The organism is Desulfovibrio sp. UIB00 (assembly GCF_022508225.1).
In the GTDB taxonomy this organism is placed as follows: domain Bacteria; phylum Desulfobacterota; class Desulfovibrionia; order Desulfovibrionales; family Desulfovibrionaceae; genus Desulfovibrio.
The window spans coordinates 1-113,303 of sequence record NZ_JAETXJ010000002.1 but is presented as its reverse complement, the minus strand read 5'-3'; the positions used below and the strand labels follow the sequence as shown (position 1 = coordinate 113,303).

The window sequence follows — 113,303 nt, the reverse complement described above, 5'->3', positions numbered from 1 at the left end:
CTTCGCTTACGGGCGGCAGGATCACCCCATTATCCGGCAAATGTACGGCATGGGCGATTCGCTGCCGCAGGTGGGGCCGGAAGAAATGCTGCTGCAACAAAGCCCGACCACCTTTCAGAGGGCGGATGCGGGTGGCACCTGGAGCCGCCAGACAGATGCGGAAATAGCGGACAAAAGCGTTACGCGCCGCGTGGAAGCCATGGAAAGCACCACGGAGCTGGCGCGGGAGACGCGGCGCGTTTCTGAGCATTCCACCGTGGAAGTGGACGGCACGCATACTGTGGAAGTGGGCACGGTGCTGACCATGCTGGCAGGCCTGCGCGCAGATGTGGGCAGCCTTGGCGCGCTCAACCTCACAGCCGGGGGCGACTCCACTCACTCCACCGCAGGCGCTGCGCAAGAGACGGTGGGCAAGGATCACACAAGCAAGGTCACAGGCAACCGCCAGATCGACATTGTGGGCAATCGTGGTCTGACTGTGCAAGGGGCCGACACCGTGACAGTGGAAGGTGAGGAAACCATCAAGGCCAAGGGCAAGGTGACTATCGAAAGCGCGCAAGAAATCCTGCTGCGCGCGCCCGTGGTCAAAATTCAGGGCATCCTCACCACTGAGGGCTACGAGGGCGGGCCGGGCAGCTCCACGCTCTACGGCGACTTCACTGTGCGCAACGGCGGCGTGGCCGTACCCGATAAGGACGTTACCGCCGGGGCCGTCTCCCTGCGCGGGCATACCCACACGGGCGTTCAGCCCGGCGGCAGCACCACTGGCACCCCGGTAGGGGGATAAAAATCACCATAAAAGAAAAGGCCCCGGGAATCCGAGGCCTTGTTGCTAACTGAACCTATCTTTTATCACGCGGCGGACAGGGGTCATTGCCGTGGGAATCCTTTTGACGGATAACCCCTTTCTTATCATGGATGACAAATTCACTGCCGATATTCCGACTGTGATCCCGCCCCCAGTCTTGGGCATCCGCCTTGCGGTCAAAATGTTTCGAGGCGCGAGAATTTCCGGTATCTTTGGAATCCCAACCACCATTAGGATTGGGAACAATATGTGTCTGATCACTAGCCATAATACGATGCTCCTCCCCATCAAGGGGATATTAAATTGTTGCGGGTGTTCTTGACCAAAACAATTGCAATGTTAGGTGAGGAGCATGTGGAATGATCTCCTTGCTAAAACGTGAACATACGCTTGACAAGGAAAGATCGGCTGTTTACTTCATCTCTGACCAAAAGAGAGGAACAGCCGATCTGTTCCTGAAGTCGCCGCCAGTCCTGCAAGACTGGCGGCGCTTTTTTTCAAGCAGGCCAATTTGACTAATAAATCTGCAACGTCACTTGTCAATATTATTTTGTTAAATTTTCTAGAAATGAACTTTATTAGGTTGCTACTATTTTATCTTTTCATAATTAATAAATACGATACTAATCATAAAAGCACATAAAATTTTTTGAGTTATAGTCATATACAATCAGAAAATGTAAAATTTAACGCCTGAAATTGATTTTTACGTAAAACAATTTTACAAACTACCTCAAAACATAGTTATTTAGTCAGAAAATACTTTCCCACACCTCAAAAGAACGCAGCCCCCACCATCATAAGATTGTGGGGGCTGCGTTTAACTACTTAGTCTTCCGTTATTAGGTGCGTGTCATCAAGAAGCGCGGCGCAGAGTTCGACATCTTTTCCTAGCCTGCCGGCACAGAACTCCGTAAGCGCGTCCTTTTTCAGTGGATGCAAAAAACTACAAGCTGACGGGTGTGGTTTCCCGCTGTTGATTAAAGGTGTTTTAAGCACCTTTTGAAGGCATGCGAAAAAATGAAAATAACGTCAAGCTATGCGTATTTCCCAACAACAAAGCGTGTTGTCTTGTCATAATAGAAACGTTCATATAATTTTCTTGGCAACCAATCACACATATTAATGCGAGAAACGCCTTGAAAGATGAAACGCAAAAAACAGTACAATTTCCAGACAGCATTCAGCGCACGCTAGATATTTGTGCAAAAGCAATAATTGTCATCCCTGCTGGCGCTTTCTTTATCTCGATTGGATGCAATGCTGCTTTTTTTGCTGGAGTTGGTGTTGGCTTGTCATCAATTCCATTTTCGATACATGATTTTATCATGGCATTTAGAATGTGGTTTGCAATCTCTATACTACTAATAATAATATATACAATAAACATTTTTTTGGCAAAACTTCTCTCATTCGTATCATTATTTTTATTAAAACTGATATATAAAATACATAATTTCGTTTTTTTAAATAAATTAATTTCGTTTCTAACAAGATCAACAAACAGACTAATAACAATCATGACAATACTAATGATATCAATCATTACAATATTCGTATGTTCCTTTATGAACGGAAATACTTACCCCGGTAATTATGGATTTGTATACACTAATATAGAAACTAAAAAAGGGGAATTTGAAGTAATTGATGGAAGTATAATATCACTTGATAAGGGTGTAATTGTAAAAGACTATAATGACAATGCCACATTTATATTCAATGGAAACATAAAAAAGATTGAATATAAAATTTATGCAAAGTCATTTCTCGAAAAATTGATGAATTTACTATAAAAATTGTGCCTTGAAGAGCTACCCGCGACCAGGTCGCAACAGCCACACACTGAATAATAACAAGAACACAAAAGGCGGGAAAACCCGCCTTTTTTTCATATCTCCGGCCTTTCTCTGGCCCTCTTTTCCTACCGCTAGTATCCACTGCCTACCTTTTGGTGATTCATCGCAATATTCTTCACCCAAGATTCCAGCACAAAATTATCCGCCGAAAAACGAACTCATCCGCGCCAAACCTTCGGCCTTTTCCGATCAAATTTTCGCAAAAAAGAGACCACCGCAAGGTGGCTCGGAGTCGTTGGCAGGCAAAGGGCAAAGGCAAAAACTGTCTTTTGCAAGGATTGCACTTAGTTGCAACACGCCGCATTTCTATTGCAGACTGCGACAAAGAGTAAATTCCACAACTATCTAATTTTAATGATTTTATTTTTTACAGGCCAACAGAATTTTATGCCCTGTGTATCCTTGTGTGTATCCTAAACAAAAAGGGCTTATGGTTATTCACCATAAGCCCTTGATTTATTTGGTCGGAGCGAAAGGATTCGAACCTTCGACCCCCTGCTCCCAAAGCAGGTGCGCTACCAGGCTGCGCCACGCTCCGAAAAAAAACCCGCGCCGTTGCGGCGCGGGAAAATTGTGGGGCGAAAGATGGGACTTGAACCCACGGCCACCTGGGCCACAACCAGGTGCTCTACCTACTGAGCTACTTCCGCCACGGGAAAATTCTTATAAGCAGGTTATTTTAGTTTGGCAAGTATTTTTTCAGCCTAGCTTCATCTGGATTTTATCTAGAAAAGTATCTACACTTGCAACCGCTGCTTGGCTTAGCGGCAAAAATCCGCCAGCCATGCCACTTGCCCGCCTCGCAAGCCAAGATATCGCGTCTAAAATTCAGGCGCTGACGGCACGTCTGGCGTCAAACATTTTTTTCGGGGACACTCCATGGACAAACTGGTTATTGAAGGCGGCGTTCCGCTTACTGGCGGCATTGAGGTCAGCGGGTCCAAAAATGCGGCCTTGCCCATTCTTTTTGCCTGCATTCTGCTGTCAGAGCCGGTCACAATCACCAATGTGCCCAACCTGCGTGATATACATACCACCATCAAGCTCCTGAACATGTTGGGCTGCACCTGCGAATACAACGATCATCGGGTACAGGTGCAGCCCGGCAATTTACTGCCGGAAGCTCCATATGATCTGGTGCGCACCATGCGCGCCTCTGTTCTGTGCCTTGGCCCGCTGCTGGCCCGCATTGGTCAGGCGCGCGTAGCCCTGCCCGGCGGTTGCGCCATTGGCGCACGCCCCGTAGACCAGCATCTCAAAGGGCTGGAGCAGATGGGCGCCAGCTTTCAGCTTGAAGAAGGCTATATCATTGGTCGTTGCCGCCAGCTCAAGGGCGCGCACATATCTTTTGACATGCCCACAGTGGGCGGCACGGAAAACCTGCTCATGGCCGCAGCCCTTGCAGATGGCGAAACTGTACTCGAAAACGCCGCCCGCGAGCCAGAAATTGTTGACCTCGCAAACTTTTTGCGGGCCTGCGGCGCAAAAATCGAGGGGCACGGCACATCCGTTATCCGCATTCAGGGCGTTACCTCCTTGCACGATGGGGAATACCCCGTCATGCCCGACCGCATTGAGGCGGGAACCTTCCTCGTGGCTGCTGGCATCACTGGCGGCGAACTGATGTTGCGCAACTGCCCTTTCAAAGATCTTGAAGCCGTTATTCTCAAACTGCGCAGCATGGGCATGGAGATCACCAACACCCCCGAGGGTGTGCTGGCGCGTTGCGCTGGCCTCTTGCGCGGCACGGATGTAAAAACCCAACCCTACCCGGGCTTTCCCACAGACATGCAGGCCCAGCTTATGGCGCTCATGTGCCTTGCCGAAGGGGCCAGTGTTGTGGAAGAAAGCATTTTTGAAAACCGCTTCATGCACGTGCTTGAGCTCATGCGCATGGGCGCGCAGATCAAGGTTTCCGGCCACACGGCCATGGTGCGCGGCGTGCAGAAGCTCACCGGCGCGCCAGTGATGGCCTCCGACCTCCGCGCCAGCGCCTCGCTGGTTCTGGCAGGCCTGGCGGCCAAGGGTGTTACCGAAGTACGGCGCATCTACCACCTCGACCGTGGCTATGAAAGCATCGAGCACAAGCTCAACGCCGTTGGGGCGCGTATCCGCCGCGAAAAAGAATAAAAAACTTCGCTCCTTTTGCAGGTAGCCTCCATGGCACGCCTGCAAAGACGAGTTGATCGACTACGTTAAGACGATTCGCCCGCAACGCGGGGTTCAGGAGGATTCCATGAAACGACTGGCGCTTCTACTGCTGCTGTTTTGCGTCACGCTGCTGAACGGCTGCGCATACACCGGCTATTCCATCTATGACGACCAGCGCCTGATGGGCACCATGTCGGACGACAAGGAACTCTCTGCCAAAATCAAGACTGCCCTGCTTGACGAAAGCTTCTCTGGCGGCTGGTCTGTTGCGGTATACAGTTTTTACGGCCATGTTTTCCTTGTGGGTGAAATACCCGACACAATGCAGGGCAAGGCTGTGACCATAGCCAACCGCTACAAACCCCGCTCGGTCACGACCCACTGGTTCACCCCCGCCACCAGCGACTCCAGCAATTTTGTGCTGGCCACCAAGCTGCGCAAAGACCTTATTGCCACCAAGGGGCTTTCTTCCACCCGTATAGATACGGAGGTAAATTCCGGGCGTGTGGTGCTGCTTGGCGTGGTGAGGGATGATGCGGAAAAGCAGCTCGCCATCCAGGCCGCGCGCGGTGTTGGTGGTGTGACGGGCGTAACAAGCTACCTCATGTTCCCCCAAAAGGCGGGCCAGCTTGATAACATGCAGCCGGAGCATGCCACAGGCGTGAGCCCCATGGACGGCAGCATGGAACCCTCCGGCAGCCCAAGCATCACCCCGGTTTCCAGCGGCGCGAACAGCCCCGGCGGTTCTGGCGATGTGGAGTCGCGCGAGCTGCCGTAGCTACCGAAACTTAATATGGCATAAATCAAAAAGCCGCCTCCCCTGCAAAATTTTCTTGCAGGGGAGGCGGCTTAACATTTGCGCAACAGCCCTTCAGATTTGAGGCACTTTTACCAGAGCCAGACTAGAGTCATCGGGCTCAGAGTTCGCTCCCACGCGCCCGCAATTTCTCGCCCATGCGGCGTAAAACCGGGTTCGACTCGACCTCAAAATCTTTCCAGTCGGCATCGACGTAGGCCAGCAAGGCGGCCACAACGTCCAGCGCTTCTTCCACGCTGTCAACCCAGCCTCTGACAGCCCCGTGCAGCATCAGCCCCGGCCCTTCCAGCGGGCCGCGAATACCCAGCACAGGAACTCCAGCCCCGGCGGCCAGCCCCACCTCCACCCCGGCGTCCTGCCCGGAAGCGCCGTAATAAATGACCATATCCGCTGTCAGACACGCATTGTGGCAAAAGGCGTAGACCTCGCCGCCGTCACGGTCGGTGTCCATCCAGATGCGCCGCTCGGCGGGGGTCAACCCTGGCGGCGGTACGGCTTTGTCTGTCCAGTCCAGCATGCGACAACCCATGCCCCGCAGTTCGCGCCCCAGAAGGCGCACTCCGTGCTTGTGCTTGAAAGACCCGGCCACATAGATGGTCAACACAGACATATACCCGAATTCCTTTTGCAAATACCGGCAAACACACCCAGAAAGGCAACCACAGAGGCTAAAATTCTATGCCCGGAGCTGCTTTGACACCAGTGCGCCAAGGATGCTTGATTTCGGTCATGGAGGTCACAAGGTCTGCCGCATCCACGAGCCATTCTGGCGCACTGCGGCCAGACAGCACGAGATGACAATCCTTGGCGCGTGCCAGCGCCATGAGTTCTTCCAGCTCCTGCTGCCCAAGTATCCCGGCGCTCAGGGCATACAGGGTTTCATCCAGCACCAGCATGTCTGCCTGCTCGAGCTGCTCGCGCGCCCAGCCGAGCACACGCAGGGCAGCCTCACGGTGCGCGGGGCGCTCTGCATCGGTACGCAAAAAGCCCAAGCCACCGGCAAAAAAGCGCTCTCCCAGCAGCTTGGCAAGCATAGCCTGCTCGCCCGCCTGCCCATCGCGCTTCATAAACTGCCCAAAGGCCACAACCATATTCTGCCCCAGGGCACGCACGGTCTGCCCCACGCAGGCGCTGGTTTTTCCTTTGCCGTCACCTGTATACACAAGAATCATTATTTCCAGACTCCCGGGATCTGCACGCCGCACTTGGGGCACTTGCCTTCTGCACCCCGCACGCGCGTGTCGTATCCGTTCCGTTCAATAACCAGCGCATTGCATTCCGGGCAAAACGTATTGCTGCCCAAGGGGCTACGCGTGTTTCCTATATAAACATAATTCAGACCGGCCTCGCGCCCGATGCGCCAACAGGCCTCAAGTGTTGCCAGCGGCGTGTCCGGGTGGTCGATCATCAGATGCGCGCCGTGAAAACCCGTCACATGCCAAGGAGTATCCGGCCCCAGCTCGTCACGGATAAAGGCCGCAAGCGCTTCCATTTCCGCCTGACCATCATTGAGGCCGGGAATAACCAGGGTTGTGACCTCAAGCCACCAGCCAAGTTTTTTGATGGCCTTCAGATTTTCCAGCACAGGCTGAAGATGCCCGCCGCAATATTTGTGGTAAAAGGCTTCGCTGAACGACTTCAGATCCACATTGGCGGCGCAGATGCACCGACTCAGGGCCGCCAGGCAATCCTTGGACATATAGCCGTTGGTCACAAGCACACTGCGTATGCCTTTCTTGGCCGCCATGCCTGCGGTTTCGTAAAGCAATTCAAAAAAAACCGTGGGTTCGTTGTAGGTAAAGGCCATGGTCTGGGCGCGGTTGGCCTGAGCCAGGGCCAGCAGATCTTCTGGCGCAGCGCGCTTGCCGGGCACAATGCCGCTTTCCGGCACGTGGGCTATATTGTTGTTCTGGCAAAAATGGCAGGAAAAGTTGCATCCGGCGCTACCCACAGAAAAAATCTTGCTACCGGGCAAAAAATGGTAAAGAGGTTTTTTTTCAATGGGATCCATGGCAGCAGCGGTAACGACCTTGCTGACCAGAGAAACCATTTCTCCCCGCATGTTGACGCGCACCCCGCAAATGCCCTTGGCCCCTTTGCGCAGGCGGCAACGGTGAGCGCACAGACGACATACAACAGTGCCGTCAGGCTGAGAATCCCAAAGCGCGGCAAGCATGCTCAACGCCTCTCCCTTCCATCACGGCCCCAGTCGGCGCCGCGCGGGTCATACTGTGAATCGCCCTGATTGCCGGGGCGCGGGTTATACCTGTCGTCTCCCCGCTGGTCATGGCTGTTGTCGCGTGGCCTGTTGGGGCCGTTGTAGCCACCATCGCGCGAATCATACGGATCGCGGCGCGGGCCATCGTAACGTCCATCGTGCGGCCTGTCATCATACCGGCGATTATCATACTGCCGATCGTCATAGCGCCGATCATCGTAACGCCTGTCGTCATGCCGCCTGTCGTCATGGCGATGCCTGTTATGGTCTGGTTGCGGCGCGGGCTGCCAGATGACCGAAGGCATGTTCTGCTGCCCCGGCCACGAAGGCCCGCCGGGTCTGGGCATGGAACCATACGGATTGGGCCCCCAATGGTTGCCCTCGGGGTAAATCTGCGGAGCCACAAAAAAAGTGCCGTAGTTCTGCTGATCCGGGGGAGCGGGCGGCACTACAGAGGTGATGATGTCGCCAGTCTGCGGATCGCGATACTGGGTCGCGATGCCTCTGTCGTTGAAATTTTCACCCTGGAGCTGCCCTGTGCCCGAAACAACGCTGCCGCTCTGCCCCTGCCAGCCGGGTGCTGGCGCAGGATAAGGCGCATAGCCAGGCCCATAACCCGGCGTATACTCGGGGGCAAAGCCGGGGGCAGGCGCTGGCGGCGGCACGACGGCAGGATTTGGCACAGGGGCCGCAGAGGGAACAGGAGCGGGGGCAGGAGCATCCGCTGGCCCCGGCAGGGAACCAAAAGAGGAATAGGGAGCCATGCCCCCTGCACCGGGCCAAGGGGTCGGCTGCCCAGGGGCGGCAGACTGCAAATCGGGTGACGGCCCAGCCGCCTGTTGGCCTGGCTGTTGATTTGGCGGCTGCCCCGGTTGCGGGTCAGGCTGTTGCGGCGCAGCTGGTTTCTCTACAGATGGCCGGGCTGGCGCAACAGGAGGTTCTGGCTGAGCAGGCTGAACCGCCTGCACGGGGCCAAGCTTCACGCCAGAGACAGGCGCGCGGTATTCCGCAGCGCCATCCGCAGCAAGGGACGCGCCGGAACAAACGAACGTCAGTACGGCGCAGAAAATATACAATCCGGCATATCTACGCATGGCACGCTCCTTACCCCTCCGATTTTATTCTAGCAGTGGCGCGCAAGCCGGTCTATGAAAAAACTCGCGGCTACGGCCTCAAAAAGTCGCTTGGGGTTTGAAAGAACCTGTGGTATGTAGCGCAGATTCAAAGGAGGCAACGGATGTCCAGCGACCGCGCAAAAGCCTACACTCAGGCAGGCGTTGATATTGAGGCGGGAAACGCTCTCGTTTCACGCATCAAAGGCATGGTTCAGAGCACGCAGACCAGAGGCGTCATTTCCGATATTGGCGGCTTCGGCGGCCTGTTCCGGCCTGACCTCAACGGCATGACCGAACCTGTGCTTGTTTCTTCCACCGATGGCGTGGGAACCAAGCTCAAACTGGCTTTTGCCTGCAACAAGCACGATACTGTGGGCATCGACCTTGTGGCCATGAGTGTCAACGACATTCTGGTTCAAGGTGCCAACCCCCTGTTTTTTCTTGACTACTTTGCAACCGGCAAACTTGACGTAGAAACCGCCCAGACCGTCATTGGCGGCGTGGCCGAAGGTTGCCGTCAGTCCGGATGCGCCCTGCTTGGCGGTGAAACCGCCGAAATGCCCGACATGTACGCACCCGGCGAGTATGACCTTGCCGGTTTTTGCGTGGGCATTGTAGATAATGCCAAGCTCATTGACGGCTCCGGCATTCAGGTGGGCGACAAGATCATCGGCATCGCCTCCTCTGGCCTGCACTCCAACGGCTTTTCCCTGGCCCGCAAGGTGCTTGACCAGAGCGGCCTTTCCCTCACCGATCCCTTCCCCGGCGCGGATGGAGCCAGCGTTGGCGATGTGCTGCTGACGCCCACCACCATCTACGTGGAAGCGGTGCGCTCCCTCCTGCGCGACATGAACGTCAAGGGCATGGCCCACATCACCGGCGGCGGCTTTTACGACAACATTCCCCGCGTACTGCCCTCCCAGGTGGAAGCGCGTATTCATTTTGGCAGCTGGCAGATGGCCCCCGTCTTCAACTGGCTCAAGGAAGCGGGCAACCTCAGCTGGCCGGAAATTCTGCAAATATTCAACGGCGGCATCGGCTATGTGCTGGTGGTTCCTGCCGATCAGGCCGAAGAAGCAATCAACCGCATTCAGGCCTTCAAGCTGCGGGCATGGTGCATAGGCGAAATAGCCCGCCGTTCCAAGGATGACGAACAGGAACAGGTCATCATCAACTTCTAGGGCATGGTCATTATTTATCTGCTCTAGCCCAGATTATAAAGGGCCGCCCGGCATCACCGGGCGGCCCTTTCGTTTCAAACTGCTTTTCTTTTTCGCATTGCGTTGACATACTCAGCGATCACGCCGCACGGATACCGCACGGCCCACTTCAGGAGGATATCATGAACAGCGCCATCAGTTGCCTTGGAAACGCCATCTGGTTTTTGTGCGGCGGCATTGTCATGGGCCTTGTGTGGTGGCTATACGGAGTGCTCTGCTTTATTTCCATCGTGGGCATTCCCTGGGGCAGGGCATGCTTTGTCATGGGCAACTTCGCCTTCTTCCCCTTTGGCAAAATGCCCGTTGCGCGCGATGTGCTCACCGGCAGGCAGGATGTGGGCACCGGCCCGTGGGGCACGGTGGGCAACATCATATGGCTTGTGTTGGCTGGCGTGTGGATTGCCCTGGGGCATCTGGTTTCCGCCGTCATGTGCGCGGTGACCATAATCGGCATTCCTTTTGCTTGGCAGCACGTCAAACTTGCTGCGCTGGCCCTCTGTCCCATCGGCAAGACCATTGTACCCGCGCCCCTGGCCGATGCTGCCGAACGCGCAGCAGCAGAACGAGGCTTCCGCGACGGGCACTAGTAAAGATCGCTTTGCCGCATCACCACGTGATCAAAAATCGCGGAACTGGCGCAGCTTCAGTCAGCGGATTCGCAGGCGAACAGTTCCGCCAGTTGCTTTGCATAAAATTTATTCATGTACTCAATGTCAATCCGGGGCGAATCAGCTCCGCGCAGCAGATTAACGACCATTGACGCCCCCATGATCTGCGCCAGTATCAGCTCTGCCCGCGTGGCGGCCTGCTCACCGGGCAGCACTTCCATGATATTCTGGCGGATGTTGTCGTAGGTTTTTGCCATCACGTCCGAGACGTTAGGGTCCAACGCAGAAAGGGCCGTGATGCGAAAATCTGTGGCCCACGCGCTCTGCGCTCCGCCAGAAAGAATGCTGCCCATGGCCATACTGGTTTTTTCCATAGGCGGCACATCAGGCAGGGCTTCAATGCCTTCTGAATTCAGAATGGACGCCACTTCAAGAAAAAGATTCCTTTTTGAGCCGAAATAGCGGCTGATAAGTGCCGGGTTTACCCCGGCCGCTGCGCCGATTTCACGTATCCCCACATTGCCGTAGTTGGCTTTGGCAAAGAGCCTTCGCGCCGCCTGCAAAAGACGGTTTCTGGTTTCTGCGGCATTGCGTTTGCGCTGCGAGCCAGTGACTGGTTTACGTTCAGGAGCCATTGCTATCCCCTATGGTTGCTGCGGCTTGACACCGTTGGTTTCATGAGGCTACTTTTGAGTAATCAATTGATTACAGATTTTCCATAAAAAGTGCAATGCCTTTGTTGCACGGGAGGGTTCATGAAAATACGGGGATTGTCGTGCTTTGCGGCATTAACCATCCTTCTTTTAACGGCTTTTTCTGCCATTGCGGAAGAAGGCAAAACCGACAGCAACAGATGGGGATTCAACCTAGGCATTGGCGGCACTGTTTCCACCTCGGAATACAAGGGAGTGGAAAGGCTGGGTACGGCCCTGCCCTTGCTGGGATATGAAGGCGAGTATCTGTATTTGCGGGGATTGAGCGGCGGCGTGCACCTGTTCAAGAACGAATACCATGAGGTCAACGTGCAGCTTTCGTATCTGCCGCAGCATTTTTATGCTTCATGGAGCGACAACTCGGGCATGAAAAAGCTTGATGACCGCTATGCCTCGGCAATGGCCGGCATCAACTACCGCTTGCGCACTGAACTTGGCGTGCTCGCCGCCACTCTTTCCACTGATGCGCTGGGCGTGAACAAGGGCGTGATGGCTGACGCCTCCTATTCCTACCCCATCCGCTTTGCCAATATGTCGCTTATCCCCACGGCTGGCGTGCAGTGGACCGATGTGAACTACAATGACTATTATTACGGAGTGAGCAAGAGCGAGGCCCGAGCCAGCGGCCTGAGCAACTACTCGCCGGAATCAGCCCTCTCGCCTTATGCCGAACTGACCTTGCGGGTCGGCCTTACAGAAAGCTGGAGCGCCTTTGTGAGTGGAAAAAGCCAGTTTTTGGGACAGGAAATAACCGACAGCCCCATGGTTGAACGCAACAACAAGTATTCGTTGAGCGGGGGCTTTCTTTACGCATTCTAGAGCAGTTGGCATTACCAGTTTTCCCGGAGGCTTGCCGCCGGGTTATCACCAGGGGCGCTTTCTGAACGGGCGGAAATGTGCGGGCCTTTGCCGCGACCTGCACTGCTCTACCGTTCAGAAGCGCAACCGCCCTGACAAAGATGCCCGGGGCCGAAAGGAACAAGCCTGCCCGCAGCAAAGGCGTTAAGACAGTCTGCCACTGTGGGCAGATTGGCATTGTAATACACGGCTATACCTGCCTCCTGCAAAGCCCGCAGGGGCCTCATGCCCATGCCGCCCGCGAGCAGAGCGCCAACGCCAAGACGCAGCAGGGCCTGTACAGGCCCGGCGCAATCCCCGCCCTGATGCATGGGATTGGGCTGAATGCTGACCGCCCCGATATTGCCGTCTTCCACCCTGGCAAGGGTATAGAACTGACATCGGCCAAAATGCGCGTTGGGCGCAGCATCCAGGCCGCCAGGGGCAATGCTTGGCACAGCCACCACCAGCCCGCCCGGCATGGCATCCTCGCTTGCTACCCCCTCGGCAGTCGCATCCACAGCGCACACCCCGCCCTCAATGCGCAGGGCCTGCCCCTGCACAAGAGCCTGAGCCACGCTGCGGCGCGCGCGCCGCAAAAGCCTGCCAAAGGTATGCCGCGAAACACCCATGCGGGCTGCGGCGGCATCCATGTTCAGGTCTTCAAAATCAGCCAGCCGCAGGGCTTCCAGGCCATCCAGCGACAGCACAACCTCTTCAAGTTCGTGCAGGGGAATACCGTTGGGCTTGAAACATCTGTTTTTTGGCAGGGCGCTTACGCGCCTGCAATGGCAAGGTCTTGGCATAATTTCCCAGTAATATGGTTTTATTTGAGAATAAGCCAATGCCACGCCTCGCGCAAGTGGCGCAAGCCGTGACCGTGCACATCCGCCGCTCTGCGCATGACCGGGCCAAAACCGGGAGGGGTAAACCCGGTTCAGGCCCGGCCATGCTTCCCGTGGGCCGGAGGCTGCTTGCGCGCAGGCAGCGCGCGCCCAAGGCGCCATGCAAACCAAGGGTACGGGCAATGGTTTGCGGGAACAATAGAACCTGCCGCGCATGGCGGCTCTCATTTTATCAGGCCTGAAGCTCTGTCAGCAGGCGCGTCACACGGTGGGCATCGTCGGCGGTTGGCATTGTCGGCAGCGAGGCAAGAATACCCAGACCTTCCATGATGTCATGAAAGACATCCTCGGGCATTGAGCTGACAACCGCCGTATGCACCAGCGCATTCACGCGCATGATGCCGATGACATCCTGCTTCGCCTGTTCCTGCGAGACGGAATCCAGCACCACCAGCGCCGGGGCCTGCTTTTGCACGCAGCGTTTGCAGGCATCGGCATCAGCAACCGTGGTTACGGCGCAGCCCTGACGTTCAAGCTCCGCCACAAAGGCGGCAAAAGCTGCGGGCCGCCCTGTCTGCAACAGAATGGAGCGCTTCATAACGGTTTAATGCCCGCCGCCGCAGGTATGCTCGGGGGTGAATTCCGTCAGTTTGCCCTGGCAAAATGCCTGTACGGCCATGCCCACGGTGGGCTGGTTGCCTGCAAAGTACACGCTGATGCCCATCTGGTTGAAGCCCATGAGGGGGCGCATGCCCATACCGCCAGCCAGAAGAGCATTGACGCCGTGGGAAGCCAGATACTGCACAGGGGCCATGCACCCGCCCTGCTGATGGGGGATGGATTCAAGGGTGGACTGAGCGGCGACCTGACCATTTTCCAGCTCCACGATGGTGTAAATATCGCAATGTCCAAAATGCATACCCATACCGGAATCCATGCCGCCGGGCATTTGCGAAGGAATTGCCAGAATAGTCTTGCTCATGATGCTTTCCTTTTACAGGTGGTTTATGCCGCCTTGCCGCCCAGGCTGCGATGCCAGGGAGCACACGCGCTCCCAGGCTGCAGCCAGAGTTTCGGCAAGGGGTTGGGTAAGGATTGAAATTTCTTCGGTCAGAGCCTGCCGCCGCACCATGGCCTGCGTGACCAGCGGGCTGAAGGGCAACTCGCCCACCACATGGTGCCCGCCCTCTGCGGCCACTGCGTGTATGCGGGCTACCTCTTCCGCGTTCAGGTCTGCCTTGTTGATGAGCACCGCCACGGGGATGCGGAAATGCGCGCACAGCTCCGCCACGCGGGCAAAATCATGCCGCCCCGAGGGCGTGGGTTCCACCACAGCTACGGCCAGAGCCGCGCCGGAAAGGGAGCTGATCACAGGGCAGCCCACACCCGGCGAACCGTCGCAAAGCACAAGGTCTGCGCCCATCTTGGTCGCCTTGTCGCGAGCCTGACGTTTGAGCAGGGCCACAAGCCTGCCGGAATTTTCCTGCCCGGGGTCAAGCTGCGCATGCACAAAGGGGCCAAAACGGGTATCGCTGACATACCACGCGCCACAAGTCCGTTCAGGAAACTCCACAGCGTGCGCCGGGCAAAGTTTGTGGCACACGCCGCAGCCTTCGCAACCCAGTTCGTCTATGGAGTAGAGGCCATCTTCAAGCCGCACTGCGTCAAAACGGCACAGCTCGGCGCAACGTCCACAGGCTGTGCACAGATCAGGATTGATGCGGGCCGTATTGCCGGAAATAAAAACTTCCTCCTGCTGCACCTGCGGGTCCAGCAGAATGTGCATGTCCGGCACGTCCACATCCAGGTCGCAGAGTACGGCCTTTTGCCCCTGTGCATGGGCCAGGGCGGCAAATGCGGCGCATACGGTGGTTTTCCCCGTACCGCCCTTGCCGCTGATAACAACTATCTCACGCATGGCTGGCCCCCTTGGCAAACTCCCGCAGTTTGACGGCAAGTTCTGCAAAGCGCTGACGCCACTCCTGACCGGTTGCGCCCTGCGCTTGCGTGGGCGGCAAGCCGTGGGCGTAAGCGTGGGCGGCCTCGCGCTGGAAGGGCAGTTCTGCCAATATGGGCAGTTTTGCGCCCGCGCACCATGCGCGCAGTTCATCCTCGCAATCGGCGTTGCCTTCCATGCCCACGCGGTTCATCACCACGGCAACGGGACGCCCCAACTGCGCAAAGGCCGCGTGCGCCAGCTTGAAATCATAAAAGCCAAAGGGGGTTGGTTCCGCCACCAGCAGTACGGCATCCGCGCCGCGAGCCGCCGTCATGGCGGGGCAGCTCACGCCGGGGGGAGCGTCCATGAGTGCGTCAGAGGGATGCCCCGCAAGCAATTCTGCCAGCTTGCGCTCCTGCGCACGCAGGAGGGGCGGAGTCATGGCCTCGCCCACGCGGGTACGGCCCATCAGAAAGGGGAGTATTTTGCTGCCAGCGGATACAGAACCCAGCAGCAGGGCGCCAAGCTCCCGCTGCGCCACGCGCAGCGCCTGTTCCGGGCACACCTCAAAACAGCCGCCGCAGCCGTGGCACATATCCTGAAAATACATGGGCTTTGCACCCATCATGGCAATGGCCCCGTAGGAACACATGGGGCGGCATGCGCCGCAGCCCGTGCATTTTTCCTCCACCAGTTCCGGCACTTCAAGATATACCGGCTCAGGCTCCGCGAGACTTGGGTGCAGCAAAAGGTGCAGATTGGGCGCTTCCACGTCCGCGTCCACAAGCAACAAGTCGCGCTCCCACTGTCCGGCAAGGCAGGCGGTCACGGTGGTCTTTCCCGCGCCGCCTTTGCCGCTGGCAATCACAATACGCATACGAGCCTACTTGTTGGGAGCCGTGGCCGGGCTGACCGAGCCATCGGCAAGACAGCGCACGGCTTCGCCCACGCTGCGGTTGTCCATGTCCTGATACACGTCGAGGCCAGCCGCCTTGAGGGCCGTAAAAGCCTTGGGCCCCACATAGCCGCTCATGACGGCCTGCACACCAAGAACAGCCAGCCGCTCAGCAGTCTGGATGCCAGCACCCTGCGCCGCCGCCTGCGATGCGCCGTTGTCCACATAATCTGCCTGCATGGTGTCCATATCCACGATCACAAATCCGCCAGCCCTGCCGAACCGTGGATCAACCTGCGATTCCAGCCCCGGCCCTTCGCTTGAAACGGCTACTTTCATGGCTACTCCCTTGCTCGTTATTTTTGCTCAAATGAGCATAATCCTGTACGCAAAAATGTCAACACCATAAAGAATCCGCCGCACCAACTTTTGCTGATACGGCGGACATGCCGCCCACAAGGCGGCCCGGGGGGGATGTAGAAACTACTTGTGCACGTAATGATCCAGAGGCTTTACCCTGTAGCTGTTGACCGGCATAAGGTCAGTGGTCACGTAGCCCGGCGCGGCGTTAATAAGGTCGGGTATGCGATTGACGATGGTGGCGCAGGTCAGTTCCACCGTGGCGGGACGGGTAATGACCACCTGCGTATCCGGCTCGCCCATGAGCGTCCAGTCGTTGCGGTCAACCTCGCCGGGCGCGTAAACCTTGCCCACGCATTCGCTCTCTATGACGATGCCCTCAGCCGTTTCCGTGGTCACGACGGCAGACATGCCCGTGGCGTGTCCGGCAGGGATGGTCATGCCCAGCGTTTCAGAGCGCAACTCAGCGCTGTGGGTCTGGGGCACGCACTTCTGCACCTGGCTTTTGACGGTAAGGCCCAGACGCTCCGCCAGCCAGCCGTTGACGTTCCACATATAGGAGGGCAAAAACTCGCCGCGCTCGATCAACTGCTGACGTTCGGCGGGCGAAATGGCGTCTGCCGAGGCAATTTCCTTCTCAAAGGCGGGCAGGTCAAGCCCCGCGCCGTGAACCTTGGCAAGGGCGATGCCGTAGTCTTCCACATTGTAGCTGGAGCTGCCCTTGATCTTGCTGATGGTGTGCATGGCCCCGGCCAGGGTGGCGATCAGGTTGCCCCAGAACACGTCCTGATAGCCGGAACCGCAAATCGTGCAGCCCGTTTTTTTCGCCATTGCGTCCACCTCGCGAGTGATGGTGGGCGATGAATTCATGGGAAAGATGGCTTCCTCATTGGTGGTGATGGCGTTGACGCCATTTCTGGCGCAGACCATGAGGGCATCCACGATATCGCGCATGAGGCTCATGGTGGTGATAATGCAGGCATCGGGTTTGAGCGCGGCCAGCACTTTGTCGGCCTCGTCAGCGTGGTGCACCACAACGCCCCGCTCCGGCCCGCCGATGATGGCGCTGATGTCCCGGCCGATCACTGCGGGGTTCACGTCAAAGGCAGCTACGATTTCCGCGCCTTTTTCGTACACGTAACGCATGGAATACTTGGACATCTTTCCGCAACCATACTGGGCAATCCGCAATTTGCTCATGAGTTTCCTCCTGGTTTGGAATGTGCAACCTGAAATACGCTTTCAGTTCCACCATACGCGCCGCTTGTGAAAAAACAAGCATGTCACGGATTGAAAAAATTAGCGCTTTTCCAACCTCACGCACAAAGCCACGCCAAGGCCCGTCACAATGGCGGCAGCACCCGCCACATCAGCGGGCTGGATGGGCACGCCCAGCAACAGTGCCGAAAGGGCCAGCCCGCTCAGAGGATTGAGCATGTTATACGCAGCCGCAGAGGACGCCCCCTGCGTGCGGATGAGCAACAACCACAGGGCCATGCCCAGCAGGCTCACCACAGCAAGCCAGACAAGCGCCAGTTGGGCCGGAATGGGAACCGCAAGAGGCGTCACACTGCTCTGCATGGCCACAGGGGCAAAACAGAGCATGGCGCAGACTGACATCCAGAAATTGACGGGCAGCAGCGGCATGTTGCTGTACTTGCCGCGAAAGAGCACCGCACCTACGGAAAATGCCACGGTTGCCCCGGCAGCCAGCAGCAGCCCCTGAACGGCCCCGCCCTCAAGCTTGCCCACGCCCACCATGAGCACAATGCCAGCGAGTGACAGGCCAAAGCCCAGCAGCTTTGCCGCGCTGAACGATTCCAGCCCGCGCGCAACGCCAAGTATAAGAGTGACAAAGGGCGAGCAGGACACAATGACCACAACCCAGGGAGGCGAGACCAGTTGCAGGGCGGAGAAACTCAGCCCCAGATAGGCCACGTTGTTCAGCAGGCCGAGCACAAATCCAGCCCGCAGCGCCCTGCCCGCCTGCGGCCCCCACAGGCTTTTGCCGCACAAGAGGCCAAGCACAAAAACGGTGCCCACAAAACGGTAAAACAGGCTTACGAATGGCCCCATTTCCGTCACCACAATCTTGCCCGCCACAAAGGCCGAGCTCCAGATAATGCTAAAGCACACGCCCGCAGCCACGTGTCGCCAGTTCAGACCTTTTTGGGCCGTGTTTGCCGCGCTTCCATTTCCCAATCCTGGCTCGCTCGCTTTCAGCGGCCTTTCCACACTTGCTGATTTTTCCATTTTTCACCCCTACCCCTTGCGGCAATATAATTGCGTCCACAGTAGGCGGGGGCTTGATAATTTGTAAAATTTATTTTTATCATAAACAAATCAGTTCAACTTATTTTAGGTGGTCAGCAGTTATGGAATTCCCGGCAGACACGCGGAGCATTACCCTTGAGCATATGCGGGCTTTTATTGCCGTGGGCCATTGCCGCAGCTTTCAGAAAGCCGGGGAGCAGCTCTGCCGCAGCCAGTCGGCGGTGACGCAGTCTGTCAAAAAGCTGGAGGCGCACCTCAACTGCACACTGGTGGAGCGGGGCAACGGGCACACCTTTGGCCTCACCACGGCGGGGCAACGCATTTTGCCGGAATTGGAGGATATTCTACAGCGCTTTGACGCGGTCCTGCGCGCAGCCCGGCAACCTGAATTGCGGGGACGCATCACGGTGGGTATCCCGCCAAGCTTCAGCACGGTGGAATTGCAGGCAGCCGTGGCCCGCCTGCTGGCCCTGAACCCTGACCTTCAGATCGGCGTCATCTCGGCCATGTCTGCGGACATTGACCGCATGCTGGCGGACGGCAGCCTGGATGTGGCCCTGATCAACCAATACCGCTTTGACAGCAGCCACGCGCCCGAGGGCATATTCGAGGTATTGGCGCAACAGCCTCTGCACTGGGCAAGCGGCGGACACATGGAGCTTGCGCCGACCGTGCCCGTGCCGCTTGCTACCTACAGCGAGGGCAGCCCCTGGCGCTCCGCCACGCTGGAAGCCCTCAATACCGCAGGCAGAAGCTATGATTTTGCCTATGTGAGCGCCTCGTACGAAAGCCTGTGCAGCTCGGTGCTGGCGGGTTTTGGCATAACCGCCCTGCCCGACTGGGATATGGACGGACGCTTTGTCATCCTTGACGGCACGTGCGACCTGCCGCCTCTGCCGCAGGTGCGAACAGTGCTTAAAACAGCCGCGACCAGCCCGGTGCTGCGGCAGTTTTGCGACTTCATCATGCAACTGCCATTTTTTAAAAACCTGCGCCCTCAAGCCTGAGCGCCGCACGCAAAAAGCCCCCGAATCCTGAGATCCGGGGGCCTGAATCAGCTATGAACGCCGCCGCAGAGCGGCATGTACTAGGACCTGTCTTCCAGCGCCGCCACCGAGGGCAACACCTTGCCTTCCAGCAGTTCCAGCGATGCGCCGCCGCCGGTGGAAATATAGCCCATCTTTTCGGACAGGCCGTATTTTTCCACCGCAGCCACGGAATCACCGCCGCCCACCACCACAAAGGCCTTGGAATCCGCAAGATAGTGCGCCAGGGCCTTGGTGCCTTCGCCAAAGGGATCGGTTTCAAATGCGCCCACAGGGCCGTTCCACACCACAGTGGCAACCTTGGACAGCAGTTTTTTGTACTGCGCAATCGTGTCGCGGCCTACGTCCAGAATCATCTGGTCTGCGGGCACATCGCCCACTGCGCGGGTGGTAGCCGCCTGACCGGGAGCCAGTTCCTCGGCGGTCACAACATCCACGGGCAGGGGCAGCTCCCTGTTGAGATTCTTGGCCTGCTCCATGATGCGCTTGGCGTCCGTCACCAGATCTTCCTCGTACAGGGACTTGCCGACCATATACCCGGCAGCCGCAAGGAAAGTATTGGCAATGCCGCCGCCCACAATGAGCACGTCCACTTTTTCCAGCAGATTTTCCAGCAGGGCCAGCTTGGTGGACACCTTGGAGCCGCCGATGATGGCAGCAAGCGGACGGGCGGGATTGTTCAGCACCTTGGCAAAGGCATCCAGCTCCGCCTGGAGCAGCGGCCCGGCGCAGGCAACCTTGGCAACGCGCACCGCACCCTCGGTGGAGGCATGCGCGCGGTGGGCCGCGCCAAAGGCGTCCATCACATATACATCACCCAGGGCGGCAAGTTGCGCGGCCAGGGCGGGGTCGTTCTTTTTCTCGCCCTTGAGAAAACGTACGTTCTCAAGCAGGGTCACGGTGCCGGGAGCCGCCTTGGCTTCTTCCAGGGTGGCGGCAAGGGCAACAGGCTTGTCCAGCAGCTCGGAGAGGCGGGCGGCCACGGGCTTGAGGGAGAACTGCTCTTCATACTGCCCTTCCGTGGGGCGGCCCAGATGCGAAAGCAGCACCACGCCCGCGCCTTTTTCAAGGGCCGTGGTAATGGTGGGCAGCGAAGCGCGGATGCGCTTGTCGTTGGATACCTGTCCGTCCTTCATGGGCACGTTCAGGTCTTCGCGAATCACAACGGTTTTGCCTGTCAGGTCCAGATCCTGCATTTTTTTGATGGGCATATGCGTTCTCCCTGTAAGAGGATTTGCTTCGTTCTGTCGGTCAGTTACTTCCCAAGCTGCCGGAAGAGGCCTTCCGCCACTTCCAGCACATGCGCCACGGTAAAGCCCAGACGCTCAAAAACGATCTTGGCAGGGGCGGAAGCGCCAAAACGCTCCATACCGATCACCGCGCCGTCCAGACCCACATGCTTGCGCCAGTAATCCGCAGCGGCGGCTTCAATGGCAATGCGGGCGCGCACGCCACGGGGCAATACGCTTTCCTTGTAGGCCGCGTCCTGCGCGTCAAAAATCTCTGCGCAGGGCATGGAGACTACGCGGGCCTTGCGACCATCGGCGGTCAGCTGATCAGCGGCTTCAAGGGCAAGCGACACTTCTGAACCAGTAGCGATAAGGATGATCTCGGGAGTGCCTTCGCAGTCGCGCAGCACATAGCCGCCGCGCGCAATGGATTCCACCTGGGCGGCGTCGCGCTGGCAGAAAGGCAGATTCTGGCGCGAGAGCGAAAGCCCGGTGGGCGTGTGGGCGCTTTCAAGGGCGCTGCGCCAGGCCACGGCGGTTTCCACCGTGTCGCAGGGACGCCAGAGGTTGAAATTGGGCATGAGGCGCAGCATGCCGAGCTGTTCCACAGGCTGGTGCGTGGGGCCGTCTTCGCCCACGCCAATGGAGTCGTGCGTCAGCACCCACACGGCGCGGATGCCCATGATGGCTGCCAGTCGCAGGGCGTTCTTGGCTTGGTCGGCAAAAGACATGAACGTGCCCGCGTAGGGGATGAACCCGCCGTGCAGGGCAAAACCGTTCATGATGGCGCTCATACCGAATTCGCGCACGCCGTAGGAAACATAGTTGCCCTTGTGGGTCTGCACGTCCATATGCTCGGAGGCGCTGGTCAACGTACCCACGGAGCCGGTGAGGTCGGCTGAGCCGCCCACAAGTTCGGGCAGGCGGGGCACGAGGCATTCAAGGGTTTTCTTGGAGGCCACGCGCGTTGCCGTTGTTTCAGCCTTGCTCACGGCTTCTTCAACCATGCCGCGCGCAATGGCGGCCCAGTCTTCGGGCAGTTCGCCGCGCATACGGCGGGTAAATTCTGCGGCAAGCTCGGGATTGGCCTTGGCGTAGGCGGCATAGGTATGTTCCCAGGCGGCCTCGGCAGCCTTGCCCTTTTCACGTGCGTCCCACGCGGAATACAGTTCCTGCGGCACTGTAAAGGGTTCTTCGCTCCAGCCCAGAGCCGCGCGGGTGGCTGCAATGCCATCGTCGCCAAGGGGCGAACCGTGGCAGGATGCGGAATCGGCCTTGGGCGAACCAAAACCAATGTGGGTGCGGCAGATGATCAGGCTGGGACGGCTCTGGTCGGCCTTGGCCTCGGCAATGGCGGCGTCCAGTGCGGCGGCGTCGTGCCCGTTGATGGGGCCGATGACCTGCCAGTGGTAGGCGCGGAAACGGGCCGCCACGTCTTCGTTGAACCAGCCGTCAATCTTGCCGTCAATGGAAATACCGTTGGAGTCATAAAGGGCAATGAGCTTGCCCAGGCCCCAGGTGCCAGCCAGAGAGCAGGCTTCATGCGAGACGCCTTCCATGAGGCAACCGTCGCCCGTGAACACATAGGTGTGGTGATCCACAACCGTGTGTTCGGGCGTGTTGTAACGGGCGGCCAGCATGCTTTCGGCCAGCGCCATGCCCACGGCGGAAGAAATGCCTTGCCCCAACGGGCCGGTGGTCATTTCAATGCCCAGATCAGGCTCATATTCGGGGTGCCCTGCGGTTTTGGCGCCCCACTGGCGGAAATTGCGCAGTTCTTCCATGGGCAGATCATAGCCCGTGAGGTGCAGCAAGGCATAGAGCAGCATGGAGGCATGGCCGTTGGAAAGCACAAAGCGGTCGCGGTCAAACCAGCGGGGGTTGCTCGGATTGTGCTTGAAACCGTGACGCCACAGGGCTTCGGCCATGTCGGCCATACCCAGCGGTGCGCCGGGGTGACCGGAGCGGGCTTTTTCAATGGCGTCCATGGCAAGGGCGCGGATGGCATTGGCGCACTGTCTGCGGGTGGGCATGACTCTTTCCTCTATTTTTGCGTGGTATGGTTGGCGGCGCGGCGTCTCAGGGCATCTTCCGCATGGCGGGGCGTTTTGCCCGCAAGCGGAGCCATAAAGGCGGCAAGCCGTTTGTCGTAAGGTTTATGGCCAAAAAAGGCCGAGCCGGACACAAGGACTTCCGCCCCGGCGTCCACAAGCTGGACCGTGTTTTCGGGGCATACGCCGCCGTCAATCTGGATGAGCGCCTCGGCCCCGCCGTTGGCGTCAAGCATCTGCCGGGCGGCGCGGATCTTGTCGAATGTGGCGGGGATGAATGCTTGCCCCGAAAAACCAGGGTTTACGCTCATGAGCAGCAGCATGTCCATGTCCGCCGCCAGCCAGCGGGCCGCGCTCACATCCGTGCCGGGGTTGAGGGCAAGCCCCGCCTTGCAGCCCATTGCCCGGATGGCAGTGAGGGTGCGCTGCGGGTGCTTGTCGGCCTCGGCATGGATGACCAGCATGTCTGCCCCGGCCTTGTGGAAGTCGGCAATATAGCGGGCCGGGTCGTTCACCATGAGGTGCACGTCAAAAAAAAGCCCGCTGACAGACCGTAGAGCCTTTATCAGCGGGGGACCAAAGGTGATGTTGGGCACAAAAGCCCCGTCCATCACGTCCAGATGCAGCCAGGTGACTCCGGCGGCTTCAAGTGCGCCAAGCTCTTCAGCCAGACGGGCAAAATCGGCAGACAGCAATGAGGGCGATAAGATCATGATTATATCGGGGTGAGCGTGTTTGCGGGGGAGGACCACCAACAGAAAGGGTCGCCTCCCCCGCGTCCCTTCCCTGAAATATTCTGTTACGCCAACAGGCGCAGCCTATTTTTCACTGAGCAGGCGGCGCAGTGAGATCAGTTCCCGCTGGAGCATGCGCATGAAATCCGGGTCTGGCACCGCCGCCACGCGTTCGGGCAGGCTTTCGTCCACAACGGCGCTGCCCGCGAGTACGCGACGCGCGCCTTCAATGGTCATGCCCTGTTCGTGCAGCAACTGCCGGATACGACGCAAGAGGGCCACGTTTTCTTCCGTGTACAGGCGCTGCCCCTTACCGGTGCGCAGCGGCGCCAACTGGGGAAACTCCGTTTCCCAGAAGCGCAACACATGGGTTTTGAGGTCGAGCAGTTCTGCGACCTCACCTATGCGGTAGGTATTGTCGGGCGTGTGGTCCGACATGTCATACCCCTCCTGACACTCTCTGAAAATGTGCCGGAATTGCGCAGGCCCGAAAAAACCGGGCCTGCGCGCACTGTGTTATATCTTTACGCCCAGAGCGCTTACAAGCGACTGTGCCACCTTCTCCCGCTCCTTGTCCACTTCCGTATCCTTGAGGGTACGCTCCGCATGGCGGAACGTGAGCCGGAAGGTCAGATTGCGCACGGGTTCCGCGCCCTGCTCCGTCTTGGGTTCAAAGCAGTCCACCAGGGCCACTTCGTCCAGCAGGGGCAGCTTGAGCCCCTGCACGTGGGCAGTGATGTCGGCCACCTTGAGGCCCGGCCCGGCGGTCACGGTAATGTCGCGCCGCACGGGCGGATACACTGGCAGGGGCGCAAAGCGCACCGTGGCGGCATCGTGCAGTTCGCGCAGGATGTCGAGGTTCATTTCAGCCAGCCACACGTCCTTGCGGGCGTGGTATTCGTCGGCCATGGCGGGTTTGACCCTACCCATGAAGCCCACGGCGCGGCCATCCACAAAGATATTCACGCAGGGCAGCAAAAAGGCATGCTCCTGAGCCAGTTCATAGATGGGCGCGCCAAGATGCAGATAGTGCAGCAGGTTTTCCACCACGCCCTTGAGGTCGGCATAATCCATGTCGCCCTCAGCCTGGGGCCAGGCCGTGTCGTAACGCGCGCCATACAGGAGCACGCCCAGCATGCCCGTTTCGCGGGCGGTGGTTTCAGAGGAGGCGTCAGCTTCAAAGATATTCGCAAGCTCAAACAGCCGCAGCCCCTGCGCTCCCTGAGCAAGGTTATTGCGCAGATCGTACATCAGGCCGGGGGCCAGGGCGGTGCGCAGGGCATCCTGTTCCGCCGAGAGCGGATTCATGATGGAAATACGGCCCTCGCGCGGCATGGCAAGATGGTCCATGTCCTTGTGGCCCACAAAGCTGTAGTTCACAGCTTCGTTGAGGCCGAGGCCAGCGCCCCAGTGCTTGAGGCGCGACCAGAATCCGTAACGCGATTCCGGCTCGCCTGCGCGGTCAAGGTTGCGGGCAATGGCGGGCAACACGGGGGCAATGGTATCCAGCCCGTGCACACGGCCCACTTCTTCGATCAGATCAGCCTCGCGGGTGAGGTCGGGCCTCCAGGAGGGCTGGCTCACGCGCCACACGGGGCTGCTTTCGCCCTTGTCCACATTGCAGCCCATGCCGGTGAGCACTTTTTCGTCAAAGTCCGCGCCAAGCTGCACACCCAGCAGGGAATCGGCTCGCGAGGGGCGAAATTCAATGCTGGCCGCTTTGAAGGGGCGGGGTTCGTTGATGGAAAGCCCGCGCTGCACACGCCCGCCGCTGACGGCGGCCATCATGGCGCAGGCGCGGTCAAGCGCCCACACGGTGCGCTGCTGGTCGATGCCGCGCTCAAAGCGGTAGGACGCCTCGGACGAGAGGCCCAGACGGCGCGATGTTTTGCGGATTGTGGCAGGCTTGAAGACCGCGCTTTCCAGAAACACATTGGTGCTGGCATCGGAAATTTCGCTGTTCAGGCCGCCCATAACGCCAGCAAGAGCCACGGCGCGCGCACCGTCGCGGATGCAGAGGTCGGCTGCGGTGAGCGCGCGTTCCTGCCCGTCAAGGGTGGTGAAGGTATCGCCTTCCTGCGCGCGGCGCACCACAATACGCCCGCCTTCCAGCTTGTCCATGTCAAAGGAGTGCAGGGGCTGACCGCATTCAAACAGAATGTAGTTGGTCACGTCCACGATATTGGAAATGGGGCGCACACCCACGGCATGCAGGCGGTGGCGCAGGCGCATGGGCGAAGGCCCGATCTTGACGCCCGTGATGACGCGGCCGGAATACAGCCAGCAGTGCTCGGGGTCGTCAATATCAATGGGAACCAGCACTTCCGCGCCGGAGTCCAGCTCCAGCGGCAGCTCGGGTATGGAGAGAGGCAGGTTGCAGGCCAGCGCTGTTTCGCGCGCGAGGCCAAGAACCGAGAGGCAATCGGCACGGTTGGGCGTGATGGAAATATCCAGCACTTCGCGGTCAAGCTCAAGCTGCTCCACCAGAGGCTTGCCCACCACAAAGCTTTCGGGCAGCACCATGATGCCTGTGTGGTCTTCAGTCAGGCCCAGCTCGCGCTCGGAGCAGATCATGCCAAAGGATGGCGCGCCGCGCAGCTTGGCCTTTTTGATCACCATGCCGTCAGGCATCTTGGTACCCACCAAAGCCACAGGCACTTTCTGGCCCGCAGCCACATTGGGCGCGCCGCAGACGATATCAAGCAGCTCGCCCTGCCCGGCGTCCACCTTGCAGACGTGCAGGTGGTCAGATTCCGGATGATTGTCGCACGAAACCACATGCCCCACCACAATGGAGCTTATGGCATCGTAGGGCCGACTGATATCTTCCAGCTCAAGGCCGAGCATGGTCAGGCGGTCGCCCAGCGCCTCAGCCGTTCCTTCATACGGAGTAAATTCACGCAGCCATGAAAGTGAGAGCAGCATAGTTCGTCCTGTTTCCGCGCCTTGGCGTGGTTATTTGAAACTCCAGGCAGGAGTCTGATTTTGCGGATCGGGCAGTGGGCGCTCGTAGCGCTCGCTCTGGCCCGCGCCCACGCCGTAGGCCCCGGGTCTGGGGCGTTTGGGAGCGGGTTTTTCTTCCGGCTGGCGGTCGTCAATGGTGTTGCCGTAAGCGTCCGTGTAGCCCATGCCGCCCTCTGCCGTGCGCCCTGCGTTCTTGCTGGGCAAGGACTCGATGCGTTTGGGTTCGCCAGGCGGGTCCATTCCGGAATGGCGCGAGGTGTAGGCTGAGGCGGCCTGAGCTTCATCCGTCGCCAGCCAGCTCGGGCTGCCGGGCAACAGGGAAGCCGCCGCCAGCAGACCCAGCAATACAAGGCATACGGGCAGAGCCATAAGGCGGCCTGCGCGCATGCGGGCATTGCTGCAATCTATGGGGCTCATGACGCTGGGCATAGTGACCTACCGGGCAAACTGGCCAAGGAAGCGCACGTCGTTTTCAAAAAACATCCGTAGATCGCCGATGCCGTACTTGAGCATGGTCACGCGTTCCACGCCCATGCCAAAGGCAAAACCGCTGACATCCGCCGGGTAGCCCACGGCTTCAAACACGGCAGGGTCAACCATGCCGCAACCCAGAATTTCAACCCAGCCCGTGGTTTTGCACACACGGCAGGGCGCATCGCCAATGTGGCCCTTGCCGCCGCACATGCAGCAGGAGATGTCCACTTCTGCCGAGGGTTCGGTAAAGGGGAAGAAGCTGGGCCGGAAGCGCACCTGGGTTTCAGCGCCAAAGACCGCGCGTACAAAGGCTGTGAGCGTGCCGCGCAGATGGGCCATGCTGATGCCCTCGCCCACCATGAGGCCTTCGATCTGATGGAACATGGGGGTGTGGGTGAGGTCGCTGTCGCGCCGATACACCTTGCCGGGAGCAATGACGGCCAGAGGAGGCTTGCGCGCCAGCATGGTGCGGGCCTGCACGGGCGAGGTGTGCGTGCGCATGAGCACTTTTTCGGTGACATACAGGGTATCCTGCATGTCGCGGGCGGGATGCTCGGGCGGCATGTTCAGGGCTTCAAAATTGTAGTAGTCGATTTCCACTTCCGGACCGGAAGCCACGTCAAAGCCCAAATTCTGAAAAATCTGGCAGATTTCTTCCGTCACCAGAGTGGTGGGATGCAGGCTGCCGCGCCAGGGCGCGTGACCAGGTACGGAAGGATCGAAACGGCGCAGGGCTTCGGCCTCGCGTCCGGCCTCAAGAGCAGCCTTGCGGGCTTCAAACAGGGCGTTGCAGCGCTCTTTGACGCTGTTGGCGGTCTGGCCCACGGCGGGGCGCTCTGCCGGGGCCAGCGAGGGCAACTGGGCCATGATCTGGGCTATGCGGCCCTTGCGACCCAGAACATCCACGCGCAAAGCCTCAAGGGCATCCAACGAAGAAGCCTGGCCCAGACCTTTTTCAAGTTCGGGAACCAGGCTTTCCAGTGCAGAAATCAGATCCATAGCGGATATCCCAATGCCGCGCGTCGCGGCTTTTTGTTAAGGGATGCGCAGGAAAACGGAAATGACGGCACCCGCTTTCGGCAGGCCTGGCGGCCCTGCCCTGCGGAACATCCTGCCATTTCTGCGGTCTGCGCATCCTCACGGCATGAATTCGCCCTGCCCGCCGGACAATCCCCGGCGATACAAAAAAATCAAGGCGCGGACGGCGCTTGTGCACCGCCCGCGCCTTATACCATGCAAGGCCCCGCTCCCGCAAGCCGCGCTGCGCCCTAATGACACAGGCGTCGCTGCCAGGAGGTCTCCCTCCGGCGCGGGGAGCACCGCTCTTAATTCAGAGCGGCCTTGGCCAGATCGACGATCTTGGCGAAGTCGTCCTTGTGATACACGGCAAGGTCAGCCAGAACCTTGCGGTTCAGTTCAATGCCAGCCTGCTTGAGGCCGTGCATGAAGCGGCTGTAGGAAAGACCGCTCAGACGCGCGCCGGCGTTGATGCGGAGAATCCACAGAGTGCGGAAATCGCGTTTCCTCTGCTTGCGGCCCACATAGGAATACTGCATCGAGCGTTCCACAGCCTCGCGCGCGGTGCGGTACAGACGGCTGCGACCACCACGGAAGCCCTTGGCTGCGCTCAAATATTTTTTATGACGACGATGACTTGCAAGACCTCTCTTCACACGCATATGCGTTGCCTCCTTCTCCCAACTAGGCGGAGGAATGCCCGTTGGGGAGCGTAAAAAACTTCAGGCTCTCAAATGAGAGATACGGATTGAACGTCAGTCGCGGCTCCGCATGCGCCGCCGATGCCGTAGCATCGCGCTGAATTACCTTTTCCCGTCAGAATCTGCTTTACACGCTCACAGCATCTACTGTGATTTGCGCAGAATTTTTACTTGCGGACAAGAAAGCCAAGCGGCGCGCCGAAGCGGAGCATAGCAGTCTATGTGACCGAGGCGCGCCCGCGTAGGCTGCCGCAGTCAGCAAGCAAAAAGACAAGCAAATTAGCCGTTGGGCAGCATCCGGCGCACAGCCTTCTCGTTGGTCTGATCCACGAGGGTGGACTGACCCAAACGCATTTTGCGGCTGGCTGCCTTCTTGGTCAGAATGTGGCGCAGGTTCTGGCGGCGACGCTTGAACTTGCCGCTGCCGGTCTGCGAAAAACGCTTGGCGGCGGAACGCCGGGTTTTGATCTTGGGCATGGCGTACTCCTTAAAAACGTATACACCCGGACGCCGTTTTACGGGCGCACCGAGGGAAGGGCATAATGCCCCAAAGCACCGAACCACGCAAGGGGAAATTCACATCCCCCGCACAGACGGTCTACGACTGCTTTTTGGGCACCAGCATCATCTGCAAGGTGCGGCCTTCGGCACGGGCTTCCTGATCCACCTTGGCGATATCGGCAAGGTCTTGCACAACCCGTTCAAGAATGGCCATGCCGCGATCTTTATGCACAATTTCGCGGCCCCTGAAAAACACCGTAATCTTACAGCGGTCACCCTCTTCAAGAAAACGGCGAATGTGGCGGACCTTGGTTTCGTAATCATGGTCATCGGTTTTGGGACGAACCTTGATTTCCTTAATCTGCACCACGGCCTGCCGCTTTTTGGCTTCCTGCTTCTTTTTCTGCTGTTCGTACTTGAACTTGCCGTAGTCCATTATGCGACAAACGGGCGGTTCAGAAGTGGAAGCCACTTCCACAAGATCCATGCCGGCTTCTTTGGCCCGGTCAATAGCATCGTTGCGTTGCAGAATTCCAAGCTGCTCGCCATCGGCGGCGATCACGCGCACTTCACGGGCGCGGATCATCTCGTTGCGACGCACGCCGTCCTGCGGCATGTCGCGACGGAATCTCATATTAGGCGAAGCTATAGCGCATCCCTCCTTGTTTGAAAGGCTCTTCGGCGTCCGTCCGGATCAGCGCGGCGATTTCCGCTACGGATTTGAGCCCCATATTGTCCCCATTGCGCAGGCGCACATTGGCGCCGCCCGCCTGCACTTCTTTTTCCCCCACCACCAGAATATACGGAACCTTGGCCAGCTGCGCCTCGCGCACCTTGAAACCCAGTTTCTCGTTGCGGGTATCGGCGGTGGCGCGAATGCCCATCGCCTTGAGTTCTTCGCACATCTTGAGGGTGGCTTCATCGCCCGCTTCCGTCACGGTAAGCAGACGGGCCTGCTCAGGCGCAAGCCATGTGGGCAGCGCACCGGCAAAGTTCTCAACGAGAATGCCGATGAACCGCTCAAGCGACCCCATGATAGCCCGGTGCACCATGACTGGACGGTGCTTTTCGCCGTCCTGCCCCACATAGGTGAGGTCAAAACGCTCCGGCAGGGTAAAATCAACCTGTATCGTTGAGCATTGCCATTCACGGCCAATGCAGTCAAGCAGTCGCACGTCAATTTTTGGGCCGTAAAACGCGCCGTCGCCCTCATTGATCTCGTAGGGCAGTCCGGCCTTTTCCACAGCCTTGGTGAGCGCGTTGGTGGCAAGTTCCCACGCTTCGTCCGTGCCGATGCTGCTCTCGGGCCTGGTGGAAACGGCAACCTTGTACTGGAAGCCGAAGAGATTCATGAGATCGCGGATAAGATGGATGACCTCAAGAATTTCTCCCTCAAGCTGCTCGGGCGCGCACAGAATATGCGCATCGTCCTGTGTGAACTGGCGCACGCGCAACAGCCCGTGCAGCACGCCGCTCTTTTCGTGGCGGTGCACCACGCCCAGTTCAAAATAGCGCTGGGGCAGATCGCGGTAGCTGTGCAGCTCGTTGCCGTAAATGAGCATATGCGAGATGCAGTTCATGGGCTTGACGCCGTAGGCGTCTTCCTCGATCTGCGTGAAATACATATTTTCGCGGTAATGGTCGTAGTGGCCGGATTTCTGCCATGTTTCCACGCGCAGCAGTTGCGGCCCCTGCACGATTTCGTACCCGCGCTTGAGATGTTCGCGACGCCAGAAATCTTCAAGAATGGTGCGCACCATCATGCCCCTAGGCAGCCAGAAGACCATGCCGGGGGCCACATCTTCCTTGAATGTGAAGAGGCTCAACTCGCGGCCAAGCTTGCGGTGGTCGCGGCGTTTGGCTTCTTCAAGCTGCTTCAGATAGGCGTCCAGAGCTTTCTGGTCGGCAAAGGCCGTGCCGTAAATACGCGAAAGCATACGGTTCTTTTCATCACCGCGCCAGTAGGCCCCGGCTACGCTCATGAGCTTTGCCGCCTTGGCAAAACCAGTGTGCGGCACGTGGGGGCCACGGCACAGATCCGTGAAATCTCCGCAGGTATAGAGCGACACCGTGTCGGCATCGATGCTTTCAATCAGCTCGACCTTGTAGGCTTCGCCCATATTGCGGAACACTTCAACAGCTTCCGCCTTGGGCAGCACCTTGCAGGTGAAAAGTTCGCGCGCATCGGCAATACGCTGCATTTCCGCTTCAATAGCGGGGAAATCTTCACTGGAAAAGGGCTTTTCCACGTCAAAATCGTAGTAAAAGCCAGTGTCGATGGAAGGGCCGATAGTGACCTTGGCAGTGGGGAAGAGACGCTTGACCGCCGCCGCCATGACGTGGGCGGTGGAATGGCGGATCATCTGCAGCCCCTGGGGCGAGTCGGCGTACACGGGCGCAAGCTCGACGCAGCCAGCAGGCAGGGGGGCGGAAAGATCCAGCAGAGCGCCATTATCGGCGCGCGCGGCCACAGCCGCCTTGAACTTTTTGCCGCTCAAGGCTTTTTGCAGGACAGAAGCAACGGAGTCACCGGCTTCCACCATCTGCCCTTCCACACGGACTTCCATGAAAAACTCCTTACAAAAATACCCGGAGGCACATAAAACAAAGTGGGGAGGTAAACCTCCCCACTGCGCCGAATCCGGTCTTCGGGTCGCATCAAGCGACCTGTGCTATGGGCGGGGCCAAGGCCTTCCGCCGTTTAGGGGAACTATCCCCGAAGAGTCATTTGGTAGGAACGAACAGACTTGAACTGTTGACCCCTTCCGTGTCAAGGAAGTGCTCTAGCCACCTGAGCTACGCTCCTACATGAGGCAAGCGGTTATATAGCTACTCCCCATGCCGCCGTCAACACTTTTTTGACACATTGCCGCAATTTATCTCTGAAAGCGTGATAGATGCGCCATGTGCCTGCGTGTGGGCAGCCGGAGAAGCCATTCCAACCACGTGCGCCAAATACCATGACAAAAAACGCGGGCCTCTGCAAGCATCTTAAATAATGCCTGCCTCGCGCTGCGCTGCGAGCCACTCATCGAATGTTTCCTGCGCGCGGGCGGAATACAAGGCCTTGCGGTCTTTTTTACGCGCCCTTTCGCCCAGTTCCGGCACAAGGCCGAAGTGCGCGTTGGAAGGCTGAAAATGCTTTACCGGGGTGCGCAGATGATTGAGCAGCCCGCCGAGAGCGCTCTCCACAGGCGGGTGCGGCAGTTCAAGGCCACGTGCGCGGGCATTGAGCAGCAGGGCCAGCCACAGGCCGCTGGCGGCTGATTCCACATAGCCCTCCACCCCTGTGATCTGCCCCGCCAGATACACGCCGGGCCGCGCCCGCAGCGACAAATCCGGTGCCAGCACATCAGGCGCGTTCACATAGGTATTGCGGTGCATACTGCCAAAGCGCGCAAACTCCGCATTTTCCATACCCGGCACCAGCCGGAACACGCGGGCCTGCTCGCCCTGGGTCAGCTTGGTCTGGCAGCCCACCAGGTTGCAGGTTTCGCTGTTGGCCTTTTCTGCCCGCAGCTGCAGAATGGCCCAGGGCCTGCGCCCTGTGCGCGGGTCCACAAACCCCACAGGCTTGAGGGGGCCGAAGGTCAGGGTGCGGGGGCCGCGCTCGGCCAAAGCCTCCACAGGCATGCAGCCTTCAAAATGCTTTTCCTGCTCAAACTCGTGGGCAGAAACTTTTTGCGCTTCCAGCAGGGCCGCATAAAAAACATCGTATTCGTCGCGGCTCATGGGGCAATTGAGATAGTCGCCCTCGCCGTCGGCCTCGCCGTTTTCCTGCCCATAGCGGGAGGCGCGAAACACCACGTCCATATTAAGGGAGTGCGTCCACACAATGGGAGCGATGGCGTCATAAAAATAGCAGTGTTTTGCGCCCACGGCGTCTGCGAGCGAGACGGAAAGGCCCTCCGAGGCCATGGGCCCGGCAGCCAGAACCACTGCCCTGCCCTCGCCCGTAAAGGGCGCGAGCACCGGGTCGTCCAGCGATGCCACCTGATGTTCCACAAGCATGATATTGGCCTGCGCCACCACGCGCTCGGTCATGGCGCGGGCAAAAGCCTCGCGGTCAACGGCCAGAGCCTTGCCAGCGGGCACGCGGTGGGCATCGGCCAGTTCCATAAAATCGCTGCCAAGGGCGCGCATTTCAGCCTTGAGCAGGCCCACGCCGGATGTAAGTTCATCTGACCGCAGGGAGTTGGAGCATACAAGCTCAGCCAGATGCTCGCTGATATGGGCAGCCGACCTGTGGCCCGGCTTTTGTTCAAACAGGGTTACGGAGTGACCGGCGCGGGCCAGATGCAGGGCGCATTCGCACCCGGCAAGGCCGCCGCCCACCACAGCTATGGACATAATCTGCATATATTCTCCTTGCCGCGCAGCTTGAAAGAAATCCCGCCTGATGGCAAGCCCGCCCGTTTGTTCATAACAAAAAGCGCCCCGACACGTCAGGGCGCTGAAGACAAACAATACCATCCCTGCGAGATGACCATAGCAGCCGGCACAATCCCGGCCAGCCGCAGGCTCTGTTAGCCTCAGTTCAAGGCCGCAAGAATTTTGTAAACCGCTTTTTCGGAAAGAAAATACCGTTCCGCCAGTTGCGCAACAGACCAGCCCGCCTTGCGCCGGGCAGCCATCTCGTTATTTCTGGCAACACGCAAGGCACGGTTGGGGGCGGTTTCTCCCCAGTGTTTTCTGTTTTCTTCCTTGCGGGGAATGTACAGATATTCCCCGTCAACATATTCCTGTATGGCCCGCAACAAGTGTTGCGGCAGAACTTTAGTCGCTTTTTTATAGCCCATGATGCTTCCTCCCGATGAAATGTCAGGACGGAGCAAGGGCTATTGCCTAAACAATCAAGCTGTTATGCAATAGCCCCTGCTATGCATAACGGGCAGAATCCTGGTAAGTATACATCCAATAATCCTGTTGAGTGTTGATAATGCTTTTTCTGTATACACAGCAAAATGCCAAGTCAACAGGGTTGCGCCCCAATCCGGCTCTTGCCCCCAACGAAAAGCTGCGCTAGTAACAACCGATGCACGACGATCATGCACAGCAGCACGCCGCCGAAAAGACAAACGACCTCCACGAGGGCATGGCCCCCGTGGACATTGCGTTTGTGCGCCCCGGCGCGCGTGAGCTCTACGCTCAGGGGCAGGATGATTTTCTTGCTCCTGCCACCAGCCAGTCGGCAGGTATGGATCTGCGCGCCTGCCTTGATACGCCCGAAGCGCTTATTCCCGCCGGGGGCAGGCTCAAGGTTTGCACGGGCATCAGCGTACAGCCCCGCGCGGCTGGCATTGCCGGTTTTGTTTACTCGCGCAGCGGCCTTGGCGCGCGCGACGGCATAACTGTTGCCCAGGGCGTCGGCATCATCGACCCGGACTATACCGGGGAAATTCTGGTGTTCCTTCTGAACACCTCCGGCCAGGAGCGCCGCATCCAGAACGGCGAGCGCGTGGCCCAGCTCATCTTTCAGTCCTTTGTGCGACCGCGATGGCGTGAAGTAACGGAACTGTCTGCCACAGAGCGCGGTTCCGGCGGTTTCGGTCACACAGGGCGCTGATACTCTGCGCTGGCAACCGCCAGCGACTTTCATCCATTCCACCATTCATACGTTCACCGAGAAGGAGTTTGTCCATGTCACAAGCCTTTGCCGCCGTGAAAGCCGGGGAAGAGAGCCTGCTCTGCCGTTCCTACAGCCGTTACCCGCTGGCTATCGTGCGAGGCAAGGGCGCGCGACTCTGGGACGTGGACGGCAAGGAATATGTCGATCTGCTGGCGGGCATTGCCGTAACGGCCCTTGGCCACTGCAATGATGAAATCTGCGCCGCCCTTGAGGCCCAGTCCCACAAGCTCTGGCACGTGAGCAACCTGTTTTATCAGGAAGAACAGCTTGAACTGGCGCGGCTGCTGCTCTCAACAAGCCACCACAGCAAGGCCTTTTTCTGCAACTCCGGCGCGGAAGCCAACGAGGCCTGCATAAAGCTGGCGCGTCGCTACATGCGCAGCGTGAAAAAACGCGATGCCTACGAAATCATCACCCTCGAGGGCTGCTTTCATGGCCGCACGCTCGGATCGCTGGCAGCCACTGGGCGCGAGAGCCTGAGCAATGGCTTTACCCCCCTGCCCGAGGGCTTCAAGCAGGTTCCGGCCAACGACCTCGCAGCGATGGAAGCCGCCATCACCCCCGCCACCGCCGCAGTGCTGGTTGAAGTGGTGCAGGGCGAAGGCGGCATTGTGCCCCTGCCCGCAGACTATCTGCGCGGTGTTGAGGCCCTGTGCCGCAAGCACGACATCCTCTTTATGTGCGATGAAGTGCAGGCTGGCCTGTGCCGTACCGGCAAGTTCTGGGCCTTCCAGACATGCGGCCTCACGCCCGACATCATCAGCATGGCCAAATCGCTCGCCAACGGCCTGCCCATGGGCGCCATGCTGGCTACGGACGAAGTTGCGCAGGGCTTTGAGGCGGGCAGCCACGCCACCACCTTTGGGGGGGGCGCGCTTGTTTCCGCTGTGGCGACCAAGACGGTTGAAATCATGCTGCGCGACAAACTGGCAGAACGCGCCAGCACGTTAGGTGAGCACATGAAGGCCCAGCTGGCCGCACTCCAGCAGCGCGTTCCCGGCAAAATCCGCGAAGTGCGGGGCATTGGCCTCATGCTGGGCATTGAGCTGACAGTTTCCGGCAAGGAGGTGTGGGAAGAACTGCTGCGCCAGGGCTTCATATGCAACCTGAGCCACGGCGTCACCCTGCGCCTCCTGCCGCCCCTGAACATTGAGCAGGCAGATCTGGACAGCTTTGTGACCACGCTTGAAGACATTTTGAAGGCTTTTTAAAAAAATCGACCTGTCCGGGTCTTTACAGAAGCACGATTGTACACTACATAGGGCTTCCTGAAAATATTCTGCAAAAATTACGGCAACCCCGCTCTGCGGGGTTGCCGCTTGCTTTACACAAGGAGTACTCATGGACGTTTTTGATCAGGCTACCGAGCTGGAGCGCCTTGACCGCGAATCAGCCCTCTTGCGAGCCCGTGCCGCAGTGGATCGAGGCGGCCCGGAATGGATCAACGGCGTAGCCTGCTGCCGTGAATGCGGCGACCCCATCCCCGCCAAGCGCCTTGAAGCCCTGCCCGGTGTTGGCCTGTGCCGCGCCTGCCAGGAAGAACGCGAAGGCAGCCGCGACTAACCTGCACAGGGTGCCCTAACGGCCCAGCCGCTGACATACCTCGCGGGATGAGGCCTGCGCGGCTCCGACACCCCTATGATATCTGCATCTGCAGCGCGCCCGCATACAGGCGAGCGCGCACTGGTTGCGCTCGGCTTTTGATCCTGCCCAGCGTGACGCCACGCTTTACGGCAATTTTTTCCCCTTCTGCAAGCCCCGCCCTCTCCGCAATCATTGCGCCCCTCCGGACCCCCCTTGTTCTGACCAGAACTGGATGCTCGCTGTATATCAGGCAGCCAACTGGATATGGGCGCTGCAAATGCTCTGAAATGAAAACCCCTGTCCCGGCAATCGCAGGGACAGGGGTTTAAATGATTTTTCTCGCAAGGCGGGCCGCCCGGCCCGCGCTTTGCGCCGACGATCGGTCAGTTCCAGATAAAATGCAGCAGCCAGTAAGAAACAAATCCCACGCCGGCAGCGGCGGGCAAGGTGAGCACCCATGCGGTCACCAGATTTGCGGCCACATTCCAGCGCACGGCTGAAAGCCTTTTGGTAGACCCCACACCAAAGATACACGCAGATATGGTGTGCGTGGTGCTGACCGGGGCACCCATGAGAGAAGCGCCTGTGATGACTAGGGCGGCGGAGCTTTCGGCAGCAAAGCCGTGGACTGGCTCCAGCTTGAAAATACGGTGCCCCATGGTCTTAACAATTTTCCAGCCGCCCACCGCAGTACCAAGGGCCATGGCCCCGGCGCAGGAAAGTTTGACCCACAGGGGCACTTCCACGGTGTCGATCTTGCCAAAAATCATCAGGGCCAAAGTGACAATGCCCATGGTCTTCTGCGCATCGTTGAGGCCGTGGCTGGTAGCCATAAATGCGGCGGAGAGCAGTTGCAAACGCCGGAACGAGGCATTGACCTTGCGCCGGTGTATGTGCCCGCAAATCCAGTAAATGATCCACATGCAGCAAAAACCCACCGCGTAGCCTGCCAGGGGTGAGGCCACAAGGGGAACCAGCACCTTGTCCCAGATGCCTTTGCCGTTCAGCGCGCTAAAGCCAGCATCGGCCACGGCTGCGCCGATAAGCCCGCCAATGAGGGCATGGGAAGACGATGACGGAATGCCGAAATACCAGGTTATACAATTCCAGGTGATGGCCCCCACAAGGGCGGCCAGCACAAGTACGTGGCTCCCCTCCACCACGTGCGGCAAAACAATGCCGCTGCCCAGTGTTTTTGCCACTTCAGTACCAAGCAGCGCCCCGCCCAGATTGAGCAGGGCCGCAGCGCCCACCGCAAAACGCGGCGTCACCACCTTGGTGGAAACCACGGTGGCAATGGCGTTGGCGCAGTCGTGCGCGCCATTGGTGAAGTCGAACACCAGGGCCACCAGCACAATGAGCGCCAGCAGCACGGGGATATCAAACATTTTTCAGCACCGCTTCTTCAATGGTTTCCGCCAGCGCATTGACCTGCTCAAGCAGGATGTTCATGCGCTCATAGGCCTGACTCCACTTGAGCACCCGCATGAGGGCCTTGCTTGTCAGTTCCTGATGTTCGTCCATCAGTTCCGCCAGGCCTACGGCCAGCACCATGTCGCATTCGCTGCGCAGGCCTCGGAAAACACGGGTTTTGTGACAGTCGCGCCGATTGGCGAGGCCAGCGAGCATTTCATGTGTCAGATCAAGCATGGCGCTGATGGTGCGCGCCATCTGCAAGGCGGGAAAACGGATTGAGGCAAATTCAAAAATATGCAGCCGCGTGCTCAGGCTGTGCAGGCAGTCCATGCACTCTTCCTGTTCCTGATTGATGCGCAGGATGTCCTCGCGGTCGATGGGCGTGATAAATGTCTGGGAAAGCGCCCGGATGATCTTGCTGTGCAGCAGGTCGGCCTCTTCTTCCAGAAAGGCGATTTCCTTGTGCACGTGATCCATGTTGGAAACGTCTTCCAGCATGTTTACCAGCAGGGCGGACATGCGGCGCAGCAGATCGTTCTGCTCGTTGAGCATGGCAAAGAATGGAGCGGATTTGGGCAGTAGAGCAGGAAACATCCTTTCTCCTTGAACTGGTTGCAAGCGCGGAGCGCCACGAATGGTAGCTGTTTGCGCGGGCATTGCCCGGGCATGCAGCTTCCGGGGGCGAGCTGTTACCACTTCGCCAACCCGTTTGACCCCTTCCGTTTATACCGGGCAGAACTTTGTGCCAAGAGAAAACAGGGCGTCAAATTAAACTTTTCAATGAACAAAAAAGAACTCAAATCATCGCGGTATGTTATAAGGCCATTTTTTTGCGCATTCCCGCAGCTGACGCGACATTTTTCGGGAAAATCATTCACTGGATTGAGTGCACAATCTATAATCCAGACGGACTCTTCGTGCAACGATTTGCTGCATGGAATGGTGGTAAACGTAACCTGCTGGAGAGGTTAATCGACAAATGTCAGCCACTCCAGAACTTGCCGGGCCACAGCAACTGGCAAGAAGGACCAGGGCGGCGGCATGACGCAGCTTGCCCCCGGCAGCAGCAGACAGCCGTGGTGCAGATAGAACATGCCGTGGGATGTTTGAGCTTCAGCTTCTGGATCATTGTCTGCGTAGAGGGGATCGTTCCACAGCGGGTGCCCCACAGCGGCGGCATGCGCTCGGATTTGGTGGCGCGCGCCACGCCGGATGCGGCACCCGACCAGCGTCAGCCCAACGCGGTGAAACTGGGAATCCGTTGCGAGGGCCAGTTGCGGCAGCTCATCCCCTTCAAAATAATGCAGGGGCGTAAAATTCGTCCAGCGCGTGCAGCCAGCATCGCGGTCAAGTACGCGGCTTTTGCTGCGCTTGTCCGTACGCAGGGCAAAAGTCACGGTAAAATCTTCTTCCAGTCGTCCGGCCAAAAGCGCGATATAGCGCTTTTCACAGCGTCCAGCCGCCTCGGCCAGGCGAAATGCCTTCGCCGCCTGCGGGGAAAGCGCCGCGCATACAATGCCAGAAGTGCCGTGATCAAGACGCTGCATCAACTGAGGGGGCACAGCCTCCGCACTCATGTCCGCACCATCTTGTGCGCCAGCCTCAGTGCAGCCCTGCCCTGCCAGCAACTGCGGCAGCATGCTCTCCAGGCTGGGCATGTTGCCGCCTGTTAATGCGGCAGTGTGCAAGCCTACGGGCTTGTAAAAAAAGCAGAACTCGCCCTGCCGCTCCAAAAGACGCGGCAACGTGTCAACATTCGCACCTGCGGGGCAAGCGCCAGTTGCGGGCGCGTCAACACCAGCATTCTGGGTCTGCTGATCTGCTTCCGGCGCGTCTGCCAGCGAGACCACATCCCCTTTGCGCAACCGTTGCGCGGCCTTGCAGGAGCGCCCGTTGACGAGCACCTGCCCACTTTCAATACTGCGCTTACGCCCCCGCAGGCCCATCTGCGGCAGCAGCAGGGTCAGGGCATAGTCCAGCCTCTGGCCAACCATGTCTGCACTGGACGCTTCGAACTGTTTCTCAGTTGCTTGTTGCGCCTCGGCGCAAAATACGGGGGAAGTTTCATTACTCACAGGGTCACCGGACTGCCGGGAACAAGCTCCAGCAGGGCTTTGGCGGTTAATTCCGGCACATGGCGCTGCGGATCATTTTCGTAGACCATGTGTTTTTCTACCAGCCGCACACCCAGTTGGGCGAGGGCATCACGTTCTTTAGCATCAAGCCCGCCCTCATAGCGACCATTGCGGACATCAACCAGCACGGCCTGCAACAGAGCCTCGGTGGGGGCGTCGGGGGCGTCTTCGCGCAGATGGCGCAAAATCATGGCAGTCTGCCCCGCCACGGTCAGGCCGTGCAGTTCCGCGTCTGTTCCGGTATTGGGAATAAAAATTTTCGGACACTGAACGGCAGCCACGGCACGGCCCACATTCTGGGGCAACAAGTTGGCAAGCACGCTGGTGTAAAAACTGCCCATGGGATAGCAGATGGCTGCCGCCGAACGCAGGTAAGCCACCGAGGCCGGGGCAAGAGGCGGGCGGCAAGGGGTTTGCAGTTTTTCTGCCTGCTCGGCTCCCCGGTCTGGTTCGTGCACGGTGAGGAACAGCCGCCGCACAGCCCCGCTGAGATTTTTAAAGCGGTGCTGCCCCACCACAAGAGAGCCATCTTCCAGTTCCGCCGCCAGATGCAGGCTTTCGCTCACAATGGGCAGTACAACGCCACGCGTTTGCAATAAACGGCTGAGAAAGGCCATGACCGGGCCAAACACCCTCTTGTGGTGCAGGTAGCCGCCGGCCAGAATCAGATTGCCCATGCAGGCGCGGAAGGGGTCGAAATCTTCGGGCATGCGTTGCAGAAAAAAATTGAGATGCAGACGCAGCGCATCTGCAAACAACGGCGGCATCGCCGCCCATACAGGATGCTCCCCGCTGCCCATGGCGCGCAGCTGTTGGCGCAGTTCATGTGGATCGTTGCATTCCGCCGATGGTTCCGGCAGCCTGCTGGCGCAGAATTCCATTACCGAGGCGGGCACAACCGCGCTGTCGGCCAGAGCCAGCAAACGGTTGCGGATGTCACCCACGGCAGGCATGGCGAAGCTGCGGCGCAGGGCCGCAGAACTGCCGCCAGAATCAAAGGGCGTGACGAGATGAACGGAATTGTGGGTGTAGTGGATCAGTTCACGGCTCAGATCGCGCAGAGCCGTACCGCCCGTAAAAAAAACCAGTCTGGGACCAAGCGGAGGAAAGCAGAACAGCGAAGCACTTTCGCTCACACGGCGCTCCCCGCTGCCAAGGCATCGCTGCCCGGCGCAACCTCACAGGTGCTGCGACAGGATGGAATGAGCCCCATTTCGCACATGCGCAAAAAAATCAGCCGTCCGATCCAGGCATCGGTGGCGGCATAGGCAATCTGACGCGGGGTCAGTTCCATGAGGCTCCAGTTTGAACACTGGGAACCTTTGGAAATACGCCAGCCAAAAAAATTGGCCGCAAGGGTGCGCAAACCCTGGCTGGGCAGTTTGTGCGCGCGAGCCACACCGCCAAGATCCACCAGGCCCGCTGGCTCAAAGTCATGCAGGCGGCCAAGGTCACGCATATCATCTCGAATGCCCACACCAGCCTTGACCTGATCAGGGTTTGCCAAGATTTCGACCACATGGGGCCCGAACGGCAAAAAGGCCAACTGCACCAGATACACGGCATTGGCCGTGGCAAGCTGGATCAAAGCCGGAAAATTGCGGCGTCCCTTGCGAAAGGAAGGCCGTGTTTCCGTATCAAATCCAAGCAAATCTGCGGATCGCAGATCCGGCAGCGCGTTTTTCCAGTCCTCCAGGGTGCGAATAACCTGCACCGGCCCCTCGTAATGAAAAAGGGGCATGGCGTTGATTTCTTCGCAACTCAGCCTGCGGCGCAAAACGTCCATATCCATAGGTTACTTACCAATGCAGAATTGGGCAAATATGCTGTTAAGCACTTCTGCCGGGCTGGAAAGCCCGGTCACTTCCCCCAGATGAGCGGCGGCCATATCAAGTCTGACCGCGCAACAATCGTAAGGCTGCCCTGCAACAACATCAGCACGCAGCCCTTCAAGTTCTTTCAAAGCCTTTTCCAGCGCCATGGATTGCCTTGCGTTGGGCGCAAGACCGTCTTCCGGCGCGTCATCCGAACCGCCCCCAAGCAGCACAGATCGCAACATGGTTGCAAGCTCTTCGACATATGTATCGGAAAGTGCGCTCACTGCGCAACAGGTTCGCGCACCAATCCAGCGGGGAGGGAACACTTTTGGCATGCAAAGGTCACATTTGTTCCACACCACAAGCAGGGGCGTGTCGCCCACAGAGTCAAGCACCTCGCGGGCCGCAGCGTCCGGGCAAACCTCTGCCGCAGCGCCTTCCTCGCCCAGCAGCCCGCCATCAAGCACCAGAACAACAAGGTCAGCCTGCGAAACTTTTTCGCGGCTACGCGTTACGCCAAGCTGCTCAACGGTTTCTTCAGCCTGCCGCAGGCCTGCTGTGTCAGTCAGGCGCACGGGCAGGCCGTCAAGATTGCAGGTTTCTTCCAGAAAATCACGCGTTGTGCCGGGTATATCGGTCACAAGTGCCCGCTCGCGCCCAAGCAGAGCGTTGAGAAGGCTGGATTTGCCGGCATTCACCGCGCCAGCCAGCACCACCACGGCGCCCTGCTGCACAATCTGGGCACGCCTGCTCCCGGCCAGCAGCCGCCGCACGGCCAGCATGACCCTATCGAGAACTTCGCAGAGGGCCGCTGGCTCCATGCCTTCAACTTCTTCGTCAGGAAAGTCCACGGCAAGGCACATTTGGGCGCGCAGCATTTCCAGTTCTTCGCGCAGTTCGGCAGTACGCCGACCAAGAACACCTTCCAGACGGTTGAGACCATAGCGCAGGGCTTCGCGCGAGGGGGCGGCAATCAGCTCGGCCACGGCTTCGGCCTGGCTCAGATCCATGCGCCCGTTGATAAAGGCGCGACGCGAAAACTCACCGCGTTCTGCCTGCCGCGCCCCGTGGCGCAGCGCGCTTTCGAGCACGGCCTGCACCAGAAAAGGGCCACCATGGCTGTGAATCTCGGCGACGTCTTCGCCCGTAAAGGTGCGCGGCCCTGGCATAAAAACAGCCAGGGCATCATCCAGCGCCTCGCCGTTCCAGTCAAGCACGCGGCCCCTGTGCAAAAGCCATGGATGAAAATTTTCCACCTGCGCTGAAAGGGGGAGGAACATGCGGGCAAGAACTTTCTTGGCCCGGGGGCCAGAAAGGCGCACTATGCCAATCCCTCCGGCACCGGGAGGGGTTGCAATGGCGGCGATGGTGTCGCCACGATCTGTCTGCATTGCTGTATCCATATCTTGCCCTATGTTTGCGCGGCTTCGCCAACGAGTGTTGCCGGAGATCTGCGCCCAGTCGGGCTGTTTCTCCGGCAACGTAACAAGCACCTTCACGACCCTGCTGGCCCAGCTTGCGGTATGAACGCGCCAAACGCGCATCTGCCAGTGAGGCTGAAGCTAGGCGCGTTCTCCCTTTCTGCGCATGATGACCACGCGCTTCATGGGGCCATCGCCCGTACTGCGGGTCTGCACGTCAACGGCCTCTTGCAGGCACACGTGCACAATACGCCGATGGTACGAAGAAAGCGGCCTCGTGGAGTAGGAGCGCCCGCTCTGGCGCACCTTGTCTGCAAGAGCCAGAGCCATTTCGCGCAGTTTTTCATCCTGACGGCGGCGGTATTCCCCGGCGTCGAGCTGCACCCGCACGGCTGCATTCATGCCGCGCGATACGATGCGCGATATCATATATTGCAGGGCGGCAAGGGTCTGCCCCTCGCGACCTATCAGAAGGCCGGAGTCTTCATCGCAGTCAATGCCCACATAAACCCGGCCGCCGCCGATCTTGACGGTGATGCCCACGCCGTCCCCTGTAATGGGCCTGATGAGCTTCCGCACGGTTTCATCTACAAGGGTCTCAAGCTTTGCCACGTCAAGCTGCTCCAGAGGAGTAACCGGCAAACCCTCGCCTGCGGCTTCAAAATCATCTTCCAGCCCTTCCACTGGCGCTTCAGGTCGCGGTGCGCGCTCTGGGCGTTGATTCTCGCGCTGGGCGGCACGGGCTTCAGCCCTGCCGTTGCCCCTGTTGTCGGAGCGGTTGTCAGAACGATTGTCAGGTCGGGAGTCATTGCGTCGGCCTCGGGCCTCGCGCGCAGGAGGCTCGGCGGGATTGGCCGCTTCCACGCCTTCGCCGCCTTCGGCATTTCTGCCTGAGTGGTCACGGCCCCGGTCATTTCTAGAATTTCTGCCGGAAGGCTTGGCCCCATTTCTGTCAGGCTTGCCGCTACGCTCGCCCCGGCGGTCTAAGGACCGGTCGGCGGGCTTTTCCAGCACATTGCCATTAATGGCGGCGTCCAGATCTTCTTCACTCTCAAAGGCGTCCAGAGACTGGGGCTTGCGGTTACGGCCACGGTTGCGCCTGTCATCCTGCGGGTTACGCCTGTCGCCTTGCGGATTGCGCTGGGGACGGGCCTCCTGCTGGCGGTCGCGCCCGTCGCCTCGGCCCTTTTCGGCCTGAGCTTCGGGAGCGTTGGAAGCATCAGAAGCCTTGGGGGCAGCCGATGCCGACGACTCAGGTGCAGACGTAGGCGCTTGCTCCTGCCGGTCTCCACCGTTTTTGCGCTGCTCCACAGACCCGGAGTTCTCACTCGCGGACGCGGGCTGCCCAGCAGACGGCGCAGGGGCCGAAGCCCCCTCGCCGTTCTTTCTGCCCAGAATGCTTTCCATAGTTTCGCGCAGCTGCACGCGCCTTGCCCGGACCTTGGCCTTGCGCGCGCCCACTATGCCGAATATGCCGGACTTGGCGTCCTGCACTATTTCAATCTCGAGCTTTTCACGCGCTGTATTGAAGTAGCCGCAGGCTTCCTCTATGGCGCTGTCGAGATCCTTTCCCTGGAATTCCTTAAACCCTTCCATACGAACCCCCTGCTGTGTCTCGCGAACCCGCCGGGGCGGCCTACTTCGCTACGGATGTAGAGAACTTCTTCGCCATCATCCTTTGCTGCGCAATGGACAGGATGTTGTTGACCAGCCAGTACACCACGAGGCCCGAGGGAAAGCTCAGGAACATGGCGGTGAAGATCAGCGGCAGGAACATCATGATCTTCTGCTGCGTGGGGTCAGTGGCCGGGGGGCTCATTTTCTGCTGGATGAACATGGTCAGACCCATGATAATGGGCGTGATGTAGAACGGGTCTTTGGCCGAGAGGTCAGCCAGCCAGATGATGTCAGTGCCGGGCAGATAGGTGATAAAAGGCGCGTGACGCAATTCGATGGACGTGAGCAGGGCCTGATACAGGCCAAAGAACACGGGCATCTGGATGAGAATGGGTACACAGCCACTGGCCGGGTTGACCCCGTAGGTCTTGTAGAGCGCCATGACTTCCTTGTTCATGAGCTCCTTGTTGTCCTTGTGCTTCTCGCGGATAGCCACCATATGCGGCTGAAGTTTCTTCATCTTTTCCATGGAGGCGTAGCTCTTGGCCGTAAGGGGCCAGAACAGGGCCTTGATGAGAACCGTCAGCAAAATGATGGCTACGCCCCAGTTGTTCACGTACTTCTGGAAAAATTCAAGCAGCCACAGAAGGCCCTTGGCGATCACATGGAACATGCCGAGGTCAATACTCTTTGCAAGCTGGTCAGAAACAGCGGCAAGCTTGGCCCGTTCCTTGGGGCCAACCCAGTAAGAAACCGTAAGCTCGCGCTCCTGACCAGGGCCGAGCATCACTTCAGGTTCTTCAACGGCAGCGCGGAACACGTTCTGCTGCATGCGGCCCTTGACGGTCACGTTGCTCGTGTCGCCGGGCAGCACCGCAGCAAGAAAATAAGTGCTCATGGTGCCAGCCCAGTAAATCTTGCCAGCAACCTGCGCGCCAGTGGTTTCAAGCGTTTTGGGCGAAGATTCTTCGCCAAGACTTCCATCGTTGTCCCAGGCAAGGCGCATGGCATCGTAACGGTCGCCTGCGGCATTGCTGGCATCGGCGGCAACAGTGTAGCTGACGCGAACGCTGCGGGCCTGATCCGTGGTGTTCACCACGCGGATTTTTTCGCGGATAAGATAGGTATCAGAGCTGAAGGTCATTTCGCGGATAACGCGCAGGTTGTCCACCTCGCCATCAAAGCGCAGCACGCCCTGCTGACCGGCACCGATGTTCAGACCATTTTCATTGCCTTCCACAGACCACTGACCAGTGCTCCACGAGGGCTGGCTATTCACCACAAGGCCCAGCGGGGCAACAGCGGCGGTCTTGGGGTCAACGAGGTTGACCAGCGGAGAATCTACCGCAAGACCAGTCTGATACTGCTTGAGCTTGAAGGAGCGCAGCGCGCCGCCGCCAGTGTGAAAAACGGCTTCATAGAGGGGGGAGTTGACCGTGAGGTCGCGGCCCGGGGCGGGCGTGAATACGGGCATGGCCTGTTGCGCGGTTGCGGCGGCCTGCTGGGTCTGTTGCTGCTGTGCAGCCTGCTGCTGCGCCTGCTGTTGCTGGGCAACAATGGCCGGATCAGGCTTGCGGACCCAGCCCATGTACTCGGACACGTAACTCCAGCCCACAATAACGACGAGGCACAAAAGTATGGCGATGATCAGATTTTTTCCGTCTTGCATGAGGGCGTTCACTCCTGGGACAGTGGCGGGACGTCACGGGGACGTCTTGGTGGTGGAACAGGATCATAGCCTGAACCGCCCCAGGGGTGGCAGCGGGCAAGACGCTTGAGCGCAAGCCAGCCGCCCCGGAATATGCCGTGGGTCAAGATGGCCTCTGCGGCATAGGCGGAACAGGTGGGATAAAACCGACAGGCGGGGGGAAGCACTGGCGAGATGCAAAGCTGGTAAACGCGTATGGGTAATATGCACAGATTACGCAGCAAATGACTCATGGCAGCCCATCCAATGCCGGACGGCCCGGCTCTCGCCGAACCACGCGCCGCATCAGCGGCAAAAGCTCGGCGGCTACGCTGGCCAAATCCAGCGCAGCCTCTCCGGCATGCTTTTTAGCAACGGTAACGATGTCAGCTTCTTTGGGCAAATCGCTGCGATGCAGGCGATAAAATTCCCTCAGCAGCCTTTTGACGCGATTGCGCACAACAGCATTGCCTACCTTGCGGGAAACAGCCATGCCAGTGCGCGCAGCTAGACCGGGACTATTGCCCGCCAGCACAAAAACAAGGAAATGCTCGGTATGCAGACGCCTGCCCCGCTCATAGCACGCTACGAATTCCGCCCTGCGGCGTATCCGCAGGTGCTGCGGCAGACCATTCTGATTCATGGGAATACCCATGTAGAACGGGGCAAGCCCGCCCGCTAGGCGCTCAGAACCTTACGGCCCTTGGCGCGACGACGACGGATGATGGCGCGCCCGCTGGGGGTGGCCATGCGGGTACGGAACCCGTGAGTGCGGGCCCTTCTGATTTTGCTCGGCTGATATGTTCTTTTCATGGCAGACTCCTTAAAAAATTTCCGGCAGGGCCTTGGGCCGACCACCGGAGCGATGCGGCACGCCGGGCCTGAGCGGTTTTGGGGCTACCCCCCGGCTTTTAAGCGCGGAAGGGCAGCATTGCCCTGGCGTTAAAATATATGGAAGAAGCTACATACACGCCAGCACGGCCTCCGTCAAGCGCCAGATTCCCCATACGACGCGCGACTACAATGCCCTTGTTGCAAACAGGCCGCAAGCGTATACGCCCCACGCTCAAAAAAAAAATTCTGATCGCAGCGCCTTCACACATTTTTTAGCGGATACTTCAAAACGGCTCAGGGGCTAGTGTGGCAACCATGGTTCGCGTGCACAGGCATCACGAACCAGGACCCCCGATATCTCAAGGCCTCAAGGCCTCAAGGCCGGGCGTTGGCCCTCGGCAGCACATCATCTGCTGAAAATGCCGGAGGTGCAGGCACATCTGGCATAGCCCCGCTGCCAGCAGCGCCAATGCTGCCCACAGAGGATGCCGCTGCCGATGAATATGGCATGGGCGCAGAGCTTGGCGCAGGCGCAGAATTAGCCGCTTTGGCCGGGCCAGCAGCAGAAGCGCCAGACTTGGGCTGTGCTGGAGCAGCGCTGCTCAGCGGTGGGATGGCGCTGCTGCTGACAGGCGCCGGAAGGGTTGTTTTGCCCACACCCTTGGGAGCCGGAGATGTGGCTGATTGCGGGGCGGCCTTTGAAACCTTGACCTTGCGCTTTGCCTGACGCGCGGGCGTTTTTTTGTCCGCCTGAGGAGTCATGGCCAACTCCGGTACAGCCGCAGGATCCACAAACCGCGCCCCTTCAAGTGCAATCTGCCGGGGCGTCACCAGTGTGTTCCAATACAGCCGTCCGCCACCGCTGTGCAGCCAGACATCGGTGAGATTGGTGGCCCCGGTGGCAGTGTGAGCAGGTACCTGAGGCGGCAGGGGGACGGCCTCCACGGCAACCACAACGGACGCGCGACAAATGGAAAACGCAAAAAAAGCAAGCAATAGCATACCAACTGACTTGCACATAAAACTTACCTCTACTGCGCTTATCGGCCTTGAAGCAAAAAACCTTTAGCCCACGGAAAAAAATGAAAAGGCCTGCACGTGGGAAAATGCAGACCTCTGCGCACCATCAGTCGCTGGCTGCAAAGCCCGGCGTTGACAGGCAGCGCGGGCTTGGGCACATTCCCACTAACCGATTTACTTCCAGAAATTTACGTATGCGCCGCGCATGACAACATTGAGGCCATGCGTTTCCATTCAAGCCATCAGGAGTCCGCATGTCCAGCAAGCCGGATTTAACAGCAGCCCCCGCGATGCCAGCCCCCTGTATAACCCTTATAGGCATGGCCGGAGCGGGTAAATCCACTGTGGGTTCAGCCCTGGCGCAGGAGCTGGGATGGGCTTTTGTTGACAGCGATCACCTGATTGAAGCCGCCTACGGCGCTCGCCTGCAAGACATTACCGACACATTGGGCAAGGCGGCCTTTCTGGATACCGAGGGCAAGGTCATCTGCGCCATCAAGGCCAACCGAACGGTCATAGCCACAGGCGGCAGCGTCATCTACCGCGATGCGGCCATGCGGCATCTGGCTGAGCTTGGGCCTGTCGTCTATATTGACGTGCCCTTTCATCTGATAGAAGAACGCATCGCCCGCAATCCTGAGCGCGGCATTGCAATGAATCCCGGCGAAAAACTCGAGGACATCTTTAACGAACGCAAGGCCCTGTACACATATTATGCAACCTTGCGCTGCCCCGCCGAGGGTAAAAATCCGGCCCAGTGTGCGCGCTGGATTCGTGATCATCTGCCGGAGGGTTTTCTGAAAGGCGATGCCGCCTGATCAGGCCCTTGCCACGCTCACCTCAGACAAGGACAACCCAGCCCTTTTACCCCAAGTGCATAGCCAAGGGCTGACCCCGATTCATTCAGCCCTTCAGGCCCAAGGGCATCAGTGCCACTCTGCCTGTGCCGTGGTCACTGCCGCTCGCTTCCCGCTGATGCCTCAAAAAAAGCAAAAGCGGGGCCGAAACCCCGCTGAAATCTCTTCACGAACGGTGACTCACCGAGCGTGGAACATCCGCTCCGGCAGAACGCGGCACAAGGCAGCGCGCAACCAGAGCGGCGTTACTACTTTATACTAATACTGCCAGGTCGAACCGTCAAAACGGATCAGCTCGTTGATGTTGCGGGCCTTGACCTGTTCGCAAGAAGCAGTAGACATAGCTTCCTGGCGAGTCTTGCCACGGCAATCCATCACCCTTTCCTGATACCTGATAAAGCCGACGTACTGACCAGTGGGGCTGGGGCGCAATTCAGTGGTTACGTTGGAAGAGTCCACATCAATGTAGGTCCCCACGTAATCCTTGCCGTCCTGGCGCACTTCCCTGGAAGACTTGGAAGGCATCACCGTGCGGGCAGCCTGGGCAGCCAGTCTGTTGCCCACCATGGTGAGCTCGGCGGCGACCTGAGCTTCGGTCTTCGCGCCTTTTTTAGCGGCAACGGGCTTAACTTCAGCCGGTTTTTCGGCCTTGGTTTTACCCTTCTTGCCCTTGGCGTCCTTGGCAGGAGCCACAGGGGCCGGGGCCGGTTCGGGGGCTGCAGTCTGTTCCTGCGGCTGAGCGGGCTTTATTTCTTCATCAGTGGAAGAAGAGCCGCCAAACCAGGCGCAACCGCCAGTGGTCAACCCCAACGTGAGAATGAGTGCCAGAATCTTACGCATGTGCCATGCACCTCATAAAAAGCCGGGCGGCATACACCACCCGGCTTTTGCTTTAATTCGACTGACGCGAAGACGCTCCGAGATTACTCGAAGGACACTTCGGTGCGCCGATTCATGGCGCGACCTTCGTCGGTCTTGTTGTCATACTTGAAGGACTTGCCGCGGCCAATGGCTGTCATGCGGCTGGAGGGGATGCCCTGCTTCACGAGGTAGTTCTTCACGGAGCTGGCGCGTTCCTGCGAAAGCTTCATGTTGTAAGCATCGGAACCCACAAAGTCGGTCCAGCCGGAGAGAACAACGCGCTTGTTGGGGTTGTTCTTGATCAGGGTGGCGGCTTCGTTCAGGATGCCCATGGCCTTGCCGTCAAGAGCATAGGAATTGAAAGCGAAGTGCACGCCGCGCAGCACGATGACGTCTTCGTCCTTGCAGAACACGGAAAGCACAAAGCGTTCAACAGCGGCATCGCTGGTAGCCAGTTCTTCACCACGCACCACAACGGCGTTGGAGTTCAGGGCGCCAATCTTTTTGATGGTGGCTTCACCGTTGGGGGTGTCGGCCAGGGAGATCACATGCACAACCAGGTTACGCTGGCTGGCGTACATCTGGCTCACAACCTGCACGAGGTCGGTACCACGGTTGTTGTCGCCGTCGGTCACGAGGATCAGGGCGGCGTCGCGCTTCATGCTGGAGATGAAGGGTTCATACGCCTGCAGGCCGTTGCCCATGCTGGTCATGCGGCCAAAAATATCAAAGTTGCTGCTCAGCTTCTTGAGGCCAGCGGCCATGGCGGCGCGATCCCAAGGACCCTGGGCAATGATGGCGCCGTTGGGCGAAAGGGTGTGCAAGCCACCATTGTAGCTCAGAGCGGGGATAGCGGCATTGATGCGCGTAAGCACATTTTTGGCCACAACAATCTTGTCCTGCTTCAGCTTGTCGTTCTTCATCATCATGGAACCAGAATAGTCCACTACGAAGTCGAAGCTCTCAATTTTCTTGTTACAAGCCGGAGCGGCCGCAGCGGCCACGGCGTAGCTCAGAACAAGAGCGGCCGCAAGAGCAAGAAGACGAAACGATTTCATACTGCCTCCCAAACGTTGTTAGTGTCGTCGATTACCGTCAACAACAGTAAATCGCGGTGTGCCCGCCACGTTACCGGCTCACTCACAGCCATAGGCCTTGGAGACGGCAACTGCCTTTCACATACCCGCGTTTAGGAAAAACCGCAAGTTGTAAATAGGAAACACTCTTTCGCTTTTTCATCACAGTCCAAGTGCAACGCACATCCGATTATTTCCCTTTGGCAGCAAAAATCCGGCGGCTGACCCCGCTCTGCCGCCAGCGCTGGACAGCCCGCCGGGCCTGAGGCATACTTTGTCAAGAACCAAGGATTTTCCATGCCTGCACTGACTTTTTCCAAATGGAGCCCCGGGGGCAACACCACCCTGCTTTTTCCCGACGCTGGTCAGCGCCCGGCAGAACAGGCTCGTCTGGCGTCTTTGGCGCTGGATTCTTCCATGCTTGGGGGCGAACAGGCGGGATTTGTGAACCTGCCCCAGCGCAAACTGCGTATGGCGGGCGGTGAATTTTGCGTCAATGCCAGCCGCGCCGTGGGGGCCTTGCTGGCATACACTGCCCAATACTCAGGCCCGGAACAGGGTGTGCTGGATGGAATCGCCCCTCGCAGTGAACAAAGAAACGAAGCTGCTGCACCCGCAGAACACCCTGTCCGTTTTGATGAAATCCAGGTTTCCGGCTGGCAGACTCCTGTACGCCTGCGCACCCGAGGCTCTGCCCCGCTCTGGCAGGTGGAGGCTCTGCTGCGCCTCCCTGAATATTCCATTACTACTATAGAAAAAGGCGCGCATCTGGTGCGCCTGCCTGGCATCTGCCATCTGCTGCTTGGCGGGGCAACACACCCCCTGCCGGATGACTGCCATGCCGTGGCTGCCCAACTACGCCAGCAGCACGGCCTTGAGGCCGAACCTGCCGCAGGTGTCATCTGGTGGCGGGAATGCCAGGGTCTGCTGGACATGTTGCCCCTTGTGCATGTGCGCGACGCCGGAACAACATTTCTTGAAAATGCCTGCGGTTCCGGGGCACTGGCACTGGCCCTGTGCCTTGCGCGCGCAGGCACGCGCCGATCTTTTTCCATTATGCAGCCCGGCGGCTCGGCCCTGGACGTGCGGCTGTTTGCCGAAGGCGGCCTTGATATGGCTGGCATAGACGGCCCGGTGTCGCTTGTGGCCCGTGGCAAGGTCTGGCTGTCTGATCCAGCCGCCCGCCCCGGGTTGGCCTCAAATCCGGCTCCCGGCATGGCATCCAGCCTGACATCTGGTTTGTCCCCCACTTTGAGCTGACGCATGGCTGCAAAGCTTCGGGAAGGGTTCACTACAGGCAGCGCCGCCACGGGTGCAGCACTGGCCGCACTGCACCTGTTGCGCACGGGCACAGCCCCGGATGCAATCCGGGTGCCCCTGCCCCCTTTTGGGGCTGGTCAGGGCAGACTTGATCCGTGCAAAAACGCTGACTGTCTGCCTGAGCCTCGGGGCTGGCTGCGCCTGAATATTGAAAGCTGCGCCGCAGGGCCTGCGCCGGAACTGGGTGCGGTATGGTCCGCTGCCGAAGCCAACGCCGCAAGCGGGCTGGCCGATCCGCCGCCACCGGATATCATTGCCATTGCCCACGCCAGCATAATCAAGGACGGCGGCGATGACCCTGACGCCACCTCAGGCGCGCGCATTACAGCCACGGTGGTGGAAAGCGCGCTGCCCACCATACCTCGCCCAGCCAACCAGTTCGAGGATGCAGCATGGCATACGCCCTCCCATGATGCCGTGGGGACATCCCCCGACACAGCAGTTGCATACCCCGACCACATCATTATAAAGGGAGGGCCGGGGGTGGGGCGAGTCACCCTGCCCGGTCTGCCCGTCCCCATTGGTCAGGCTGCTGTCAACCCGGTGCCGCGTCAGCAGATAACCTTTGCGCTGCAAGCCCAGGAGCAGGAGTACGCCGCAGCCCTTCGAAACCGCACCCGGCTGACGGTATTTGTCAGCGTACCTGATGGCGCGCGGCTGGCGCACCAGACCTTCAATCCCAGATTGGGCATTGAAGGCGGCATTTCCATATTGGGAACCCAGGGCACGGTGCGTCCGTTCAGCCATGATGCGTGGAAGGCCACAATTGAGCAGGGGCTTGCCGTGGCCCGCGCCACAGGCTGCCAATGTGCTTGTCTTACCACGGGAAGGCGCTCTGAACGGCTGCTTATGGAGCGCTACCCCGACCTGCAGGAACGGTGCTTTGTGCAGGTGGCGGATTTTGCGCAATTCTCACTGCAAGCTGTGGGGAGCATGCCGTTTGAGCGGATTATCTGGGGCTGTTTTTTTGGCAAACTGGTCAAACTTGCCCAAGGGCATACATACACTCATGCCAAGGATTCCACGCTGGACATGCAGGCCCTTGGACGACTTGCCAGCGAGGCTGGCGCTACCTGCGCGGATGCCATCACCCGCTGCGTAACTGCGGCTCACGCACTGGAACTGCTGCTGGCAGACAACGCAGGGGCCGAGACCATCAAACGGGTGGCGCAGCAGGCGGCGCGCACAGCACAACTTTTTGCAGGACGCCCCGTGAGCTTGCACCTTTTTCACACTGACGGCAGGGAATTATTGGCGTTATGAAACAACAGGTCTCACTGCCCGGCTTTGCCGTGCCAACCCATACGCCCGACACCCCGACACGGGACGATGACGCAACCAACGCCGTTCAGGCCGAGGCCCTTGCCGCTGGCCCGCTGGAGACTCCCGGCGAACATCCAGATGAACATGCTGCCGAATTGCCGGAGTTTCCTGCTGATGACGCCCCGGTAGTTGCCCCCAATATCTGCGCCTTTGCAGAACTCGCCACTCCGCACTGTGACGCGCCGATTAACGCTGATAAAGCACAGTGTTCCTCTGACAATGCGGATACCGAAACGGCACATGCGGACGCATCAGGCAGGGACGAACCCCTCCTTATGGATTCCGCTCCCGCAAACGCGGATGAAGCCCCTGCCACGCCCGCAGAGTTGCCAGCCGAAGCCGCTGCAACAGCAGCAACCACACTTGCCGCCAATATCACACAGGCCGCTCCTGCCCCCCCCGCCGCTGCGCCCGCCAGCCCTGCCGTTGCGGGCACGTCAGAGCAGGACGACTGGCCGCCCATGTCGGAAATGTTGCAGTCATTCTTTGTTTTTGAACCAACGACTGTCGCGCCGGAACCCATCACGGTCATGGGCCTCGACTGCGCACGCCCGCGCGGCCTGGCAGGTTTGGCTGAAGCCCAGCGCCAGCTGGCGGAGCAAGCCGATGTGATCTGCGCCGGGCGCATGCTGCTGGAGGAATTTTCCGGCAGCAGTCTGGACTCCAGCAACGGAGCAACTGGGGACGCAACCCGTGACGCAGACGGGAATTCAACAGAAAACCAGCCCGCAGGCGATCAGGAGGACTCTCCCGCAGCAGGACCCGCCCTCAAGGCGCGCCTACTGCCCCTGACCACGCCTCTGGAGCCTTTGCTCACCCGCCTCAGCCAGTTGCGGGCCGCAGGGGAGCGTGTGCTTGTGCTGGCAGACGGCGACCCCCTGCTGTTTGGCATTGGCGCGACCCTGGTACGCCGCATGGGGGCAGATGCCGTGCGCCTGCTGCCCGCTGTCAGTTCTCTGCAGCAGGCTTGCGCGCGCCTTTCCCTGCCGTGGCACAAGGTTATCTGCCTCTCCCTGCACGGACGCGATGATTTGCGCCCCCTCAACGTGGCCTGCGGCAAGAATGCGCCGCTCTGCATCCTTACTGATGCGCGCATGTCGCCCGATGTACTCGCCCGCCATCTGCTTGACCGTGGGGTGGACTGGTTTGATGCCCATATTTTTGAGCGCATGGGCGCAGCCGATGAATGCGTCAGCCATTTGAGCATGGCCGATGCCGCCGGGCGCGAATTTGGCCCGGCCTGCACAATGGTGCTGATACCCATGGCTCCGGCCCGCCGCCCGCACCTTGGGCTTGACGCCGACCAGCTCGCGGTTGACCGAGGGCTCATCAGCAAAAAGCCCGTCCGCGCTGCCGCACTGGCGCTGCTGCGCATTGAAGCCGGGCACGTGGTGTGGGATCTCGGTTCCGGCTCGGGTGCGGTGGCCCTTGAAGCTTCCGTGCTGGCGCACGAGGGGCGTGTGATCGCGGTGGAACGCTCTGCCGGGCGCGCCATGGGCATTCAGGAAAACCGCCGCCGCTTTGGTGCGGCCAATGTGGAAGTACGCCTCGGGCAAGCCCCCGAATGCTTGCCCGGCCTGCCTGATCCGCAGCGAGTGTTCATCGGCGGCGGCCTTTCCGGCGATGACGGGGATGACATCTTGGGGCATGTATGCCTGCGTTTGCCCGTGGGGGGCCGCGTGGTGGTCAGTTGCGTGCTTCTGGACAGTTTCAGCCTGTGCCGTCGCTTTTTTGAAGACATGGGCTGGCCTGTGGAAATTCTGCAAATCAGCGCAGCTGAAGGCAAGAGCCTTGGCGGTGATGTTCATTTGGCGGCCATGAACCCCGTATTTTTGCTTGCCGCCCAAAAACCCGCGCCTGCTCCCATTCAGTCCGGCGCACAGCCCGAAGGCAGGTAGCGCATGGACAGCGCGCAACAGACCGGGATGACGCCCGGCATCGTTACATTTGTGGGCGCAGGGCCAGGCGATCCAGATCTCATGACCATCAAGGGGCGCAATGCCATTGAGCAGGCCGCCCTTGTGCTCTATGCGGGTTCGCTGGTGCCGCGCGAGGTAGTGGCCTGCGCCGCGCCCAACGCCATGGTTGTGGATTCCGCCCCGCTGAACCTTGAGCAGTGCCATGCGCTGGTGCGGGCAACTGCGCTGGAGGGCCGCTCCGTGGCCCGCGTGCATACGGGCGACCCATCCCTGTACGGTGCGTTGCGCGAGCAGGCCGCCCTGCTGGATGCGGACGGCATCCCCTGGCGTGTGGTGCCGGGCGTTACCGCCGCCTGCGCTGCGGCGGCTGCGGCGGGCATTACCTTTACCGTGCCGGAAGTAACCCAGAGCCTCATTATCAGCCGCCTTGAGGGCCGTACCCCGGTGCCGGCGCGTGAGCATCTTCACCTGCTGGCCCAGCATGGGGCCTCCATGGCCGTCTATCTTTCCGCAGCGTCGGCTCAGGCCCTTCAGGACGAGCTCTTGCGCAGCCTGCCGTCAGAAACCCAGGTTTTTTGCGCCCATATGGTCAGTTGGCCCGAGGAGCAGCTGCACTGGACAACGCTGGGCGAGCTGGCCCAGTGCATAACCCGCCACAACCTCACCCGACAGACAGTTTTTCTTGTGCTGCCCGCAGAAAGCCGCGAGGGCGCGCCCTCACGCCTGTATGCCGCCGACTTTTCGCACGGTTACCGCGCAGCAAAAAGCTGATTTTATTCCAACATATCGCCTTTACTATGGGATTTAGGCCGGGTGCTTTCACACATCCTGCCTGAATCCCATATTTTTTTTAAGCAAGCCATCCTGATACGCAATATTATCGTGACACATTTGCAATATAAGCCAGTATTGCTTTATTTACTACGCAACAAGCAGATTTTGTAGTGTTGAATGATTATATAAATATAGTTTTAAATTGTATTTTTTTTCACAATGTGCATTAAATCATGTCAGCATGAACAAAAATCTACTATTCAATATGGATTTGCAATCCATATATCTATCTTATTGTCCTTCAGACAATCATGGTTTTAAAAAAAGGAGTGATTCATGAACAAACCGGACATTCAGGATTCGTACTCCCTTTTCATCGACGGCCAGTGGAGACAGGCCTCCGACGGCGGCACGTTTGAAACGTTCTGCCCCGCCAATGGCGAGTGCCTGGCAACCTGCGCCGAAGCCACCAAGGAAGACGTGGACGCAGCAGTGGCGGCTGCCAACAAGGCATGGGACAGCTGGAAAAAGATCGACCCCATTGAACGGGCCAATATGCTGCTGAAAATTGCAGATATTATTGATGCCAACAAAGAACACCTTGCCATGGTGGAAACCCTGGACAACGGCAAGCCCATCCGGGAAACCATGAATGTGGACGTTCCCTTTGCCGCCGACCACTTCCGCTACTTTGCCGGGGTGGTGCGCGCTGATGAAGGCACCGCAGTCATGCTGGACGAAAACACCATGTCCCTGGTGTTTCGCGAACCGATCGGCGTTGTGGGCCAGATTGTGCCGTGGAACTTCCCCTTCCTCATGGCTGCCTGGAAGCTGGCCCCCGTGCTTGCCGCCGGGTGCTGCACCGTGTTCAAGCCTTCCAACCACACTTCGCTTTCCGTGCTTGAACTGGCGCGGCTTATTGCCGACGTGCTGCCCAAGGGGGTGTTCAACGTCATCACCGGGCGCGGCTCACGCTCCGGCCAGTTCATGCTTGAGCACCCTGGCTTCCGCAAGCTTGCTTTCACCGGATCAACAGAAGTTGGCCGTCAGGTGGGCCTTGCAGCGGCAAAACGCTTTATCCCCTCCACCCTTGAGCTGGGCGGCAAATCGGCCAATATCTACTTTCCCGATTGTCAGTGGGATCTGGCCATGGACGGCCTGCAAATGGGCATTCTGTTCAATCAGGGGCAGGTATGCTGCGCCGGGTCGCGCGTCTTTGTGCATGAGGATATTTACGACCAGTTTGTGGCAGAAGCCGTGGAACGCTTCAACCGCGTCAAGGTTGGCCTGCCGTGGGATCCCGCAACACAGATGGGTTCGCAGATTTACGAATCGCACCTCAAGGCCATTCAGCTCTGCATTGAACAGGCCAAGGCGGAGGGCGCCACCGTGCTCTGCGGCGGCAAGCGCATCACAGATGGCGAGCTTGCCAAGGGCTGCTTCATGCGTCCTACCCTGCTTGGCAACGTCACCAACAACATGCGCGTGGCGCAGGACGAAATCTTCGGCCCCGTGGCGGTCATCATCAAGTTCAGGACGGAAGAAGAAGTTGTGTCCATGGCCAACGACAGCCCCTACGGTCTGGGCGGCGCGGTCTGGACGCGCGACATCAACAGGGCCATGCGCATAAGCCGCGCCGTTGAAACGGGCCGCATGTGGGTGAATACCTACAACAGCATTCCGGCTGGCGCTCCCTTTGGCGGGCACAAGGAGTCGGGCATCGGGCGTGAAACGCACAAGGTCATCCTTGAGCACTACACCCAGCAGAAAAATATTCTTATCAATCTGTCGGAAAAACCCACGGGATTCTATCCCTAGCAGCAAGCGCACATGCAGCAAACGCCCTGGCTGTTGCCGACGTATCAGAACGGCCCCGGAAGGGGCCGTTCTCTCTAGCGGGTGGGCTTGGGAAACCCCGCAAAAACGCGAGAGGCGGAGGCCCCACGCCCCCGCTACAAGCTCACAGCGCCGAGCTGTGCTCGGCTAAAGGCACGAAAAGTTTTCGCTTGCGGTGCGGCAAAGCCGCAACCGGCTCAACCTTTTCGGTGCTGCCCCTGCCCGGCAGCACGAGAGGCGGGCCGTCGCTGACTGAAGATAGTTGCGGCGCGTAAAACGCGAGAGGCGGAGGCCCCACGCCCCCGCCTCTCTATGAGTGGAGAATTCGTCATGGATTGCGGACTGCCATGCCCCCTATCATGTCACGGAAAAGTGATGCTAGTGGTTTGTGTTCTGCAATGCACTGTTAATGTTGCATTGGGAACGCATGGGCGTTCTGCATCCGGGCAGGAGTTCAACGTAGAAGTCCGTCCGGTTTATTGTTCGGGCGCGTCAGGGACACGCCGCACAAGAGCCAGGGCCAGCAAGGCCGGAGACATCCTGGGCATCTGGGCAGGTCTGCGCAGCTGCCGCCGCACAAAACCCGCCATGTCCAAAGCCATATCCGCGTCAGTCAAAGCCGAGCGGCATGCCTTTTTGTTTTCTTCCAGAACTGCAAGATACCGCTCAACCAGCCTCAGATCACGATTCTGTGATGGATTATCGGCCAATTCAGGCGGCGAGGCTCCCAACTGGAAAACGTCACCGATGTGTTGCGACATGACCATTCCTCCATGAATGGATCACTTGCTTCCTTGCAAAGGGGTTGGCCCTGTCCGCCTCCTTGTTTGGTTTTATACCGTCTCCCCTTCCCCACTCGTCAAGATTTTTATCGGAACATTAGGCCAGATCTTTAGGGTAGGTCTAAAAAAAAGGCCCATTGCATGCCCATAAACGCAAAGTAAAAGCGGAGAACAAATTATATCAGTCATGTAAAAGAGATACGATAAAACTGTTACTTGCAAGTAATTTCGATCGCAGCTACCATGCAGCAACTCAGATGCCTGACGAGGAGAACCTATGCCAACACCTATATTGCACAAGGAAAGCCTGATCCCGGGCAAAACCAGCAAACTGGTGCTCCACGCGCCGCAAATCGCGCAAAAAGCGCGCCCCGGCCACTTCGTCATGCTGCGCATGAGCGAACAGGGCGAGCGCATTCCGCTGACCATTGCAGATACTGACCGGGAAAACGGCACCATTACCATAGTGTATCTGGTTATGGGCAAGAGTACGGCCATGCTTGAAGCACTCGGCGTTGGAGATGCCATTCTTGACGTCTGCGGCCCCCTGGGCCACCCCACCCATATTGAAAAACGCGGTACGGTCGTATGCGTGGGCGGTGGCACCGGTATTGCCGCCATGCACCACATCGCCAAGGGCCATGCCCGCATCGGCAACAAGGTTGTGGGCGTTATAGGCGCTCGCAGCAAAGATCTGCTGCTCTTTGAATACGAGCTCAAATCCTTTGTGGATGAACTGCTTGTTTCCACTGACGATGGCAGCTACGGCCACAAGGGCCTTGTTACCGAGCTTCTGCGCGACCGGCTTGAAAAAGACAAGGACGTGTTTGAAGTCGTGGCCGTCGGCCCCGTGCCCATGATGGCCGCCGTGGCTGAAACCACGCGCCCCTTTGGCGTCAAGACCACGGTCAGCCTCAACCCCATCATGGTTGACGGCATTGGCATGTGCGGCGCCTGCCGCGTCACCGTTGGCGGCAAAACCAAGTTCGCCTGTGTGGACGGCCCCGAATTTGACGGTCACGAAGTGGATTTTCCCGAACTGCGCCGCCGCCTGGCCGCCTACCGGGAGCAGGAAACCATTTCCATTGAAGAATACCGGAGAGTCAGCCATGGAGAATAGCAAGCCCAAAAAGACCGTGGCTCCCCGTGTGGACATGCCCTGCCAGCCCGCAAAAGTGCGCCGCGCCAATTTTGAAGAAGTCGCCCTTGGCTACACCAAGGAAATGGCACAGACCGAGGCCAGCCGCTGCCTTCAGTGCAAAAAGCCCCTGTGCGTGTCGGGCTGTCCTGTAGAAGTGCCCATCCGCGACTTTATCCATCAGGTTGCCGAGGGCAACATGGATGCCGCCTACCGCATCATCAAGACCACCAACAGCCTGCCCGCCGTGTGCGGTCGCGTGTGCCCCCAGGAGCACCAGTGCGAAGGAAAGTGCGTGCTCAAGGCCAAGGGGCAGCCCGTGGCCATTGGCCGTCTTGAACGCTTTGTGGCAGACACGTATATCGCCACAACAGCCTGTGAGCAGGTGACCGGCACCAATGCCTGCGCCCTGCCCCTGGGAGCCAAAAAGGTGGCCTGCATCGGCTCCGGCCCTTCGTCCCTGACCTGTGCTGGCGTGTGCGCCACCGCAGGCATCAAGGTTGATGTGTTTGAAGCCCTGCACGAACCCGGCGGCGTGCTTATTTACGGCATCCCTGCCTTCCGCCTGCCCAAGACCGTGGTAGCCACGGAAATCAACGGCCTGCGTCAGGCCGGTGTGGATTTCCACCTCAATTCCGTGGGTGGCCGCACCATTGATATTGACGACCTGCGCAAGGAGTACGACGCCATTTTCATCGGCGTCGGCGCTGGCCTGCCCGTCTTTTTGGGCGTTCCCGGCGAAAATCTGGTGGGCGTGTTCTCCGCTAACGAATACCTCACCCGCGTCAACCTTGGCCGCGCCTACAACTTCCCCTCGCAGGACACACCGGCCTACCCCGGCAAGCATGTTACCGTGTTTGGCGCGGGCAACGTGGCCATGGACGCAGCGCGCACAGCACTGCGCATGGGCGCGGAAAGCGTGCATGTGGTCTATCGCCGCACAAGGGCCGAAATGCCCGCCCGTCTGGAAGAGCTGGAACATGCGGAGGAAGAAGGCGTGCAGTTTGCCATGCTTTCCGCTCCGTTGCGCTTCAACGGCGATGCGGAAATGCGCCTTCAGTCCGTAACCCTGCAGCGTATGGAACTGGGCGAACCCGATGCTTCTGGTCGCCGCCGGCCTGTGCCTGTGGAAGGCTCGGAATACGATCTGCCCACCGACCTTGCCATTGTGGCTCTGGGCACCCGTTCCAACCCCATCCTCCTTGAGGCTACCCCTGAGCTCAAACTGAACAAGTGGGGCTACATCGAGGCCGATGAGGCCACTGGCGAAACCTCCATTCCCAACGTCTTTGCGGGCGGCGACATCGTCACCGGCGCGGCCACGGTCATTCTGGCCATGGGCGCAGGGCGCAAGGCCGGACAGGAAATAGTCAAAAGAATCGCAGGCTGATTGCAGCCCGGCATCTGATAAAAGGGGGGGCCTCCGCTGGAGGCTCCCTTTTTTTCATGACCATTCATAAAGAAGGCAACAACTCAGCCTGTCCATTTGCTCCGGCTTGCCAGACCGGCTGTTCACGGTCATACTCAAACCAGAGTTCACACCAGCATCAGACCTGCCGCCCCCTGCGCCAATACGGCAGGCCCTTTTATATCGACAACATCCCCTTTCAGGGGCCGGAATGTCATTCTCCGGCGGGCCAAGGGCGCGGCCCGGCATATCAGGAAAATCAGCATGATTCTCGCAGACCTGCACACGCACACCAAGTATTCGCACGGCGGCAACACTCCGGCAGAGATGTACGCTGCCGCCCAGGCCAAGGGGCTAGAGTACATGGGTTTTACCGAGCATTCACCCCGGCCCGTGGGCTTTGACTACACCCACGAATACCGCGAGCAGCTGACCCGCCACCTGCCGGACTACGAGCGCGAGGTCTGCGCCCTCAAGGCCGCCAACCTTAATGGCCCCTGCCGCGTTTTGTTCGGCATGGAAATGGACTGGCTTGAAGGACAGGAGGACTACACCCGGGCCTCCTGCGCCGCCTTTGACTTTGATTACCTGCTGGGGAGCGTACATTTTATCGGTCACTGGGGCTTTGACGATGGCGCTGAACCGTGGAAAGCCTTTTCGCAGGAAGAATGCGAAAAGCAGTATCAGGCTTATTTTGAAGCATGGGAACGCATGATCCTATCCGGCCTGTTCAACATTGCCGCGCACCCTGACCTCATCAAGATTTTCTCTGTGGAGCAGTTCCACATCTGGCTGGCAAAGCCGGAAAGCATGGCGCTGGTGCAGCGCGGCCTCGCCGCCCTGCAACGCATGGGCATGAGCATGGAGATATCTTCCGCTGGTCTGCGCAAGGCCTGCCGCGAAATTTACCCCGCGCCCCCCATCATGCTCATGGCCGCGCAAATGGGCCTGCCCGTGAGTTTTGCCTCAGATGCGCACGGCACCGATGATGTGGGCTATGGCTTTGCCCGGCTGGCCTCCTACGCGCGCGCCTTTGGCTTTGCCGAGTACACCATCTTTAATCGGGGCCAGCGGATCGTGCTGCCCCTGTAAAACGGCGCATGCCTTTGACACCACGGATCACGTATGTCCGAAATTATCGTATCCATTGATGACGTAAGTCTTTTCCTGCCCGGCGATGCCAGCCAGAAGCATGTGCTGCACAACATCAACTGGCAGGTGCGGCGCGGCGCGCACTGCGCGCTCATTGGCCCCAATGGCTCGGGCAAGTCCACCCTGCTGCGGCTCATGCGCGGCGAGCTGTGGCCCGCCCACGGGCGCATCCAGTGGCACGGGCCTGACGGCCCGGAAGACTCCCCACTGGCGGGCAGGGGCATGACAAGCCTTGTCTCTCCTGCGCAGCAGGAAAACTATCAGCGGCAGGCCTGGGATCTCACAGGCCGCGACCTGCTGCTCACAGGCTTTGAGGATACCCCGCTGGTCTATGCTGACAGCACAGCCTACAGGCGTCAGGCTGTGGAAGACATGGCCGCACGCCTTGATGCCGAAGGCCTGCTTGAACGGACTGTACCCACATTTTCGCAAGGGCAGCTGCGCCTTTTGTTACTCGGACGCGCCCTCTTGCGCGCCCCCACCCTGCTGCTGCTTGACGAGTGCGATGAAGGCCTTGACGAACGCTATCGTCAGATTTTCTTTGAGACTCTCGGCGAATACGCCAGCCGCTGCACGGTTGTGATGACAGCGCACCGCGCCGCCAATATTCCCGACTGGTGCGCAGGCCGCCGTTATGTGCGTAATGGCCGCCTGCTCACAGCGCCGCCTGCATCTGAGTCCGGTGAAGAAGCGCCGAAGATGCCGCAGAACGACAATGCCTCCGGAGTTGCGGAGCACGTACTCAACGGCGGACACGCCATGCTTGATCTGGATAATGTCACCGTATTCATTGATCGGCAGGAAGTGCTGCGCGACATCAGCTGGTGCATGCATCAGGGCGAAAACTGGCGCATCACCGGGGCCAACGGCTCGGGCAAATCCACCTTGCTGCGTTTGCTGGCAGGTGATGAATTTGTTGCCGCCGGGGGCAGATTTGACCGATGGCTGCCCGGTCAGGGCGGGCAGGTGGACACCCTTGAAGCCCTGCGCAAGGGAGTACGCCTTGTGTCCGATCTTTCTCAGGCTCTGTACGGCTATTCCCTTAATGCGCTTGATATGGTTTGCACAGGCTTTGACAACAGCATCGGCGTATACCGCCGCTTTTCTGATGCCGAGCGGGCCGAGGCCGCAAACCGCATGGCCCAGATGTTCCCCGATGAAAGCACCGAGGGGCTGAAGCAGCTTGGGCGGCAATCCATCCGCCATTTGTCCACAGGGCAGTTGCGCCGCCTGTTTCTGGCGCGCGCCCTGGTGGGCGGGCCGGATATCCTGCTGCTGGACGAACCCTGCTCCGGCCTGGATGCGCCAAGCCGTGCCCAATACCTGCATTTGCTGGATCAGCTTGCCCTGCAGGGCGTCCAGATGGTGTTTGTGTCCCACCATAATGAAGACGCCCCCCTGTGCATCAACAGGGAGGCGCATATGGAAGGCGGACGCCTGCGTGTAGTGCTGTAGGGCCTAATCCTTGCCCTTCCCAAACTTGGAGCGCGCTACTTCAATAGCCACAGGCAGTACGGAAACAATGATGATGCCGTAAACAATCAGGCTGAAGTTCTGTCGCGCCCATTCCAGGTTGCCCAGAAAGTACCCGGCGGAAACCAGCCCGCCCACCCAGAGCACGCAGCCGGTGATGTTGAACAGAAAAAACGTGGGCGGATGCATCAGGGCAATGCCCGCCACAAAGGGCGCAAAGGTGCGCACTATGGGCACAAATCGGGCCAGCACAATAGCCTTGCCGCCGTGCCGCTCATAAAAATCGTGCGCCTTGATCAGGTGGGATTTTTTGATAAGGCGGTTCTCGCGCGAGAAAATGGTCGGGCCCACATGCCGCCCGATAAAGTAATTCACCGCATCGCCCAGTATCCCTGCCGCCAGCAGTACGCCCATCACTTCGCCATAACCCAGCAATCCGGCCCCGGCCACCACGCCGGAGGCAAACAGCAGGGAATCGCCTGGCAGGAAGGGGGTTACCACAAGACCTGTTTCGCAAAAAACAATGACGAACAGTATGGCGTAAAGCCACAATCCGTACTGATTGGCAAGTTCAAACAAATGCACGTCTATGTGCAGAATAAAACTGACAAAACTGCTCAGTAGTTCCATAAAGGCTGATCTCCCTCATCGGGCGCATTGGCGCGCCTTCGGTCTGCTCTTGTACCCCAAGGCCGCTTGTGGCACAACACAGCCATGCGCGTACTCACCACTATAGCTGTCCTTGCCCTGCTCCTGTTCGCTCCTGCCGCCAATGCCGCCGACACCTATATGGTCGGTTTCAGAACGCTTGGCCAGTGGTCGCCGGAAACAGGCCTGCGCCTGGATGTGAATGTGTGGTATCCATCATCGCGCCCGCCGCGTGATCTCAACTATGCACCGTGGGAGATTTCCGCCTCCCGAGCAGGCAAGGCTGTGGACGGGCGTTTTCCTCTGCTTCTGCTCTCGCACGATACCGCAGGGACGCGTTTCTCCTATCATGATACCGCCGCATGGCTGGCATCGCTGGGTTTTGTGGTGGCTGCCCCCAATCACCCTGGCGACAACATGGACAACATGGACAATCTGCTGACATGGCAGCAGCTTGAAAACCGTGCGCATGAACTTTCTGGCAGCATTGACCTGCTCCTGCATGATCCGGAAGTGGAGCCCAGCATTGACGCTTCGCGCATCGGAGCAATCGGCTTTGGCGTTGGCGGCGCGGCGGCTCTGCTGCTGGGCGGCGCGCTGCCGGACTGCGAGGGCTGGGCCAGCTATTGCTCGCGCACAGCTCCTAACGACATGTATTGCAATACCTGGGCTCGCGAGCGCATGGAATCGCTGTGCAAAAACCTGCCGCTCACACGCAGCCTCGCCGACACGCGCATCCGCGCCATTGCGGCGGTGGCGCCCGGTTTTGGCATGTTGTTTTCGCGCCAGTCGTTCCACTGGTTCTACCCGCCGCTGCTGATTATGGCCGCGCCCAACGACAGCCTGAACAACCCGGCCCTGCATGCGCGGCGCATATTTGAGCTTATGGATAAAAAGCCCCGCTGGCTGAGCCTGCCGCAAGCCGACACCGGCGCGCTCATGGCGCCCTGCCCCGAATCTCTGGCAATGGAACTGCCGGAGCTGTGCCGCTCGGTCACGGAAGAAACACGCGGGGCAATCCACAGACGCATGACCGAATCCTTGGGCGATTTTTTTCTGCACTACCTCGGCAATGCCCAGAATCTGCCCCAGATTCCGCCGCCGCCCGACCTGACGCCGCAGCCGCAAAAGGCAGCGCCAGAGCCAGCTACGCAGCCTGCGTCAAAATCCAAAAAGCGCCGCCCCGGCTAGGCTTGTAAAGGCAGATTACATGCGCCTTTTCAGCCGCCTTGACAATTGCCGCACGGCTCACTAAAGGGTGTGGCATGGCGGTAGGATCATACCGTAACATGCAAATTTCCCTATCCGGAACAGGATAATATGCGGAACACAATTTATTTGTTCTGTTTTTTACTGGCTGCCCTAGTCCCCGCAACCGCCTGGAGCACCGACAGTCAGGGTTTGCCAGAACAGCAAGGCTGGGTGGTCATGCCAGCTGGCGCGCGCCCAGCCTACTTTGGCATACACGGCGGCACCATGCCCGTCAGCCTGCTTGTTTATGGCGACGGATCTTCGCTCGTGACCTTTGTTGGCCGCACCGGCAACGACTTTATCGATGTGCTGCGCAGGGCCGAAATCTCCATGCCAAGCCTGCTCAACGCCACCTCGCAGCGCTCGGCGGCTGGAAAAAACGTCTCGCCTTCGGCCAACGCCACCGCAGTGCTCATGGCTGGTTCTTCTTCCAGCAGCCTTCCGGTGTTCAATGTCAGCGGCGAAAGGCTTTCGCACATGGATGTTCCGCCCGGACAGCTTCAACCCTTTGGGCTTTCCGACAAGGCGCTGTCTATCGAAGGCGAAGTAACAGCCCCCCAGCGGTTGTCCACTGTGAAGCAGTATCGCCTGCTTTTTCAGCCGCAGTATCTGCAACCACGGCGCAACCAGCGTTAGCCTAATTGCAAAAAACAATTTTTACTTTTAACAAAAAAATCAAAAAAACTTTTTTATTGTTCAAACAGCCCATTGAGCAAACAAGTTAAATAATTTTAGCTTCAAACGCTGTTTTTTAAAATTGTTTTTGCGACTGCCCGCCCGGTACAAGAGCGGGCTTTTTTTTCGCCTGCTTGATTTGAATGTTTATAGAAGATAAACTATCTTTAAGCAGAACATTTTGTCTCAGGAGACAAGCTATGCCGCTTTCAGATCATTTGGAACTTATGCAGCGCCTCTGTGCCAAAGCAGGACAGGATCATGAGTGCCCATTCGAAAAGCACTTTCGTTCTGGCTTCATGTCACTCAAGGAATTCAGCACGGACTATGATGCCATAGTTGACGAGCACAACCCCTTTTATCAGGAATTTACAAAATACCTGAAGCAGGATGCCCTGGAGACTGACGATCTTTTTTCGCTCTTTGAATGTCTGGTGATCTTCATCCGCATGCGCCAGATGGCACGTCCAGGCCTTGAGCTCAGCCTCAGGGAACAGAGCGTGCTGGACTATTTTGAATCGTGCGGTGAGTGGGCGTCACGTGACGATACGCTCGTGAGCAACTGGTACTGGAAGCAACTTCCAGCTAAGCAGCGCAGCCATTAGCGAAACAGTATTCCACAAAGGATTATCCAGACATATCCACCAGACCGCTCAATGCGCAAAGGCCGCCCTGCAATGCTGGGCGGCCTTTTCAACATATGTGCTGCCTCGCCCTGGGCACTATGGGAACACGCCGGGAATGAGCAGACGCAGCACTGTGCGCTAATCTACGATGCCACAAGGGATGAAAAGAATGCGGCGCAGGGCTTCGCCTGCTAATGCCGCTCAATGTGGCAAAAAAATAGGTTTCGGCCCTCCCCACAGTGGAGAACCGAAACCTTCCCTCAACTTTCCTGCGGATGAAGAGCCTCAGCTCTCCACCCGCAGGAAGATGTTTCGTTGGATTACTTTTTCAGATTTTCAGCCAGAAGTTCGGCAATATGATCGACCTTTATCTTGAGGCCCTGCTTTTCAGCACCACCACGGATCTGCATGACGCAGCCGGGGCAGTCCACCACCAGGCGGTCAGCGCCGGTGGCCTTCATGTTGGCGATCTTCTTGTCCAGCAACTGGGCGGAGATTTCGGGGAACTTCACAGAGTAGCTGCCGCCAAAGCCGCAGCACACTTCTTCTTCCTCGCAAGGCACGTATTCCGCCGCATCACCGATAAGGTCGCGGGGGGCCTTTTTGACGCCCAGGCCACGGCACAGGTGGCACGAGGCATGGTAGGTGACCTTCTGCGCGGACTTGTTGAAGTCCTCGGCCTTGAGGCCCAGCACGTCATGCACGAAAGAGCTGAAGTCGATGATCTTGGCCGCAAAGGCCTGAGCTTCCACCGTGGAGAAATCCTGATCCAGGATTTCAGGGTAGTGGTGCTTGAGATGACCGGCGCAGCTGGCGCACAGCGTGATGATGTAGTCGTAGTTGCCGCCACGGAATGCGGCAATGTTCTGCTTGGCCACATCCATGGAGGTTTTGCGCTGGCCCATCATTTCGAGGGGCAGGCCGCAGCAGGACTGTTCCATGGGGAAGTCCACAGCCACGTTCTTGGCGGCCAGGATCTTCACGCAGGCTTCCAGTTCTTCAGGGTAGATGAAGTCCTGGGCGCAACCGCTGAAGATAGCAACGCGGAAGGTGGGGTTCTGCACCTTGGGAGCCAGTTCGGGCCAACGGTCACGGAAGGACTTGTTGGCGATGGCAGGCAGAGCCTTGAAGTTGTGCTTGCCAAGGAAGACGGCAGGCAGATGGCGCTGGAACTGCGCGCCGCGCGTGAAGGGCTTCTGGGCGAAGCTGGCGAACTTGAGCAGCTTGTGGAACAGCTTGCGGTTCTTCATCACAGCGGAAAGCAGGTTGGCTTCGATGGGCGCGCCCTGTTCCACGTTGAGACGCGAGCGCACTTCGCGGATAAGACGCGGCAGGTCAATGCCGCCAGCGCACACATTGGCGCACGATTCGCAGCCCATGCAGTTCTGGCTGAGAATACGCGCACGATCCTTGCCGTGGAAGAAGTAGGTAAGGATCAGGCCGATGGCGCCAATGTAAATGTAGCCCATCTTGTGGCCGCCCACGAGGCGGTACACAGGGCAGACGTTGGCGCAAGCGCCGCAGCGCACACAGCGGAACACCTGCGAGAACAGGGGATCCTTGGCGATTTCGGTACGACCGTTATCAAGAAAGATAACGTGCAGGATCTTTTTGTCGTCGGCATTGGCTGCGCAGGGGCCTGCGCCGCACATCCAGGTGACATAGGAGGTAAGGCGCTGGGCGGTGGCGTTGCGGGGCAGAACCTGAAGAGCCACCAGGGCATCGTCCAGCTTGGCAACGAGCTTGTCCAGACCGGCAATGGCAACATGCACACGCGGCAGGGTCGTAACCATGCGGGCGTTGCCTTCGTTGGTCACGGTAGAGATGGCGCCGTTTTCGGCCACTGCAAAGTTACAGCCGCTCACGCCCATATCGGCGGCGATGAACTTGCGGCGCAACTGCACGCGGGCCACCTTGACCAGACGCTGCACGTCAGAATCCTGCTTGACGCCGGTGGCCTTGGTGAAGTCGTCCGCCACCTGATAACGCGAAAGGTGGATGGCGGGCATAACCATGTGCGAAGGACCTTCGTGGCGCAGCTGGATGATCCATTCGCCAAGGTCGGTTTCGTCCACGATCAGGCCATTGCCTTCCAACGCGGTGTTCAGGCCGATTTCTTCGGCGGTCATGGACTTGGACTTGACCACCTTTTTCACTTTGTTTTCTTTGGCGATGCGCACGATCATGTCGTTGGCTTCGGCAGCTGTGGCGGCACGGTGCACGTGCACGCCGCGCTTTTCAGCCTCGGCCTTGAACTGAGCGTACAGCTCGTCCATGTGCTGACAGGCGTAGTCCTTGGCGTCGGCGATCTGTTTGATCAGCGCCTTCTCGTCCACTTCCTTGAACACGGCTTCGCGGTTGGCGCGGTAGGCCACGGCAAAGGTATCAAGGGTACGACGCAGAAATTCGTCGTTCAGGGCTTCGTCCAGTTCCTTATGATATCCCGATGAGCTCTTGAGGGCGTCATGCATGGGTTAGTCCTCCAGCAGAATGATATGCAGTTCCAGCGGCCCATGCACGCCCACGGCAGCCACGCGCTCAATGTCGGCGGTACGGCTGGGGCCAGTCACCAGGGTGGTGTACGTGGCAGTACCTTCGTTCATGCGCTCGCGCAGCAACTGGGCTATGGAGGGCAGATCGGGGTAGATGGTGGACTTGCGCAGCATCAGCACGGAAACTTCCGAGATCATGCCCGTAAGGCGCACGTCTTCACTGTCGGTATTGAGCAGGCAGGTGCCACTGGCGGCAACGCCAAGTTCGGCGGTGGAAACGCCCACGTCAATACCGGCAAGATAGTTGCGCAGCCCTTCGCGGATGCACAGAAAACCTTTTTCTTCACAGGCAGCTGCCAGCGCGGCAAAGTCGGCGTCGCCAAGCTGGGGCGCTGCCACCACACGCTGCACGCGCGTGGGAACCTTATTGGGGCCAAGGGGGCCTTGTTCCGTGCCGGGTTCGTCAGCCAAAAGCTCTGCGGGAGCCTTGTTGGCGCAAACGTCCACAACATACTGCAAGGCGGCTGCCATGTTGGGCACTTCCTGCACTACGGCGGTAACAGCCGCAGCCTTGGCGGAAAAGGCTTCTACCAATTCCTGATGTGTCATAAACAACTCCTTTTTCAAAACACGCCGGGTTCTTGAACCATGCAGCTTCGCCGCGAAAAGTAGTGTGCAGAGGGCCGGATTCACCCGCTGCCATTGTTTGCGCTCATATTCCTGCGAACGGCGTAACACGCCCATAGCTTCAGAAACAAAACCCCACGGCTCTTCTTCAGATGGGCATTCTGGCAGAATAACCGCCGGGTTGATAAACGCGGCGGAGGAACCACAGTCCCCCGCCGCGCTCACATGTTACTTCAGGCTTTCAGCGTACAACTCCACAGTGTGCTTGACGCGCACGGAGTCGTGGTTGTGCGAAAGCACGTCCTCAAGCTGCATCATGCAGGCAGGGCAACCGGCGGCCACAATCTTGGCTCCGGAGGCTACCACATTGTTGCGCTTGCGCTGGCCGATCTTGCGCGAATAGTCGTAGTGGAAGAGGTTGAACGATCCGCCGCAGCCGCAGCAGCGGTCAGCTTCGGCCATTTCCGTAATCTTGTAGGCCGGGTTGGCCGCAACAACGGAACGGGGCTGGCTGACAACGCCAAGCGACTTCTTGAGGTGGCAAGAATCGTGGTAGGTCACGCTGACGGCGTTATCCTGAGCCTGCTCGGCGGGCTGCACCTTGAGCACATCCACCAGGAAGGCATTGATGTCCATGGCCTTGGCGGCCAGTTCTTCAATCTTGTGCTTTTCGGCAGAACCAAGACGGTGCGCGTAGCGGGGCCACAGTTCCTTGACCGTGGAGGTGCAGGAACCGCAGGGGCTGAGAATATAGTCGAAGTCGCCGTTTTTGAGGGCTTCCACGTTCACGCGCATCTGCTCCACCATGCCCTTGGCATCGCCGGACGAAAGCGCCGGAATACCACAGCAGGTGAGGTTTTTGGGCATGAACACGGCCACGTTGTGATAACGCAGCACCTTCAGGCAGGCTTCTGCCATATCGGTGTACATTTTGTCGCCCACGCAGCCGGGGAAGAACGCCACCTTGAGCCCGCCAGCACGGCGGGGTTCGTCAAGCGCGCCGTAACGGGCGTGCAGAGGCGTTTTTGCCAGGGGGTGAATGTGGCGGTCGCCCAGCATGAAGTTGAGCAGAGGCGCGCACACGGTACCCTGCGCGTCGTTGCTCGAGCCAAAGATAAGGCCCTGCATGGGCGCGCCAACGCGCATGGCGAAGTTGAAGAGGCCAGGCTTGGTCAGAAGAGACCGGAAGATCATCTTCTTGACCGGGTGCAGGCCGATAAACTCGTTTACGATTTCACGGGCTTCCATGAAGACGTCCATAATCTGGACGCCGGGCGGGCAGGACGCCTGGCAGGAACCGCACAAAAGGCAGCGGCCCAGTTTTTCGGCCACAGCCGCAGGGTCCTGAATCATCTCATGGGCCAGGTTGTCAATAAGGGCCAGCTTGCCGCGAGCCACGTCAGCTTCCATACCGGTGGCGCCGAACATGGGGCACACGGCCTGGCACATGCCGCATTTCATGCAGGCAGTGATCCTGTCGTCCAGGGCCATAAGGCGCTGGGCCAGTTCGTGCATAGTACTCATGAAACGCTCCTGGAGCGGTTGAATTTTTGCTCTTGCCCGGTAGCGCCCGCACAGGGCGGGCAGCCCCCGGAAAAGACGGGGGCCAAAAGACCCCGCCTCTGCAATGCCGGAGCGAACTACTTAGATGCCCACCAGCTTGGTGGAGTTAAGCAGTCCCTTGGGGTCAAGAGCCCGGCGCAGCCGCTGCGAGAACAGAATGGTGCCGCGTGAGGTTTCCTTTTCCATCCACTTGGACTTGGCGGTGCCGATGCCGTGTTCGCCGGAGAGCGTACCCTTCAGCTTGATAGCCGTGTCGAACATTTCGTCGATGGCTTCTTCCACGCGCTTGAATTCGTCGGCGTCGCGCTTGTCGCACAGGAAGGTGGGATGCAGGTTGCCGTCGCCAGCGTGACCAAAGGTGCCCACTTCAAGGCGGTACTTGGCCGCGATGTCGTTGACGGCCTTGACCATGGCGGGGATCTGCGAACGCGGCACGGTGGCGTCTTCAAGCACGGTGGTGGGCCGGGCGCGGGCCAGCACGGGCAGAGCCATGCGGCGGGCTTCCCACAGCTTGAACTTTTCGGCGGCGTCCTTGGGCACGTGCACGGCGGTGGCGTGGTTGGCCTTCAGCACCTTTTCAACGGCTTCGGCATCGTCAGCAACCTGGGCGGGATGGCCGTCCACTTCGATGAGCAGGATGGCGCCCGCTTCGCGCGGCAGACCAGCCTTGGTGAAGTCGTCAACGCGCACAATGGTGTTGTTGTCGAGGAATTCGAGAGTACAGGGCACAACGTGGGCGGCAATGATGCCAGCCACGGCGTCGGCGGCGTCCTGCACGTCAGAGAACACTGCCATCAGAGCCTTGGAGGCCTTTGGCGGCGGCACGAGCTTGAGAATGGCTTCAGAAATAACGCCCAGCGTGCCTTCAGACTGCACCATCATGCCGGCGAGGTTGTAACCGGTAACGCACTTGACCGTGCGCGAACCGGATTTGACCACTTCGCCCGTGGCGTCGAAAAATTCGATGCCCATGAGGTAATCCTTGGTAACGCCGTACTTGAGGCCGCGCAGGCCGCCAGCGTTTTCAGCAATGTTGCCCGCGAGGGTGGACACTGCCTGAGAACCCGGATCGGGGGGGTAGAAAAGATTTTTCTTGGCAACCGTAGCCGCAAATTCAGCAGTAATGACGCCCGGTTCCACCACAGCGTAGAGGTCGTCAGAATTGATTTCAATAATGCGGTTAAGGCCGGTGGTCAGAATGACCACAGTCTCGGACTTGTCCGGAATGGTGCCGCCGGAAAGGTTGGTTCCCGCGCCGCGCACGGTCATGGGGATACCGTTGTCATACAGTTTTTTCACACACTGGCCGAGCTGTTCCTTGGTAGTGGGGCGCACCACCAAAGAAGGCATGACCGGCGGCAACACCGCAGAATCATACGAATAGCTCATGCGGTCGGCTTCGGAACTGAACACGTTTTCCTTGCCGATCATGTCTTCAAAATCCTTAATCAACGCCTGGCTTGCCATAAGGCCTCCTTAAAAGTCCGTCATGAACGTCTTTATGGTAAGGCACAGACCTCGCGCCCCTTGCGCGGGCCTGACAGATTTGGATTCCCATACGGTTGTTTGAACAGTCGGTCAACTTTTTTACGAGAATGAAGACGTATAGCGTTGTTTGACAAGTTTGCAAAGGGCACGAGCCAAAAAACTTTGGTATCACAGTCTGACATTATCGCAAAAAAACTTGCCTACTGTCGTTGCAACCATACCGGGGCAATGCGATCTGCATCATTGCAATTCAAATCGTTTTAAACAGTTAAGCCTTATACGCGGTATTGTGAAGACGCAGTGCACACAAAGTTTCCTGCCGTTTGACGGGAAGAAGCACATAAAAAAATCTGCGGCTGTCATGAAAAAAGATATTCCGTGTTCTCCCAACGGATGGCAAAACTCAAGCAGTGAGGAGACGTGAAAAGGACGGCCCATTGCCCGGCAGACATGCCGGAATCAGGCGATTGTGAGGATGTGACGGCGTAGCGCGCGCCACCACAAAAAAATTACTGCTGCCAACAGATGCCGTCAACGGCGGACACCAGCGGATATACCCGATCAGGCAGATTTTGTTAGTTTGCCTGAGGCTTTTTTGCTGCGGCCTGCTTCCAAAAGAAAAAATGCCCCAGAGCCATGCCGCCATGCCCAACGGCATAGGCAAGCAAAAGCCATACAAAGGTGCTGTGCAGGCTTGCCGCAGTGTGCGACACATCACCCATCTGCCACGAGCGGAACCACCACAGGCCCGTGAGCAAGGTCATGCTCAAGGCTCCCATGCCAAGGCCCTGCACAACACAGGCAAGCCCCTTGGGGCGCGGCGCGATAATCAGCTTGCCGCCGCGTATGGCCGCAACGTCTTTGCAAAGTTGATCCATGTCGCCCCACAGATAGGGAAAGTAGTGGCGCGGCCCACGCATGCCAAGCCCACAGGCCACTAGGCCAAATCCCAGCACGCACAATACAAGGCCCAGAATCATGTGGATTGTGCCAAGGCCAAAAAGTTGCGTCAGCACCTGCACCATTATCAGGCAGACCACCAGCGCGTGCAAAAAACGCAGCACCGGGGGCTGAAAAAATCCGAGAAACTTCCACAGCAAACCCAACTGGGTTTTCAGCATTTCACCCAAGCCCATGGCGTCGCTCCCTGTTTTGCAACTTTTCAAGAACGGCGGCGCAACGGCGCGCCTGTGGCTTCAATCCCGCAAAAAACAAGCGCCGCCCCAAGGGGCGGCGCAACAGATCTAATGGTGGCACGAACATGAAAGCATGTGCGCCATCTTTTCTTTCTTGGTACGCAGATAATTTTCATTCTCCGGGCAGGCTTCCATTTCAATGGGCACCCGCTCCACAATCTCTATGCCGTAACCGGAAAGCCCCACAATCTTTTTGGGGTTATTGGTCAGCAGACGAATCTTGTGGATGCCCAGATCAACCAGCATCTGCGCGCCGGTGCCGTAGTCGCGCAAATCCGGGGGGAAGCCCAGCTTGCGGTTGGCTTCGACCGTGTCGTAACCTTCATCCTGCAAGGCGTAGGCCTTGATCTTGTTGGCAAGGCCGATGCCGCGCCCTTCCTGACGCATGTAGAGCAACGCGCCGCGTCCCTCTTTTTCAATCTGGCGCAGGGCAGCGCCCAACTGGCCGCCGCAGTCGCAGCGCAACGAACCCAGGGCATCGCCCGTGAGGCATTCGCTGTGGATACGGGTCAGCACCGGTTCCGGCGTGGAAAGGTCTCCCTTCACAAGGGCCAGATGCGTGCCGGGTTCATTTTCGCTTTCATAGGCGATAACAGTAAAATCGCCAAAACGCGTGGGCAGGTGGGCCTGCGCCACACGGCGCACCGAAACCTGACCCCGGTCAAGGCGATAGCGGATGAGATCCTTGACTGCGGCAATTTTGAGGCCATGTTCTTCGGCAAAAATTTCGAGGTCGGGCATACGTGCCATTGTGCCGTCGTCGCGCATGATTTCGCAGATGACGGACGCAGGCTTGAGCCCTGCCAGACGGGAAAGGTCAACGCCGCCTTCGGTCTGCCCGGCGCGCGAAAGCACACCGCCAGCCTTGGCCCGCAGGGGGAAGATATGACCGGGGGTGACGATGTCGTCAGGCCGCACATTGTCGGCAACGGCAGCCAGAATGGTCGTGGCGCGGTCGGCTGCGGAAATGCCCGTGGTCACTCCCTCTCGGGCTTCAATGGAAATGGTGAAGTTGGTCCCAAAGCGCGAGCCGTTGCGCTGGGTCATCAGGGGCAATTGCAAGCGGTCAATGATCTCGGGAGCCATAGGCAGGCAGATGAGTCCCCTGCCGAACTTGGCCATAAAATTGATGGCTTCCGGAGTCACATGCTCGGCTGCCATGGTGAGGTCGCCTTCATTTTCGCGGCCTTCGTCATCTACCAGAATAATCATTTTGCCCTGCCGGATGTCGGCAATGGCCTCTTCAATGCTGCACAATGGCATGTTGCTTCCTTCATTGCCCGCCGGGGGGCGTGATTTTTTTACTTTCATCAAAGGTTAGGTACGGAGGCCTGTTCTGTCAACCGCAGGCGGGTTAAGCGCCCCGCGCCTTTCTGCCCGCAAAAGGGGCAGGGCCGCCACGCAGAGGCAATCGCCCGCGCTGTGGGCTAACTGCCCGAAACAGGCTTGAGGCCAACCTCTGCCAGCAGATCCTTGACCGACCTGCCGAACAAAAAGGGCAGCATGGCGCGGGGAACGCCAGCGCGCTCCACGCAAAGTTCGCGAAAGGCCGCGTCCATGCGGGCGGCTTCGCCCAGCTCCGCCACGGCGGCTTCGCGCTCGCTGCCCTCCAGCGGGCCTTGCTCCGCATAACGCTCCACCGTCAGGCCTTGCCCCTGCTGCGGAAAAAATCCCAGTCTGTCGGCCAGTTCAAGCACCGCCCGCACAGAAACCTGCTCTTCATGCGCGCTCACAAGATCAGGCAGCAAGGCCCTGCTGGCAGCACTAAGAGTTGAAAATCCGGGAATCCCGTCGGCCAGCGCGTTCAGAGCCGCATACCGCCCAAGGTGTGAACCCTTGGCAAGCAGGGCCTCCAGCGGCCCGGTGTCCATGCAGAACAGGGCCGTGCATTGCGCAGGGCGCTGTTCATAGATGCCGCAACCCGCGCCTTCACGGTAATAGCGGCAGCGCCAGGGATGCACCCTGCCGCCGGGCCCGGCAATTTTGAGACGTTCCCCCTCCAGAGGGCGCAATGCCTTGCGCGAGTCATCCCGCGCCCACTCCCCGGCGCGCAGACACACCAGAGCTTCCAGTGTCAATGTGCCGGAAACCAGCAATGCGGCGTCGCTCAGCATCAGGGTCGGCCCGCCCAGCAGGCAGCAGGTGCCGCAGCGCCTGCATACAGGTGCACCGCCGGAATCGGCGGGCATGGATGAAAAGGGGGAATTTTGCATACTCATAGGTTCTCCAGGGCCGGATCAGTGCGAAGGCGGAAAGGCTTGCCCGTTCTCCGCATGTTCCTGCCGGTTCTGCTTGAAACGCCCGCCCCAGAGGCGTCCCAGCCTGCGGGAGAGTTTTTCCATATAATAGTAGTACACTGGTGTGATGTAGAGCGTGACCAGCTGCGAAAAACACAGCCCGCCCACCACCGCCAGACCCAGCGCGCGGCGGGCGTCGGCCCCCGCGCCAATGCCCACGGCAATGGGCAGCGCGCCCATGAGCGCGGCCACGGTGGTCATCATAATTGGCCGAAAGCGCACATGACAGCCCTGGGTAATGGCCGCCAGCGGGTCAAGGGCCGGATCATTCTTCTGCGCTTCCAGTGCGAAATCAAGCATCATGATGGCATTTTTCTTTACGATGCCGAGCAGCATGATGATACCCACAAAGCCGTACAGATCAAGCTCCATGCCGAACAGCCACAGGGTCGCCAGCGCGCCAAAGCCAGCCGACGGCAAGCCGGAAAGGATGGTGAACGGGTGGATGAAGCTCTCGTACAAAATGCCCAGCACAAGATAAATGACCACAATGGCCAGCACAAGCAGCCAGCCCATACCCTTGAGCGAACTCTGGAAGGCCTGTGCCGTACCCTGCGATTCGGCGGTCACAGTATCGGGCAGCAGCGGGCGCGCCGCCGCCTCCACCGCGCCCACGCCCTGACTGAGCGAAATACCGGGGCGCAGGTTGTACGAGATGGTCACCGATGGGAACTGCCCGTTGTGGTTGACCGCGATGGGGCCGACCCCAGTGGAAAGCTGGGCCAGGGTACTCAGCGGCACAAGATCGCCGCTCTTGGAACGCACGTAGAGCCGTGAAAGGGCCGAGCGGTCTTTCTGGAAGGGCTTTTGCAATTCCACAAAGACAGAATAGTCGTCCGTAGGGGCGTAAATTGTCGAAACCTCACGCGAGCCGTAGGCCGATTGCAGGGCCAGCTCTATCTGCTGCGGGGTCACGCCTAGCGCTGCGGCGCGGTTGCGATCAATGGTCACGCGCAGTTCTGGATTCTTGAGTTGCAGATCGCTGTTAACGTCCTGCAATTCCGGCAGCTTGCGCAGGGCATCCTCAATGCGTTGGGCGCTTTCAAAAAGCGAACCCATATCCGGCCCAAACAGCGTGTATTGATACAGGGCCTTGGACGCACGGCCGCCAATGCTGATGGTTGGCGGCACACGCACAAATACGCGCATGGAAGGCGAGGTGTTGAGATCCTTGCGCAGCTTCTGGGCCACGGTCTCAATGCCGGGGCGTTTATCGTGCTCCGCCAGCCGCATGAGCAGAATGCCGTTGTTCATGCTCTGGCTGCCGCCCACAATGCCCACAATGGAGTTGTAGGCCGCCACATGGGTGGATGATTCCAGCATGGGGTCAAGGCTGTGCTGCGCCCGCACCATGCCCTCAAAGGACACGCCCTGCTCCGCCTCGGTGCTGGCCTGCAACAGGCCCATGTCTTCCGTGGGCAAAAAGCCCTTGGGAATGACCATGCCCAGCCATACTGTCAGGGCCAACAGGCCAAACGAGGCCAACAGGGTAATACGCCGATGGCGCAACGCCACATCAAGCGAACGGGCGTACAGGTCGGCCAGCCTGTCAAAACATCGTTCAAGCGCGCCGTACAGCCCGCTCACGGCGGGCTTGTGCCCGGCCATGTTCCGCCCCTGCGCCTTTAAAAAATAGGCGCAAAGCATGGGCGTGAGCGTGAGCGATACCACGCCGGAACTCAGGATCGCGGCAATGATGACCACCGCGAATTCACGGAACAGCCGCCCCACAATACCCCCCATGAACAGCACGGGAATGAACACCGCCGCCAGCGAGAGCGTCATGGAAACAATGGTGAAGCCGATCTCCGCCGAGCCGTCAAAGGCCGCAGTCTGTGGGTCCTTGCCCATTTCCTGATGGCGCACGATGTTTTCAAGCATGACGATGGCATCGTCCACCACAAAGCCCACGGCAAGAGTCAGGGCCATGAGCGAGAGGTTGTCCAGGCTGTAGCCCAGCACAGACATGACGGCAAAGGTCGAAATGACCGACATGGGCAGGGCAAGGCTGGGAATGATCGTGGCGGGCAGGTTACGCAAAAAGATAAAAATAACCAGCACCACCAGAAACACAGTGAGTACCAGTGTGAACTTTACGTCCGCCACGGATTCACGGATGGATTCCGAGCGGTCGTAAAAAACCTCCACCTTGGCGGAGGGCGGCAACTGCTTTTCCAGCGCGGGCAGCAGGGCGCGGATGGAATCCACCACCTGCACGGTATTGGTGCCGGGCTGGCGCTCAACGGCCAGCATGATGCTGGGTGCGCCGCCGTTGCTCCAGGTGAGCTGCTTGTCCTGTTTGAAGCTGTCCACCACTTCGCCCAGATCGCGCAGGCGCACGGGCGCGCCGTTGCGGTAGGCCACCACCGCGTCACTGAAGGCCCGGGCGTTCATAAGCTGGCCCGAAGACTTGATGGAATCAGCCCGGTGCGCCCCTTCCAGGGAACCTGTGGGCAACATGCTGTTGGCTGCGGCCACGGCTTCGGCCACCTCGTCAATGCCAAGACCCCGCGTAGCCAGCTCGTCCGGGTTCAGTTGCACGCGGACGGCGTACTGCTTCTGCCCGTAAATGACCACCTGGGCCACGCCGTCCACCATGGAAAGGCGCTGACCTATGAGCGTGTCCGCGTATTCATTGAGCACATAGAGCGGCAAGGTGGCAGACGATACGCGCAGTTGCAGGATGGGCAGATCGGCAGGGTTCACCTTGCGGAAGCTCGGCGGCACGGTCATGTTGGAGGGCAGACGGCGCTGGGCAAGGCCGATGGCCGACTGCACGTCCAGAGCCGCCGCATCGATATTGCGGTCAAGGGCAAACTGAATGGTGATGCGTGTGCGGCCCGTGGAATTGACCGATGAAATGGAATCGATGCCCGCAATGGTGAAGAATTCTTTTTCCAGCGGCGTAGCCACGGAGGAAGCCATGGTTTCCGGGTCGGCCCCGGCAAGCTCGGCCTGCACCTGAATGGTGGGAAAATCCACCGTGGGCAACTGATTTACGGGCAGATTGCGGTACCCCGACACGCCAAAAAACAGCATGCCCAGCATTATCAGCACAGTGGCCACAGGGCGGCGGATAAAAAGCGCGGCAATATTCATGCGGCCCCCTCGGGGAATGCAATGGACGGCACACGTGCCTTGCGGCAAAAAGGCAGCCCGAATCAGGTTTGCCCGTGGAAAACAATCAACGTCTGAGCCACTCGCCTTGCGGCGCACAAAACATGGTTAAAACATCTTGAGTATGACAGGCTCCAGCTCCCGCACAAGCAGGAACAGGCCCAGCAAACAGCACACGCCTCCAATGAGGGTGCGCAGCATGCCCGTGGGCGTGCGTTTTGCCAGAACAACACCGCCAGCAAAACCTGCAATTTCAAGAATGCAGACTATCGGCAACAGGGCAAAATCCACATGGCCGTCAGCTATATTGCCCACAGTGCCAAACACGGCTGTAACCACCTGATACGGCATGGCAAGGCCCACAGCCGTCATGGGGGCAACACCGGCGGCTATCATCCACGGGATGGTCAGCACCGGGCCGCCAGCGCCGGTCATGCCCGCCAGAAAGCCAGTGCTCGCCCCGATGAAGAAAAACCCCGCCCTGCTCTGCCAAAAAACGCTGCCGCCAGCCTTGGGGGGGCGCAATACGCAAAAGCCTGCAAACAGGATGATGCCCGCCAGCAAAATTACCAGCGGCTTTGCGTTGATGCTGGCGTTGAGCACGGCTCCGGGCAGAGCCGCAAGGCCGCCAATCATAAAGGGCGTGGCCCGCGACCAGTCCACATGGCCCAAACGGCGGTACATGACGGTTCCCACCAGCCCAATGGGCAAAAAGGACGCCAGCGCCGTCCCCATGGCCTCGTGCGGCTCAAGCCCGCTCAGCAGGATCAGCCCGGGAGGAACAAGGATACCGCCTACGCCCGTGAGCCCAACCAGAATACCCACCAGCAGGCATACAGCACCCAGCGCTATTAACAACATATCTTCCTCAAAAAATAGGCAGACTGACCACCATGAAGCATAGCCAGAGCGTCAGTCCCCCACACAAGGCGCTATAGCGCAAGAGTTCACAAAGCGCCAGCAAGCGCTTGCTATCCCAAGGCTCGGCCTCGTCCTGTTCTGGCCCAAGCCAGGGTTTTGGCGTCAGCGTGCCAAAGTACACGGACGGCCCCCCCATGCGCGCCCCACACAACCATGCGCAGACCGTCATGGACCAGCCCGAATTGGGGCTTGGCATGCCTACGGCCTGCTGAGCCACAATCCGGAAACCGGGCCAGCGGCCTTGCCACAGGCGCGAGGGCCGCATCTTGCCGGGCAAAAACCGCAGATAACGTTCACAGATGGCTACGCATCTGTCCGCAAGACAGGCCGCGCAGGCCGACAAACGGGCAGGAATGTAGGCCAGCGTATCATCGCCGCGCGCCCCGGCCCAGCCCAGCCAGAGCCACTTTTCGGTCACGTAGCCCCACATGGAATCAGTTGTGCTCACGGCCTTGTAGCACCACATGGCCACAGGCCCGCCCACGAGCAGCCAGAAAAAAGGAGCCATAAAGGCGTCCGTGAGATTTTCAGAAAGCGTATCGGCCAGAGTTTTGCGCATGAGGGGGCGATCCATGCTGGAAGTGTCCCTGCTGACCAGCCACGAAAGCGCTTCGCGCGCTTGCGGCTCGTCATAGTGTTCCACCCGGCGCAGCACCTCCTGCCCGGTGCGCAGCAAGCTGCCCAGAGCCAGCCCGGCCCAGGCCAGATACAGGGCCAGCAACGGACCAACTACCGGCAAGGAAACCAGCCCCCACGCAACCGCGCCTGTCAGGCTCACAAGCACTGCCAGGGCAACTGCCCCGGCAAAGCGCCCGCGCTGGCGTTCGGCATCCGGCCCGTTCTTGCGCATAAAACGCCGCGCCGGAGCTTCCAGCCAGTCCAGCAGCTTGCCCACCGCGCAAACAGGATGCCGCCACGGCAAGTCAGGGTCGCCCAGCCAGAGATCAAAAATCAGGGCCAGAGGGGCAAGCCACCAGCATTCCCACGCGGAATAGGGGAATAGCTGCGCCAGACTCACGCCCAATCCTCCATGAGGCCGGTACGGGCCAGGGCCATGTACAGCACAATGCCCGCCGATGTGGAAAGATTGAGGCTGCGCACGCGGCCCTCCAACATGGGAATACGGATGCGGTGGGGCGAAAGCTCCAGGATTTCCTGCGGCAGACCGCGTGTTTCCGGCCCGAACACGAGGCAGTCTTCCGGCTCAAAGGCAAACTGGTGGGCCGGGGCGCTGACCTGCCCTTTCTTGGCCGAGGTCAGCACAAGGCGCGCGCCCTGCTGCCCCTGCGCCGCAAAGGCGGCCCAGTCGGGCCAGACGCGCAGCCGCACGTTGGGCCAGTAATCCAGCCCTGCGCGCTTGAGGTAGCGGTCTTCAAGCTTGAAGCCCAGAGGCTCAATGAGGTTCAGGGTGGTATCCGTGGCGGCGCACAGTCGGGCGATATTGCCTGTATTGGGGGGGATTTCCGGCTCAAAAAGAACTATCTGCATGGTGTAGCTGACTGGTGGTAATAATGTGAATGGCTCAGACTGGGAGTGCCAGTCATATTGCCGTGGCAAACATATCTAGTTGGCCTCCCCCGCGAGGGACAGGCGCATGCCGATGCGGCTGGTCAGGCCGCAGCGCTTTTCTTCTTCAAGAATATCCTTGAGAAACAGGGGAGTGTCCGCATCTTCCAGCGCCGTGAAGCCCAACCGGGCGTAAAATGGCGCATTCCAGGGCACGTGGGTAAACGTTGTCAGATAGAGGGCGGGCATTCTGCGCTGCCGCAAGCCCTCCGCAACCTGCCCGATGAGGGCTGCGCCTATGCCTTTGCGCATGTGGTCGGGGTGCACGTCAATCTGGGCCAGCAGGGCGGCATGGTCAACCAAACGCACATAGGCGTAGCCCACAGGATTGCCCGCTTGATCAAGGGCCGCCCAGAGAAGGCCGTTTTGAACAGCTTCATGCAGTTTGTCCACAGGCGTGAAATCAGAACGGATGTGATCCGGTATGGAGCCTGAAGGAAAAATCCCCGCAGCGGCTACTTCGATAGCCGCCAGCAGGGGCACACGGTCTGCCGATGCCTGCTCTATGATGTATCCCTGAGGAATTTTCATATCAATCCGCCGCGCTACTCGTGTCAATTCCGGCAACCAGGGCTTCAATTCTTTGAAACTCACCCCGACAAGGTATGTCTGCACTGAACGCCTTTTGCTCTCCGCCGAAATTCTGAAACCCTTGTCTCTTCGTGAGCGGGTGCGCCGTGCGATGGATTTTGTTCTCCGGCAAGGAAAAATATTGCCCGTGGAGGGAGTGTACATAACGGTACTCGACCGACACCGGGCAATATTTTGACGCAGCCGGAGGGCAAGAGCCACGCACGGAGCACCCGTTCACCTAACCAACCTTGGCGGAGAGACCAGGCACAACCTGACAAACAACGCGAATATCCTTGCTGCCAAAGCCCGCATCGTCCAGCGTGGCGAAGATGTCTGCCTCGGTCACTTCCACCCGCGCGCCGCTGACGCCTGCCGCCTCCAGCCTTTCGCGCAGCAGGGCGCTGGCTCGCTGGCGGGCTTCGTTCAGGCTGTAGCCCTTGCCGATGCGCTCGGTCAATTCAACGGCCGGGATTGTCAGCACGCAGCGCCCGGTATCGGCGTAGAGTTCCAGTGCGTCTGTGGGCAGGGTCAGAGCCGCGCCCACGGCATTGGCAACATCCGCATGCGGCGGCGTTTCCACGGGCAAGTTCAGAGCTTTGGACATGCGCCGGACAACGCAGGCCGCAGGACCGCCCACCAGCCACACGTGCTGCGGGCGCGCCTCGCGCACGGCCTTGAGTGCCGCCAGGGTGTAAATGGGGCGGGCGTTGATGCCATCGGTCAGGGCGCGGGCAGCGGCAGCCACCTGCGCAAGGGCATCGTCTGCGGCCATTTGAGCCAAAGATTCCGGGGACAGACCGTATTCTGCGGCCAGTGCAGCAATGCCCGCCGTGGATGCGGTCGCATCGCCCGCCACGGCATCCCCGCCATTGATACCCTGCGCGCCAGCCGAGCCAGCGGCAAAATTCAATACGTTCAGAGCATCCAGCAGGGTGGGACGGGAACCGCCAAAGGCCATGGCCGGGCCTTCGCGCAGGGGGCCGACCTGAACCGGGCGCGCAGCACCGGGCGCGGCATCCACCGTAAGCAGCGAATCGCCGCCCACGCCTATGGAAACCGAAGCCAGAGCGCGCACAAGGGTGCGCCGTCCCTTGAGCAGCATACCGTCCCTGTCCACCACCGGGGAGCCGTCCACAAAGAGCGCCATGTCCGTAGTGGTGCCGCCCATGTCGAGCAACAGGGAGCAGCCCTGCCGCATGGCCTTGCTGCCGCCGCACAGGGCGAGCACGCCCATGACGCTGGCCGCAGGGCCGGAAAGTATGGACTGCACAGGCTCCTGGCGCGAAAGCGTCAGTGGCACCGCCCCTCCGTCCGCCTTGAGCAGACGCACGGAAGCTGTAATGCCAGCCTCGGCAAGGGCTGCCTCCACAGCATTCAGAAATTCATTGTGCAGGCGCTGCACGGCGGCGTTGAAATAGGCTGTTGCCATGCGCCGGGGAAAGTTGAGCCGCCCCGAGAGCCTATGCCCCATAGTTATGGACATCAGCGGCGCAGCCGACCGCACGACCTCGGCCATGGACAGATCGTGCGCGGCATTGCGAGGCGAAAATTTGCCCACGCAGGCCACGACGGCAACACCTGCGGCCTCCCATTCCCTGACAGCGGTGGGCAAGGAAGCTGTGCGCAGGGGGCTGACCTCCACGCCCCGGTGATCCAGCCCGCCGGGAACAATACAGACATGCGCGCCCATTGCAAAATGGTGCGGGTCAAGCCCCGGCCCGGCGGAAAGCACCAGCCCCACAGGGTCTGCGCGATCCTGCACCAGGGCGTTGACGGCCAGGGTCGCCCCCAGTGTCACGCGTGAAATAGCGCCAAAATCGCAATCAGGAGCAGCCTTTGCCAAGGCGGCAAGCACCTCGCGCACAGATGCGGGCAGATTGTCGTGACGGGTGCGCGCCTTGGCGCTGGCCACCAACCGGGCGGAGGGCAAAGCCTCCGCACCCAATCCTGCTGCACAAATTTCACCCGGAGCCTGCTCCTCTGCGGCGGCATCGCAGGCAAGCAGCACGGCGTCTGTGTGCGTGCCCCCGGCGTCAATACCCAGCACATATGTTTCGCTCATAATTCCGGCCTCATAATACTTGTTTGCTGCCCTGAACATACGGCATCGCCCCCCGCAGGGCCAGCCCTTATTATTTGGACAGTTTTCAGGCGTCCTTACCCGCCCTGCCCCGCCGCGCATCCCCCTTGCCTGTTCCATGTGCTCGCTCCATGCGCCCGCAATTGTGGATATTCTTTCTCCCACTGGCGCAATTGCTTGCCATATGCGGTCATTTTCAGTAGATTTTTGCTCTTGCGGCAACCGCCGGGACTGCCCCGGCGCGCCCGCGTCTTATACAGCAGGCTACTGCGGAGGAAAGCCATGCAGAACGCAAAGTTTATCTGGTTTGACGGAAAAATGCTCCCTTCTGAACAAGCACAGGTTCATGTGCTGACCCACGCCTTGCATTACGGCAGCGCCGTATTTGAAGGTATTCGCGCATACGCCTGCGCCGACGGCACTTCTGCCGTATTCCGTCTGGAAGACCACTGCAAGCGCCTAATTAACTCCGCTAAGATTATGCGCCTGGAAGTACCCTTCACGGCTGAACAGCTCGTAGCCGCCTGTATTGAGACCCTCAAGGCCAACAAACTGCCCGAAGGTTACGTGCGCCCCCTTTCTTTTGTGGGCCACGGCGAAATGGGCGTCTACCCTGGCAACAACCCGGTGCAGACCATCATCGCCGCCTGGGCCTGGGGCGCGTACCTTGGCGCAGAAGCTCTTGAAAAGGGCATCCGCGTCAAGACCAGCAGCTTTGCCCGCAGCCATGTGAATACCAGCATGTCCAAGGCCAAGGCCGCCGGCAACTACATCAACTCCATCCTTGCCAAGGTGGAAGCCAAGGAAGACGGCTATGACGAAGCCGTGATGCTCGACACCAACGGCTACGTTTCCGAAGCCACGGGCGAAAACATCTTTATCGTGCGCGACGGCGTGATCAAGACCACGCCCTGGACGTCCATTCTGGGCGGCCTCACGCGCGATTCCGTCATGAAGCTTGCCCGAGACCTCGGCTACACTGTGGAAGAACAGCAGTTCACCCGCGATGAATTCTACATCGCTGACGAAGCGTTCTTTACCGGCACGGCGGCTGAAATCACCCCCATCCGCGAGCTTGACCACCGCCAGATCGGCGTTGGACACGCTGGCCCGGTGACCAAGCATCTGCAGAAAGAATACTTTGCCATCGTCAAGGGCGAAAATCCCAAGTACGAAGGCTGGCTGCACCGCTTTACCATTTAGTGCAGACAAACGGCGGGCTACAATGCCGTCGTTTACAAGATATGCATCCGGCAGTTCCGCCCTCGCGGGGCTGCCGGATGCCAGACAGAAAACAAGCCCGGTCGCGTTGTAATTCGGCGCAGCACGGACACAACAGGTAACAGCCTTTCCTGCGGGTTCGCGCGCAGCGCAATCCGGGACTGCCCGACAGCCCGTTGGTCATCATTCAAAGGCAACGAGCGCCATGAAACATCTTTCCCTCGCCGCACGATACAGGCCGCAAAACTTCGCTCAGGTAGCAGGACAGGACATGGTCAAAGCCGTCCTTTCCCGTGCTGCGGCTGAAGACAGGCCCGCAGCCGCCTATCTTTTGAGCGGCACTCGCGGCGTGGGCAAAACTACCATTGCCCGCATTTTTGCCAAGGCGCTCAACTGTCAGCACGCACCGGGGCCGGAACCGTGCAACCAGTGCGAGCAGTGCCGCAAGATCACTCAGGGCGTACATGTTGACGTGACCGAGATCGACGGCGCTTCCAACAACAGCGTGGAAGACGCCCGCTCCCTGCGCGAAACCATCGGCTACGCGCCCATGGAAGGCCGCTACAAGATTTTCATCATTGACGAAGCCCACATGCTTACCCGCAACGCCTTCAACGCGTTGCTGAAAACGCTGGAAGAGCCGCCGGAACGCGTGGTCTTTATCTTTGCCACCACCGAGGCGCACAAGTTCCCCATCACCATTGTGAGCCGCTGCCAGCATTTTGTGTTTCGCCACCTGAGTGAAGACGCGCTCTTTGCCCACCTCACCGCCGTGCTGCGCAAGGAAAACGCGGCCTTTGAAGAGGGGGCCGTACGGCTTATTGCGCGCAGGGCTGCGGGCAGCGTGCGCGACAGTATGTCGTTGCTGGATCAGACCCTCGCCCTTGGCGGCGAGGAACTCACCGTTGCAGCCACCCGGCAGGTGCTCGGACTCGCAGGGCAGGAACTGTTTGCGGAGCTGTTTACCGCCCTGCAAGGGCAGGATTGCGCGGCAGTGGCAAACCTGTGTGGGCAGATATTGCAGCAAGGCGTGGATATTGGATTTTTCATGCGGGAGCTTGCAGGCAATCTGCGCAACCTTTTTTTACTGCGCCAGAGCGGTCAGGCCATTGTGCCGAGCCTGCGCCTTCCTGCAGACGAGGCAGCCCTGTGGCAGGGCATTGCCCCGCAATTTTCTGCCGCGCATCTGCACGCGGCATGGCAGATGGCCCTTGACGCGCAGCGCGGCATAGTGCAAAGCCCGGAACCAGCAGCCGCGCTTGAACTGCTTTTGCTCAACCTTGCCCTGCTGCCGCAGTTGCTGCCCGTTGGGCAAGCCACGCCCGGCCCCGTTGGGCAGGCTGGTGGAGCCGGACAGGGAACCCAGCAGGCTCATGCCGTGCCCCCCTCTGCGCAGCGGATGGAAAGCAGTGCGGGAATGCCAACCGGAAACGCGCAAATGGCGCAATCCCGCCCCAGGGATGCCGCCACGGTGCAGCACGCCGCCAATGATGCGGACGATACGGAATCTGACGAGCCTGACGCGGCCCCAAATTTTGCACCCCCTACGCACCGCCCCTGGCGGCCCGGTGCGCAAACAGGAGCAGCGCAACCAGACCAGAACAGCCCTGCTTATGGCGGGCCTGACCAGGGTTGCTCAAGCCAGGACGGCTCAAATCTGGGCAGTCCAGGCCAGAAGGCCCCCCGTCAGGAAGATTCTGGCTCCCGAAATTTCGGGCAAGATGATTCTGGACAAAATGGAACTGGTTCCAGAGGTTCTGACCAGCCGGACTCCGGCGCAAGCCTCGCTGGCGGGCAAGGCTTCAACCAAAGCGGCGCGGGCATATCAGGCCAGAGCAAGCAGGAAGGTCAGGCAGCCTGCAACTGGGTGGCATTTTGTGATTTTTGCTCTTCATGGCAAGATGCCGGGCGCGACATGCCGCGCCAGCATTTGCTTCGCAGCGTGAGCGCCACATGGACGGACGGGATTTTACGCCTCTCCCCCAAGGCTGAAACCCAGTTGTTCCAGCTTGAGCGCGGACGCGAGGAGCTGACAGCAGCTCTGACCGCCTACGGCGCAGGGCAGACGCAGCTGGAACTCGTGGCGCCCCGGCCCTATCGCCCAGAGGCGGAACTTATTGAAGAATTCAGCCAGAGGCCCGAGTTGCAGCCCTGCCTTGAAGTGCTGAACGCACGGGTCAAAGGGTGCCGCCCGGTGGATCAGGACAACCGCTGAGCCCGCTGACAACTGGAAAAAACTTTCCGCGTCCGCCCGGCCCACGCCGCCGGAACCGGAAGCATGCAACAGACGCAAGGAGAAACACATGCGGAACATGAACGACATTCTGCGCCAGGCGCAGGTTATGCAGAACAAGATTGCCAAACTCCAGCAGGAACTGGGCGAGCACAGCTACGAAGCCAGCAGCGGCGGCGGCATGGTCAAAGCCGAAGTTTCCGGCAAGCAGGAACTGCGCAAGCTGGTCATTGATCCCAAGGCCCTTGAAGGCAACGATGTTGAAATGCTCCAGGATCTTATCCTGGCCGCTGTTAACGAAGCCGGTCGCATCGCCCGCGAAACCATGGAGCGCGAAATGAGCTCCATCTCCGGCGGCATCAAGCTGCCCGGCCTTTTCTAGAGCCATGCACGATCGGATTCCCGAACCGCTCAAGGCCCTGGTAGAGCAACTTTCGCGTCTGCCGGGCCTTGGCCCCAAATCCGCCATGCGGGCCGCCATGGCCCTGCTCAAATGGCCGGAAGCCGAAACTCGGCGTCTTGGGCGCGGCATTCACGACCTGCGCGACAATCTGCACCTCTGCTCGCGCTGCGGCGGGCTTTCTTCCACTGACCCCTGCACCGTCTGTTCCGATACGGAGCGCGCCCGCGATACGCTCTGCCTTGTGACGGAATGGGACAGCATGCTCACGCTGGACGAGGGCGGCTTTTATCACGGCCAGTATCTAATTCTGGGCGGTCTGCTCGCTCCTCTTGAGCGCATGGACTCCGACAGCCTCGACATGGACAGGCTTGTGAAACGCCTGGGCGAGGGCGAAGTGCAAGAACTTATTCTAGCCCTGGGTGCGACGCTTGAGGCTGAGAATACGGCTTCCTTCATCCGGCAGATGGTGCGCAGGCAGTTCCCCGCCGTGCGCGTTTCGCGCCTTGCACAGGGTATCCCCCTTGGGGCCGAAGTAAAATTTATGGACAAAGAAACCCTGCGACAATCCCTGCAATTCCGGCAGGATCTCTCCTGACATCCCACATACCCAACTCAGCGACTCGTCTTTTTTTTCACTCCGGTATAAATTTTTCGATGATTCTGCCGTAAGAAGGGCAACACGGAGACTTTCTGCGTTGCCCTGCAATGCGTTTGTGATTTGTGCACATTTGCGCAATCTCCTTGTTTTTCTGCCTCCCAGCATATACTATTGGATAAATAATATATGCTACGTGTTTTGCCAAAGACATATGCATCGTAAAAACTTTCAGGAATCTCAGTGGGATGGTTTCTGTTTGCGCGCTGCATTTCTTTGCACTGGCCAACTGACAGCGCCCGGGCCAAATGGCGTTTGCCAGCAAATCAAAGGCGCAGGATGAGGTTCCATTCCATGAACATGACTTTGGCTTATCGGATTATCTTTGTTTTTGTCGCGGGTCTCGTGCTGGCCTGTATGGCCATGCTCATCGGTTTTAATATGGTTCTGGGCGACACCCTGTCCGGCGCTGCCGCCCTGAAAGCCCTGCTGATTGGTGGCGGCTTTACACTCCTGCTAGCCGTTGCTGGCTCTTTTTTTATCTGCAACAGGCTCTGCCCCATCCGTAAAATTGTGCTCTACGCCAAAGCCATTGCCGCTGGCGATGAAAAAGCAAAGCTGGACATAGACCGCTCCGACTGCCTGGGGCACATGGCCACGGCCCTGCAAGAAATGGTTGCCAAGCTCGAAGGCCAGGCCCACTGGTATGAGAGCATACTCAATACCCTGCCCCTTTCCATTTCGGTAACAGATAACGACATGGTCTGGACATTCTGCAACAAGGTCGCGCTCGAGAGCATGAATAAATCCTGTCAGGGCGATGTGGTGGGCAAGCACTGCTCGGAAAAGCAGGGCAACATCTGCAACACGCCGCAGTGCGGCATTGAGCAGCTGCGCCTGGGCAACAAGCAGGTTCTCAATGAAATGCCCAATGGCAAAACCATGAAGATCATGCTCGACTTTTTGCAGGACCGACGAGGCAACGTGGTGGGCCATGTGGAAATTGGCGAGGACATCACCGAACGCATCGCTCTTGAAAAGAAAGCTGATCAAGCCGCGCACAAGGCCCGCATGGAAACAGTGAACCAGCTTGAGGGTGTTGTGGAAACATTGCAGCATGCCGCCAACACTCTCGACAAATCACTCAACGATGTGCGCGACAAGTCCGGCACGGTGGCCGACCGCATGGCAGAAACCGCCACTGCCATGGACGAAATGAACTCCACCGTGCTTGAAGTGGCCCACAACGCAGACGGCGCTGCCGATGCGGCCAATTCCGTGCAGGGACACGCCCAGGAAGGCGCGGACATTGTGCTGCGCACCATCAAGAATATGCAGGAAGTGCAGGGCAAGGCCTCTGGCCTCAAGGGCGAGATGAGCACGCTGGACAAACAGGCAAGGGACATTGGCGCAGTGCTGACGCTTATCCGCGATATTGCCGACCAGACAAATCTGCTTGCCCTTAACGCCGCCATTGAAGCAGCCCGCGCTGGCGATGCTGGCCGTGGCTTTGCAGTGGTGGCGGACGAAGTGCGCAAACTGGCCGAAAAAACCATGAGCGCCACCAGCGAGGTGGAAAAAGCCATTGCCGCCATTCAGGAAGGCACCAGCAAAAGCGCCACCACAGTGGATCACACTGTCAATTCCATTGAAGAAGTGAGCCATATGGCGCAGGAATCGGGCCACTCGCTTGATCTTATCTCAAACCTTGCCGGCGATTCCAGCAGCCGGGTTTCCGCCATTGCCACGGCAGCCACCCAGCAGTCGGCTGCCTCGGAAGAAATCAACCGCAATATTGCCGAGGTCAACACGCTGAGCGCCCGGATAGCCGAGGCCACCAATGCCGCCGCCAGTCAGGTGCGTGATCTTGCTGCTCAGGTCAATATTGTAACGGGCATCCTTGACGACATACGCAAGGACGACAAAAAACATGCAGCCAAGGCGTAATCCATAAAATTACCGGGCACCAGGGCCTGACATAATTCAGCCGCCGGAGTACGCTTCCGGCGGCTTTTTTTTATGCTGCTCGCGGGAAAAAACGTCAGAGTTACGCTTGCAACCCACCACTTGCGCAAGTTTTTTGATTTTTTTTGCCCAACCGCTCTGGACGATAACGGAGAAGGACTTACATATTGTTCGCGCCCAACCAATGGCGCTGATTTTCCCGCGCTCGCCGCCGTTTGCGCACTCCCTGAGGCCCCTCGGAGGTGGTAGCGCGAAGCGCACAGAGAAGTTTTCCTGAGGAGGATTCAGATATGTCCAAGATCATAGGCATCGACCTGGGTACCACGAACTCCTGCGTCTACGTCATGGAGGGCAAGGACCCCAAGTGCATCACCAATCCCGAAGGTGGCCGTACCACTCCTTCCGTGGTCGCCTTTACAGATAAGGAACGTCTGGTTGGCGATATCGCCAAGCGCCAGGCCGTCACCAATCCCAAGCGTACGGTTTTTGCCATCAAGCGCCTCATGGGCCGTAAATTTGAAAGCCCTGAAGTTGGCCGCTGGAAAGAGCATTCGCCCTACGCCATCGTCAAGGCCGCCAATGATGACGCTGGCGTGGAAGTGGATGGCCGCACCTACAGCGCGCCTGAAGTTTCGGCCATGATTCTGGCCAAGCTGAAGGCCGATGCGGAAGCATACCTCGGCGAAACCGTTACAGAAGCGGTCATCACCGTGCCCGCCTACTTTAACGACGCCCAGCGTCAGGCCACCAAGGACGCGGGCCGCATCGCCGGTCTTGACGTCAAGCGTATCATCAACGAGCCCACTGCGGCCTCGCTGGCGTACGGCGCTGACAAAAAGGCCAACGAAAAGATCGCGGTGTTCGACCTCGGCGGCGGCACCTTTGATATTTCCATCCTTGAAGTTGGCGACAACGTTGTGGAAGTGCGCGCCACCAATGGCGACACCTTCCTCGGCGGCGAAGACTTTGACCAGCGCGTCATCAACTTCCTGGTGGAAGAGTTCAAGCGTGAAAACGGCATTGACCTTGCCAAGGACAGCATGGCCCTCCAGCGCCTGAAAGAAGCCGCTGAAAAGGCCAAGAAAGACCTTTCCACCTCCATGGAGGCCGAGGTCAACCTGCCCTTTATCACTGCCGACCAGAACGGCCCCAAGCACATGCTCATCAAGATTGGCCGCGCCAAGCTTGAATCGCTGGTCAGCGACCTTGTTGACCGCACCATTGAGCCTTGCAAAAAGGCCCTGGCAGACGCTGGCATGAGCGCCTCGCAGATTGATGAAGTCATTCTTGTGGGCGGCATGACCCGTATGCCTCTGGTGCAGAGCGTGGTGGGCAAGTTCTTTGGCAAGGAGCCCAACCGCTCCGTGAACCCGGACGAAGTTGTGGCCATGGGCGCTGCCATTCAGGGCGGCATCCTCACCGGCGACGTCAAGGACGTGCTGCTGCTCGACGTGACCCCGCTTTCCCTTGGTATCGAAACCATGGGCGGAGTGTTCACCAAGCTGATCGACCGCAACACCACCATCCCGACGCGTAAAAGCCAGGTGTTCACCACTGCGTCCGACAACCAGCCCTCGGTGTCCATCCACGTGCTTCAGGGCGAGCGCCCCATGGCGCCCGACAACATGACCCTGGCCCGCTTTGACCTGGCTGGAATTCCCCCGGCGCCCCGTGGCGTGCCGCAGATCGAGGTGTCTTTTGACATCGACGCCAACGGCATCGTGAACGTGTCCGCCAAGGACATGGGCACCGGCAAGGAACAGTCCATCAAGATCACGGCTTCTTCCGGCCTGTCGGAAGACGACATCCAGCGTCTGGTGCGCGAGGCTGAAACCCACGCCACGGACGACAAGAAGAAGCAGGAACTGATTGAAGCGCGCAACCACGCGGACAGCCTGATCTATGGCACGGAGAAATCCCTGACCGATCTGGGCGACAAGGCAGATGCAGCGCTCAAGAGCGACATTGACGGCAAAATCGCCGCTCTGCGCAAGCTCATGGAAGGCGAAGACGCCGCAGCTATCAAGGCTGCCACCGACGACCTCGCCAAGACCTCACACAAGCTTGCCGAACAGCTCTATCAGCAGCAGGCCCAGCAGACTGGCGGTCAGCCCGGCGCAGAGGCCGGAGCAGCAGGCGCAGGCCAGCAGCACGGCAATGCGGGCGATGATGTTGTGGACGCAGACTACACTGAAGTGAAGAAATAAGGGCAAGGGCAGCTCGGCGGCACACGCCCCGAACTTGCAACCACGCCTACCCTGTACTAAAAAGGTCTGGTTCCCTGAACCAGACCTTTTTTTGCGGCCCGCGTACGGCGGGCCTGCCGGTACTACAACCAGGATACCGTCATGAATTTTTGCCGCTCTTTCGCCGCGCTGGCTCGCAACGTTTCGCTGCTGGCGCTTCTTGGCTGTCTTGCCGCGTGTCAGATGCCCTTTGGCCTTGGTCAAAGAGCGCCCGAGCCAAAACCCCAACCGGTTGCCCCCGCTCCCGCCACTGGCCCTTGCGTGGTGCTGGCCCTGCCGTCTTCCGGCACGTATGCCCCCATTGCGAGCAAGGTACGCCACGGTGCGCAGATGGCCCAGAACGAGCTTGCCGCCAGCGGCGTCAAGATGCGCCTTGAAACGGTCAATACCGAAGCCGCCGACTGGTTGCAGCGTCTGGACGCGCTGCCCCCGGCCTGCGCTGTTGTGGGCGGCCCCCTGCAAGCGCGCAACTACGCTCAGGCCCGCGAGCATGGTCAGCTCGAAAAAAGAGCCTTCTTCACCTTTGTACCTTCACTTGAACAGGGTGACGAAGGCGCGCGCGCCTGGCGCTTCTTCCCCAGCCCGCAAGACCAGATCGACACGCTCATCAATTTTGCCAGCACTGGCCTGAACATCCGCACCTACGGAGCCTTCTATCCTACCGATGCCTACGGTGTGCGTATGACCGGCCTCATGGAACAGAGCCTTGCCAGCCACAACATGCTGCTGCAAAAGGCCTCGTATAACCCCGCCGACTCCACCTCTTGGAGCAATGCCGTGGCTCCGCTCATCAATGCCCAGACGCCGCAGGGCAGCAAAACCCCTGTGCCGCAGACATCCTTTGAAGCCCTGTTCCTGCCAGATTCGTGGAAGAGCATGGAAATGCTGACCACAAGCCTGCTCTATAACGGCGAGGATCGGCTGGTGCTCCTGGGTACCACGCTTTGGGAGCAGAGCCTCTCCGGCAAAACGATTGCCAATGCCGACAAGTTCGCTCTGGCGGTCTTTCCCGGCGCATGGAACCAGCCGCAGGCCCCCCGCGCCCTTCAGGCACCCGGCACGGACTTCTGGAACGCTCTGGGCTACGACTTTGTGCGCTTTGCCGTGTCCATGGGGCTTGATTCGCGCCTGACAACGCCGCAGGTCACGGCCCGCGCGCAGCGCGCCTCCAAGATGATCTGGGGCATGGCCCCCATTTCGTGGGACAACGCGGGCGTTGCCCACCAAAAGCTCTTTTTGTTCGGCGTTTCGCCCACTGGCATGACGCCCGTGGATGTGGAAACCTTCCAGCAAACCCGCGCTCGCGTATTGCAGCAGGCGGCTCTGCGTATGCAGGGTCTGCCCCCCGTGGACGCCACCGGCGCCCCCCTTGCGGCTCCTGCCGCAGGTGCGGAAGCCGCCCCGGCAGTGCAGACAGGTCAGACGCCGCCGTCTGCGCCTATCATGAGCAACACGCCGCGCCCCTCGTATAAACTCAGCCTGCCCGCTGCGCGCTGATCGCGCCCGCAGGCATTGCCTTTAAAGGACGACACATGGCAGACAACAAAACCATCAGTCTGGAAGAAGTGGCCCACATGGCTACACTTTCCCGGTTGAGCGTCAGCGAAGAAGAACAGACCCTGTTTGCCCGCCAGATGGGCGATATTCTGGCCTATATGGACGTGCTTGCGCGCGTGGACACCAACGATGTGGAGCCTCTGTACAGCCCGGCCCAGCACCCCGGCCCCCTGCGGGACGATGTGTCGGCCCGGCGGCGTGAGCGTAGCGAAGTACTCGCCAACGCGCCCGAGGCTGATGGTGAATATTTCATCGTGCCCCGCATCGTCTAGCGCAGTTCCAGAGCAATATTGCTCTGGTCCGGCCCTGTGCAGCAGCCCGGCAATCACCCGCGCTGAAGCATCCCGCACAACAACGCACACATTGCGCAAACCGCAGTGCAGAACATATTTGAGAACGCCATGACAGAAATTTGTTCCCTCTCGCTTACCCAAGCGGCTCAGGCCCTGCAAAAAAAGGAACTGAGCGCAGTTGACGCCGTTACGGCCTGCCTTGCGCGCATGGATGCCACCGAGCCGCGCATCGCGGCCATGCTGACCGTGGACAGGGAAGGGGCGCTTGCCGCTGCCGCCGCTCTGGACAAGGAAGGTCCCAATCCGGCAAAACCCCTGTGGGGTGTGCCGGTAACGGTCAAGGACGCCCTCTCCACCAAGGGGCTGCGCACCACCGCCGGATCGCGTATTCTCGAAAATTACACGCCCTTTTATGATGCCTTTGCCGTGCAGCAGCTACGCGAGGCCGGAGCCGTCATTCTGGGCAAGAACAACATGGACGAATTCGCCATGGGTTCCACCACGGAAAATTCCTCCTACCAGACCACCCGCAACCCGCGCGATGTCAACCGCGTTCCCGGCGGCTCCAGCGGCGGCTCTGCCGCGTCCGTCACTGCCGGGCAATGCTTTGCATCGCTGGGTACGGACACCGGCGGCTCCATCCGTCAGCCCGCCTCACTGTGCGGCTGTGTGGGCCTCAAGCCCACCTATGGCCGCGTGTCGCGCTACGGCGTTATCGCCTACGGCTCGTCACTGGATCAGGTGGGCCCGCTGACCCGCAGCGTGGAAGACTGCGCCCGCGTACTCGGCGTTATTGCCGGGCATGACCAGCGTGACGGCACCTGCGCTCCTCGCCCGGTGGACAACTATGTGACGGCACTGAACAGCAAGCCCCTCAAGGGCGCGCGGCTGGGCATACCCAAGGAATTTTTTGGCGAAGGGCTGGCCCCTGAAGTACGTGCCGTATGCCAGAACGCCATGAACATTGCTCAGGCCCAGGGTGCGGAACTGGTGGAAGTAAGCCTGCCCCACACCGATGCGGCCATCGCCACCTACTATATCATCGCCATGGCTGAGGCCAGTTCCAACCTCGCCCGCTTTGATGGCGTTCGCTATGGACGCCGCGCAACGGATATCAAGAATCTTGAAGACCTGTACGTGCGCTCGCGCACCGAGGGCTTCGGGCAGGAAGTCAAGCGGCGCATCATGCTGGGAGCCTACGTGCTTTCCTCCGGCTATTACGATGCGTACTACCGCAAGGCCGCTCAGGTGCGCCGCCTCATCCGCGATGAATACCTCGCCGCCCTTGATACATGCGATGTCCTGTGGGCTCCGGTTTCGCCCGTTCCTGCGTGGAATGTGGGCAGTCTGACCGCCGATCCGCTCCAGATGTACCTCATGGATGCCTACACGCTTTCGCTGAACCTTGCCGGGCTGCCCGGGCTTTCCATGCCCGTAGGTGTTGGCGCCGAAAGCGGGCTGCCCGTGGGTATGCAGCTTTTTGGCAAGGCCTTTGCCGAGGGCGAGTTGCTTTCTCTTGGCTATGCCTTGGAGCAGGTTTTGCCGGGAGTTGGAGCGGCGAAGTTGTAACTTGGGGTTGCAGATTCTTTCTGAATAACGCAGGGGGCAGGCCGAGAGGCTTGCTCCCTTTTTTGTGGTCGGCATTGCTGCCCTGCGGGCGCTTGGTTTCGCCCTCCGGCGAAGTTTGGGACGCCTGCGCGGCGTGCGATTTCGCCTGCCCGGCGAGGACTGTTCTTTTGATTGTTTCTGCCCTGCGGGCACTGGATTTCGCCCTCCGGCGAAGTCTGGGACGCCTGCGCGGCGTGCGGCAAGGTGGGGCCGGTTATGGGGCTACGCCCCCTTCTCGGCCCCCCTTGCATCCCCCCCGAAGCACCCCCTAAGAGGGGCTGTCAGCTTCCTAAGCGTGGCGAGGGCAACGCGTCTCCTGCTGCGGGAGCTTCCCTCACTCGCTACGCTCGCTCAGGTGATCTCCCTCCGCGACGCGTAAATGCCAGAGTTCGCTTTCGCTTTGAATCGGACTCCGTTTCAGCCCGATACCTCTAATAATTTTCATGGTTGAAAGTAAGGCTTTGTGGCGTCAGCCTTGGCAATGAAAATTGTTCTACCTTCAAAATACCAAAGCAAAACTCTGCTTGCATGATTCCGTGTGCGCTACCCACTCTTATTCAGTCCAACATAAGCAGATAACTTGTGGGTCAAAAGTTTCAGCCGCCATAAGGAACTGGTCGTGGCGTTGCCTTCCTTAAACTCGCCGGAGCGAAGCGAGGCGATGGCTGGTGTTGAGTGAATTTGCAAAATACGCGTTTTGCGGCCTGAATGCGTCAGCGCCGGGATTTTGAGCGCAGCGTACTCATGTACGTGAGCATCAAAATCCCGGCGCTGACGCATTCAGGGTGCAAAAGTCGGGTTTGCGTAAATGCGCTCGACAGGCTCTACCCAAACCCCAATCAAAAATTTTTCTCTACTTTTGGCCCTTCACACCAAAACGGATGCAATCCGTGGGGCAACTCTCCGCGCAATCACCGCAATTGGTGCAATTCTCCTCGCCCGGCCTCGTCCGCATAACGCAAACCCGCCTGCACTTGTCGCAATCATTGCACTGCTCCGTTCTGTAAAAACGGAACGGCGCAAACTTGCGCGCAACCTCCAGCGCCGCGCCAAAAGGACAGACAAACCGACACCAGCACATCAGCACCACCAGCCCCAACGCCAGCCCGCCCAAGGTGATAAGCAGACGCAAATCCCACATGGGGAAAGCATGCTTCCACGTAAGCCAGGCCGAAGGCCAAAATTCCCCCACACGGATAGGAACGTCCACGCGCGGCTGCCCCAGAACAAACCATGCTGTCAGCCCCGCCGCCAGCACCAGATACCGGGCCCAGCGAAAGTTCGCCACGCCCACAGGGTTGGGGCCAAAGCGGAAAGGATTGAGCGCGAGCACCCGGTTCACAAGCTGCCCTGGGCACAACCAGCCGCAAAAAGCCTTGCCAAACAGGGCCGCCACAGCCAGCCACACGCCCCAGAATCCCCAGAACATCCGCGCGGCCTGACCGGGACAGGTAATGACCGGACAGTTCTGGCAGCTCACAAAGGGCACAACAAAGGGGCAACGGAACACGCCAAACAAGGCCCACTCGCCCAGAAACAGCGTGGAGGCAAACAATACCGCTCGATTACACCACTGGAGCGCCCTCAACCGCAGGCTGGGACGGGCGACAATTTCATGCAACATCCTTTACCCCCAGCTTTTCCACAAGTTCCATGCCCTTGGGCGAAATGGCGGGAATAAAGCCCGCCACTTCAAAAAAGGCCTGTCCCTGCGCACTGGTAATCCAGTCCATATAGGCTGCGGCCTTTGCCGGGTCGGAGGCGTTGGCCATCATGCCCACGGTAAAGGTCAACGGCCCGGCGGGAAAAAACCGTTCGGGAATTTCCACCAAGTCCAGCCGATCAGCAAACCGCGTCATGCGGGTGATGCGCCGCTCCACGATCATGGCGTCAGCCTTGCCCTCGGCAACGCTTTCTACAGAACGCTGTACACAACTGCCCTGCTCGGGCACATTGGCAAGCACCTTGGGCGTGATGTCCGCAGCCTTGAGGATGCCCATAACCGCCTGTCCACCAGGAGCGGAAGCATCCCGCGCCATGGAAACCCGCACACCGGGGCGGGTCAGATCTTCAATATCGTTGATTTTAGCGGGATTTCCCTTGGGAACCGCAATGACATAGCTGGTAAAACACAAGGGCCTGAAATTGACCATCTTGCCAGCCTTGCGCAGATTCTGGGCCAGAGCCAGGACGCGCCCGGCGAAGACCTCGGTCTGCCCGCCGCCAGTCAGCAGGGATTTGCCCAAGGCCGCTGCAAAGGCCCCGGTGTAGACAACTTTGACGCCCGAGTGCTGCTGATAGGCCTCATGGGCAGGCATCATGGCCTCGGCAAGGCCGCCGCACGACCATACCTGCAAGGTTCCGCCCTCCGCCGCATTGGCGGTTTGCGGCGTCAGCATGGCAGCGCCCGCTGCCCCCAGCGCCAGCGATTTGAGAAAATTGCGCCGTCCTTTTTCGGTAGTTTCCATATGCCTCTCCACAAAGAATAGTGATCCAGCAAAAGCGCAAAGCGCGCATTCAACCCTTAAAAATAAAAAACGGTTCCGCATTCGGGATGCGAAACCTGTATTGTGAGGGGGAGCGCCTGAGCTTGATTGATCGGGGAGGGGGAATCAGCGGAAAGCCCGACCAGCGGCACGTAGCGAGACAACCTGCCCCACAGCGTCCGCACGTCAGGTCATGCCCGCGCCCCTGACTGCAAACATGCTTGCAGTCAGCAGCAACGGAAATGTCGCGCTGATGTCAGAGAAATTACGGCAAGCAGCGCCACGCAGACCAGCACGCCGGGGCATGCTGTGCGCGCAGCTCGTAGGCCTGCCAGAAATTTTGTGATGCTTGCGCATGGTGCCGCATTTTCCCCATTGCTTGCGTACGCCGCCGCAAACCGTTTATAGATGCGCGCGCCGGGTTCATGATGCAAAAATGAACAATCGGAAATGGTGGGGCCTACTCCAGAATATAGCGCATGGGGTCAACCGGCACACCGTTAAGGCGCACCTCGTAGTGCAGGTGCGGCCCGGTGGTGCGGCCACTCATGCCCACATAGCCCACAATTTCGCCGCGCTTGACCCACTGGCCTTCCTGCACGGCGCAACGCTGCATGTGACCGTATTTGGTGACAATGCCGCTGCCGTGGTTGATCTCAACACTGAAACCGTACGCGCCATCGCGCCCCGAGAGGGTCACCATGCCCTGGGCTGGAGCCATAATGGGCGTACCGATGCGGTTGGTGATGTCCAGCCCCTTGTGGAACTGTCCCCGCCCGCCAAAGGGTGCGGAACGCCAGCCAAAACTGGAAGAAACAAAACCCACCACAGGCCAGATGGTCGGCATGGAAGAAAGGGCATCGCGGTTTTCGCGCAGGGCCAGCAGCAAGTCCTGCTGGCGCACTTCTTCAAGTCGCACGGATTCAGAGAGCCGGGTAAGGAATTCAAGCATCTTGCGGGCGGCAAGTTCCTGCCGGTGCAAGGGCAGATAGGTACGCGAAAAATCCCCCGGCCTGTCGCCGATGGAACCGGCCTCCGTGGGATCTTTCTCCATATTCATCATGATGCGCAGCTTGGAGTCGAAGCTTTGCACCCGCTCCAGATCACGCCCCACAACAGAAATACGCTCAACCAGATTCACAAGCTGGCGGCGCTGTTCTTCAATGGTTTTGTCTGCATTGCGCAGGTCGTCGCCCAAGTGCCGGGTTTCAAGCCAACTGCGCAGCAGCCAGACATTGCAGGCCACAAGGGCCAGCACCAGCACGCAGGCAATAAAGCCAAACCAGCCGCGCATGCGCAGGTTGCGGCTGCCGCTACGACCTTCAGTGAAGATGACTATGTGATATTTGCCGAACAGCATTGGGCTAACACTCTAGAGCCGGGATGCGGCCTGTGTCAATCCGCACCGCCGTCACGCGATTCTGCGTCTGGCAGGGGCTGCTCATCACCCAAGCCCGCAACCGCGCTGTTCTTTTCAAGCTGCCAGCGGGTCAGACCATTAAAAATACACCGGCGCGAATCTTTGGATACCCCATACAGGTGTTGCAGTGTTTCCCCCATGGAACTGCGGGCGGTATTGCCTGCCGAGGGGCAGGCATTGGCCCAGATGGGCAGTTCCCACTGCTTGGCGGCCTTGAGGATAAACTTTTTTTCCACCAGCAGCAGCGGCCGTATCAGTTGCAGGCCGCCACCAAAAAACGATTCATTCATGCTCATGCCGTCCACACGCCCGTTGCGGCTCAGATTCATGAAGAACGTCTGCACCAGATCGTCCGCATTGTGGCCAAGGGCGAGGTGGGTCACGCCATACTGGGCGCACAGCTCAAACAGGCGCTTGCGCCGCAGCCAGGAACAGCGAAAACAGGCCGACCTGCGCAGATTTTTTTCTGAATGCGCGTCCGGGCCGTAGGTTGTCATTTCTATGTGGCCGGGTATGCCCCGCTTGGCCAGCCAGGGCAAAAGAGCCGCATGGCTCTGCTCGTCAAAGCCGGGGTTGAGGTGGATCGCCATTATTTCAAAGTGAAAAGGTACGATTCCTTGGCGAATTTTAAGACTTTGCAGCAGCACAAAGCTGTCTACGCCGCCAGAAACGGCAACAGCCACACGGCATCCAGGCCACAGCATGCCTGTTTTCTGCATGGCCTTGCCCGCGCTCTTAACACAGGTTTCCTGCGCGAATGATCTTTTTTCTCTGCTCATAATTTTCCCGTAAACGTGTTGCCGGCAAAACCGTTAAATTGGGGGATGCCTGCTGTTCCGCGCTGGCTGCCGTTTCAGCAGCCCTATTGACAGCACAGCGGACGACATATATCAATTCTTATTTCAGCAGGGGAATCCTGCACCAAGGCGTATGCACACGCCCGGCCTTTACAAATGGTCGGGCGGTATTATTTATCAACCGGGTTGCCCGTGGCGGCCCGGAATGCGGCGTTTAAGCCGCGTACTTACGGAGGCAGCATGGCCCGTATTACCGTGGAAGATTGTCAGCAGCGCGTGGACAACCGTTTTCTGCTGGTGCAGATGGCTATCAAGCGTGTGCACCAGTACCGCGAAGGCTATGAACCGCTGGTAGAATCCCGCAACAAAGAGGCCGTAACCGCCCTGCGAGAAATTGCCGCCGGAAAGGTTCTGCCTGATGACGACAGTCTTTACAACCCCCTGCCCGGCCATAACGCGGCCGCCGCAGAGGAATAGCCTTTTGGGGACAAATTGTCCGCGCGGCGGCTTCCCCAGGGGAGCCGCCGCGTTTATGTACAACCTTTAGCACAGGCGCACAAGCCGCACAGTGACCGGAACTACGATGGAGCTCGATTACTACGAAGTGCTGGGCGTAAGCCGCAGCGCCGAAGATGACGAAATCAAACGGGCCTACCGTAAGCTGGCCTTGAAGTATCACCCTGACCACAACCCCGACAATGCCGAGGCCGAGCAAAAGTTCAAGGAAGCCGCCGAAGCGTATGACGTGCTGCGCGACCCTGAAAAACGAGCGCGCTATGACCGTTTTGGGCGCGCTGGCGTTCAGGGCGGCGCGGGCGGTTTTGGCAGCAACGATGATATTTTTGCGCATTTCAGCGATATCTTCGGCGATCTTTTTGGCTTTTCTACCGCTACGCGCGGCCCCAGGCCCATGGCCGGGGCTGACCTGCGCTACAACCTGACCATCACCTTTGCCCAGGCCGCCAAGGGCGACGAGATCAGCATCTCCCTGCCCAAGCATGTTACCTGCTCCGAATGCAACGGTAGCGGCGCAGCCCCCGGCAGTAAGGCGGAAACATGCCGCCAGTGCGGCGGCAGCGGTCAGGTACGCCGCTCACAAGGATTTTTCCAGATATCCATGCCCTGCCCCTCCTGTCAGGGTTCGGGCCGAGTCATCACCAAGCCCTGCCCCAAATGCAAGGGCGAAGGCATCACCACAGACACCCGTGAACTTGTGGTGCGCGTACCTGCCGGTGTTGACAGCGGTACCCGCCTGCGCGTGCGCGGCGAGGGTGAACCCGGCGTTCACGGCGGCCCGGCTGGCGACCTCTATGTTGTGCTCACCGTTGAGCAGGACAAGCGCTGGCAGCGCCAGGGACAAGACCTCATTTACTCCCTTGAGATCAGCTTTGTGCAGGCGGCCCTTGGTCATCGGGCAGAAGTCCCCGGCATTGACGGCAACCTGCCGCTGGAAATCCCCAAGGGCATTCAGAGCGGCACCCTGCTGCGAATTTCTGGAGAGGGCATGCCTTACCCCGGGCGCCGTTCGCGCGGCGATCTGCTGGTAGAGGTTAAAGTGATTACGCCCACCCGCCTTTCTGCCAAGCAGGAGGAACTGCTGCGCGAATTTGAGGCAGCGGCGGAAAAAAGCCCCCTGGAAAAGGTCAAAAAGGCCGCAAAAAAAATCAGCAAGGCCATGGGCATCGACTAAACATTCCTCTCAGTATCACGAGCGTAAAAAAGCCGGGTTTGCACCCGGCTTTTTGCATTTGTGGCGGAGAACTCGAGCCTTCAGGCGGCTGTTCCCCAGCCGGAAACAATAATGCCCATACCCACCAGGGCCACCGCACCGCCCAAGATATCCGTGCTGGCCAGCGGTACACCGTCAACCAGGCGTAGCCACAAGAGGGCCGTGACCACATATACGCAGCCATAGGCGGCATAGACCCTGCCACTGGCTGCTGGGTGCAGGGTCAGCAACCAGGCAAACACCGCAAGACTCAGGCAGGCGGGCACCAACAGCCAGGCAGAGTCCCCTTTGCGCAGCCACAGCCAGGGCAGATAGCACCCTGTTATCTCTGCCAGGGCCGTGGCCACAAAAAGCGCGAACGTCTTGATCATCAATGTACTATTCCTCTGATGGTCGTGAGCGGAATGGTCCGCAGTGCAATTTTGAGTGCTTCGTTTACTGCCAATATCCCGGTAATCACTGTAAGTCTGGCAAGTACCGTCTGCGAAGCAAAATAGCAAATACCGCACCGATGTTTGCACAACAACACAACGGTCATAACTGCCCCACACGCCCACGCAAGGCTGGGGCTTTTGGGAGGAAGGTGAGGCTTATGCTCTGGCGGGAAAAACATTTTGGCCCGGCGGCATCTGTGGTATGCCGCCGGGCCAACATTGTCCTGTTTACCGCTCCGCCAGGCGAGGAGAGAACGGCACGGACGCAGAGGCAGGCAAAACTGTTCCGTTAAGGGGTACGGGTTCGCAGAAGGGGTCTGCGGATTTTGCCGAGGGTTGCCATCTGTAAATTCTACAGCCGGTTATGAGGCCGATCAATTAATGATTCCCAAACAAACAAGTTCTTTTCTTGACTGTTTGTGCGCTCAATCTAGCACCTTGTCAAAAAGCATGCAAGTTATTTATTTCACCACCGCTGCTTTTTCCACTAACAAGTTCCGCGCAACAGCGCAACGCCAAACTCTTTAAATACAAAATGTTACAAAATTACTTCGTCTGGCAGCAGCCAAAGCCCGTGAACAAAGCGCGAGCGCGTCCCAACCGAACTCCACACGAAAAAACCCGGCTGTTTCTCAACAGTCGGGTCAATGTGGCATCAAAAAGTAACGTGCTATTCCGTGGGTGTGGCCTTGGCGCAGCAACATTCCTGAGAGTTGGCACTATCAGCAGGCGTAGTTTCTGCACCCTGAGCTTCTTCCACAGGTTTGAGCGAGTGCAGGTTCACCTGCTGCAAACCCTCGCCGCACTGTGGCACCTGCAACCCCACTCGGGCCTCATAGTTGATAACAATGGGGCCGGTGAGATTAAGCGCGGCCTGTTCGGGCGCGCCCGCAGGAATGGAAACCGTCACCAGTACGGCGGCCTGCTCAAGACTCTCTATATGGAGCAATTGCCTTTCGGCATCTCCCACCTGGGGTGCGTAGGATTTGTCAAAAAAACTGTAAGGATCGGCCACCAGCAGGCCCACTACCGGGGTATGCACGCTCTGCAAGATAAGCAAGGGCGCTTCAGGTCGGATCTGAAGCAGGATAAAATCCCGCTCGTTTTCAAACCCGGCCAGCCCACGGGGAAAGTGCACAACCTTATCCGTATCGATACAACGGCGTCCAAGACGGGTGTCGATTTCTATTTCTTTGTTTCGTGCCATAGTTCAGCAGCCACCATGAGGTCGTTATTACTGGTTTCAAGGGCGCGCCGGTTTTCTTCAACAACCCGCTTGTACACTTCTTCGCGGTATACCGTGGTGTCATCGGGTACTTCCAGGCCCAGTTTGACCTGCTTCCCCTGCATGCCCAGGATAGTTATGCGTATATTCTCGCCCAGATATAGGCTTTCTCCCGGGCGTCGCGTCAATATGAGCATAGGTGCTTCCGTTAATTATATCGTTGCATGAAACGCTCCCAGGCAGCGTTTGTTATCTGCCCGGCATCAGGCGGCAAAATCCGCCGCTACTCGGCATCAGAGATAACTGGCCAGGCTCATCTGCATTATCTTTGAAGAAGACTGAAGCACTGTCTGATACGTCAACTGTTGCCGGGTCAGCTTTGTCAGCAACTCGGTCAGGTCTACGTCTTCAGTATAGCTCAATCGTTCCTGCTGGTCCAGCTTTTGAAAGCTGAGCACATCGCTGGCAGTGGACACCCGGTTTTCAAGCCCGCCGATGCGGGCTGTCTGGGTGAGCACATTCTGCTGCACGGTGGCAATTTTTGCGAGCGTCTGCTGGCAGCCTTCCTGATTGTTATTTTCGCAATAGCTGACGAATTCGCCCACCATGTCAAACAGGTTTGTCGCACCTGGCAGGGCTGGCTTGCCTTCGTAGTATCCGCCAAAGATATCCTTGCCCACGTTGTTTACCGAAATATACGAACCCTTCATGATTTCAAGATTCAGATCGGCGCGGTCAGGGTGCACAAGAATCTGCGTGCCAGCGTTTACGGTGTTGCCGGTAACGCCTGCGGCGTTCACATCCACATATCCGCTTGGCACGAGCAGTCGGAGCTTGTTTGAACCATCAGTGGCGGCAGTTGCCGCTACCCAAGTTGAGCCACTGTCGGTGCTGTACGAATAGTTGACTGTGCTACCCGTCAAGGAAAGGTTGGCGTTGCTGTCCATGCGCACAAGAACGTTGTTGCCAAATGCACCGGCGGCAGACGTGAGAAGACCCGACGGCCCGCCCATGGCAGTTGTCTTCGGCGGAGGGTCATTGTCATCGCCCTGATAGACTGCTGTAGGCCGGATATACACCAAAGTGCCGTTCTTTGAACCTGCCCCGGCGCTCGTGTCGGCTGCGGTAACAGCCATATCGTTCTTCATGGTGACGGTTACGCCGTTGGCCGTCAGCGTTCTGCCAGCCGTAGTGCCAGTGGTCCAGGTGGTGCCTCCATCATTTGACCAGCGAAAGCTCTGCGCCCCGCCATCCAGAGTTCCAGTAGTGGTAAACTGGATCATCATGGATTTGCTGGACGCGCCCTGAATCGTATAGCCCCCAGCCTGAATGGCCGTATTCCAGTTGGTATCAGCGCTGGTCAGGGCCAAACCTTCTTCAAAGGCGTTGCGGTCATAGCGCTGACCGCCAAAAATACTGTTGCCCTCATACTGGGTGTTGGAAAGATTGAGCATCTGGCCAAATATCTGTCGGGCCTGGTCGGCGATCTGTTTGCGGTTCTCTGCCGAATAGGTACCAGTAGAGGCTTGCTCGGCCAGCGCTTTAAGGCTTGTCAGAGAGTTGCTCAACTGTGTTCCAAGCACGTTGTCGGCAAGCGACAGCCAGCCCTTGGCCGTATCCACATTGCTCTGATACTGGGTGGTGGTGCTGATGTCGTTACGGGTCACCAGCACACGGTATGCACCCGCAGGATCATCAGAGGGCCTGTTGATCTTTTTCTGCGAAGAGCCTTGCTCGTTGCTTTCCATGTAGGCAGCCAGACTTTTCTGCATCTGGCTCGTCATTTTGTCATACATGGTGTTTTGCGTAACGCGTATTGCCATGTCAGGCTCCTATTGCTTAAGCCCAAGAAGGGTTTGCAGCATCTGGTCGGCGGTGGTTATCAATTTTGCCGCTGCCGTGTAGGAGTGTTGGTATTTGATAAGGTTGGCCATTTCTTCGTCAAGGTTGACACCAGATGCAGAACTTACCTGCTCGGAAAGGTCGCTGGTGAGCGCCTTGTGGTATTCCGAATTTGTTTTGGCAAGGCGGGTATCCGCACCCACGGTTGTAACCAGGCTGGCATAGTACTGGCCGATGGTCTGGTTGCTCGTTGTCTTCCACGCGGTAGAAATGGTCACGTTGGTGCTGGACAGTTTGCCAATGGCTGTTGCCGTGGCATTGTCGCCCTTGTTGATCTGCTGCTGCCCGTTGACCTGCCCGGCGGCAATGTAGTTCACATTGTCGTGCAACTGGCTGCTAGTGGCGATGTTGCTGGCATCTGTGCCGGTAAAAAACGTATTCACGCCGAGGGCTGCCATCATGCCCGTGCTGTCGGTGCCCAGCGCGAATTGCAGGTTGCTGCCAGCCGCAGTGTTGAGCACAAGCTTGCCATCCTGAATACTCGCCGTAAGTTTGCCGGGGAACGAAGAATTGATGGCGGAAACAACGTCATCCAGCGAGTGCTTGCTGGGGTCAAAATTCGGCGTTCCGGGGGTAATGCTGCTGAAGTCGATCTGCCCCGACGAGACATAGTCGCCCGAAGTTTTGTTGTAAAAAAAGAAATTGACGTTGCCGGCCTGGAGTCTGCTGGACTCCGGCAGCACAGCCTGCGCCGAGCCCAAGGGCACCGCAGTATTGGAAATACCCTGCTGCCCCTGCGCATAATCAAACAACGATGTGCCCGCACCCTGGCTGTGAATACGGTTCACTTCCCAGATAAGCGACTTGGCGGTGGCGTCCAGCTCGTCAATGTACCGTCCGCAGTTGTCATCGCGGATATTAAAGTAGGTGGTCAGCTTGCCGCCAGACACGCGGCTAGGGTTGTCCGTACCGTCAAAACCAACCTGGGGCGTTACATTTTGCGGGCCGCGCGTGGGTTCAATCCAGTAAAGTCCGGTCTTTGGCGTTATGTCGAACTTGTCGCCAGCATTAAAATTGCTGATCGAGCTGAAGGAAATCTTCAGATTCTTCACCTGCACGGGGTCGGTGCTTGCGCCATTGGAGCTTATTTCGTAGTGCTGCTCCTTGCCGTTCTCATCACGCAGCCATGTTTTGCCGCCGTCCAGCGAAACGCGGAACGAGGGGTTACCCGTGCTGCCTGCCGCGCCAGCAGTGCCGCCTGAAATGACTTCTACCGTATATTCATGACTGTCGGATCCGTCATATTGGATGTTTCCAGCGTAGGAAGATCCTATGGCAAGCCGGTTTTCCGCGCGAGGCGCAAGAACCTGCAAGTCATTGGTTGTAATACCCTGCACCAGCGGCTGCCCGGTGGAGAGCGAAACCGTAAAATCACCGTTTCCTGCGTCTACAGTCTGAACATTAACATACGTAGACATTTCGCGCACGAGCTGATCGCGCTGGTCAAGCAATGCATTGGGATTGCTTACTCCATCGATGGTCGTGGCATTGATCTGTTTATTAAGAGAAGCAATGCTCTTGGCAAGCTCATTGACGCGGCTAACTCCCTGATTGATGGAAACATCCATCTGGCTTTGCAGCGCCTTGACGGATGCAGAAGTATTGCCGAGCATGTCGCAAAGGTTGTCTGCGTACGAAAGCAGATCTTCACGCGAGGCAGTATCGCCAGGGCGCTGCGCAAGTTTCTGCCATGCCGTAAAAAAAGCGTTCATGGACGAACTTACGCCCGCCCGGTTGGATTCGTTGAAAAGGCTTTCCAACGTCCCCATGATGTTTTCTTGTTCTCCCCAGCGGGCGGAGTTGGTGGACTGTCGCACGTAAGAGCTTTCAAGAAAGGAATTGAAGTACCGCAGCACCTGCTGCGCATTGACGCCAAGGCCCTCGCCGCCCGGTTTGGCGGTGATGGTGCCGGCGTCGCGCTGGTCCACATAGCGACGGGTGTAGCCTTCGGTATCGGCATTGGCGATGTTGCCGCCCGTGACCGAAATCCAGGCTTGCGCGGCGTTGAGGGCTGTCCTGCCCACATTCATAAGACCGCTGAGCATGGCTACAGCCTCCCGGAGATCAACGCGGCCTGCGTCTGCCGCTGCACACTCATACCACCACGGCGGCCATAGGTTTCCGCCTTTGGCGGCATGGCCTGGCTTGTGAGCGCCTGAAGCGTCCGGCTGCTCTGATCAAGCAGTGCCAGAGAAAGATTGGTATTGCGTGCGGCCTGGCGCGCAACCGACTGCTCGCTTGCGTCTATCTGAAGCAGGGTTTCCCGCAGAACAGCGCCCATATCTTCAGGCAGTGCAGTGGCATATTCCATGGCCCGCATGCCGCCCAACCCTCTGATGACAGAAGTTTTTTCCACGGCCAGATGGCGGATCAGCTCCTGTATGGAAAACTCAAGAGACACCACAGCATCAGTATCGCGCTTGAGAAGGCAAGTATATTCTTCTTCAAGAAGGTCGCGCAGCAGGCAAAGGGCCTTATCCTGACGCGAAAGCGATTCGTAAATGGCGTTGTGCATGTGAACCTCCCGAGGGCCTTTGTTTTCAGCCGTAGTCAGGATATTGCCCGACAGGAAAAGGCAGAAACTGCCGCCCCGGCACAATTAAAGCAAAATTCGTGCCTGAAAATCCTTCCGGCGCAGGCTTCCAGAGCGGTTGAACGAGAGAGTCATCATGGGGAGCCGCACTCGCCGCTGAAGCACACCAGCGCCAGCTCAGCCCCGCCGGAGCAATCTCGCAACAGGTACTAGTTAGGGTTTGCCGTACACGTCCGTAGCTGTCAGCGGCGGTATACCCGAGGCTGCCGCGCCCTTGACTGCTCCGCCCTGGCCGCCCTGACGCACGAATATCTGCCCGCCCGTCAGCGGCACAGGACTGGTCACGCCCTGAGCAGATGCGGGCGAAGCCACAGGGGCAACACCGGGGTTCACAGGCTGATTGGGGGCCTGGACGCTGGGGCTTGCAGGCTGACTTGCTGCCAGAACTGCGGGCTGACCCGCCGGGCCCATGGGCAGGCTGCTTACCTGCGCTGCTGGCTGTGTACCCTGTGAAGGAGCCTGCTGCAGGCTTGCACCCTGCGCCTGCTGGGCATGGTAGGCGGCAATGCCAGCACCCGCATTACTGTTGGGGCCAGCGCCGTCAACATTGAGCGTACGGATCAAGCCCTGCTTGCCGCCTCGCCCTGTGGGCGGAATATTGGTGGTATAGCGTACCTTTTGCGGCTGCGGAGGCGCCGCCTGGCCTACCGGAACGCTTGAGCCTGTCTGCATATTCTGCCCCTGCATGGCCTGCTGGTGCATGGTCGCCTGCATGCCTCCAGCGGAGTTCAGGGATTGGGCATCCAGCACATTCCCCGTAAGCGGCGGAATACTCATGCCGGACATGTCCATCTGCATGCCCCCCTGATCCCAGTTCTGTCCGCCCGCCTGTGCGGCTCTGCTCTGCGGCTGGGCAAGGCCCAGCATCTGCTGCATTGGCGGGCGCACCGCATTGGGCCCCAGCTTGCTGCCCGCTTCAAACTGCGCCTTGCGGGCAAGGTTGAGGCCGGAATTCATATTGCCGACAACATTGGTGGTATGTACCACCCTGTGGCGCTCCGGCTGGGCCGAGGCCTGCATGGCCTGCTCGGCAAGACGCGCAGCCTCTTCAGGATCCTGCCCGCCTGCAGCGACCTGAGCTCCGGTCAGCGTACGCGATGCAGCGGAGCCGTTTTCCGTATGCCCGGCGTCCTGCATGGGGGCAACACCGCCGTACACCGACGCAGCAGTGCTTGATCTCCCAGACTTGCCCTTAGCTGCATCCTTGTCACTCTCGTTGTGCGGGCTATCCGCCTCCGGTGTTGGTGGAAGCATGGGGGCGGCTTCAGGCGTAAAGGGCCGCTGAATGGCGGAAGCATCCGTCGCCGTGGCGCGGCTTGCGGATGTGAGACCGCGCGAAAGCTGGGCGTACATCATGTCGGCCAGACCTATGCCGCCAGCCGATGTCATTTTTTTGGCCAATTCCTGATCGTACATGCCCTGCCAGAACTGCTCCTCCTTGCCGTGCAGCAAGGTGGACTTGGGCAGGGTTTTGCGCATTTCTTCCCACATTTTCTGGATGAAGATGGACTCGAAGCCCTCGCAGGATTCGCGCAGCTTCTTTTCCTTTTGCGCAGGGTCAATATTTTTCCCGCCCAGATTGCCAAGGCCCGCCAGGCGCGACTGAACTTCCTTGCGGGCAACTTCGCCCGCTCCGGCATCAGGAGGAATGAGAGCGGTTGACATGGGCGTGGTCATTTAAATTACCTCCAGATCCGCGTGCAAGGAGCCCGAGGCCTGCATTGTCCGTAAAATGGATATGAGGTCGCGGGGGGTTGCGCCAATGGCATTAAGGCCATCCACCAGTTCCTGAAGGGTCGCGCCTTCCACCATCATAAGATGGCGGTTTTCTTCGCGCACGTTGGTTTCCGTCTGCGGCGTCACAACAGTTTGCCCTTGCGAGAAGGGGCCGGGCTGCGAAACCTGTTCGCTTTCCTGCACAGTGATTTGCAGGTTGCCGTGAGCCACGGCAGCGCGGGAGATGCGCACGTCGCGCCCAAGCACAACCGTACCGGTCTTTTCGTCCACCACCACCTTGGCGGAGGTGTCGGGGCTGACATCCAGATTTTCCACTGAGGCCATAAGCGGCACAAGGTTGTTGCGATACTGGGGCGGCACGTCCATGGTCACGCTGGTGGCGTCCACTGCGCGGGCATAGCGCCCGCCCATGGCCCCATTGAGGCGTTCCGCAATCTGCTGCGCTGTGGAAAAATCGCCCACGCGCAGATTGAGCGTGAGTTTGTCCTGCTGGTTGAACTCAAAGGGAATGCCCCGTTCCACAATGCCGCCGCCGGGGATGATGCCCACGGTGGCGATATTCTTTGTGGTGCTGGCAGCTTTGCCCGAGGCCGAAAAACCGCCCACGGTCAACGCGCCCTGAGCCAGGGTGTATATCTTGCCGTCCACGCCCTTGAGGGCCGTTTGCAGCAACACCCCACCCATGAGGGAGCTGGCGTCGCCCACGGAGGACACCGTCACGTCGAGCCTGGTGCCGGGCTTGGCCGACACTGGCATGCGCGCAGTGACCATAACCGAGGCCACGTTTTTGATTTTAAGTGCGGAGGCGTCCACGCCCACGCCCATTCTGTCCATCATGTTTTTCATGGAACTGAGCGTAAAGACGGAGTCCTTTTTGTCGCCGGTTCCGGCCAGGCCAACCACCAGCCCGTAACCGATGAGCTGGTTGTCTCGCACGCCCGAAAACGTGGCGATGTCCTTGATACGCACGGCGTGCGCAGGCAAGGCCCAGCACACAAGCAGGGCGGCGGTGGTTATCCAGAAGGCCGGATGGCGCAGTATTGTCAATTTCATGGCGCAGACTCCTTGCCGGAATACCGGCACACAGGGGATTGCAGAAACCATGCCGAACATGCCAACGTACTGCTGACCAAAACGAGCGTCCTGATCCTGACCGCCAGCCCAGACCTGTCCCCCTTTGCCTGCCCCGTAAAACGGTTTTCCGCCTGACCCTCCGTGCAGCAAAATCAGCACCGCCCCTTCAAGGGGCGGTTTGATTAGGCCCTATAAGGGCCTGTTACTCGA

The 113,303-nt window shown here is 59.1% G+C and carries 105 protein-coding genes and 3 tRNA genes (1 of these 108 running past the window's edge); 35 read left to right on the top strand and 73 right to left on the bottom strand.

Features of this window, described 5'->3' with window-relative positions:
- Nucleotides 1-787, top strand: the 3' portion of a protein-coding gene (locus JMF94_RS03355) for a hypothetical protein (protein WP_240823770.1). The gene continues 293 nt to the left of window position 1, outside the view; only the last 787 of its 1,080 coding nucleotides appear in the window; its start codon lies off the left edge, out of view; its stop codon occupies nt 785-787.
- Between the two features lie 55 nt (nt 788-842).
- Here JMF94_RS03355 and JMF94_RS03350 read toward each other — a convergent pair whose 3' ends face one another.
- Together JMF94_RS03350 and JMF94_RS03345 are read right to left on the bottom strand one after the other, a co-directional pair.
- On the bottom strand, nt 843-1,076 hold the full coding sequence (locus JMF94_RS03350) for a DUF2188 domain-containing protein (RefSeq protein WP_240823769.1): 234 nt from the start codon (nt 1,074-1,076) through the stop codon (nt 843-845).
- A gap of 915 nt (nt 1,077-1,991) precedes the next feature.
- Nucleotides 1,992-2,354, bottom strand: coding sequence for a hypothetical protein (locus tag JMF94_RS03345; RefSeq protein WP_240823768.1), 363 nt, complete (start codon nt 2,352-2,354; stop codon nt 1,992-1,994).
- A gap of 22 nt (nt 2,355-2,376) precedes the next feature.
- Between JMF94_RS03345 and JMF94_RS03340 the strand changes: the two genes are divergently transcribed.
- Entirely contained in the window at nt 2,377-2,604 is a 228-nt protein-coding gene (locus JMF94_RS03340; RefSeq protein ID WP_240823767.1) for a hypothetical protein, read from the top strand.
- A gap of 524 nt (nt 2,605-3,128) precedes the next feature.
- Here the strand turns inward: JMF94_RS03340 and JMF94_RS03335 are convergent.
- Together JMF94_RS03335 and JMF94_RS03330 are read right to left on the bottom strand one after the other, a co-directional pair.
- Nucleotides 3,129-3,205, bottom strand: a tRNA-Pro gene (locus JMF94_RS03335).
- Between the two features lie 36 nt (nt 3,206-3,241).
- Nucleotides 3,242-3,317 (bottom strand) — tRNA-His (locus JMF94_RS03330).
- Between the two features lie 229 nt (nt 3,318-3,546).
- Between JMF94_RS03330 and murA the strand changes: the two genes are divergently transcribed.
- Together murA and JMF94_RS03320 are read left to right on the top strand one after the other, a co-directional pair.
- Complete coding sequence (gene murA, locus JMF94_RS03325; protein ID WP_240823766.1) at nt 3,547-4,797, top strand: UDP-N-acetylglucosamine 1-carboxyvinyltransferase; 1,251 nt, start codon at nt 3,547-3,549, stop codon at nt 4,795-4,797.
- A gap of 106 nt (nt 4,798-4,903) precedes the next feature.
- Nucleotides 4,904-5,596 carry a BON domain-containing protein gene (locus JMF94_RS03320; protein WP_240823765.1) on the top strand — a complete coding sequence of 231 codons (693 nt, stop codon included), beginning with the start codon at nt 4,904-4,906 and terminating at the stop codon, nt 5,594-5,596.
- Nucleotides 5,597-5,735: 139 nt separating this feature from the next.
- On the opposite strand, the gene JMF94_RS03315 is transcribed toward JMF94_RS03320, so the two are convergent.
- From JMF94_RS03315 to JMF94_RS03300, 4 genes are read right to left on the bottom strand one after another with little or no spacing between them, the layout of a single operon-like run.
- Entirely contained in the window at nt 5,736-6,245 is a 510-nt protein-coding gene (locus tag JMF94_RS03315) for a translation initiation factor 2 (RefSeq protein WP_240823764.1), read from the bottom strand.
- Nucleotides 6,246-6,303: 58 nt separating this feature from the next.
- On the bottom strand, nt 6,304-6,807 hold the full coding sequence (locus JMF94_RS03310; protein ID WP_240823763.1) for a cob(I)yrinic acid a,c-diamide adenosyltransferase: 504 nt from the start codon (nt 6,805-6,807) through the stop codon (nt 6,304-6,306).
- A complete protein-coding gene (gene amrS / locus JMF94_RS03305) occupies nt 6,807-7,811 on the bottom strand; it encodes an AmmeMemoRadiSam system radical SAM enzyme (RefSeq protein WP_240823762.1) in 1,005 nt (334 codons plus the stop codon). Before amrS ends, JMF94_RS03310 begins: the two co-directional genes overlap by 1 nt.
- A gap of 2 nt (nt 7,812-7,813) precedes the next feature.
- Nucleotides 7,814-8,947, bottom strand: coding sequence for a hypothetical protein (locus JMF94_RS03300; RefSeq protein WP_240823761.1), 1,134 nt, complete (start codon nt 8,945-8,947; stop codon nt 7,814-7,816).
- A 143-nt stretch (nt 8,948-9,090) separates the two neighbouring features.
- Here JMF94_RS03300 and purM point away from each other — a divergent pair, with 143 nt between their 5' ends.
- Nucleotides 9,091-10,149 (top strand): phosphoribosylformylglycinamidine cyclo-ligase, encoded by a 1,059-nt coding sequence (purM, locus tag JMF94_RS03295; protein ID WP_240823760.1) that lies wholly within the window; start codon nt 9,091-9,093, stop codon nt 10,147-10,149.
- Nucleotides 10,150-10,310: 161 nt separating this feature from the next.
- Nucleotides 10,311-10,775: a YccF domain-containing protein gene (locus tag JMF94_RS03290; protein WP_240823759.1), complete on the top strand. Its 465-nt coding sequence runs from the start codon at nt 10,311-10,313 to the stop codon at nt 10,773-10,775.
- Between the two features lie 56 nt (nt 10,776-10,831).
- Here JMF94_RS03290 and JMF94_RS03285 read toward each other — a convergent pair whose 3' ends face one another.
- Nucleotides 10,832-11,431: a TetR/AcrR family transcriptional regulator gene (locus JMF94_RS03285; protein ID WP_240823758.1), complete on the bottom strand. Its 600-nt coding sequence runs from the start codon at nt 11,429-11,431 to the stop codon at nt 10,832-10,834.
- A 120-nt stretch (nt 11,432-11,551) separates the two neighbouring features.
- Between JMF94_RS03285 and JMF94_RS03280 the strand changes: the two genes are divergently transcribed.
- Nucleotides 11,552-12,328: a MipA/OmpV family protein gene (locus JMF94_RS03280; protein ID WP_240823757.1), complete on the top strand. Its 777-nt coding sequence runs from the start codon at nt 11,552-11,554 to the stop codon at nt 12,326-12,328.
- Between the two features lie 107 nt (nt 12,329-12,435).
- On the opposite strand, the gene JMF94_RS03275 is transcribed toward JMF94_RS03280, so the two are convergent.
- The 8 genes from JMF94_RS03275 to JMF94_RS03240 form a co-directional block, all read right to left on the bottom strand.
- A complete protein-coding gene (locus JMF94_RS03275; RefSeq protein ID WP_240823756.1) occupies nt 12,436-13,152 on the bottom strand; it encodes a DUF134 domain-containing protein in 717 nt (238 codons plus the stop codon).
- A 271-nt stretch (nt 13,153-13,423) separates the two neighbouring features.
- Entirely contained in the window at nt 13,424-13,789 is a 366-nt protein-coding gene (locus JMF94_RS03270; protein ID WP_240823755.1) for a hypothetical protein, read from the bottom strand.
- Nucleotides 13,790-13,795: 6 nt separating this feature from the next.
- Nucleotides 13,796-14,173 carry a NifB/NifX family molybdenum-iron cluster-binding protein gene (locus tag JMF94_RS03265; protein ID WP_192112333.1) on the bottom strand — a complete coding sequence of 126 codons (378 nt, stop codon included), beginning with the start codon at nt 14,171-14,173 and terminating at the stop codon, nt 13,796-13,798.
- 12 nt (nt 14,174-14,185) lie between these two features.
- On the bottom strand, nt 14,186-15,109 hold the full coding sequence (locus JMF94_RS03260) for an ATP-binding protein (protein WP_240823754.1): 924 nt from the start codon (nt 15,107-15,109) through the stop codon (nt 14,186-14,188).
- Entirely contained in the window at nt 15,102-16,007 is a 906-nt protein-coding gene (locus JMF94_RS03255; RefSeq protein WP_240823753.1) for an ATP-binding protein, read from the bottom strand. Before JMF94_RS03255 ends, JMF94_RS03260 begins: the two co-directional genes overlap by 8 nt.
- A 6-nt stretch (nt 16,008-16,013) precedes the next feature.
- The gene (locus tag JMF94_RS03250; RefSeq protein WP_240823752.1) at nt 16,014-16,364 is read right to left on the bottom strand and encodes a NifB/NifX family molybdenum-iron cluster-binding protein; all 351 of its coding nucleotides are present in this window, start codon (nt 16,362-16,364) and stop codon (nt 16,014-16,016) included.
- 144 nt (nt 16,365-16,508) lie between these two features.
- Nucleotides 16,509-17,585 carry a dihydrodipicolinate reductase gene (locus JMF94_RS03245; protein ID WP_240823751.1) on the bottom strand — a complete coding sequence of 359 codons (1,077 nt, stop codon included), beginning with the start codon at nt 17,583-17,585 and terminating at the stop codon, nt 16,509-16,511.
- Between the two features lie 99 nt (nt 17,586-17,684).
- Entirely contained in the window at nt 17,685-18,638 is a 954-nt protein-coding gene (locus tag JMF94_RS03240) for a DMT family transporter (protein ID WP_240823750.1), read from the bottom strand.
- 122 nt (nt 18,639-18,760) lie between these two features.
- Here JMF94_RS03240 and JMF94_RS03235 point away from each other — a divergent pair, with 122 nt between their 5' ends.
- A complete protein-coding gene (locus tag JMF94_RS03235; protein WP_240823749.1) occupies nt 18,761-19,666 on the top strand; it encodes a LysR family transcriptional regulator in 906 nt (301 codons plus the stop codon).
- An 80-nt stretch (nt 19,667-19,746) separates the two neighbouring features.
- Here the strand turns inward: JMF94_RS03235 and JMF94_RS03230 are convergent, their stop codons facing one another.
- From JMF94_RS03230 to JMF94_RS03165, 14 genes are all read right to left on the bottom strand, one after another.
- Nucleotides 19,747-20,916, bottom strand: coding sequence for a phosphoglycerate kinase (locus JMF94_RS03230; protein ID WP_240823748.1), 1,170 nt, complete (start codon nt 20,914-20,916; stop codon nt 19,747-19,749).
- A 44-nt stretch (nt 20,917-20,960) separates the two neighbouring features.
- Nucleotides 20,961-22,967, bottom strand: coding sequence for a transketolase (tkt, locus tag JMF94_RS03225; protein ID WP_240823747.1), 2,007 nt, complete (start codon nt 22,965-22,967; stop codon nt 20,961-20,963).
- An 11-nt stretch (nt 22,968-22,978) separates the two neighbouring features.
- Entirely contained in the window at nt 22,979-23,698 is a 720-nt protein-coding gene (gene rpe / locus JMF94_RS03220; protein ID WP_240823746.1) for a ribulose-phosphate 3-epimerase, read from the bottom strand.
- Nucleotides 23,699-23,803: 105 nt separating this feature from the next.
- Nucleotides 23,804-24,157, bottom strand: a complete 354-nt coding sequence (locus tag JMF94_RS03215; RefSeq protein ID WP_192112323.1) for a MerR family transcriptional regulator — start codon at nt 24,155-24,157, stop codon at nt 23,804-23,806.
- Between the two features lie 78 nt (nt 24,158-24,235).
- Nucleotides 24,236-26,644: a phenylalanine--tRNA ligase subunit beta gene (pheT, locus tag JMF94_RS03210; RefSeq protein WP_240823745.1), complete on the bottom strand. Its 2,409-nt coding sequence runs from the start codon at nt 26,642-26,644 to the stop codon at nt 24,236-24,238.
- Between the two features lie 30 nt (nt 26,645-26,674).
- Nucleotides 26,675-27,112, bottom strand: coding sequence for a translation initiation factor IF-2 (locus JMF94_RS03205; protein ID WP_240823744.1), 438 nt, complete (start codon nt 27,110-27,112; stop codon nt 26,675-26,677).
- A gap of 6 nt (nt 27,113-27,118) precedes the next feature.
- Nucleotides 27,119-28,156 (bottom strand): phenylalanine--tRNA ligase subunit alpha, encoded by a 1,038-nt coding sequence (gene pheS, locus JMF94_RS03200; protein ID WP_240823743.1) that lies wholly within the window; start codon nt 28,154-28,156, stop codon nt 27,119-27,121.
- A 326-nt stretch (nt 28,157-28,482) separates the two neighbouring features.
- Nucleotides 28,483-28,836: a 50S ribosomal protein L20 gene (rplT, locus tag JMF94_RS03195; protein WP_240823742.1), complete on the bottom strand. Its 354-nt coding sequence runs from the start codon at nt 28,834-28,836 to the stop codon at nt 28,483-28,485.
- A gap of 318 nt (nt 28,837-29,154) precedes the next feature.
- The gene (gene rpmI, locus JMF94_RS03190; protein WP_022657789.1) at nt 29,155-29,352 is read right to left on the bottom strand and encodes a 50S ribosomal protein L35; all 198 of its coding nucleotides are present in this window, start codon (nt 29,350-29,352) and stop codon (nt 29,155-29,157) included.
- Between the two features lie 121 nt (nt 29,353-29,473).
- Complete coding sequence (gene infC, locus JMF94_RS03185; RefSeq protein WP_022657788.1) at nt 29,474-30,010, bottom strand: translation initiation factor IF-3; 537 nt, start codon at nt 30,008-30,010, stop codon at nt 29,474-29,476.
- Between the two features lies 1 nt (nt 30,011).
- On the bottom strand, nt 30,012-31,943 hold the full coding sequence (gene thrS / locus JMF94_RS03180; RefSeq protein WP_240823741.1) for a threonine--tRNA ligase: 1,932 nt from the start codon (nt 31,941-31,943) through the stop codon (nt 30,012-30,014).
- Nucleotides 31,944-32,105: 162 nt separating this feature from the next.
- Nucleotides 32,106-32,182 (bottom strand) — tRNA-Val (locus JMF94_RS03175).
- A gap of 185 nt (nt 32,183-32,367) precedes the next feature.
- Nucleotides 32,368-33,735: a methylenetetrahydrofolate--tRNA-(uracil(54)-C(5))-methyltransferase (FADH(2)-oxidizing) TrmFO gene (gene trmFO, locus JMF94_RS03170; RefSeq protein ID WP_240823740.1), complete on the bottom strand. Its 1,368-nt coding sequence runs from the start codon at nt 33,733-33,735 to the stop codon at nt 32,368-32,370.
- A gap of 173 nt (nt 33,736-33,908) precedes the next feature.
- Nucleotides 33,909-34,175, bottom strand: a complete 267-nt coding sequence (locus tag JMF94_RS03165; protein ID WP_240823739.1) for a CD3324 family protein — start codon at nt 34,173-34,175, stop codon at nt 33,909-33,911.
- A 296-nt stretch (nt 34,176-34,471) separates the two neighbouring features.
- Here JMF94_RS03165 and dut point away from each other — a divergent pair, with 296 nt between their 5' ends.
- The 3 genes from dut to JMF94_RS03150 all read left to right on the top strand — a co-directional run bounded on the left by dut (nt 34,472) and on the right by JMF94_RS03150 (nt 36,568).
- Nucleotides 34,472-34,942 carry a dUTP diphosphatase gene (gene dut, locus JMF94_RS03160; protein WP_240824200.1) on the top strand — a complete coding sequence of 157 codons (471 nt, stop codon included), beginning with the start codon at nt 34,472-34,474 and terminating at the stop codon, nt 34,940-34,942.
- A gap of 74 nt (nt 34,943-35,016) precedes the next feature.
- Complete coding sequence (locus JMF94_RS03155; protein ID WP_240823738.1) at nt 35,017-36,216, top strand: aspartate aminotransferase family protein; 1,200 nt, start codon at nt 35,017-35,019, stop codon at nt 36,214-36,216.
- 130 nt (nt 36,217-36,346) lie between these two features.
- Nucleotides 36,347-36,568, top strand: coding sequence for a TraR/DksA family transcriptional regulator (locus JMF94_RS03150; protein ID WP_022657782.1), 222 nt, complete (start codon nt 36,347-36,349; stop codon nt 36,566-36,568).
- 404 nt (nt 36,569-36,972) lie between these two features.
- On the opposite strand, the gene JMF94_RS03145 is transcribed toward JMF94_RS03150, so the two are convergent.
- From JMF94_RS03145 to JMF94_RS03090, 12 genes are all read right to left on the bottom strand, one after another.
- Nucleotides 36,973-37,977, bottom strand: a complete 1,005-nt coding sequence (locus JMF94_RS03145) for an inorganic phosphate transporter (RefSeq protein WP_215647968.1) — start codon at nt 37,975-37,977, stop codon at nt 36,973-36,975.
- Nucleotides 37,970-38,599 carry a DUF47 family protein gene (locus tag JMF94_RS03140; protein WP_240823737.1) on the bottom strand — a complete coding sequence of 210 codons (630 nt, stop codon included), beginning with the start codon at nt 38,597-38,599 and terminating at the stop codon, nt 37,970-37,972. The genes JMF94_RS03145 and JMF94_RS03140 overlap by 8 nt, the downstream gene beginning before the upstream one ends.
- A 374-nt stretch (nt 38,600-38,973) precedes the next feature.
- Nucleotides 38,974-40,080: a pseudouridine synthase gene (locus JMF94_RS15120; protein WP_240823736.1), complete on the bottom strand. Its 1,107-nt coding sequence runs from the start codon at nt 40,078-40,080 to the stop codon at nt 38,974-38,976.
- Entirely contained in the window at nt 40,077-41,276 is a 1,200-nt protein-coding gene (locus tag JMF94_RS03130) for a GAK system CofD-like protein (RefSeq protein WP_240823735.1), read from the bottom strand. Before JMF94_RS03130 ends, JMF94_RS15120 begins: the two co-directional genes overlap by 4 nt.
- The gene (locus tag JMF94_RS03125; RefSeq protein WP_240823734.1) at nt 41,273-41,932 is read right to left on the bottom strand and encodes a 3'-5' exonuclease domain-containing protein 2; all 660 of its coding nucleotides are present in this window, start codon (nt 41,930-41,932) and stop codon (nt 41,273-41,275) included. Before JMF94_RS03125 ends, JMF94_RS03130 begins: the two co-directional genes overlap by 4 nt.
- A 3-nt stretch (nt 41,933-41,935) precedes the next feature.
- Nucleotides 41,936-43,348, bottom strand: coding sequence for a tRNA uridine-5-carboxymethylaminomethyl(34) synthesis GTPase MnmE (mnmE, locus tag JMF94_RS03120; protein ID WP_240823733.1), 1,413 nt, complete (start codon nt 43,346-43,348; stop codon nt 41,936-41,938).
- A gap of 171 nt (nt 43,349-43,519) precedes the next feature.
- Nucleotides 43,520-44,974: a protein jag gene (locus JMF94_RS03115; protein ID WP_240823732.1), complete on the bottom strand. Its 1,455-nt coding sequence runs from the start codon at nt 44,972-44,974 to the stop codon at nt 43,520-43,522.
- Nucleotides 44,975-45,014: 40 nt separating this feature from the next.
- Nucleotides 45,015-46,664 carry a membrane protein insertase YidC gene (gene yidC / locus JMF94_RS03110; protein WP_240823731.1) on the bottom strand — a complete coding sequence of 550 codons (1,650 nt, stop codon included), beginning with the start codon at nt 46,662-46,664 and terminating at the stop codon, nt 45,015-45,017.
- Nucleotides 46,665-46,672: 8 nt separating this feature from the next.
- On the bottom strand, nt 46,673-46,936 hold the full coding sequence (gene yidD, locus JMF94_RS03105) for a membrane protein insertion efficiency factor YidD (RefSeq protein ID WP_022657773.1): 264 nt from the start codon (nt 46,934-46,936) through the stop codon (nt 46,673-46,675).
- Nucleotides 46,933-47,325 carry a ribonuclease P protein component gene (rnpA, locus tag JMF94_RS03100; RefSeq protein WP_240823730.1) on the bottom strand — a complete coding sequence of 131 codons (393 nt, stop codon included), beginning with the start codon at nt 47,323-47,325 and terminating at the stop codon, nt 46,933-46,935. The genes yidD and rnpA overlap by 4 nt, the downstream gene beginning before the upstream one ends.
- Nucleotides 47,326-47,360: 35 nt before the next feature.
- Entirely contained in the window at nt 47,361-47,495 is a 135-nt protein-coding gene (gene rpmH, locus JMF94_RS03095) for a 50S ribosomal protein L34 (RefSeq protein WP_022657771.1), read from the bottom strand.
- Nucleotides 47,496-47,891: 396 nt separating this feature from the next.
- Nucleotides 47,892-48,518: a hypothetical protein gene (locus JMF94_RS03090; protein ID WP_240823729.1), complete on the bottom strand. Its 627-nt coding sequence runs from the start codon at nt 48,516-48,518 to the stop codon at nt 47,892-47,894.
- Nucleotides 48,519-48,790: 272 nt separating this feature from the next.
- On the opposite strand from JMF94_RS03090, the gene thrB reads away from it, so the two are divergent.
- Nucleotides 48,791-49,354, top strand: coding sequence for a homoserine kinase (thrB, locus tag JMF94_RS03085; RefSeq protein ID WP_240823728.1), 564 nt, complete (start codon nt 48,791-48,793; stop codon nt 49,352-49,354).
- 297 nt (nt 49,355-49,651) lie between these two features.
- On the opposite strand, the gene JMF94_RS03080 is transcribed toward thrB, so the two are convergent.
- Nucleotides 49,652-50,233, bottom strand: coding sequence for a translation initiation factor 2 (locus tag JMF94_RS03080; protein WP_240823727.1), 582 nt, complete (start codon nt 50,231-50,233; stop codon nt 49,652-49,654).
- An 83-nt stretch (nt 50,234-50,316) separates the two neighbouring features.
- Nucleotides 50,317-51,312, bottom strand: coding sequence for an OmpA family protein (locus JMF94_RS03075; protein WP_227118269.1), 996 nt, complete (start codon nt 51,310-51,312; stop codon nt 50,317-50,319).
- 315 nt (nt 51,313-51,627) lie between these two features.
- Between JMF94_RS03075 and JMF94_RS03070 the strand changes: the two genes are divergently transcribed.
- The 5 genes from JMF94_RS03070 (at nt 51,628) to JMF94_RS03050 (ending at nt 58,484) form a co-directional block, all read left to right on the top strand.
- The gene (locus JMF94_RS03070) at nt 51,628-52,590 is read left to right on the top strand and encodes a hypothetical protein (protein ID WP_240823726.1); all 963 of its coding nucleotides are present in this window, start codon (nt 51,628-51,630) and stop codon (nt 52,588-52,590) included.
- Between the two features lie 3 nt (nt 52,591-52,593).
- Nucleotides 52,594-53,913: a cobalt-precorrin-5B (C(1))-methyltransferase CbiD gene (gene cbiD, locus JMF94_RS03065; protein WP_240823725.1), complete on the top strand. Its 1,320-nt coding sequence runs from the start codon at nt 52,594-52,596 to the stop codon at nt 53,911-53,913.
- Nucleotides 53,910-55,871 carry a precorrin-6y C5,15-methyltransferase (decarboxylating) subunit CbiE gene (gene cbiE, locus JMF94_RS03060; RefSeq protein ID WP_240823724.1) on the top strand — a complete coding sequence of 654 codons (1,962 nt, stop codon included), beginning with the start codon at nt 53,910-53,912 and terminating at the stop codon, nt 55,869-55,871. Before cbiD ends, cbiE begins: the two co-directional genes overlap by 4 nt.
- 3 nt (nt 55,872-55,874) lie before the next feature.
- Entirely contained in the window at nt 55,875-56,663 is a 789-nt protein-coding gene (cobM, locus tag JMF94_RS03055) for a precorrin-4 C(11)-methyltransferase (RefSeq protein WP_240823723.1), read from the top strand.
- A 339-nt stretch (nt 56,664-57,002) separates the two neighbouring features.
- Nucleotides 57,003-58,484, top strand: a complete 1,482-nt coding sequence (locus JMF94_RS03050; protein ID WP_240823722.1) for an aldehyde dehydrogenase family protein — start codon at nt 57,003-57,005, stop codon at nt 58,482-58,484.
- 494 nt (nt 58,485-58,978) lie between these two features.
- On the opposite strand, the gene JMF94_RS03045 is transcribed toward JMF94_RS03050, so the two are convergent.
- A complete protein-coding gene (locus JMF94_RS03045; protein WP_240823721.1) occupies nt 58,979-59,263 on the bottom strand; it encodes a hypothetical protein in 285 nt (94 codons plus the stop codon).
- Nucleotides 59,264-59,561: 298 nt separating this feature from the next.
- Between JMF94_RS03045 and JMF94_RS03040 the strand changes: the two genes are divergently transcribed.
- From JMF94_RS03040 to JMF94_RS03025, 4 genes are all read left to right on the top strand, one after another.
- Nucleotides 59,562-60,404 (top strand): sulfide/dihydroorotate dehydrogenase-like FAD/NAD-binding protein, encoded by an 843-nt coding sequence (locus JMF94_RS03040; protein WP_240823720.1) that lies wholly within the window; start codon nt 59,562-59,564, stop codon nt 60,402-60,404.
- Nucleotides 60,394-61,812 (top strand): NADPH-dependent glutamate synthase, encoded by a 1,419-nt coding sequence (gene gltA, locus JMF94_RS03035; RefSeq protein WP_240823719.1) that lies wholly within the window; start codon nt 60,394-60,396, stop codon nt 61,810-61,812. The genes JMF94_RS03040 and gltA overlap by 11 nt, the downstream gene beginning before the upstream one ends.
- A 282-nt stretch (nt 61,813-62,094) precedes the next feature.
- The gene (locus JMF94_RS03030; protein ID WP_240823718.1) at nt 62,095-62,922 is read left to right on the top strand and encodes a histidinol-phosphatase; all 828 of its coding nucleotides are present in this window, start codon (nt 62,095-62,097) and stop codon (nt 62,920-62,922) included.
- Between the two features lie 33 nt (nt 62,923-62,955).
- On the top strand, nt 62,956-64,437 hold the full coding sequence (locus tag JMF94_RS03025; protein ID WP_240823717.1) for an ATP-binding cassette domain-containing protein: 1,482 nt from the start codon (nt 62,956-62,958) through the stop codon (nt 64,435-64,437).
- Nucleotides 64,438-64,440: 3 nt separating this feature from the next.
- Here JMF94_RS03025 and JMF94_RS03020 read toward each other — a convergent pair whose 3' ends face one another.
- On the bottom strand, nt 64,441-65,085 hold the full coding sequence (locus tag JMF94_RS03020; RefSeq protein WP_240823716.1) for a DedA family protein: 645 nt from the start codon (nt 65,083-65,085) through the stop codon (nt 64,441-64,443).
- Nucleotides 65,086-65,169: 84 nt separating this feature from the next.
- Here JMF94_RS03020 and JMF94_RS03015 point away from each other — a divergent pair, with 84 nt between their 5' ends.
- The 3 genes from JMF94_RS03015 to JMF94_RS03005 all read left to right on the top strand — a co-directional run bounded on the left by JMF94_RS03015 (nt 65,170) and on the right by JMF94_RS03005 (nt 67,634).
- Nucleotides 65,170-66,294: a dienelactone hydrolase family protein gene (locus tag JMF94_RS03015; protein ID WP_240823715.1), complete on the top strand. Its 1,125-nt coding sequence runs from the start codon at nt 65,170-65,172 to the stop codon at nt 66,292-66,294.
- Between the two features lie 129 nt (nt 66,295-66,423).
- Nucleotides 66,424-66,990, top strand: coding sequence for a hypothetical protein (locus tag JMF94_RS03010; RefSeq protein WP_240823714.1), 567 nt, complete (start codon nt 66,424-66,426; stop codon nt 66,988-66,990).
- A gap of 239 nt (nt 66,991-67,229) precedes the next feature.
- Nucleotides 67,230-67,634: a hypothetical protein gene (locus JMF94_RS03005; RefSeq protein WP_240823713.1), complete on the top strand. Its 405-nt coding sequence runs from the start codon at nt 67,230-67,232 to the stop codon at nt 67,632-67,634.
- A gap of 341 nt (nt 67,635-67,975) precedes the next feature.
- Here JMF94_RS03005 and ldhH read toward each other — a convergent pair whose 3' ends face one another.
- The 13 genes from ldhH to JMF94_RS02940 form a co-directional block, all read right to left on the bottom strand.
- Nucleotides 67,976-70,126 (bottom strand): L-lactate dehydrogenase (quinone) large subunit LdhH, encoded by a 2,151-nt coding sequence (gene ldhH, locus JMF94_RS03000; protein ID WP_192112291.1) that lies wholly within the window; start codon nt 70,124-70,126, stop codon nt 67,976-67,978.
- Nucleotides 70,127-70,129: 3 nt separating this feature from the next.
- Entirely contained in the window at nt 70,130-70,756 is a 627-nt protein-coding gene (locus JMF94_RS02995) for a lactate utilization protein (RefSeq protein WP_240823712.1), read from the bottom strand.
- Nucleotides 70,757-71,002: 246 nt separating this feature from the next.
- Nucleotides 71,003-72,298: a (Fe-S)-binding protein gene (locus JMF94_RS02990; protein WP_240823711.1), complete on the bottom strand. Its 1,296-nt coding sequence runs from the start codon at nt 72,296-72,298 to the stop codon at nt 71,003-71,005.
- 120 nt (nt 72,299-72,418) lie between these two features.
- Complete coding sequence (locus tag JMF94_RS02985; protein WP_215647951.1) at nt 72,419-73,804, bottom strand: FAD-linked oxidase C-terminal domain-containing protein; 1,386 nt, start codon at nt 73,802-73,804, stop codon at nt 72,419-72,421.
- 596 nt (nt 73,805-74,400) lie between these two features.
- Nucleotides 74,401-74,961 carry a cytochrome b/b6 domain-containing protein gene (locus tag JMF94_RS02980; protein ID WP_240823710.1) on the bottom strand — a complete coding sequence of 187 codons (561 nt, stop codon included), beginning with the start codon at nt 74,959-74,961 and terminating at the stop codon, nt 74,401-74,403.
- Nucleotides 74,962-75,069: 108 nt separating this feature from the next.
- Complete coding sequence (locus JMF94_RS02975; RefSeq protein WP_240823709.1) at nt 75,070-76,284, bottom strand: bifunctional 3,4-dihydroxy-2-butanone-4-phosphate synthase/GTP cyclohydrolase II; 1,215 nt, start codon at nt 76,282-76,284, stop codon at nt 75,070-75,072.
- 164 nt (nt 76,285-76,448) lie between these two features.
- Nucleotides 76,449-77,240 (bottom strand): YkgJ family cysteine cluster protein, encoded by a 792-nt coding sequence (locus JMF94_RS02970; protein WP_240823708.1) that lies wholly within the window; start codon nt 77,238-77,240, stop codon nt 76,449-76,451.
- 18 nt (nt 77,241-77,258) lie between these two features.
- On the bottom strand, nt 77,259-80,417 hold the full coding sequence (locus JMF94_RS02965; protein ID WP_240823707.1) for an efflux RND transporter permease subunit: 3,159 nt from the start codon (nt 80,415-80,417) through the stop codon (nt 77,259-77,261).
- Between the two features lie 126 nt (nt 80,418-80,543).
- Complete coding sequence (locus JMF94_RS02960) at nt 80,544-81,296, bottom strand: sulfite exporter TauE/SafE family protein (RefSeq protein ID WP_240823706.1); 753 nt, start codon at nt 81,294-81,296, stop codon at nt 80,544-80,546.
- A gap of 7 nt (nt 81,297-81,303) precedes the next feature.
- Nucleotides 81,304-82,374, bottom strand: a complete 1,071-nt coding sequence (locus tag JMF94_RS02955; protein ID WP_240823705.1) for a CobD/CbiB family cobalamin biosynthesis protein — start codon at nt 82,372-82,374, stop codon at nt 81,304-81,306.
- The gene (locus JMF94_RS02950) at nt 82,371-82,844 is read right to left on the bottom strand and encodes a tRNA (cytidine(34)-2'-O)-methyltransferase (protein WP_240823704.1); all 474 of its coding nucleotides are present in this window, start codon (nt 82,842-82,844) and stop codon (nt 82,371-82,373) included. Before JMF94_RS02950 ends, JMF94_RS02955 begins: the two co-directional genes overlap by 4 nt.
- Before the next feature lie 75 nt (nt 82,845-82,919).
- Complete coding sequence (locus JMF94_RS02945; RefSeq protein WP_240823703.1) at nt 82,920-83,453, bottom strand: GNAT family N-acetyltransferase; 534 nt, start codon at nt 83,451-83,453, stop codon at nt 82,920-82,922.
- Between the two features lie 280 nt (nt 83,454-83,733).
- Nucleotides 83,734-85,557, bottom strand: a complete 1,824-nt coding sequence (locus JMF94_RS02940) for a hydantoinase/oxoprolinase family protein (RefSeq protein WP_240823702.1) — start codon at nt 85,555-85,557, stop codon at nt 83,734-83,736.
- A gap of 300 nt (nt 85,558-85,857) precedes the next feature.
- On the opposite strand from JMF94_RS02940, the gene JMF94_RS02935 reads away from it, so the two are divergent.
- The 9 genes from JMF94_RS02935 (at nt 85,858) to gatA (ending at nt 97,657) form a co-directional block, all read left to right on the top strand.
- Nucleotides 85,858-86,778 carry a branched-chain amino acid transaminase gene (locus tag JMF94_RS02935; RefSeq protein ID WP_022657737.1) on the top strand — a complete coding sequence of 307 codons (921 nt, stop codon included), beginning with the start codon at nt 85,858-85,860 and terminating at the stop codon, nt 86,776-86,778.
- A 223-nt stretch (nt 86,779-87,001) separates the two neighbouring features.
- Nucleotides 87,002-89,011 carry a DNA polymerase III subunit gamma/tau gene (gene dnaX, locus JMF94_RS02930; RefSeq protein WP_240823701.1) on the top strand — a complete coding sequence of 670 codons (2,010 nt, stop codon included), beginning with the start codon at nt 87,002-87,004 and terminating at the stop codon, nt 89,009-89,011.
- An 88-nt stretch (nt 89,012-89,099) separates the two neighbouring features.
- Entirely contained in the window at nt 89,100-89,411 is a 312-nt protein-coding gene (locus JMF94_RS02925; RefSeq protein WP_240823700.1) for a YbaB/EbfC family nucleoid-associated protein, read from the top strand.
- A 4-nt stretch (nt 89,412-89,415) separates the two neighbouring features.
- Nucleotides 89,416-90,027 (top strand): recombination mediator RecR, encoded by a 612-nt coding sequence (recR, locus tag JMF94_RS02920; protein WP_240823699.1) that lies wholly within the window; start codon nt 89,416-89,418, stop codon nt 90,025-90,027.
- 354 nt (nt 90,028-90,381) lie between these two features.
- Nucleotides 90,382-91,974 carry a PAS domain-containing methyl-accepting chemotaxis protein gene (locus JMF94_RS02915; RefSeq protein ID WP_240823698.1) on the top strand — a complete coding sequence of 531 codons (1,593 nt, stop codon included), beginning with the start codon at nt 90,382-90,384 and terminating at the stop codon, nt 91,972-91,974.
- Between the two features lie 308 nt (nt 91,975-92,282).
- A complete protein-coding gene (dnaK, locus tag JMF94_RS02910; RefSeq protein ID WP_192112274.1) occupies nt 92,283-94,199 on the top strand; it encodes a molecular chaperone DnaK in 1,917 nt (638 codons plus the stop codon).
- 141 nt (nt 94,200-94,340) lie between these two features.
- Nucleotides 94,341-95,735, top strand: coding sequence for a hypothetical protein (locus tag JMF94_RS02905; protein ID WP_240823697.1), 1,395 nt, complete (start codon nt 94,341-94,343; stop codon nt 95,733-95,735).
- A 35-nt stretch (nt 95,736-95,770) separates the two neighbouring features.
- On the top strand, nt 95,771-96,067 hold the full coding sequence (gatC, locus tag JMF94_RS02900) for an Asp-tRNA(Asn)/Glu-tRNA(Gln) amidotransferase subunit GatC (protein WP_240823696.1): 297 nt from the start codon (nt 95,771-95,773) through the stop codon (nt 96,065-96,067).
- A gap of 129 nt (nt 96,068-96,196) precedes the next feature.
- Complete coding sequence (gene gatA / locus JMF94_RS02895) at nt 96,197-97,657, top strand: Asp-tRNA(Asn)/Glu-tRNA(Gln) amidotransferase subunit GatA (RefSeq protein ID WP_240823695.1); 1,461 nt, start codon at nt 96,197-96,199, stop codon at nt 97,655-97,657.
- 582 nt (nt 97,658-98,239) lie between these two features.
- Here gatA and JMF94_RS02890 read toward each other — a convergent pair.
- From JMF94_RS02890 to JMF94_RS02870, 5 genes are all read right to left on the bottom strand, one after another.
- Nucleotides 98,240-98,476 (bottom strand): hypothetical protein, encoded by a 237-nt coding sequence (locus tag JMF94_RS02890; protein ID WP_240823694.1) that lies wholly within the window; start codon nt 98,474-98,476, stop codon nt 98,240-98,242.
- 73 nt (nt 98,477-98,549) lie between these two features.
- Nucleotides 98,550-99,320 (bottom strand): 4Fe-4S binding protein, encoded by a 771-nt coding sequence (locus tag JMF94_RS02885; protein ID WP_240823693.1) that lies wholly within the window; start codon nt 99,318-99,320, stop codon nt 98,550-98,552.
- Nucleotides 99,310-100,164: a substrate-binding domain-containing protein gene (locus tag JMF94_RS02880; protein ID WP_240823692.1), complete on the bottom strand. Its 855-nt coding sequence runs from the start codon at nt 100,162-100,164 to the stop codon at nt 99,310-99,312. The genes JMF94_RS02885 and JMF94_RS02880 overlap by 11 nt, the downstream gene beginning before the upstream one ends.
- 478 nt (nt 100,165-100,642) lie before the next feature.
- Complete coding sequence (locus JMF94_RS02875; protein WP_022657723.1) at nt 100,643-101,542, bottom strand: M23 family metallopeptidase; 900 nt, start codon at nt 101,540-101,542, stop codon at nt 100,643-100,645.
- A 35-nt stretch (nt 101,543-101,577) separates the two neighbouring features.
- Nucleotides 101,578-102,381, bottom strand: coding sequence for a tRNA 2-thiocytidine biosynthesis TtcA family protein (locus JMF94_RS02870; protein ID WP_240823691.1), 804 nt, complete (start codon nt 102,379-102,381; stop codon nt 101,578-101,580).
- Between the two features lie 258 nt (nt 102,382-102,639).
- Here JMF94_RS02870 and rpoZ point away from each other — a divergent pair, with 258 nt between their 5' ends.
- Both rpoZ and dnaJ read left to right on the top strand, forming a co-directional pair.
- Nucleotides 102,640-102,876, top strand: coding sequence for a DNA-directed RNA polymerase subunit omega (gene rpoZ / locus JMF94_RS02865; protein WP_022657721.1), 237 nt, complete (start codon nt 102,640-102,642; stop codon nt 102,874-102,876).
- Nucleotides 102,877-102,982: 106 nt separating this feature from the next.
- Nucleotides 102,983-104,089, top strand: a complete 1,107-nt coding sequence (gene dnaJ, locus JMF94_RS02860) for a molecular chaperone DnaJ (protein ID WP_240823690.1) — start codon at nt 102,983-102,985, stop codon at nt 104,087-104,089.
- 80 nt (nt 104,090-104,169) lie between these two features.
- Here the strand turns inward: dnaJ and JMF94_RS02855 are convergent, their stop codons facing one another.
- From JMF94_RS02855 to JMF94_RS02820, 8 genes are all read right to left on the bottom strand, one after another.
- Nucleotides 104,170-104,499, bottom strand: coding sequence for a YnfA family protein (locus JMF94_RS02855; RefSeq protein ID WP_240823689.1), 330 nt, complete (start codon nt 104,497-104,499; stop codon nt 104,170-104,172).
- A gap of 733 nt (nt 104,500-105,232) precedes the next feature.
- Complete coding sequence (gene fliW / locus JMF94_RS02850; protein WP_240823688.1) at nt 105,233-105,769, bottom strand: flagellar assembly protein FliW; 537 nt, start codon at nt 105,767-105,769, stop codon at nt 105,233-105,235.
- Complete coding sequence (csrA, locus tag JMF94_RS02845) at nt 105,748-105,984, bottom strand: carbon storage regulator CsrA (protein ID WP_240823687.1); 237 nt, start codon at nt 105,982-105,984, stop codon at nt 105,748-105,750. The genes fliW and csrA overlap by 22 nt, the downstream gene beginning before the upstream one ends.
- 96 nt (nt 105,985-106,080) lie before the next feature.
- Entirely contained in the window at nt 106,081-107,610 is a 1,530-nt protein-coding gene (flgL, locus tag JMF94_RS02840; protein WP_240823686.1) for a flagellar hook-associated protein FlgL, read from the bottom strand.
- A 9-nt stretch (nt 107,611-107,619) separates the two neighbouring features.
- Complete coding sequence (flgK, locus tag JMF94_RS02835; RefSeq protein WP_240823685.1) at nt 107,620-109,734, bottom strand: flagellar hook-associated protein FlgK; 2,115 nt, start codon at nt 109,732-109,734, stop codon at nt 107,620-107,622.
- A gap of 2 nt (nt 109,735-109,736) precedes the next feature.
- Nucleotides 109,737-110,204: a flagellar export chaperone FlgN gene (gene flgN, locus JMF94_RS02830; RefSeq protein ID WP_240823684.1), complete on the bottom strand. Its 468-nt coding sequence runs from the start codon at nt 110,202-110,204 to the stop codon at nt 109,737-109,739.
- A gap of 231 nt (nt 110,205-110,435) precedes the next feature.
- Nucleotides 110,436-111,959 carry a rod-binding protein gene (locus JMF94_RS02825; protein WP_240823683.1) on the bottom strand — a complete coding sequence of 508 codons (1,524 nt, stop codon included), beginning with the start codon at nt 111,957-111,959 and terminating at the stop codon, nt 110,436-110,438.
- A complete protein-coding gene (locus JMF94_RS02820; RefSeq protein WP_240823682.1) occupies nt 111,960-113,072 on the bottom strand; it encodes a flagellar basal body P-ring protein FlgI in 1,113 nt (370 codons plus the stop codon).
- Between the last annotated feature and the right edge of the window lie 231 nt (nt 113,073-113,303).

Excerpts from the sequence above, each read along its gene's own strand:
- dnaK (WP_192112274.1), top strand. The coding sequence starts at position 92,283 with ATGTCCAAGATCATAGGCATCGACCTGGGTACCACGAACTCCTGCGTC.
- JMF94_RS03275 (WP_240823756.1), bottom strand. The coding sequence starts at position 13,152 with ATGCCAAGACCTTGCCATTGCAGGCGCGTAAGCGCCCTGCCAAAAAAC.
- rpmH (WP_022657771.1), bottom strand. The coding sequence starts at position 47,495 with ATGAAAAGAACATATCAGCCGAGCAAAATCAGAAGGGCCCGCACTCAC.
- JMF94_RS03125 (WP_240823734.1), bottom strand. The coding sequence starts at position 41,932 with ATGGATATGGACGTTTTGCGCCGCAGGCTGAGTTGCGAAGAAATCAAC.
- flgK (WP_240823685.1), bottom strand. The coding sequence starts at position 109,734 with ATGCTCAGCGGTCTTATGAATGTGGGCAGGACAGCCCTCAACGCCGCG.
- JMF94_RS02825 (WP_240823683.1), bottom strand. The coding sequence starts at position 111,959 with ATGACCACGCCCATGTCAACCGCTCTCATTCCTCCTGATGCCGGAGCG.
- JMF94_RS02885 (WP_240823693.1), bottom strand. The coding sequence starts at position 99,320 with ATGTTGCATGAAATTGTCGCCCGTCCCAGCCTGCGGTTGAGGGCGCTC.
- JMF94_RS02980 (WP_240823710.1), bottom strand. The coding sequence starts at position 74,961 with ATGGGCTTGGGTGAAATGCTGAAAACCCAGTTGGGTTTGCTGTGGAAG.
- JMF94_RS03145 (WP_215647968.1), bottom strand. The coding sequence starts at position 37,977 with ATGTTTGATATCCCCGTGCTGCTGGCGCTCATTGTGCTGGTGGCCCTG.
- JMF94_RS02975 (WP_240823709.1), bottom strand. The coding sequence starts at position 76,284 with ATGCCATTGTGCAGCATTGAAGAGGCCATTGCCGACATCCGGCAGGGC.
- pheT (WP_240823745.1), bottom strand. The coding sequence starts at position 26,644 with ATGCTGCTCTCACTTTCATGGCTGCGTGAATTTACTCCGTATGAAGGA.
- JMF94_RS02890 (WP_240823694.1), bottom strand. The coding sequence starts at position 98,476 with ATGCGTCAGCGCCGGGATTTTGATGCTCACGTACATGAGTACGCTGCG.
- JMF94_RS03350 (WP_240823769.1), bottom strand. The coding sequence starts at position 1,076 with ATGGCTAGTGATCAGACACATATTGTTCCCAATCCTAATGGTGGTTGG.
- flgN (WP_240823684.1), bottom strand. The coding sequence starts at position 110,204 with ATGCACAACGCCATTTACGAATCGCTTTCGCGTCAGGATAAGGCCCTT.
- JMF94_RS03150 (WP_022657782.1), top strand. The coding sequence starts at position 36,347 with ATGGACGTTTTTGATCAGGCTACCGAGCTGGAGCGCCTTGACCGCGAA.
- JMF94_RS03315 (WP_240823764.1), bottom strand. The coding sequence starts at position 6,245 with ATGTCTGTGTTGACCATCTATGTGGCCGGGTCTTTCAAGCACAAGCAC.
- JMF94_RS03050 (WP_240823722.1), top strand. The coding sequence starts at position 57,003 with ATGAACAAACCGGACATTCAGGATTCGTACTCCCTTTTCATCGACGGC.
- flgL (WP_240823686.1), bottom strand. The coding sequence starts at position 107,610 with ATGGCAATACGCGTTACGCAAAACACCATGTATGACAAAATGACGAGC.
- JMF94_RS03015 (WP_240823715.1), top strand. The coding sequence starts at position 65,170 with ATGCGCGTACTCACCACTATAGCTGTCCTTGCCCTGCTCCTGTTCGCT.
- JMF94_RS03080 (WP_240823727.1), bottom strand. The coding sequence starts at position 50,233 with ATGCGTAAGATTCTGGCACTCATTCTCACGTTGGGGTTGACCACTGGC.
- JMF94_RS03260 (WP_240823754.1), bottom strand. The coding sequence starts at position 15,109 with ATGCGTGAGATAGTTGTTATCAGCGGCAAGGGCGGTACGGGGAAAACC.
- JMF94_RS02880 (WP_240823692.1), bottom strand. The coding sequence starts at position 100,164 with ATGGAAACTACCGAAAAAGGACGGCGCAATTTTCTCAAATCGCTGGCG.
- JMF94_RS03140 (WP_240823737.1), bottom strand. The coding sequence starts at position 38,599 with ATGTTTCCTGCTCTACTGCCCAAATCCGCTCCATTCTTTGCCATGCTC.
- JMF94_RS03230 (WP_240823748.1), bottom strand. The coding sequence starts at position 20,916 with ATGCCCATCAAAAAAATGCAGGATCTGGACCTGACAGGCAAAACCGTT.
- JMF94_RS03345 (WP_240823768.1), bottom strand. The coding sequence starts at position 2,354 with ATGATTGATATCATTAGTATTGTCATGATTGTTATTAGTCTGTTTGTT.
- cobM (WP_240823723.1), top strand. The coding sequence starts at position 55,875 with ATGGACAGCGCGCAACAGACCGGGATGACGCCCGGCATCGTTACATTT.
- JMF94_RS02915 (WP_240823698.1), top strand. The coding sequence starts at position 90,382 with ATGAACATGACTTTGGCTTATCGGATTATCTTTGTTTTTGTCGCGGGT.
- JMF94_RS02935 (WP_022657737.1), top strand. The coding sequence starts at position 85,858 with ATGCAGAACGCAAAGTTTATCTGGTTTGACGGAAAAATGCTCCCTTCT.
- JMF94_RS02960 (WP_240823706.1), bottom strand. The coding sequence starts at position 81,296 with ATGTTGTTAATAGCGCTGGGTGCTGTATGCCTGCTGGTGGGTATTCTG.
- JMF94_RS03255 (WP_240823753.1), bottom strand. The coding sequence starts at position 16,007 with ATGCGTATTGTGATTGCCAGCGGCAAAGGCGGCGCGGGAAAGACCACC.
- JMF94_RS02905 (WP_240823697.1), top strand. The coding sequence starts at position 94,341 with ATGAATTTTTGCCGCTCTTTCGCCGCGCTGGCTCGCAACGTTTCGCTG.
- JMF94_RS02945 (WP_240823703.1), bottom strand. The coding sequence starts at position 83,453 with ATGAAAATTCCTCAGGGATACATCATAGAGCAGGCATCGGCAGACCGT.
- fliW (WP_240823688.1), bottom strand. The coding sequence starts at position 105,769 with ATGGCACGAAACAAAGAAATAGAAATCGACACCCGTCTTGGACGCCGT.
- JMF94_RS02925 (WP_240823700.1), top strand. The coding sequence starts at position 89,100 with ATGCGGAACATGAACGACATTCTGCGCCAGGCGCAGGTTATGCAGAAC.
- JMF94_RS03250 (WP_240823752.1), bottom strand. The coding sequence starts at position 16,364 with ATGAAAGTAGCCGTTTCAAGCGAAGGGCCGGGGCTGGAATCGCAGGTT.
- JMF94_RS03270 (WP_240823755.1), bottom strand. The coding sequence starts at position 13,789 with ATGAAGCGCTCCATTCTGTTGCAGACAGGGCGGCCCGCAGCTTTTGCC.
- dnaJ (WP_240823690.1), top strand. The coding sequence starts at position 102,983 with ATGGAGCTCGATTACTACGAAGTGCTGGGCGTAAGCCGCAGCGCCGAA.
- JMF94_RS03040 (WP_240823720.1), top strand. The coding sequence starts at position 59,562 with ATGCCAACACCTATATTGCACAAGGAAAGCCTGATCCCGGGCAAAACC.
- JMF94_RS03300 (WP_240823761.1), bottom strand. The coding sequence starts at position 8,947 with ATGCGTAGATATGCCGGATTGTATATTTTCTGCGCCGTACTGACGTTC.
- JMF94_RS02940 (WP_240823702.1), bottom strand. The coding sequence starts at position 85,557 with ATGAGCGAAACATATGTGCTGGGTATTGACGCCGGGGGCACGCACACA.
- yidD (WP_022657773.1), bottom strand. The coding sequence starts at position 46,936 with ATGAGTCATTTGCTGCGTAATCTGTGCATATTACCCATACGCGTTTAC.
- rpoZ (WP_022657721.1), top strand. The coding sequence starts at position 102,640 with ATGGCCCGTATTACCGTGGAAGATTGTCAGCAGCGCGTGGACAACCGT.
- JMF94_RS03280 (WP_240823757.1), top strand. The coding sequence starts at position 11,552 with ATGAAAATACGGGGATTGTCGTGCTTTGCGGCATTAACCATCCTTCTT.
- rnpA (WP_240823730.1), bottom strand. The coding sequence starts at position 47,325 with ATGAATCAGAATGGTCTGCCGCAGCACCTGCGGATACGCCGCAGGGCG.
- tkt (WP_240823747.1), bottom strand. The coding sequence starts at position 22,967 with ATGCCCACCCGCAGACAGTGCGCCAATGCCATCCGCGCCCTTGCCATG.
- JMF94_RS02985 (WP_215647951.1), bottom strand. The coding sequence starts at position 73,804 with ATGGCAAGCCAGGCGTTGATTAAGGATTTTGAAGACATGATCGGCAAG.
- JMF94_RS03165 (WP_240823739.1), bottom strand. The coding sequence starts at position 34,175 with ATGGGCTATAAAAAAGCGACTAAAGTTCTGCCGCAACACTTGTTGCGG.
- gltA (WP_240823719.1), top strand. The coding sequence starts at position 60,394 with ATGGAGAATAGCAAGCCCAAAAAGACCGTGGCTCCCCGTGTGGACATG.
- murA (WP_240823766.1), top strand. The coding sequence starts at position 3,547 with ATGGACAAACTGGTTATTGAAGGCGGCGTTCCGCTTACTGGCGGCATT.
- cbiD (WP_240823725.1), top strand. The coding sequence starts at position 52,594 with ATGGCTGCAAAGCTTCGGGAAGGGTTCACTACAGGCAGCGCCGCCACG.
- JMF94_RS02875 (WP_022657723.1), bottom strand. The coding sequence starts at position 101,542 with ATGCTGTTCGGCAAATATCACATAGTCATCTTCACTGAAGGTCGTAGC.
- JMF94_RS03005 (WP_240823713.1), top strand. The coding sequence starts at position 67,230 with ATGCCGCTTTCAGATCATTTGGAACTTATGCAGCGCCTCTGTGCCAAA.
- JMF94_RS03155 (WP_240823738.1), top strand. The coding sequence starts at position 35,017 with ATGTCACAAGCCTTTGCCGCCGTGAAAGCCGGGGAAGAGAGCCTGCTC.
- JMF94_RS03075 (WP_227118269.1), bottom strand. The coding sequence starts at position 51,312 with ATGAAATCGTTTCGTCTTCTTGCTCTTGCGGCCGCTCTTGTTCTGAGC.
- JMF94_RS03030 (WP_240823718.1), top strand. The coding sequence starts at position 62,095 with ATGATTCTCGCAGACCTGCACACGCACACCAAGTATTCGCACGGCGGC.
- rpmI (WP_022657789.1), bottom strand. The coding sequence starts at position 29,352 with ATGCCCAAGATCAAAACCCGGCGTTCCGCCGCCAAGCGTTTTTCGCAG.
- ldhH (WP_192112291.1), bottom strand. The coding sequence starts at position 70,126 with ATGCATGACGCCCTCAAGAGCTCATCGGGATATCATAAGGAACTGGAC.
- rplT (WP_240823742.1), bottom strand. The coding sequence starts at position 28,836 with ATGCGTGTGAAGAGAGGTCTTGCAAGTCATCGTCGTCATAAAAAATAT.
- JMF94_RS02855 (WP_240823689.1), bottom strand. The coding sequence starts at position 104,499 with ATGATCAAGACGTTCGCGCTTTTTGTGGCCACGGCCCTGGCAGAGATA.
- thrB (WP_240823728.1), top strand. The coding sequence starts at position 48,791 with ATGTCCAGCAAGCCGGATTTAACAGCAGCCCCCGCGATGCCAGCCCCC.
- JMF94_RS03290 (WP_240823759.1), top strand. The coding sequence starts at position 10,311 with ATGAACAGCGCCATCAGTTGCCTTGGAAACGCCATCTGGTTTTTGTGC.
- yidC (WP_240823731.1), bottom strand. The coding sequence starts at position 46,664 with ATGCAAGACGGAAAAAATCTGATCATCGCCATACTTTTGTGCCTCGTC.
- JMF94_RS03020 (WP_240823716.1), bottom strand. The coding sequence starts at position 65,085 with ATGGAACTACTGAGCAGTTTTGTCAGTTTTATTCTGCACATAGACGTG.
- JMF94_RS02965 (WP_240823707.1), bottom strand. The coding sequence starts at position 80,417 with ATGAATATTGCCGCGCTTTTTATCCGCCGCCCTGTGGCCACTGTGCTG.
- JMF94_RS03070 (WP_240823726.1), top strand. The coding sequence starts at position 51,628 with ATGCCTGCACTGACTTTTTCCAAATGGAGCCCCGGGGGCAACACCACC.
- JMF94_RS03235 (WP_240823749.1), top strand. The coding sequence starts at position 18,761 with ATGGAATTCCCGGCAGACACGCGGAGCATTACCCTTGAGCATATGCGG.
- JMF94_RS03205 (WP_240823744.1), bottom strand. The coding sequence starts at position 27,112 with ATGCCCAGCGTCATGAGCCCCATAGATTGCAGCAATGCCCGCATGCGC.
- JMF94_RS03265 (WP_192112333.1), bottom strand. The coding sequence starts at position 14,173 with ATGAGCAAGACTATTCTGGCAATTCCTTCGCAAATGCCCGGCGGCATG.
- JMF94_RS03340 (WP_240823767.1), top strand. The coding sequence starts at position 2,377 with ATGAACGGAAATACTTACCCCGGTAATTATGGATTTGTATACACTAAT.
- JMF94_RS03245 (WP_240823751.1), bottom strand. The coding sequence starts at position 17,585 with ATGAGCAAATTGCGGATTGCCCAGTATGGTTGCGGAAAGATGTCCAAG.
- csrA (WP_240823687.1), bottom strand. The coding sequence starts at position 105,984 with ATGCTCATATTGACGCGACGCCCGGGAGAAAGCCTATATCTGGGCGAG.
- mnmE (WP_240823733.1), bottom strand. The coding sequence starts at position 43,348 with ATGCAGACAGATCGTGGCGACACCATCGCCGCCATTGCAACCCCTCCC.
- gatA (WP_240823695.1), top strand. The coding sequence starts at position 96,197 with ATGACAGAAATTTGTTCCCTCTCGCTTACCCAAGCGGCTCAGGCCCTG.
- JMF94_RS02820 (WP_240823682.1), bottom strand. The coding sequence starts at position 113,072 with ATGAAATTGACAATACTGCGCCATCCGGCCTTCTGGATAACCACCGCC.
- thrS (WP_240823741.1), bottom strand. The coding sequence starts at position 31,943 with ATGGAAGTCCGTGTGGAAGGGCAGATGGTGGAAGCCGGTGACTCCGTT.
- JMF94_RS02990 (WP_240823711.1), bottom strand. The coding sequence starts at position 72,298 with ATGAGTACTATGCACGAACTGGCCCAGCGCCTTATGGCCCTGGACGAC.
- JMF94_RS02995 (WP_240823712.1), bottom strand. The coding sequence starts at position 70,756 with ATGACACATCAGGAATTGGTAGAAGCCTTTTCCGCCAAGGCTGCGGCT.
- JMF94_RS03310 (WP_240823763.1), bottom strand. The coding sequence starts at position 6,807 with ATGATTCTTGTGTATACAGGTGACGGCAAAGGAAAAACCAGCGCCTGC.
- JMF94_RS03215 (WP_192112323.1), bottom strand. The coding sequence starts at position 24,157 with ATGTCGGACCACACGCCCGACAATACCTACCGCATAGGTGAGGTCGCA.
- JMF94_RS03285 (WP_240823758.1), bottom strand. The coding sequence starts at position 11,431 with ATGGCTCCTGAACGTAAACCAGTCACTGGCTCGCAGCGCAAACGCAAT.
- JMF94_RS02870 (WP_240823691.1), bottom strand. The coding sequence starts at position 102,381 with ATGAGCAGAGAAAAAAGATCATTCGCGCAGGAAACCTGTGTTAAGAGC.
- JMF94_RS02950 (WP_240823704.1), bottom strand. The coding sequence starts at position 82,844 with ATGCAGATAGTTCTTTTTGAGCCGGAAATCCCCCCCAATACAGGCAAT.
- JMF94_RS03320 (WP_240823765.1), top strand. The coding sequence starts at position 4,904 with ATGAAACGACTGGCGCTTCTACTGCTGCTGTTTTGCGTCACGCTGCTG.
- infC (WP_022657788.1), bottom strand. The coding sequence starts at position 30,010 with ATGAGATTCCGTCGCGACATGCCGCAGGACGGCGTGCGTCGCAACGAG.
- purM (WP_240823760.1), top strand. The coding sequence starts at position 9,091 with ATGTCCAGCGACCGCGCAAAAGCCTACACTCAGGCAGGCGTTGATATT.
- JMF94_RS03115 (WP_240823732.1), bottom strand. The coding sequence starts at position 44,974 with ATGGAAGGGTTTAAGGAATTCCAGGGAAAGGATCTCGACAGCGCCATA.
- JMF94_RS03090 (WP_240823729.1), bottom strand. The coding sequence starts at position 48,518 with ATGCTATTGCTTGCTTTTTTTGCGTTTTCCATTTGTCGCGCGTCCGTT.
- JMF94_RS02970 (WP_240823708.1), bottom strand. The coding sequence starts at position 77,240 with ATGAGTATGCAAAATTCCCCCTTTTCATCCATGCCCGCCGATTCCGGC.
- JMF94_RS03025 (WP_240823717.1), top strand. The coding sequence starts at position 62,956 with ATGTCCGAAATTATCGTATCCATTGATGACGTAAGTCTTTTCCTGCCC.
- rpe (WP_240823746.1), bottom strand. The coding sequence starts at position 23,698 with ATGATCTTATCGCCCTCATTGCTGTCTGCCGATTTTGCCCGTCTGGCT.
- JMF94_RS03045 (WP_240823721.1), bottom strand. The coding sequence starts at position 59,263 with ATGTCGCAACACATCGGTGACGTTTTCCAGTTGGGAGCCTCGCCGCCT.
- JMF94_RS03240 (WP_240823750.1), bottom strand. The coding sequence starts at position 18,638 with ATGGAAAAATCAGCAAGTGTGGAAAGGCCGCTGAAAGCGAGCGAGCCA.
- pheS (WP_240823743.1), bottom strand. The coding sequence starts at position 28,156 with ATGGATCTGATTTCTGCACTGGAAAGCCTGGTTCCCGAACTTGAAAAA.
- JMF94_RS03010 (WP_240823714.1), top strand. The coding sequence starts at position 66,424 with ATGCGGAACACAATTTATTTGTTCTGTTTTTTACTGGCTGCCCTAGTC.
- gatC (WP_240823696.1), top strand. The coding sequence starts at position 95,771 with ATGGCAGACAACAAAACCATCAGTCTGGAAGAAGTGGCCCACATGGCT.
- recR (WP_240823699.1), top strand. The coding sequence starts at position 89,416 with ATGCACGATCGGATTCCCGAACCGCTCAAGGCCCTGGTAGAGCAACTT.
- cbiE (WP_240823724.1), top strand. The coding sequence starts at position 53,910 with ATGAAACAACAGGTCTCACTGCCCGGCTTTGCCGTGCCAACCCATACG.
- dut (WP_240824200.1), top strand. The coding sequence starts at position 34,472 with ATGGCCCCCGTGGACATTGCGTTTGTGCGCCCCGGCGCGCGTGAGCTC.
- amrS (WP_240823762.1), bottom strand. The coding sequence starts at position 7,811 with ATGCTTGCCGCGCTTTGGGATTCTCAGCCTGACGGCACTGTTGTATGT.
- dnaX (WP_240823701.1), top strand. The coding sequence starts at position 87,002 with ATGAAACATCTTTCCCTCGCCGCACGATACAGGCCGCAAAACTTCGCT.
- trmFO (WP_240823740.1), bottom strand. The coding sequence starts at position 33,735 with ATGCAGATTATGTCCATAGCTGTGGTGGGCGGCGGCCTTGCCGGGTGC.